96 protein-coding genes, 1 tRNA gene, 1 CRISPR repeat array and 1 riboswitch are annotated in these 112,714 nt (G+C 47.8%); of the genes, 49 read left to right on the top strand and 48 right to left on the bottom strand.

Annotation, left to right across the window (positions count from 1 at the left end):
- Positions 1-35: 35 nt before the first annotated feature.
- Positions 36-384: direct repeats of the CRISPR family, unit length 46 nt; unit sequence GCTGTGATTTCCCTAGGAAAGTACTGATTTGAAAGCAATTCACAAC.
- 127 nt (positions 385-511) lie between these two features.
- Positions 512-1,540 (top strand): DUF481 domain-containing protein, encoded by a 1,029-nt coding sequence (locus ABD031_RS09535; protein ID WP_343850728.1) that lies wholly within the window; start codon positions 512-514, stop codon positions 1,538-1,540.
- A 504-nt stretch (positions 1,541-2,044) separates the two neighbouring features.
- Here the strand turns inward: ABD031_RS09535 and ABD031_RS09530 are convergent.
- Positions 2,045-2,236 carry a hypothetical protein gene (locus tag ABD031_RS09530; protein WP_343850726.1) on the bottom strand — a complete coding sequence of 64 codons (192 nt, stop codon included), beginning with the start codon at positions 2,234-2,236 and terminating at the stop codon, positions 2,045-2,047.
- An 832-nt stretch (positions 2,237-3,068) separates the two neighbouring features.
- Here ABD031_RS09530 and ABD031_RS09525 point away from each other — a divergent pair.
- From ABD031_RS09525 to ABD031_RS09490, 8 genes are all read left to right on the top strand, one after another.
- The gene (locus tag ABD031_RS09525; protein WP_343850724.1) at positions 3,069-3,875 is read left to right on the top strand and encodes a MotA/TolQ/ExbB proton channel family protein; all 807 of its coding nucleotides are present in this window, start codon (positions 3,069-3,071) and stop codon (positions 3,873-3,875) included.
- A 52-nt stretch (positions 3,876-3,927) separates the two neighbouring features.
- Positions 3,928-4,257, top strand: a complete 330-nt coding sequence (locus ABD031_RS09520) for a hypothetical protein (RefSeq protein ID WP_343850722.1) — start codon at positions 3,928-3,930, stop codon at positions 4,255-4,257.
- Between the two features lie 2 nt (positions 4,258-4,259).
- A complete protein-coding gene (locus ABD031_RS09515) occupies positions 4,260-4,895 on the top strand; it encodes an ExbD/TolR family protein (RefSeq protein WP_343850720.1) in 636 nt (211 codons plus the stop codon).
- A gap of 1 nt (position 4,896) precedes the next feature.
- Positions 4,897-5,358, top strand: coding sequence for an ExbD/TolR family protein (locus ABD031_RS09510; protein WP_343850718.1), 462 nt, complete (start codon positions 4,897-4,899; stop codon positions 5,356-5,358).
- Positions 5,359-5,417: 59 nt separating this feature from the next.
- Entirely contained in the window at positions 5,418-6,731 is a 1,314-nt protein-coding gene (locus ABD031_RS09505) for an MFS transporter (RefSeq protein WP_343850716.1), read from the top strand.
- A 2-nt stretch (positions 6,732-6,733) separates the two neighbouring features.
- The gene (locus tag ABD031_RS09500) at positions 6,734-8,203 is read left to right on the top strand and encodes an NAD(P)H-hydrate dehydratase (RefSeq protein ID WP_343850714.1); all 1,470 of its coding nucleotides are present in this window, start codon (positions 6,734-6,736) and stop codon (positions 8,201-8,203) included.
- A 64-nt stretch (positions 8,204-8,267) separates the two neighbouring features.
- Positions 8,268-9,455, top strand: coding sequence for an MFS transporter (locus ABD031_RS09495; RefSeq protein WP_343850712.1), 1,188 nt, complete (start codon positions 8,268-8,270; stop codon positions 9,453-9,455).
- Positions 9,456-9,509: 54 nt separating this feature from the next.
- A complete protein-coding gene (locus tag ABD031_RS09490) occupies positions 9,510-11,012 on the top strand; it encodes a sulfatase (protein ID WP_343850710.1) in 1,503 nt (500 codons plus the stop codon).
- A gap of 117 nt (positions 11,013-11,129) precedes the next feature.
- On the opposite strand, the gene asnS is transcribed toward ABD031_RS09490, so the two are convergent.
- Positions 11,130-12,581: an asparagine--tRNA ligase gene (asnS, locus tag ABD031_RS09485; protein ID WP_343850708.1), complete on the bottom strand. Its 1,452-nt coding sequence runs from the start codon at positions 12,579-12,581 to the stop codon at positions 11,130-11,132.
- Positions 12,582-12,757: 176 nt separating this feature from the next.
- On the opposite strand from asnS, the gene rpoN reads away from it, so the two are divergent.
- Both rpoN and ABD031_RS09475 read left to right on the top strand, forming a co-directional pair.
- Positions 12,758-14,212 (top strand): RNA polymerase factor sigma-54, encoded by a 1,455-nt coding sequence (gene rpoN, locus ABD031_RS09480; RefSeq protein WP_343850706.1) that lies wholly within the window; start codon positions 12,758-12,760, stop codon positions 14,210-14,212.
- A gap of 32 nt (positions 14,213-14,244) precedes the next feature.
- On the top strand, positions 14,245-14,832 hold the full coding sequence (locus ABD031_RS09475) for a phosphatase PAP2 family protein (RefSeq protein ID WP_343850704.1): 588 nt from the start codon (positions 14,245-14,247) through the stop codon (positions 14,830-14,832).
- A gap of 184 nt (positions 14,833-15,016) precedes the next feature.
- Here the strand turns inward: ABD031_RS09475 and ABD031_RS09470 are convergent, their stop codons facing one another.
- A complete protein-coding gene (locus tag ABD031_RS09470; protein ID WP_343850702.1) occupies positions 15,017-15,763 on the bottom strand; it encodes a porin family protein in 747 nt (248 codons plus the stop codon).
- 176 nt (positions 15,764-15,939) lie between these two features.
- On the opposite strand from ABD031_RS09470, the gene ABD031_RS09465 reads away from it, so the two are divergent.
- Both ABD031_RS09465 and ABD031_RS09460 read left to right on the top strand, forming a co-directional pair.
- Positions 15,940-16,013: transfer RNA gene (locus tag ABD031_RS09465), tRNA-Arg, on the top strand.
- 270 nt (positions 16,014-16,283) lie between these two features.
- Entirely contained in the window at positions 16,284-16,520 is a 237-nt protein-coding gene (locus ABD031_RS09460) for a hypothetical protein (protein WP_343850700.1), read from the top strand.
- Here the strand turns inward: ABD031_RS09460 and ABD031_RS09455 are convergent.
- From ABD031_RS09455 to ABD031_RS09435, 5 genes are all read right to left on the bottom strand, one after another.
- Positions 16,517-17,890 carry a glycoside hydrolase family 140 protein gene (locus ABD031_RS09455; protein ID WP_343850698.1) on the bottom strand — a complete coding sequence of 458 codons (1,374 nt, stop codon included), beginning with the start codon at positions 17,888-17,890 and terminating at the stop codon, positions 16,517-16,519. The two genes, ABD031_RS09460 and ABD031_RS09455, sit on opposite strands and share 4 nt — an antisense overlap.
- A gap of 47 nt (positions 17,891-17,937) precedes the next feature.
- Positions 17,938-19,164, bottom strand: a complete 1,227-nt coding sequence (locus tag ABD031_RS09450) for an MFS transporter (protein WP_343850696.1) — start codon at positions 19,162-19,164, stop codon at positions 17,938-17,940.
- 119 nt (positions 19,165-19,283) lie between these two features.
- Entirely contained in the window at positions 19,284-21,980 is a 2,697-nt protein-coding gene (locus ABD031_RS09445) for a T9SS type B sorting domain-containing protein (RefSeq protein WP_343850694.1), read from the bottom strand.
- Between the two features lie 327 nt (positions 21,981-22,307).
- Positions 22,308-23,060 (bottom strand): peroxide stress protein YaaA, encoded by a 753-nt coding sequence (gene yaaA / locus ABD031_RS09440; protein ID WP_343850692.1) that lies wholly within the window; start codon positions 23,058-23,060, stop codon positions 22,308-22,310.
- A 1-nt stretch (position 23,061) separates the two neighbouring features.
- A complete protein-coding gene (locus ABD031_RS09435) occupies positions 23,062-28,575 on the bottom strand; it encodes a T9SS type B sorting domain-containing protein (protein ID WP_343850690.1) in 5,514 nt (1,837 codons plus the stop codon).
- An 82-nt stretch (positions 28,576-28,657) separates the two neighbouring features.
- On the opposite strand from ABD031_RS09435, the gene ABD031_RS09430 reads away from it, so the two are divergent.
- Positions 28,658-29,704 (top strand): PorP/SprF family type IX secretion system membrane protein, encoded by a 1,047-nt coding sequence (locus tag ABD031_RS09430; protein ID WP_425542729.1) that lies wholly within the window; start codon positions 28,658-28,660, stop codon positions 29,702-29,704.
- A gap of 6 nt (positions 29,705-29,710) precedes the next feature.
- Positions 29,711-30,940: a M48 family metallopeptidase gene (locus tag ABD031_RS09425; RefSeq protein ID WP_343850688.1), complete on the top strand. Its 1,230-nt coding sequence runs from the start codon at positions 29,711-29,713 to the stop codon at positions 30,938-30,940.
- A 245-nt stretch (positions 30,941-31,185) separates the two neighbouring features.
- Here ABD031_RS09425 and ABD031_RS09420 read toward each other — a convergent pair whose 3' ends face one another.
- Complete coding sequence (locus ABD031_RS09420; RefSeq protein ID WP_343850686.1) at positions 31,186-32,610, bottom strand: Gfo/Idh/MocA family protein; 1,425 nt, start codon at positions 32,608-32,610, stop codon at positions 31,186-31,188.
- A 213-nt stretch (positions 32,611-32,823) separates the two neighbouring features.
- Here ABD031_RS09420 and ABD031_RS09415 point away from each other — a divergent pair, with 213 nt between their 5' ends.
- The 6 genes from ABD031_RS09415 (at position 32,824) to ABD031_RS09390 (ending at position 38,974) form a co-directional block, all read left to right on the top strand.
- Positions 32,824-33,723, top strand: a complete 900-nt coding sequence (locus ABD031_RS09415; RefSeq protein WP_343850684.1) for a phytanoyl-CoA dioxygenase family protein — start codon at positions 32,824-32,826, stop codon at positions 33,721-33,723.
- 148 nt (positions 33,724-33,871) lie between these two features.
- Positions 33,872-34,741 (top strand): DUF808 domain-containing protein, encoded by an 870-nt coding sequence (locus tag ABD031_RS09410; RefSeq protein ID WP_343850682.1) that lies wholly within the window; start codon positions 33,872-33,874, stop codon positions 34,739-34,741.
- Positions 34,742-34,822: 81 nt separating this feature from the next.
- On the top strand, positions 34,823-35,839 hold the full coding sequence (locus ABD031_RS09405; protein ID WP_343850680.1) for a ThuA domain-containing protein: 1,017 nt from the start codon (positions 34,823-34,825) through the stop codon (positions 35,837-35,839).
- Positions 35,840-35,984: 145 nt separating this feature from the next.
- A complete protein-coding gene (locus ABD031_RS09400; RefSeq protein WP_343850678.1) occupies positions 35,985-36,833 on the top strand; it encodes a sugar phosphate isomerase/epimerase family protein in 849 nt (282 codons plus the stop codon).
- 72 nt (positions 36,834-36,905) lie between these two features.
- Positions 36,906-37,973 (top strand): glycoside hydrolase family protein, encoded by a 1,068-nt coding sequence (locus ABD031_RS09395; protein ID WP_343850676.1) that lies wholly within the window; start codon positions 36,906-36,908, stop codon positions 37,971-37,973.
- 173 nt (positions 37,974-38,146) lie between these two features.
- Positions 38,147-38,974: a cyclase family protein gene (locus ABD031_RS09390; RefSeq protein WP_343850674.1), complete on the top strand. Its 828-nt coding sequence runs from the start codon at positions 38,147-38,149 to the stop codon at positions 38,972-38,974.
- 25 nt (positions 38,975-38,999) lie between these two features.
- Here ABD031_RS09390 and ABD031_RS09385 read toward each other — a convergent pair whose 3' ends face one another.
- The 6 genes from ABD031_RS09385 to ABD031_RS09360 all read right to left on the bottom strand — a co-directional run bounded on the left by ABD031_RS09385 (position 39,000) and on the right by ABD031_RS09360 (position 44,051).
- Positions 39,000-39,419, bottom strand: coding sequence for a type II toxin-antitoxin system VapC family toxin (locus ABD031_RS09385; protein WP_343850671.1), 420 nt, complete (start codon positions 39,417-39,419; stop codon positions 39,000-39,002).
- The gene (locus ABD031_RS09380; protein ID WP_343850669.1) at positions 39,419-39,676 is read right to left on the bottom strand and encodes a DUF6364 family protein; all 258 of its coding nucleotides are present in this window, start codon (positions 39,674-39,676) and stop codon (positions 39,419-39,421) included. The genes ABD031_RS09385 and ABD031_RS09380 overlap by 1 nt, the downstream gene beginning before the upstream one ends.
- A gap of 144 nt (positions 39,677-39,820) precedes the next feature.
- Complete coding sequence (locus ABD031_RS09375; protein WP_343850667.1) at positions 39,821-41,134, bottom strand: sulfatase family protein; 1,314 nt, start codon at positions 41,132-41,134, stop codon at positions 39,821-39,823.
- A gap of 193 nt (positions 41,135-41,327) precedes the next feature.
- Positions 41,328-41,918: an HNH endonuclease gene (locus ABD031_RS09370; protein ID WP_343850665.1), complete on the bottom strand. Its 591-nt coding sequence runs from the start codon at positions 41,916-41,918 to the stop codon at positions 41,328-41,330.
- Positions 41,866-42,855, bottom strand: coding sequence for a DNA cytosine methyltransferase (locus ABD031_RS09365; protein WP_343850663.1), 990 nt, complete (start codon positions 42,853-42,855; stop codon positions 41,866-41,868). Before ABD031_RS09365 ends, ABD031_RS09370 begins: the two co-directional genes overlap by 53 nt.
- A 113-nt stretch (positions 42,856-42,968) precedes the next feature.
- Positions 42,969-44,051, bottom strand: a complete 1,083-nt coding sequence (locus ABD031_RS09360) for a serine hydrolase domain-containing protein (protein ID WP_343850661.1) — start codon at positions 44,049-44,051, stop codon at positions 42,969-42,971.
- 156 nt (positions 44,052-44,207) lie between these two features.
- Positions 44,208-44,301: riboswitch (TPP riboswitch) on the top strand.
- A gap of 44 nt (positions 44,302-44,345) precedes the next feature.
- Here ABD031_RS09360 and ABD031_RS09355 point away from each other — a divergent pair.
- From ABD031_RS09355 to ABD031_RS09335, 5 genes are read left to right on the top strand one after another with little or no spacing between them, the layout of a single operon-like run.
- Positions 44,346-45,071, top strand: coding sequence for a class I SAM-dependent methyltransferase (locus ABD031_RS09355; RefSeq protein ID WP_343850738.1), 726 nt, complete (start codon positions 44,346-44,348; stop codon positions 45,069-45,071).
- Complete coding sequence (locus ABD031_RS09350; RefSeq protein ID WP_343850659.1) at positions 45,071-46,135, top strand: AIR synthase family protein; 1,065 nt, start codon at positions 45,071-45,073, stop codon at positions 46,133-46,135. The genes ABD031_RS09355 and ABD031_RS09350 overlap by 1 nt, the downstream gene beginning before the upstream one ends.
- Positions 46,132-46,764, top strand: a complete 633-nt coding sequence (locus ABD031_RS09345) for a thiamine phosphate synthase (RefSeq protein ID WP_343850657.1) — start codon at positions 46,132-46,134, stop codon at positions 46,762-46,764. Before ABD031_RS09350 ends, ABD031_RS09345 begins: the two co-directional genes overlap by 4 nt.
- On the top strand, positions 46,761-47,051 hold the full coding sequence (locus ABD031_RS09340) for a Trm112 family protein (protein ID WP_343850655.1): 291 nt from the start codon (positions 46,761-46,763) through the stop codon (positions 47,049-47,051). Before ABD031_RS09345 ends, ABD031_RS09340 begins: the two co-directional genes overlap by 4 nt.
- A gap of 52 nt (positions 47,052-47,103) precedes the next feature.
- Complete coding sequence (locus ABD031_RS09335; RefSeq protein WP_343850653.1) at positions 47,104-47,661, top strand: pyridoxamine 5'-phosphate oxidase family protein; 558 nt, start codon at positions 47,104-47,106, stop codon at positions 47,659-47,661.
- A gap of 53 nt (positions 47,662-47,714) precedes the next feature.
- Here the strand turns inward: ABD031_RS09335 and ABD031_RS09330 are convergent, their stop codons facing one another.
- The 4 genes from ABD031_RS09330 to ABD031_RS09315 form a co-directional block, all read right to left on the bottom strand.
- A complete protein-coding gene (locus tag ABD031_RS09330) occupies positions 47,715-48,569 on the bottom strand; it encodes an SRPBCC family protein (RefSeq protein ID WP_343850651.1) in 855 nt (284 codons plus the stop codon).
- A gap of 219 nt (positions 48,570-48,788) precedes the next feature.
- Positions 48,789-49,952 (bottom strand): MFS transporter, encoded by a 1,164-nt coding sequence (locus ABD031_RS09325; RefSeq protein ID WP_343850649.1) that lies wholly within the window; start codon positions 49,950-49,952, stop codon positions 48,789-48,791.
- A 110-nt stretch (positions 49,953-50,062) separates the two neighbouring features.
- Positions 50,063-50,509, bottom strand: a complete 447-nt coding sequence (locus ABD031_RS09320) for a nuclear transport factor 2 family protein (RefSeq protein ID WP_343850647.1) — start codon at positions 50,507-50,509, stop codon at positions 50,063-50,065.
- Between the two features lie 159 nt (positions 50,510-50,668).
- Positions 50,669-51,121: a DUF1569 domain-containing protein gene (locus ABD031_RS09315; RefSeq protein ID WP_343850645.1), complete on the bottom strand. Its 453-nt coding sequence runs from the start codon at positions 51,119-51,121 to the stop codon at positions 50,669-50,671.
- Positions 51,122-51,370: 249 nt separating this feature from the next.
- Between ABD031_RS09315 and ABD031_RS09310 the strand changes: the two genes are divergently transcribed.
- Complete coding sequence (locus ABD031_RS09310) at positions 51,371-51,859, top strand: hypothetical protein (protein WP_343850643.1); 489 nt, start codon at positions 51,371-51,373, stop codon at positions 51,857-51,859.
- On the opposite strand, the gene ABD031_RS09305 is transcribed toward ABD031_RS09310, so the two are convergent.
- From ABD031_RS09305 to ABD031_RS09290, 4 genes are all read right to left on the bottom strand, one after another.
- Positions 51,856-52,449, bottom strand: coding sequence for a dihydrofolate reductase family protein (locus ABD031_RS09305; RefSeq protein ID WP_343850642.1), 594 nt, complete (start codon positions 52,447-52,449; stop codon positions 51,856-51,858). The two genes, ABD031_RS09310 and ABD031_RS09305, sit on opposite strands and share 4 nt — an antisense overlap.
- Before the next feature lie 155 nt (positions 52,450-52,604).
- Positions 52,605-52,832 (bottom strand): hypothetical protein, encoded by a 228-nt coding sequence (locus tag ABD031_RS09300; protein ID WP_343850640.1) that lies wholly within the window; start codon positions 52,830-52,832, stop codon positions 52,605-52,607.
- A 152-nt stretch (positions 52,833-52,984) separates the two neighbouring features.
- Positions 52,985-53,359 (bottom strand): VOC family protein, encoded by a 375-nt coding sequence (locus ABD031_RS09295; protein WP_343850638.1) that lies wholly within the window; start codon positions 53,357-53,359, stop codon positions 52,985-52,987.
- A 21-nt stretch (positions 53,360-53,380) separates the two neighbouring features.
- The gene (locus tag ABD031_RS09290) at positions 53,381-53,818 is read right to left on the bottom strand and encodes a GNAT family N-acetyltransferase (RefSeq protein WP_343850636.1); all 438 of its coding nucleotides are present in this window, start codon (positions 53,816-53,818) and stop codon (positions 53,381-53,383) included.
- A gap of 235 nt (positions 53,819-54,053) precedes the next feature.
- Between ABD031_RS09290 and ABD031_RS09285 the strand changes: the two genes are divergently transcribed.
- On the top strand, positions 54,054-54,593 hold the full coding sequence (locus tag ABD031_RS09285; RefSeq protein WP_343850736.1) for an IS982 family transposase: 540 nt from the start codon (positions 54,054-54,056) through the stop codon (positions 54,591-54,593).
- 59 nt (positions 54,594-54,652) lie between these two features.
- Here the strand turns inward: ABD031_RS09285 and ABD031_RS09280 are convergent, their stop codons facing one another.
- Together ABD031_RS09280 and ABD031_RS09275 are read right to left on the bottom strand one after the other, a co-directional pair.
- Complete coding sequence (locus ABD031_RS09280) at positions 54,653-55,177, bottom strand: DUF6157 family protein (RefSeq protein WP_343850634.1); 525 nt, start codon at positions 55,175-55,177, stop codon at positions 54,653-54,655.
- 78 nt (positions 55,178-55,255) lie between these two features.
- A complete protein-coding gene (locus tag ABD031_RS09275; RefSeq protein WP_343850632.1) occupies positions 55,256-56,710 on the bottom strand; it encodes a PhoPQ-activated pathogenicity-related family protein in 1,455 nt (484 codons plus the stop codon).
- Between the two features lie 416 nt (positions 56,711-57,126).
- Here ABD031_RS09275 and ABD031_RS09270 point away from each other — a divergent pair, with 416 nt between their 5' ends.
- Positions 57,127-59,508, top strand: a complete 2,382-nt coding sequence (locus ABD031_RS09270) for a TonB-dependent siderophore receptor (RefSeq protein ID WP_343850630.1) — start codon at positions 57,127-57,129, stop codon at positions 59,506-59,508.
- Positions 59,508-60,674 carry a PepSY-associated TM helix domain-containing protein gene (locus ABD031_RS09265; RefSeq protein WP_343850629.1) on the top strand — a complete coding sequence of 389 codons (1,167 nt, stop codon included), beginning with the start codon at positions 59,508-59,510 and terminating at the stop codon, positions 60,672-60,674. Before ABD031_RS09270 ends, ABD031_RS09265 begins: the two co-directional genes overlap by 1 nt.
- 158 nt (positions 60,675-60,832) lie before the next feature.
- Here the strand turns inward: ABD031_RS09265 and ABD031_RS09260 are convergent, their stop codons facing one another.
- From ABD031_RS09260 to ABD031_RS09250, 3 genes are all read right to left on the bottom strand, one after another.
- Positions 60,833-62,008, bottom strand: a complete 1,176-nt coding sequence (locus tag ABD031_RS09260; protein WP_343850627.1) for a sialidase family protein — start codon at positions 62,006-62,008, stop codon at positions 60,833-60,835.
- 614 nt (positions 62,009-62,622) lie between these two features.
- Positions 62,623-62,817 (bottom strand): helix-turn-helix transcriptional regulator, encoded by a 195-nt coding sequence (locus tag ABD031_RS09255; protein ID WP_343850625.1) that lies wholly within the window; start codon positions 62,815-62,817, stop codon positions 62,623-62,625.
- A complete protein-coding gene (locus ABD031_RS09250; protein ID WP_343850624.1) occupies positions 62,814-63,206 on the bottom strand; it encodes a hypothetical protein in 393 nt (130 codons plus the stop codon). Before ABD031_RS09250 ends, ABD031_RS09255 begins: the two co-directional genes overlap by 4 nt.
- A 273-nt stretch (positions 63,207-63,479) precedes the next feature.
- On the opposite strand from ABD031_RS09250, the gene ABD031_RS09245 reads away from it, so the two are divergent.
- Genes ABD031_RS09245 through ABD031_RS09230 form a run of 4 tightly spaced genes read left to right on the top strand, consistent with a single transcriptional unit; the run spans position 63,480 to position 69,741 of the window.
- Positions 63,480-64,058, top strand: coding sequence for a TetR/AcrR family transcriptional regulator (locus tag ABD031_RS09245; RefSeq protein ID WP_343850622.1), 579 nt, complete (start codon positions 63,480-63,482; stop codon positions 64,056-64,058).
- A gap of 26 nt (positions 64,059-64,084) precedes the next feature.
- Entirely contained in the window at positions 64,085-65,422 is a 1,338-nt protein-coding gene (locus tag ABD031_RS09240; RefSeq protein WP_343850620.1) for a TolC family protein, read from the top strand.
- 7 nt (positions 65,423-65,429) lie between these two features.
- Positions 65,430-66,530: an efflux RND transporter periplasmic adaptor subunit gene (locus ABD031_RS09235; protein ID WP_343850618.1), complete on the top strand. Its 1,101-nt coding sequence runs from the start codon at positions 65,430-65,432 to the stop codon at positions 66,528-66,530.
- 37 nt (positions 66,531-66,567) lie between these two features.
- A complete protein-coding gene (locus ABD031_RS09230; protein WP_343850616.1) occupies positions 66,568-69,741 on the top strand; it encodes an efflux RND transporter permease subunit in 3,174 nt (1,057 codons plus the stop codon).
- A 506-nt stretch (positions 69,742-70,247) separates the two neighbouring features.
- Here the strand turns inward: ABD031_RS09230 and trhA are convergent.
- The 7 genes from trhA to ABD031_RS09195 all read right to left on the bottom strand — a co-directional run bounded on the left by trhA (position 70,248) and on the right by ABD031_RS09195 (position 77,895).
- Positions 70,248-70,901: a PAQR family membrane homeostasis protein TrhA gene (trhA, locus tag ABD031_RS09225; protein ID WP_343850614.1), complete on the bottom strand. Its 654-nt coding sequence runs from the start codon at positions 70,899-70,901 to the stop codon at positions 70,248-70,250.
- A gap of 138 nt (positions 70,902-71,039) precedes the next feature.
- Positions 71,040-71,594 carry a hypothetical protein gene (locus tag ABD031_RS09220; protein ID WP_343850612.1) on the bottom strand — a complete coding sequence of 185 codons (555 nt, stop codon included), beginning with the start codon at positions 71,592-71,594 and terminating at the stop codon, positions 71,040-71,042.
- A gap of 232 nt (positions 71,595-71,826) precedes the next feature.
- Positions 71,827-72,363 carry a lipocalin family protein gene (locus tag ABD031_RS09215; RefSeq protein WP_343850610.1) on the bottom strand — a complete coding sequence of 179 codons (537 nt, stop codon included), beginning with the start codon at positions 72,361-72,363 and terminating at the stop codon, positions 71,827-71,829.
- Positions 72,364-72,658: 295 nt separating this feature from the next.
- The gene (locus tag ABD031_RS09210; RefSeq protein WP_343850608.1) at positions 72,659-73,249 is read right to left on the bottom strand and encodes an HD domain-containing protein; all 591 of its coding nucleotides are present in this window, start codon (positions 73,247-73,249) and stop codon (positions 72,659-72,661) included.
- 54 nt (positions 73,250-73,303) lie between these two features.
- A complete protein-coding gene (locus tag ABD031_RS09205; RefSeq protein WP_343850606.1) occupies positions 73,304-74,032 on the bottom strand; it encodes a carbon-nitrogen hydrolase family protein in 729 nt (242 codons plus the stop codon).
- A gap of 162 nt (positions 74,033-74,194) precedes the next feature.
- A complete protein-coding gene (locus ABD031_RS09200; RefSeq protein ID WP_343850604.1) occupies positions 74,195-77,425 on the bottom strand; it encodes a PAS domain S-box protein in 3,231 nt (1,076 codons plus the stop codon).
- The gene (locus tag ABD031_RS09195) at positions 77,422-77,895 is read right to left on the bottom strand and encodes a response regulator (protein WP_343850602.1); all 474 of its coding nucleotides are present in this window, start codon (positions 77,893-77,895) and stop codon (positions 77,422-77,424) included. The genes ABD031_RS09200 and ABD031_RS09195 overlap by 4 nt, the downstream gene beginning before the upstream one ends.
- A 435-nt stretch (positions 77,896-78,330) precedes the next feature.
- Here ABD031_RS09195 and ABD031_RS09190 point away from each other — a divergent pair, with 435 nt between their 5' ends.
- Both ABD031_RS09190 and ABD031_RS09185 read left to right on the top strand, forming a co-directional pair.
- Positions 78,331-78,579 carry a DUF7218 family protein gene (locus tag ABD031_RS09190; RefSeq protein ID WP_343850600.1) on the top strand — a complete coding sequence of 83 codons (249 nt, stop codon included), beginning with the start codon at positions 78,331-78,333 and terminating at the stop codon, positions 78,577-78,579.
- A 48-nt stretch (positions 78,580-78,627) separates the two neighbouring features.
- A complete protein-coding gene (locus ABD031_RS09185; RefSeq protein WP_343850598.1) occupies positions 78,628-79,476 on the top strand; it encodes an SDR family oxidoreductase in 849 nt (282 codons plus the stop codon).
- 68 nt (positions 79,477-79,544) lie between these two features.
- Here ABD031_RS09185 and surE read toward each other — a convergent pair whose 3' ends face one another.
- Complete coding sequence (surE, locus tag ABD031_RS09180) at positions 79,545-80,282, bottom strand: 5'/3'-nucleotidase SurE (RefSeq protein ID WP_343850596.1); 738 nt, start codon at positions 80,280-80,282, stop codon at positions 79,545-79,547.
- A 65-nt stretch (positions 80,283-80,347) separates the two neighbouring features.
- Here surE and ABD031_RS09175 point away from each other — a divergent pair, with 65 nt between their 5' ends.
- The 9 genes from ABD031_RS09175 to ABD031_RS09135 all read left to right on the top strand — a co-directional run bounded on the left by ABD031_RS09175 (position 80,348) and on the right by ABD031_RS09135 (position 92,969).
- On the top strand, positions 80,348-81,259 hold the full coding sequence (locus tag ABD031_RS09175; RefSeq protein WP_343850594.1) for a diacylglycerol/lipid kinase family protein: 912 nt from the start codon (positions 80,348-80,350) through the stop codon (positions 81,257-81,259).
- A 1-nt stretch (position 81,260) separates the two neighbouring features.
- Entirely contained in the window at positions 81,261-82,511 is a 1,251-nt protein-coding gene (locus ABD031_RS09170; RefSeq protein WP_343850592.1) for an AI-2E family transporter, read from the top strand.
- A gap of 354 nt (positions 82,512-82,865) precedes the next feature.
- A complete protein-coding gene (locus tag ABD031_RS09165; RefSeq protein WP_343850590.1) occupies positions 82,866-83,222 on the top strand; it encodes a hypothetical protein in 357 nt (118 codons plus the stop codon).
- Positions 83,223-83,292: 70 nt separating this feature from the next.
- Entirely contained in the window at positions 83,293-83,829 is a 537-nt protein-coding gene (locus tag ABD031_RS09160; RefSeq protein WP_343850587.1) for a pyridoxamine 5'-phosphate oxidase family protein, read from the top strand.
- Positions 83,830-84,182: 353 nt separating this feature from the next.
- The gene (locus ABD031_RS09155; RefSeq protein ID WP_343850585.1) at positions 84,183-85,295 is read left to right on the top strand and encodes a glycoside hydrolase family 130 protein; all 1,113 of its coding nucleotides are present in this window, start codon (positions 84,183-84,185) and stop codon (positions 85,293-85,295) included.
- 77 nt (positions 85,296-85,372) lie between these two features.
- Positions 85,373-86,041, top strand: coding sequence for a response regulator transcription factor (locus ABD031_RS09150; RefSeq protein ID WP_343850583.1), 669 nt, complete (start codon positions 85,373-85,375; stop codon positions 86,039-86,041).
- A complete protein-coding gene (locus ABD031_RS09145) occupies positions 86,038-87,417 on the top strand; it encodes a sensor histidine kinase (protein ID WP_343850581.1) in 1,380 nt (459 codons plus the stop codon). Before ABD031_RS09150 ends, ABD031_RS09145 begins: the two co-directional genes overlap by 4 nt.
- 72 nt (positions 87,418-87,489) lie before the next feature.
- Positions 87,490-91,812 (top strand): CusA/CzcA family heavy metal efflux RND transporter, encoded by a 4,323-nt coding sequence (locus tag ABD031_RS09140; RefSeq protein WP_343850579.1) that lies wholly within the window; start codon positions 87,490-87,492, stop codon positions 91,810-91,812.
- A complete protein-coding gene (locus ABD031_RS09135; RefSeq protein ID WP_343850577.1) occupies positions 91,812-92,969 on the top strand; it encodes an efflux RND transporter periplasmic adaptor subunit in 1,158 nt (385 codons plus the stop codon). Before ABD031_RS09140 ends, ABD031_RS09135 begins: the two co-directional genes overlap by 1 nt.
- A gap of 469 nt (positions 92,970-93,438) precedes the next feature.
- Here the strand turns inward: ABD031_RS09135 and ABD031_RS09130 are convergent, their stop codons facing one another.
- Together ABD031_RS09130 and ABD031_RS09125 are read right to left on the bottom strand one after the other, a co-directional pair.
- The gene (locus ABD031_RS09130; RefSeq protein WP_343850734.1) at positions 93,439-93,612 is read right to left on the bottom strand and encodes a four helix bundle protein; all 174 of its coding nucleotides are present in this window, start codon (positions 93,610-93,612) and stop codon (positions 93,439-93,441) included.
- A 256-nt stretch (positions 93,613-93,868) separates the two neighbouring features.
- The gene (locus ABD031_RS09125) at positions 93,869-94,216 is read right to left on the bottom strand and encodes a single-stranded DNA-binding protein (protein WP_343850575.1); all 348 of its coding nucleotides are present in this window, start codon (positions 94,214-94,216) and stop codon (positions 93,869-93,871) included.
- A 263-nt stretch (positions 94,217-94,479) separates the two neighbouring features.
- On the opposite strand from ABD031_RS09125, the gene ABD031_RS09120 reads away from it, so the two are divergent.
- Complete coding sequence (locus ABD031_RS09120; RefSeq protein WP_343850572.1) at positions 94,480-94,941, top strand: hypothetical protein; 462 nt, start codon at positions 94,480-94,482, stop codon at positions 94,939-94,941.
- Between the two features lie 233 nt (positions 94,942-95,174).
- On the opposite strand, the gene ABD031_RS09115 is transcribed toward ABD031_RS09120, so the two are convergent.
- Together ABD031_RS09115 and ABD031_RS09110 are read right to left on the bottom strand one after the other, a co-directional pair.
- Positions 95,175-96,749: an SUMF1/EgtB/PvdO family nonheme iron enzyme gene (locus ABD031_RS09115; RefSeq protein ID WP_343850570.1), complete on the bottom strand. Its 1,575-nt coding sequence runs from the start codon at positions 96,747-96,749 to the stop codon at positions 95,175-95,177.
- A 6-nt stretch (positions 96,750-96,755) separates the two neighbouring features.
- Positions 96,756-99,572 carry a PQQ-dependent sugar dehydrogenase gene (locus tag ABD031_RS09110; protein WP_343850568.1) on the bottom strand — a complete coding sequence of 939 codons (2,817 nt, stop codon included), beginning with the start codon at positions 99,570-99,572 and terminating at the stop codon, positions 96,756-96,758.
- A gap of 158 nt (positions 99,573-99,730) precedes the next feature.
- On the opposite strand from ABD031_RS09110, the gene ABD031_RS09105 reads away from it, so the two are divergent.
- The gene (locus ABD031_RS09105; protein ID WP_343850566.1) at positions 99,731-100,111 is read left to right on the top strand and encodes a DUF2784 domain-containing protein; all 381 of its coding nucleotides are present in this window, start codon (positions 99,731-99,733) and stop codon (positions 100,109-100,111) included.
- A 249-nt stretch (positions 100,112-100,360) separates the two neighbouring features.
- On the opposite strand, the gene ABD031_RS09100 is transcribed toward ABD031_RS09105, so the two are convergent.
- Positions 100,361-101,056: a hypothetical protein gene (locus tag ABD031_RS09100; RefSeq protein WP_343850564.1), complete on the bottom strand. Its 696-nt coding sequence runs from the start codon at positions 101,054-101,056 to the stop codon at positions 100,361-100,363.
- 51 nt (positions 101,057-101,107) lie between these two features.
- The gene (locus tag ABD031_RS09095) at positions 101,108-102,136 is read right to left on the bottom strand and encodes a YncE family protein (RefSeq protein ID WP_343850562.1); all 1,029 of its coding nucleotides are present in this window, start codon (positions 102,134-102,136) and stop codon (positions 101,108-101,110) included.
- 697 nt (positions 102,137-102,833) lie between these two features.
- Between ABD031_RS09095 and tnpA the strand changes: the two genes are divergently transcribed.
- Together tnpA and ABD031_RS09085 are read left to right on the top strand one after the other, a co-directional pair.
- Positions 102,834-103,295 carry an IS200/IS605 family transposase gene (gene tnpA / locus ABD031_RS09090; RefSeq protein ID WP_343850560.1) on the top strand — a complete coding sequence of 154 codons (462 nt, stop codon included), beginning with the start codon at positions 102,834-102,836 and terminating at the stop codon, positions 103,293-103,295.
- Between the two features lie 255 nt (positions 103,296-103,550).
- On the top strand, positions 103,551-103,784 hold the full coding sequence (locus ABD031_RS09085) for a hypothetical protein (RefSeq protein ID WP_343850558.1): 234 nt from the start codon (positions 103,551-103,553) through the stop codon (positions 103,782-103,784).
- Positions 103,785-103,996: 212 nt separating this feature from the next.
- On the opposite strand, the gene ABD031_RS09080 is transcribed toward ABD031_RS09085, so the two are convergent.
- The 6 genes from ABD031_RS09080 to ABD031_RS09055 form a co-directional block, all read right to left on the bottom strand.
- On the bottom strand, positions 103,997-104,644 hold the full coding sequence (locus ABD031_RS09080; RefSeq protein ID WP_343850556.1) for a hypothetical protein: 648 nt from the start codon (positions 104,642-104,644) through the stop codon (positions 103,997-103,999).
- Between the two features lie 23 nt (positions 104,645-104,667).
- The gene (locus tag ABD031_RS09075) at positions 104,668-106,446 is read right to left on the bottom strand and encodes a type I restriction enzyme HsdR N-terminal domain-containing protein (RefSeq protein WP_343850554.1); all 1,779 of its coding nucleotides are present in this window, start codon (positions 106,444-106,446) and stop codon (positions 104,668-104,670) included.
- Positions 106,447-106,532: 86 nt separating this feature from the next.
- Positions 106,533-109,538, bottom strand: a complete 3,006-nt coding sequence (locus ABD031_RS09070; RefSeq protein ID WP_343850552.1) for a PVC-type heme-binding CxxCH protein — start codon at positions 109,536-109,538, stop codon at positions 106,533-106,535.
- Between the two features lie 170 nt (positions 109,539-109,708).
- Entirely contained in the window at positions 109,709-110,389 is a 681-nt protein-coding gene (locus ABD031_RS09065; protein WP_343850550.1) for a hypothetical protein, read from the bottom strand.
- A 204-nt stretch (positions 110,390-110,593) separates the two neighbouring features.
- Entirely contained in the window at positions 110,594-111,589 is a 996-nt protein-coding gene (locus tag ABD031_RS09060; RefSeq protein ID WP_343850548.1) for an ABC transporter ATP-binding protein, read from the bottom strand.
- 4 nt (positions 111,590-111,593) lie between these two features.
- On the bottom strand, positions 111,594-112,613 hold the full coding sequence (locus ABD031_RS09055) for an iron chelate uptake ABC transporter family permease subunit (protein WP_343850546.1): 1,020 nt from the start codon (positions 112,611-112,613) through the stop codon (positions 111,594-111,596).
- Positions 112,614-112,714: the final 101 nt, after the last annotated feature.

The raw sequence follows: 112,714 nt of genomic DNA, 5'->3' as shown, positions 1-112,714 counted from the left end.
ACAACACCGTCATTGATCACCGTGTTACCCTCCGAGCTGTGATTTCCCTAGGAAAGTACTGATTTGAAAGCAATTCACAACGATTCTATAACAAGTCGTTGGAAATGTCCGGCTGTGATTTCCCTAGGAAAGTACTGATTTGAAAGCAATTCACAACTGAAATCGTATCGATGTTTCAACTAGTGATGCTGTGATTTCCCTAGGAAAGTACTGATTTGAAAGCAATTCACAACTGGTGTTCCTGCTGGTGTTGAAACGAAAGGCTGTGATTTCCCTAGGAAAGTACTGATTTGAAAGCAATTCACAACTGTCCAGGTAAGTATATTATCCATATCAACGCTGTGATTTCCCTAGGAAAGTACTGATTTGAAAGCAATTCACAACCCGGTCTATGTAACAGCGATCGTGCATGGTCCCCGTTGGTTTCGGTGTAGGTATTTGGATTTTTGGGGAGTGAGTGCTTGATTCGGCAGGAAATTCCTTGCTTGACTTTTCGGAATACCTATCTGCCATGTTTAACCTACGATTTCAACTCGTTTTTTTGTCAACGCTATTTGCATTGACTTCGGCAATAGCCCAGGATAGCCTCTATACCCGCTATGGCGATCTCCTGATCGGGAAAGTGGAGAAGATCAGCGCCGAAAAGATTTATTTCAAGACCGCCTACAGGAGTTCGGCGGTGGACATCAAGCTGACCGAAATAGCCAAAGTCAGCAGTTCTGAAGGTTTTCTGCTCAACGATACCAAAAACAAAAATTGGAGGGGAGAGCTAGTCTTGGACTCGGCCAACCATGGAGTGGTGGGGATTCGTACGCCCGACTCGCTGTACTTTTTTGACCAGAAGGAGGTGTTTGAACTGACCAAAGACCAGAAGAAGCGCTTCAAAGATCGCTTTACCCTTGGGATCAATTTGGGCTACATCCGAGCCAAGACGGACAATACCCTGGCTCTTTCGCTGGGCCTCAACTCCAGATATCGCACGCGTCGCTGGGACACTCGGCTGGATTATCAGGACTATGGGGCGGCGATAGCAGCGGAGATCGTCGGCAGAACCTCCCTGGATTATTCCCTGGCCTACATCCTCCCCAAAGAATGGTTTGTAAATGGTAAGGCAAACTTGTTTTCCAGTACAGAGCAGCGTCTCGATATTCGGAGGACCTTGACAGCGGGAGGGGGGAGATACCTCATTCACCGGGAGGCCAAGGTGCTGTCCTTTTCAGGAGGCGTGCTCTCCAACCATGAGGTTTTCACCGACAACCCGCAAACCTTCGCAAGTGTAGAGGGGGACCTCACCTCCCATTTCTATGGGAAGATCGGAGGCCATGTCGATCTGACGACCGACTGGGGGCTTTTCCCAAGTTTCACCGATCGTGGACGAGTTCGAAATACGCTGAACCTGGACTTGAAATATCTTTTTCTCAGCCATTTTAACGTCGGTATTCACTATATGCTCAATACTGACAACAAGCCTCCCTTGGAGACTTCCAAACGGGACTATGTCTTCGAAGTGAAGCTGGGCTGGACGCTGCACAAGCGATAGACTGAAAGGAGCAGAATTAGGGGTGGTGTATTGGGGAATTCTGACTTTACTGTCGGACTCAGTGTGATTGCGGCTGCTTCTGGGTATTTTTGTTACGGGTTGGAGTACTGATGATTTCGACAAGAACGATATTGAGTCCTCACAGTGGGGAGTCTTTGCGGGTTCCGGAGTAGAACTCTCTTTGGTTTATCTAGACCTATCTTGCCAATGGTCGCTCACGAATATTCAGAAGGAGATTGACCAGATCGATTTGGGTAAAACCAATGGCTTTTTTATAACCGCAGGGTTGAGATTCTAAAAGTCGTCTTATAATAATGAGGTCGGGGCATGTCCGAGCTTCCTGTTTTTGGGTTATCTCCGAAGCCCATGAAATGTTTCTGCCTGTTTCTGGTCTTATTGTCTTTTCCTGCGGCAGGGTCGATCAGTGTCTGATCAAAACGAATATGTGCCGGAATCCCTCCTCACCGATTCGGTGGCGCCTGCGGAGAATTTAACCCAGGATGATCAGACGAAGGTCGCTAGGTTGGTCGGGTTGACGCTGCGCGATTGTACAAAGAAGACTTGGAGAAGAGCTGGATCGATAGCCACGGCCGCCTGTACGTCTACCAACAGTTGGATCTTAATACTGATGGCAAAAAGGAAATCTTCATCGGTCTGCCGAAACCCTAATTTTTGTGGCTCGGGTGGCTGTGCCATCATTTGTCATGGGAGCCAAAACTGTCATTTTTAGGTGACTGACTATCCGGAGAATGATAGTCAGCGAGCAAACAGCCGGCTGGAGCAATCTGACCATCTATTCGTGGAGGAGCTTCCACCTGCTGAAGCTAAAGGATGGCCGTTACCCAAGTAATCTTTCTATAGCACCTGACGATCCCGACGATCCAGATGCTGGAATGCCTGGAGTTTTGGAGAGGAAAAGCTGAACGTTAAAAGCTTTTGAATTTTATTGGGTGGCACGGAAGGGGCAATTTACCCCACTCAAAGGCAAAACTGAATTCAGGGAGTTGAAAGATGAAATTCGATCGTAAACACGTGAACAATAGTAGTTTTGTCAGAATGCTTTCCTTTTAAATAAGGAAGTGGAATGAACTGAGATGGTTTATAGCAGTATTTTTTCGCGGGTCAACGATCAGTCTAGTCGACGTTCTAAACTGTGAAACCACCATTTTTTGGATATAATTAGGATAATCACAATTTCTCAGTTGTGTTTTTAATTTTTAAAAAATCGATCGAAGCATTGGGTATTTCAGCAAAAAATGGATAAGCTTGGAGATCGGTGAGAATGTTTTAAATGACCGGTTGAAAAGAGTTCAAAAATTATTCAATGGAGTATTTGGAGCACTCAAAAAATGCGATTTTGGCAATCCATTCATGTAAAAATTGGCCTAATCAGGGCTTAAACAAGGGATTGTATCAAAAAAGTTAAAAGACCCCATTGTTTTTTGAATTTAAAAAATCATAACTTTAAAACTCGATTTTAATCTGGAAACCATTTAACCTTTATCAAAAGTCTAATTAAAAACACATTATGAGAAAGTTAATCGCTTTGTTCATGCTTGCAGGTATCATGTTTGTTCCTGTTTTCGCTAACGCACAAGATGCTTCCGCAGACACTGCTGCCACTGAAGCAACTCCAGCAGTAGAAACACCTGCTGCATCTCCTACAATGGTCGACGATGAGATCGTCGTTGAGGAGCAAGGCTTTCATCAGGTAATCAAAGAGAAATTCATCGATGGTGATCCAGTTTACATGACTCCGGTATTGATCTGTTTGATCTTGGGTCTTGCGATCGCTTTGGAAAGAATCATTACGTTGAACTTGGCGACTACCAACACCAAGAAGCTTATCAACAAAGTAGAAGATGCATTGTCTTCTGGCGGTATTGAGGCGGCAAAAGACGTGACCAGAAACACCAAAGGTCCTGTTGCTTCTATCTTTACCCAAGGGTTGATGAGATATTCCGAAGGAATCGAAATGGTTGAGAAATCGATCATTGCTTACGGATCTGTGGAAATGGGCAAGCTGGAAAAAGGTTTGGTTTGGATCTCTCTTTTCATCTCCCTAGCTCCGATGTTGGGTTTCATGGGTACTGTAATCGGTATGATCTTCGCCTTCGATACCATCGAAGCAGCTGGTGATATCTCTCCTTCAATCGTAGCAGGTGGTATCAAAATCGCCCTTTTGACTACGGTAGCTGGTTTGATCGTTGCGATTATCCTTCAGTTGTTCTACAACTACCTAGTTTCTAAAATTGACTCCTTGGTTAACGACATGGAAGAAGCTTCTATCTCTTTGGTAGATGTATTGGTTAAGCACAAATTGACCGGTAAGTAATTTTTACTTCCCAATTGTCTAAATCAGTTCCTAATTAACTTAAGAAATCACTATGGATACTTATGATATCATGCTCTACGTGAGCTATGCGCTAGTGGGAGTCGGAGCAGTGGTCTCCATCCTGCTTCCGTTGATCAAGTCTTTGGATGATCCAAAGAGCTTGGTAAAAGTAGGCGCTGCCATTGTCGCGATTGCGGTTTTGTTCTTCATTTGCTACAGTATTTCAGGCAATGAAGTCCTTCCAAAATTCGAGGGTGAGCCGTTTAATCTTACGCCGCAAATGTCTCAAATCGTCGGCGGTTGTTTGTACACTACCTATGTTTTGATAATTGTTGCATTAGTCGGTATTGTGTTTACTGAATTCAACAAAGCGATCAAGTAATTATGGCAAGAAGTAAAAATAGAGGGAGTCAGGAAGTCAATGCGGGGTCCATGGCGGATATCGCCTTCCTTCTTTTGATCTTCTTCCTCGTCACGACAACGATGGCTTCGGATAAGGGGATTTTGAATATCCTTCCTCCGAAGTTAGATCCGAATGTTCCTCCACCAGATATTCAAAAGAACGAGCGTAACATTTACAATATCCTGATCAACGCAAATGACGATCTTTTGGTAGAAGGTGAGTATAGACGGAACGCAGAGGGACTTGATGTAGAAATCAAGGAATTTGTCCTAAACTTTGGATTGCCTGACGACGATGCGAGAGCTTTGTACCAGACGCTTCCGGCGTCGCTACAGGCTCAGTCTATGAAAAAGCCTGAATCTTCAGATCATCCGGGGGAGGCAGTAATTTCCATCAAGACCAACCGAGGTACTAGCTACGAGGTGTATTTGGAAGTATTCGATATGGCCAAAAAAGCCTATTTCGATATCTATGCCGAACGAGTTGGCTTGACCTCTGATGAGTATCGTAAATTGACAGGAGACGATGAAGCTACTCAAGCGCTTCTAGACCGTGGTAAACAAGGAATTCCGATGGCAATCTCTATTGCGGAGCCTGATAAAATAGGAGGGAATTAATATGTCAAAGTTTAGAAAAAAACAGAAAGCTGAACCTTCCGTATCTACGGCTTCGCTTCCAGATATTGTTTTCATGTTGCTTTTCTTCTTCATGGTAACTACCGTGATGAGAGAGCAGGAGATTTTGGTAGAACAAAAAATCCCTCAGGCGACCCAATTGCAGAAGCTTCAGAAGAAATCGTTGATTTCGTACATCTTTATTGGAAAGCCTAAGAAAACAGCGCTTTACGGTTCCGAGCCTAAAATTCAGGCGAATGACGTATTGATTAGCCCACCAGAACTTGTTCAGTGGGTCAACCAAGAGCGCGATATGCTTCCTGAGGCGGACAGAGGACTCATCACTATCTCCATGAAAGTGGATAGAGATGTAAGTATGGGGCCGATTTCCGATGTTCAGACTGAATTGAGAAATGCTGACGCTAGACGTGTATTATACGCTTCCACAGCAAAAGTGAATCAATAAGATTTCAATCTCTCTAATTAAAGCCATTCGCTAGTCGAATGGCTTTTTTGTTTTAAGCTATGAAGATAGAACTCCCTAATAGGAAGAAGATTCACCGGGCATGGGCCATGTACGATTGGGCCAACTCGGTCTATAGTCTGGTAATCACGTCCACGATCTTTCCGGTCTATTACAACAGTGTCACCAAAGGTACGGACGGTTCAGATTTGGTTGATTTTTTCGGGTGGAAAGTCATCAATACGGTTCTTTATTCTTATTCGATTTCCTTCTCATTCTTGGTTATCGCAATTTTGTCACCGTTGCTGTCTGGGATCGCCGACGCATCCGGAAAGAAGCTGTCCTTCATGAAGTTGTTCGCCTATCTCGGGTCGGCAGCTTGCGCGGGTTTGTTTTTCTTCGAAGGAGATAACCTAGAATTTGGGATCATTTGCAGCATCTTGGCCAGTATCGGGTACGCCGGCAGTATTGTATTCTACAATGCCTATCTACCGGAGATCGCTGAGGAGTATGAATACGATTTCCTCAGTGCGCGTGGTTTTGCCTTGGGCTATGCCGGTAGTGTGATTTTGCTGGTATTCAATTTACTTCTTATTCAATTTCCGGAAGCATTTGGGGTGCCTGAGGGAAGTTTTGCTCCGCGTTTCTCTTTTTTAATCACCGGACTTTGGTGGGCGGGTTTTTCACAGATCACCTTCAGGAATCTTCCCAAGAATCCCTTTAAGAAGAATATAGAAAGTAAGCTGCTCATGAAAGGCTACCACGAAATCAGAACGGTGTTTTCTCAGGTGAAGACGATTCCTGTGATAAAGAGATTTCTATTGGCCTTCTTTTTTTACTCTATGGGAGTACAAACAGTAATGTATCTAGCGGCATCCTTTGGAGACAAGGAACTGGGCCTGCCCGGGGATCAGTTGATATTGACGATCCTGATCATCCAATTGGTGGCGATCGCAGGCAGCTACCTCTTTGCTTATATTTCAAAGATTTCTGGCAATAAGGTCAGTTTGATGATCTTGGTTTTTATTTGGATTGGGATCTGTGGGGCGGCCTACTATGTTTATACGGTGTACGAGTTCTACGCTCTGGCATTTGTCGTGGGTTTGGTGATGGGAGGAATCCAGTCGCTTTCAAGGTCGACTTTTTCCAAGCTTATCCCGGGGGAAACGACTGATCATGCCTCTTTTTTTAGCTTCTATGACGTGACTGAAAAATTGGCTATTGTGTTCGGTACGTTTTCCTACGGTGTAATCGAGCAGCTTACTGGAAGTATGAGGAATAGCGCCCTTTCTCTGGGAGTGTTCTTTGTCGTAGGTTTGGGCTTCTTGGTTTTGGTTACTATCCCCAAAAAATCGTTTTCTGCTACGACTACCTGACTATGCTAAAGATACTTTCCGGCAAACAAGTCAAAACGCTCGACGCGGCCCACATTGAGTTCAATGGGATCACAAGCTTGGACCTTATGGAGAAGGCAGCTTTGGCGTTCGTTGCTTGGTGGAAAACAATTCCCCTCAATGATGCATTGCAAATTCACATTTTTTGCGGAGCGGGTAACAATGGCGGAGATGGGTTTGCCATCGCACGTCTCCTCCATCAATCTGGGCGTGTAGTTGCTGTTTTCAAATGCTTCGATGAACTTGCTAAAATGAGTCCTGAGGCCTTCAGTAATATGGAAAAGCTTCCTTCGGAGATTCAACAGAAAGTATGGAGCGAATTTGATCCCGACTCCGATGGCATTTTGATCGATGCGTTTCTGGGCGTAGGTTTCAGTGGTCGGCTCAGATCTGAGGCCGTTGAAGTGATACAGCGGATCAATTCTTTTGCTGGGAAGAAGGTCTCGGTCGATATCCCGAGTGGTTTGCCCTCCGATGAATTGTTGGATGGACCTTGTGTGGAGGCGGACTACACAGCCACTTTTGCTTTCCCGAAGCTATCGCTACTGTTTCCGGAGCATAGCCAAGTCACAGGCGAGATGGTGCTGCTGGACATCGGGATAGGTGATGAGGAATATAGTCGGTTTTCTGGTTCCTGTTTTTTCCTGCGGGAAAATGACATCGCAGGTGTTCATCGTAAGTTTCACCGTTTTTCACACAAGGGAGACTTTGGCAAAATCTTGATTGTAGCAGGAAGCAAGGGGAAGATGGGGGCTGCAATTCTGTCTTGCACGGCGGCTCTTCGGACAGGTTCAGGGTTGGTGACGTCTTTGGTTGCAGAAGAGGAACGGCAGATCGTTCAGATTTCAGTTCCCGAGGCCATGGTCACTTTTTCTCTGCCGCAGGATTTGTCCAAATTTGACGCGATAGCAATCGGTCCGGGGATCGGCGTGGGAAGAAATGCGGAGCTTCTGGCTACAATTTTCAAGAACTATACTAACCCAATCGTTCTCGATGCGGACGCGATCACCATACTTTCCCAGAATCCGGAGTTGCTTGCGCTGGTGCCAAAGGGCAGTATTCTGACACCTCACCTGACAGAGTTTGACCGGATTTTGGGAAAGACCGAAAACCATCAAGACCGATTAGCCAAGGCTTCTGAGTTTTGCCAAAAGTGGAACCTTAACCTACTGATCAAGGGGGCCAATTCGGTAATCTGTTTGGCTGACGGCAGACATATTTTCAATTCCTCCGGCACACAGTTTATGGCGACGGGAGGTGCTGGGGATGTACTCACAGGGATGCTTACATCTTTTCTGGGGCAGGGATACAGTGAGGAGCGCGCAATGATCTGCGGGGTTTTTCAACATGGACTTGCAGGAGAAATTGCCGGACGGAAGAAGCGGCGGGGGACAATTGCCTCCGATATCATTGAGGCCATTCCCGATACTTTTGTCGAGTTGGGTATTTCCTGACCCAACATCTTGGATCTAACTCTTACCTTGTTCTTTGGGTTTTTTTAAACCATAGCTTGTAGACATGCAAAACGAAAAGGCGCTACTTTGGACGCTCGCCGCGATAAACTTTATCCATATTGTAGACTTCATGATCCTGATGCCGCTTGGGCCGCAGCTAATGAGGATCTTCGAAATCGGCCCAGGAGAATTCAGTCTATTGGTGTCTTCCTACACTTTCAGCGCAGGAGTATCCAGTTTTTTCGGTGCGTTTTTTCTGGATCGATTTGATCGAAAAAAAATCCTCATTTGGGTGTACATCGGGTTTACCATCGGAACCTTGGGCTGTGCACTTTCTCCGAGCTATGGAGTACTATTGGCTGCAAGAGTCCTTTCGGGCGTTTTTGGAGGTCTGACCTCAGCTCTGATTTTGGCGATCATCGGAGATGTGGTGCCCAATGAAAGACGGGGACGTGCAATGGGTTTGGTTATGGCCGCCTTTTCGTTTGCATCTGTTATGGGAGTTCCCATCGGATTATTTTTGGCAAGTCTTTCCAGCTGGCATACGCCCTTTTTCATCCTTACAGGACTATCCTTGTTGAGCTTTGGCATGATATCTAAGTTTATTCCTCCGATTCGCGAGCATTTGGGTAAAGAAGTCAGAAGGCCCCATCCGCTGGAAGTGATATCTCGGGTGACCAGTAATAGCAATCAAATGCGGGCGATTGGTTTGTCGGTGATGATGATGTTCGGTCAGTTTATGATCATCCCTTTTTTGAGTCCCTATAACGTCGCCAATGTTGGCTTTTCGGAGATGCAGCTCACCTACATCTACATCGCAGGGGGCGCCTTTACGATCTTTACTTCGCCTTGGGTTGGGAAGCTTTCTGATCGCCATGGCAAGCTTAAAATCTTCACCATTTTCATGTTGCTTAACATGATTCCGATTGGAATCATCACCCATCTCGGGCTCACTCCGATTCCTATTGTACTGGTGGTCACCACCATGTTTTTTGTGACTTCCAATGGACGCTATGTTCCTGCGGCAGCGATCATCACAGGGACAGCAAAGCCTGAAAACCGTGGCAGTTTCCTAAGTTTCAATTCTGCGGTGCAGCAGTTGGCGGCAGGAATGGCGTCGCTTGGGGCGGGGCTGATCATCGGGGAAAATGAATTCGGGCAGCTCACCAATTTCAATAACGTTGGTTATCTAGCCATCTTTTTTAGCCTACTTTGTATTCCTTTGGCGCGCCGCGTGAAGGTGGTGAGTTGATCGCCGGGATTTCGGATTGGATTGCTTATTTTCAGAAAAATTTTCCTCTGAAGCATGTCCTTTTTGAAACCCTTTTTCCTTTCGGTTGCCTTGGTTTGGCCGGTTTGTCATGAATCTTTTGCCTTGCAAAATCCTACGGAAAAATCCCCACCAAACATCCTGTTTATTGCAATCGATGATCTCAGGCCGGAGCTTGGAGCCTATGGAGCGGACTATGTTCATTCCCCCAATCTTGATCGCTTGGCTCAACAAAGCAGCCTCTTTCACAATCACTTTGTCACCGTGCCTACCTGTGGTGCGTCCCGCTACAATCTGCTCGTGGGCAAACTCCCACAAAGCACCGTAGAGGTTGGCAATATGGCCGCCGCCCAATTGATTTCGAAGAAGGCGGAAGGGGAGCGGCCTGTAACCTTTTTGGAAAGGCTGAGGGGAAATGGCTACTATACTGTGGGAGTCGGCAAGATTTCCCACCATCCAGACGGCTATGTGTATGATTATCTGGAGCCCAAAAGCGATCAGATCGAGCTCCCGGGGAGTTGGGACGAGATGCTTTTTGATGCCGGAAAATGGGGCACGGCACACAATGCTTTCTTTGGCTATGCCGATGGCTCTAACCGAAACACCCTCAAGGGCCAAGTGAAGCCCTATGAGGCGGCGGACGTGACCGATGAGGGCTACCCCGATGGACTCACTGCCAATCTTGCGATCGAAAAGATGAAGGACTTGAAAGAAAAGGGGCAACCCTTCTTCCTGGGTGTGGGTTTTTTTAAGCCGCATCTTCCCTTCACCGCACCGAAAAAGTATTGGGACCTGTATGAGGAGTCGGAGATCCCGCTGGCACCTTTTGCGGGGATTCCGGAAAGCTCCTCCAAAGCAAGCCTACTTGCAAGTGGGGAATTCAACCAGTATGCCCTGGGAGAGGAAAAAGCAAGTCTGGATGCGGCTATGTCTGACGCTTATTCCCGCAAAGTCCGGCATGCCTATCTCGCTGCGGTGAGCTACGTGGATGCACAGGTTGGGAAAGTGCTCGATGAGTTGGAAAAACAAGGCCTCGCAGAAAACACCATCGTAGTGGTCTGGGGAGACCACGGCTGGCATCTCGGTGATCAGCTGGTTTGGGGAAAGCATACGCTTTTTGATCGGGCGCTGCAAAGTGTGCTGATGATCCGAAGACCGGGCAAGTCTGGTGAGCAGATCACCCAGATCGTCAGTACCACGGATATCTATCCTACCATATTGGAGTTTGCGGGGCTGCCTGAAGAGGCGGGTCTGGATGGGGAAAGCTTAGTGGCTCTGATGGATGAACCACAGTTGCCGACCTGGAGAAACTATGCCTACTCGTATTACAATCGCGGGGTATCGCTACGCACCGCTCAATACCGGTTGACAGAATATCTCCGAAAGGAAGGTAAAATCATCGAACTTTATGACTTCAATAAAGATCCGTATCAGAGCAAAAATGTTGCCGGGGATCAGCCTCAGAAAGTTGAACAGCTGATGAATCTCCTGGAGAAGGGAAATACGGGATTGTATCAAAAAGAGGCTGGAGACAAATGAATTATGATGTTGGCTAGAAATGAAAAACCCTCACAATGCATCGCTTTTGGAGGGTTTTTTTATAGTGTTTAAACTCTCCAAGGGATTTAAAACCCTTGGAGAGTGGGTTGATTGCAATTAAAACTCTGCGTTTCCGGGTGTTCTTGGGAAGGCGATTACATCGCGGATATTGCCCATGCCGGTTACGAAGAGCACCATTCGCTCGAAGCCCAGCCCGAAGCCCGCATGCGGCGTTGCGCCGAATCTGCGGGTGTCGAGATACCACCACATTTCTTCTTGAGGGATATTCATTTCTTCCATTCGTTTGGTCAACAAATCCAGACGCTCCTCACGCTGAGATCCACCGACGATTTCACCGATGCCTGGAAAAAGGATGTCCATGGCAGCAACGGTCTTTCCGTCGTCATTTTGACGCATGTAGAAGGACTTGATGTCTTTTGGATAATCGGTCAGGATCACCGGTTTTTTGAAATGCTTCTCTACCAAGAAGCGCTCATGTTCGGACTGCAAGTCGGCGCCCCATGCGTCGATGAGGTATTGAAACTTCTTCTTCTTGTTGTGATTGGAGTTGCGTAGGATGTCGATAGCCTCGGTGTAGGTAAGTCTGACGAAGTCATTTTCCACTACAAATTTAAGCTTATCAATCAATCCGAGCTCCGCGCGTTGGTCGGCTGGCTTTGACTTTTCCTCTTCTGTAGCCCGCTGATCAAGGAATTGGAGATCTTCGGCGCAGTGTTCCAATGCGTAGTTGATGACATATTTCAGGAAGTCCTCCGCGAGGTTTTGGTTGTCCTCTGCATCGTAGAAGGCCATTTCAGGCTCGATCATCCAAAATTCCGCCAGGTGACGGGTGGTGTTGGAGTTCTCTGCGCGAAAGGTTGGTCCAAAGGTATAGATCTCAGCCAAGGCCATCGCCGCCAATTCTCCCTCAAGCTGCCCAGATACGGTAAGGTTGGTTTCTTTTTCGAAGAAATCCTTTTTGAAGTCTATCACTCCTTCTTCATTTTTCGGAAGGTTCTTCAGATCCAAGGTAGTCACGCGGAACATTTCTCCGGCACCTTCTGCATCAGACGCGGTGATGATCGGCGTGTGGATGTAGAAGAATCCCTTGTCATTGAAATATTTATGCACTGCAAAGGCCAAAGCGTGACGCACTCTGAAAACTGCGCTAAAGGTGTTAGTGCGCATTCTCAGGTGGGCAATGTCTCTCAGGAATTCCAGGGAGTGCTTTTTGGGCTGGAGCGGGTATTTGTCCGGATCTGCCTCGCCAAGGATTTCGATGGATTTGGCATTGAGTTCGGAGGATTGCCCCGCGCCTTGCGATTCCACTACGGTGCCGGACACTTTGAGGCAGGCGCCAGTGCTGCATTTCTTCAGGATGTCTTCCGAAATCAAATTGGGGTCTGCGACTACCTGGTAGTTGGTAATGATCGAACCGTCATTGAGAGCGATGAAAGAGACATTTTTATTGCTTCTTTTGGTACGTACCCAGCCCATCAGGGTGATCTCTTGTCCGGTCAGGTTCTGATCCAGGATGGTCTTGATTTTGACCCGTTTGTTAAATGCCATTGGAGATTAGTTATGCAGGGAAAAGGCTTTTCCGGCCATTTTTTAGTGGAATGCAAAAAAACGATTAAATCACCTTTTTATCAAAACATTGGCTCTTTTTCCTAAATTTGATTCATGAGCTTTTTCCTGTGAAAAAGCTTTTTTTTACTCCAAATAGCCGATCCTTTCAGATTTCAATGCAAAAGCTAAACCTAAGTCAGTCTCTTTCCCAGAAGCTTTCCCCTCAACAAATCCAGTTTATCAAACTGCTGCAGGTGCCTACCGCTGAGTTGGATTCAAGGATCGAAGAGGAGCTTGAAATAAATCCTGCCCTGGAAGAGGGGAAGGACGAGCCGGAGCAGACTCAAGAAGAGGACTTTGGGGATAGTAGTGAAGAAGAAAGAAACCGGGACGATCAAGACCTTAATCTTGATGGATATCTCGACGATGACTATGGCGGCTATAAGATGCAGGGCGATGGCAACTATAACTCGGATGACGATGACCGTGAAATCCCGATTTCCTCTCAGTCATCGCTTCATGAGCAGCTCATCTCTCAACTTTCGTACTTGAAGCTGGATGAGCGGCAGAAGATCATAGGGCAACAGCTCGTCGGTAGTATAGAGAATGATGGCTACATCAGACGCGATCTAGAGGCGATCATCAACGATCTGGCTTTCAGCCAAAATATCGAAACGGACATCGATGAAATGGAGGAAATCCTCCGTAAAATCCAAAATTTTGACCCAGCGGGAATTGCCGCACGAAATCTTCAGGAATGTCTGACCCTGCAGCTGGAGCGTAAGGAACATCCCGATGATCCGGTCGTCATGCACGCTCTGTTGATCGTGCAGGATTGTTTTGAAGAATTTACCAAAAAACACTATTCCAAAATCCAAAAACGTCTGGATCTCGATGAAGAACAGATCAAGGATGCCGTCAATTTGATCACCAAACTGAATCCTAAGCCGGGAGGAACGTCCGACGGTTTGGTCAGAACGCAGTATATCATCCCGGATTTTATACTTTCGAATGTGGGCGGAAAGATGGAAATCAGCCTTAACTCCAGGAATGCGCCTGAGCTTCGGATTTCGAGGTCTTATGCGGAGATGTTTGATGCCTATGATAAGAGCGACAAGAAGGATAAAAAACTGAAGGATACGGTTTCTTTTGTCAAGCAAAAACTGGACTCGGCAAAGTGGTTTATCGATGCGATCAAACAGCGGCAAAATACATTGTTGAGAACCATGGAGGCAATTTTGACTTATCAGAAGGAATTTTTTATAGATGGCGATGAGACAAATCTGCGGCCAATGATTCTGAAGGATATCGCGGAACGGATCGATATGGATATTTCCACCGTATCCAGAGTGGCCAACAGCAAGGCTATTCAGACGGAATTCGGAGTGTATCCACTGAAGTATTTCTTCTCCGAGGGCATCGCCACCGATAGCGGCGAAGACGTGAGCAACCGGGAAGTGAAGTTTGTGCTGCAAGGCATGGTGGATGCCGAGGACAAGAAGCGGCCGCTTTCTGATGATAAATTGGTGAAGATGCTCAACAAAAGAGGCTACAACATTGCCAGGAGAACGGTGGCAAAATATAGGGAACAGCTGCAGATTCCGGTAGCGAGACTAAGAAAAGAACTGTAGTGCAGAGAGGGGTTGCCTTATTTCTTACGATATTGTTCCAACCACTGCTGATCCCAGCCTTGGTTTTTGCCTTGCTGCTTTTTGTAGTTCCGGAAGCAACCAGTATTCCAGAAGCGTTCAAAACGCGCATATTTCTCCTGATTACGCTTTCTACTCTGTTCATTCCGTTGGTCACAATCGTTGGACTTCGCCTCAGTGGGACAATCAAAAGTCTGCATATGCCAGAGGTGAAAGACCGCAAATTGCCCTTTGTCATTGCGACACTGTACTTTATGGTGACCACCTGGTTTCTACACCAAAGACCGGAATTCGATCCCGTCCTCTGGCAGGGGATGATGGTCATTTCCATTTCGGTGGTCCTGTTGACGGCGGTTAGTTTTTTTTGGAAAATGTCGGCACATATGACCGGACTAGGTGGGTTGCTCGCAGTTGTCTTGGTTCTCGGTAGGAAATTTCCCACGTTTGAGGTCCTTTATCCGCTGTTGGGTGCACTGATACTTTGCGGAATTGTTGCGGCGGCAAGGCTGTTTTTACAAGCACATCGTCCATCGGAGGTTTATGCGGGATTGGTCGCGGGATTTGTGATTTGCTGGTTCGGTTTCAACTGGATTTGGGTTTGAAAAAAAATCGAGATTTTACACGTTAGAAATTAGTTTTTAGAACCAAGTCGGAAGAGGGTGGAGGATCGAAGGGGATAACATCCTCATTAAAGTGCTCACTGTCCGTAACCTAGTTTGAAAAAAAAATGCCCCCAAAAAGAATTTCTCTTTCTGGAGGCATTTGAGTTTTTGACTTTTTTCTGACCTAGAAGACGGAGACGGCCAAACCGAAGTTGATCTGACTAGCTTGAGTGGCGTAAGGGCCGCGACCTTTCTCCCAAACATCATTCAGGTAGAAATTTCCCCAGACATAAAATCCGGGCGAACCTGCTTTGACTGAGATTGCATATCTAATTTTTTCTAAGCCATATTGCTGAGAATCTTTGATTTTTCGCTTGTCAAATCCCGCAGATTCGTATTTGATTTTCGTGTGTGCTTCATAGAGAAACCCAACTTTACCTCCAACGCTAAACCGAAAGCTTTTGGCGTAGTTGTTTTTGTTAAGGTGATATCTCAGATCGATAGGAACTTCAAAGTAGTTTGCAGAGAAGTTGTTGGCCTTGATCAGGATGTTGTCCCCATAGACTTCGGTCACGTCCAGCAGTTCAGAAGAGTTTGAGCCAAGATCAGGATTGTTGAAAAGGTTCTGATCGTCTTTGAAAGCCAGCTTGTCGGTGCCAACGCCAAAACCAGGATTGAGCGTAAAACCGGAATTTTTCCCCATCAGGTAGAGGGGAAATTGATAGGATACATTGAAGGTTCGCGAGCCAAAAAAATCCACTCCGATTTCGTTTGGACGGTTAGTTAACTGATTGAAGCCAAATTCGAAATTTAGGTCACTCGGGATATTTGGGCGGCCACCGATCGGCGTTTTTGGTTTAGTTTCTGATTCCTGCGCCTGCGCAAAATGAAATGCAAAGATAGCTAGCGACAGTGTAAATAATTTTTTCATCAAAGAGGATTCAATTCTGTAGGATGGGGGCAAAAATATAAAAACCGTAATGATTAACCCCCTAAAAGCTCTTAATTATTCTTAAGTGGAGAAGGAGTGCCTCTGGATATTTCAAAAAATCTTGGGGCAGAGGATTTGGAAAAAATAGATTTATAGATACCTTTGCAAACCAATTCGGCTTCGTAGCTCAACTGAATAGAGCACCTGATTACGGCTCAGGAGGTTTCAAGTTTGAATCTTGACGAGGTCACAAAGCTCAGCCTAACCGCTGGGCTTTTTTTGTTTTCGGATTTAAAGGTGCCAACACAAAACGGTGGGATTTATTTTTGAGTAGTTAAATGAGGCCGTCGATCAGATGAGCTAGATCGATTATAGAAAGGCTGCGAAAAAGGAGCGCTGATAATTAAGAAAATGCGAACGTTCTAGGAGAGGGTTTTAGACTTAAACAAATGGTGTTTCCCCATTCTTTTTTTTAAGCCAGTCCTTTTCTTTAATTTTAAACCCAAGGGCTAAAAAATCTATGCGGAAATACCTGATGCTGACAGTAGTTTTTGGAATGTTTGGTTGTGAAGGTTTTAACGACGTCACGGAAACAAGTGGGCCCTGCACGATTTTATTGGTTAATGGTGCTTCCATCTCGACTCAGGAAACGATCAAAATCATGGAAAGCACCAACATCATCACCTACCGTGATGCGGATGGCAAGCTATGGTCTATCCCACCTGCGGAATACAGCTCGTATTCCTGCGGCCTCTAGTCCATCGCGTCTAAGATCAATACCCAGTCGTTTCCTCTGCCTTGACTAGGCGGAGACACGTCTACAAACTTTTCATCCGTATAATTTTCGGCTGCAAAACTCACTCCCGTGCGAGGGTCGTACCAAGTAGACTTCACAGTTTTGCCCGGAAACGAGCTGATATTTAGTTGAGCGGGATTCCCTTCGGGAAAATATACCATCGCAAAGTCTCCGGTCGTAGAACGTGTTGCAGCGAGGTGTTGCATAGGGCGTTCTGGATTGGTCGCAATCAGCGACTGATCAGGAATTCTGGAAAAGTAAGTTCGGCTAAGCATCAGATTTTTAAGATGCTTGACTTGGTTAGCCATCTCCAAGTCCAGAGACTTATTCCAGGGTTTAAGTGGGGCGTTTACTGGTGCTCTGTCCAAGTCATACATTTGCCAGACGGCATGGCAGCCGTAGGTTTGCCCCGCTGCCCCAGCGAAGACATTCCAATACATAATCATGCGTATGTCTGCCGCCTCACTATAGCCTTGATTTTTTGCATCAAAACATTTTGGATGCTCCTCGTACATCGGTTCGCCATCGATGGTTGGCTTGGTTGGAGAAAGTGTATAATCATGGGCGATTTTTTCGAAATTTCCGGTGTCTGGGCAGTGTCCGGTTTGATGCATGTTGAAACTCAGCCATTCCTCCTGATGAAACCAGTTGGAGCTGCCGCCGAGGTCGGCAGGTTGGGGATGAAAGGTCATCAAAATCGGGTTTTCAGGATTTTGGCTTTCCAATATTCCTTTTGCCATCTGGTTCCAGACTTCGATGTCTTCCGATTCCTTTCTTGGATTTCGGTCTCCGCCCAATACCCAAACAAGGTTTTTTCGGTCTTGGTATCTCGCTCCGATCCATTTGCCGTAGGTATATGCTGTCTCCAAATCGAATATTTCTGGGCCGACTCCCCAGTTGTGTTTGAATAATTTGTCGCCCCAAGTAGGAAGGAGTGCAATGTGTATTCCACTTTTTTCTGCCAAATCCAAGATCAAATCGACGTGTTGGAAGTATGCTTCGTTGTATTCCCATTTTTCTAGGTTGGAAAAGGGTAGCTCACCGTACGCATTGGGCGTATTGAGCCCGTCTAGTTCTGCCAACACCACGGCCTGTACGACATTGAAGCCTTGTTCTTTTCGCTTGTCCAGATAGTATGTCGCTTCCGCTATATCCAATCGATGAAAGAGCTCCCATGCCGTATCTGCCATCCAGAAGAAAGGTGCCCCTTCCGGAGTGGTAAGGAATCTGCCATTTGGATGCACCTGGATCGGACCCTTTATATCTTGCGAAAAAGCAAGCAAAGTCCAGAGAGTCAGAAGTAGTGAAAGAATAGTGGACTTTGCGTTCATTGGTCAGCTTGGGAAAAAAAAAGCAGCCCGAAGGCTGCTTTCATAAGTTAATGAGCGGCTGCAGTAGCTGGCTTGGAGCCTTTCTGCCAGATAAAGAAGATGATGAAGAGAACAATCAAGATACCCGGGAAGATCATTATTTTCTGGAGGGTCTCTTGGCCTGCTGCCAATTCCAAAGCACTACCAGTAAGTCCGGCAGCACTATGAGTTGCCGTAGAGGTGTCGATCCATGATCCGATGAACGGTTGGAAGATCGCCGTGGAAAACATTCCCACGCCCCCGATGATGGACATGCCCAAGGCACCAGAAAGCGGTACTCGCTGAGCAACGGCGCCGATCATCACTGGCCAGAAATAACATACACCGATTGCAAAAACGAAGGCGGCAAGGTAAGCCATGGGGCCCGTTACTGTACTGAACATAAAAATTCCCAATGCTGCGAAGATGGCTCCTCCGAGCAATACTCCGGTTTGTCCCAGGGCTTTCACCACCGGGCCGGCGAAGAATCTGCCTATAGCCATCACACCTGTAGTCAAAGCCAAGATCAGCATCGGGCTAGCACCGCTTGCGCCCATGATCAGGCCTACCCACTGCTGTGGACCGAATTCGGTAATTGCTGTCAACGCCATAGCGAAGAACAGGAAGATAAATACTGGGCTGATCATCGCCTTCAGGTTGCTACCGAGAGACGCTGCACCTTCTACTTTTGGCTGAGGGAAGGTCTTTCCAAAGAAAAGAACCGCATAGGCGATCGTAGGGATCATCATTACCCAAACTTGAGTTTGCCATGCAAAGCCCCCATCGGTCATAAATTTCGACACTAAGCTTCCTAAAACGATCCCCCCGGGGAACCACATGTGAAATCTGTTCAGCATCTTATTCAGAGTGACACCAGAGTACATGTCAGCGATAAGCGGGTTACAGGCTGCTTCAGTACATCCGTTACCAAAGCCGATAAACAGAGTAGAAATCAATAGGGTAGTATAACCGTCAGCAAAAATGGTCATCAAAATACCCAAGGTATGTGTCACAAATGCTATTCTCATAATGTTGGCCGGGCCAATAATATGATAGAATAGCCCGCCTAGGATCATCGAAATAGGGAATCCCAAGAACCACATCGAATTGATAAACCCAAGCTGTTCGGCGGAAAGTCCAAATGAATCTCCCAGCTGTGGAAGAATGCCCGCCCGAATGGAAAAGGAAAAGGCAGTGGTGATGAGTGCCAAACAGCTTGCGTTGAAGAGGGCACTTTTGTTGATGGTTTGCGTCATAAAAGAAGGTGTTTGGTTTTTGGGTTGAGTAAAATAAGGCTTTGAAGCGGCTCAAAATAGAAAAAAAAAAGGGTTTTGCTTTCCCGTACTTTAAAATATTCCTTGAAAGGAAAACCCCGCTATTGGATTACCAGTAGGGATCCGGTGGTTTTTTCCTCAAACCCAAAGACGGAATTTTTTCCGATAAAGATTACCGCATAGGTCCCCGGTATAATATAAGACCCGTTGCTTTTGCCGTCCCATTTGAAAATAGCCTGATCACTGGAAATGTCCTGGGCCTGCTGGTGAAAAACCAGAGAACCCTGTCGGTCGATAATGAACAATTCCGCCTCGGTTATGCCTTCGCTTACCCGCATTTCAAAGCTCCTTGCGGGGTCTCCCAAGACCATGGCATTTGGGTAGACGAACTCAAACGGGCAGCCGTCATAGGTTTGGAAGGGAGCGAGAAACTCGCAACCATCTATCGTGACTACTTTGAGGAGAAACTCTCCTACCTCTGATGGAGAAAATGTAGGATCTGTAGAGACCAGATCTCCTTCAAAATACCAATAATATTCTGAGTATTCTCCTGGGTTGATTACAATGCCCCTCGATCCCTTGGCACAGACGCCGTAAGAATCTTCAATTGTCGGCTCATCAAGTAGAATGCTATTATCTACATGGATAAAGTTTCTCCCCATTTCACAACCAATTCGGTTGTAGACTACTGCCTCGTAATTTCCAGGTTTATCTACTAGGATCTTTTTCTGGTTAGTGTATTGTGGAAGATCGATTTTGGGTCCATTTACAGCATCCTCAAAATAGATCCACTCGATTTTATTGGCCAATGTAGTGTCCATCGTCAGTGTGACCCAAGCCGTACCCGGATCCGGGCAAATTTTATCGGCATTCAAATCCACAACTATATTGAATACCAAGGTTTCGACGGTGAAATTGACCGGTGTAGCTGGACAATAGGCGATTCCAGCAGGCTGTACTAGCAGGGAAAAATTCCCGATAGTTGGGGCATAGAATGTCTTTCCTCGGCTCATGATTTCATTTTTATCATTGAGCCAACGGATGGACGCATTGTCTATCGCTGACGAACTTAGCCCACTCCCCTCGAGGTTGGCTTTATATATTTGATTTCCATAACAATCTGGTTCGTAGGTATACCCAAAAGAATACGGTAAAGATTCGATGGCAGTGAATTTCTCAGATCTGGAACAATAGCCAAAGGAAGGATCTGTGCTCTCTCCCAAAAGCTCGTACTCTCCCCCTTGGGTCAAGACAAAGGCTTGACCAGCGGGCAAGGTTTGCGTGGTTTTATCAGGATATGTCAGGGTGAAGATCAGCTCTTGGTCCGTTTCAGGAGTAAAATCGAAGCTCTCACAAATTATAATACGGGAAGGCTCATCGAAATCGACCACCGCTTTGAACGGCACAATCAATTGCTCAACAGGATAGATACAGTTATCTATTTCGATTTCTAAAAGATAAGTTCCTCCTGGTAAAGGAATTGTCAAACTGGATTGATCCTTAAAATCATCGCTAACAAAAAAGCCTCTTCCTCGACCCAAAATCCGATAGGTTCCAGTTACCGGTCCCTGTGTAAACTCGACCTGAACCGATCCGTCCCCGTCGCATGTTTCAGGAGATATCTGAACAGTAGGAGTGCTTGAGGGAGAGTTTTGGCTTTCAAGTGTGAATAGGACAACGATTTCACATCCTTTGTAATACCCTACCGCAGTGTAAACCCGAGCCTCCAGCCCGTTGATCGTAGCGGTCTCATTTCGATTCATATTCACCTTTTGAAATCCAGCCTCAAGGACAAAAAGGGAATCGATTGGAGAGGATGCAGTCACCTCAATAGCGCCGTCAAATGTTCCGCAGCTGTCGGGCTTTTTTAGCGCCTTGACGGTTAAATAAGCTCCTTCGGTTACTTCGAAGGTTGCCATACGCTCTGAAGTGCAGTCGGGATATTTAGGGTCAGTGACGCTGAGCACAAGCGTGTATGTTCCTATTGAAGTTAAATCTGCCCCACCTATCGAAACTTGGTAGCCTCGATCCACAAGAGTCCTAGTAGTGGAATTGGGCTGGACCAGATACCAATCGCCTGGACTCGTGCTGTTCGTGGTTGCGGTTAACTGTTGCCGCTGACATAAGGTTGTCTTGCTAAGTCCAATGGTGTAATCGAGCGAAGGTCCGGCAAAAGTCGATCCTTCAATCGGACATAGTTTCTGCCCATCTGTCCCCAAGAAATGCAATTTGTAATAATAGAAACCTTCTTCAGATACCGTGATTGTGTTCGTGTTGCCGATGACAGCGCCACTGCCATTTTTCCACTCGAAGACGTATTGGTCAATGTTTGGGGTGGCGGGACTGATCACCGTCATGTCGGTAGGCGAGTTGCCGCAAAGTAAATAATCGGGCAAAACAGTCAATTCTGGTCCTTGGACCACCAGAACTGATTGTGTCTGATTTAGAATTATGTCAGCGTTTCGACGTACACTCAGCTCGACCCGATAGGATCCCAGTGCGTAGAACCAAACTTCAATTCTCTCATACTGAACACCGCCGGAGCGTTGGAAAACCAATTCGCCATTTGGACCAAATACATTCCAAGTATATACATCAGATTCAGGGTTTCCGCCTGCACTGAATACGCCCAGGACTGAGCCAAAAACATTACACAGACTACTAGGGCCTACCAGTTCCGGGTCGACCCTAAGGGGCGAAGTGAGTTCGGTTACCAAAGGAGTTGATGCAATACCGCCTCCCCACATAAAAAGTGAAACGAGTAAACTCGCCCATACCAAAAGTATCCTAAACTTCATTTTTGGTGATTAAATGTTTGCCAAAGGCATGGTTGAAATTTTGGGATTATCGCTAAAGATAATTTTTCTTTTTTGGCGTTCGGTAATTTCCTTTTGAGAAAATGCACTGTCTCGCTTAAGTTTTAACGTACTCTAATCGGGGCACACCGCATGATTCGAAATTTGGCAAAAGCTATTCCAAGATTCGCCAGCTTTGAAGATCAAACCTTGAGTTTGTCCTTTGTGGCCGTATTACTGTTTTGCAAATATACTTTGCTTAGGAAGAAGTCAGTATATTTTCCTCATTAAGCTGTCGATTGATTTCTAATTATCCGGTTCGGCTTATTCCTATCTGATGAAAAACCAATCAGTCGTAGAGCTCATCGGCTCCGAGAATTCGTAGCCTTCTAGGTCAAATGCTTTCAGGTCTTCGGGATCGGACACTCGATTTGTGATCGCGAAATTGGTCATCATTCCTCGGGCTTGCTTGGCGAAAAAGCCAATGGTCTGATAGCTTTCATTTTTGAATTCCTTGAAATGAATGTTCACCACCGGCGTTTTTAGGGTTTTTAGGTCTACTGCTTTGAAATATTCCTGCGAAGCCAAGTTGACAATCGGCCTTCCCGCGGCCGCTTCGTTTATTGCTTTGGCGATTTTTTTATCCCAATATTCGTAGAGATTCTTTCCCTTTTTGGTTTCCAGCCGGGTACCCATTTCCAACCGATAGGGCTGAATCAGATCGAGCGGCTTCAGCAATCCATACAATCCGGAGAGAATCCTCAAATGTTTTTGTGCGAATTCAAAATCAGCCGCCGAGTAAGTCTCTACGTCGATTTTGGTATAGACATCACCGTTGAACGCTAAGATCGCCTGCTTGGAATTTTCCGGGGTAAACGCCTTTTCGAAAGTTTTATAACGCGTCTCGTTGAGTTGGGCCAGATTTTCACTCAGGTGCATCAGCTCCGCGATTTCCTTAGAAGATTTTTTCTTCATCACGCCTACGAGTGCTTTGATATCTGAAGTGAAGTCAGGAAAGGTGTGTTCTTTGAAAGCTGGGACGCTATAATCGAGAGATTTCGCAGGGGAAATTAGAATTAACATACTATTGAATAATCGTAATCGCTTTGGTTTCTGTTTTCGTGATGTTTTGGACTCTGGAGGAATATTTCACCACAACCGCGTAGGTCCCGTTCGGTACAAATTTCCCATTGACCACACCGTCCCAAGGACAAAATGGCTGTCCGGGTTCCACATTTTCGTGTTCGCAGTAAAATATCAGCTCTCCCCATCGATTGTAGATGAAGACATCAATCGTGTCAATAAAGTCATTGGCATAAAGGATAAATCCGCGGTTGGGATCGTTGAGCACGACGCCGTTTGGATAAGAGATCAATAAGCGACAATCCTCAATGACGACGAACGTAGTGGAATATCCGCACCCCAAATCGTCAGAGACGTTTAGTTCGTAGGTGCCGGGCAAAGTTGGCGTGAAGATCGCGTCCTGAGAGACTTCCACTCCATCGAGCAACCAGCTGTAGTTATCGTAGGCACCTGGATTGATACTCGTGGTGACGCCTTCTACCGCGCAGATGGTGATTTGCGAGGGCACAATCGGAGGTGGAATGGTGGATTTGACTACCGAACCATTTGCACGCCCGAGTTCGCAACCATATTGGCTACGTATCAATACCTCATAGGTGCCTTCCGCGCCGACTTCGATGATGGGCAGGTCGTCAAATTGCGGCAGGCGGGTGCGTGTACCGGCCACCACACTATACCATTCGATCTCTGCCACTTCGGATAAGTCTCCGATGACGGTAATTGTGGTGCTTGTCTGATCTACGCAAAATGGAACTACGTCTAAGGTAATGGGCACGGCATTAGTCTGGATCTCCGCTGTAAACGGGATCTCTGAGGTTGGGCAAAGGCCACCGTCGGCTGGCTGGACTTCCAGAGTGTAATTTCCATCTCGGCTTGGTACAAAAGTCTGACGTCTGCCGACGATCACACCGAGATCGTCTTTCCAAAGGAAAATCACATCATCGGCTACCGCGTTGTTCAATATCGCCTCATAACGTACGCCTACTTGACAATCGACAATTGGGCCAGAAAGAGAGAAATCAAGTGGTACGGTAATCGACACATTCATTTCGATTTCTTTGGGGCAATTGACACCGGCTGGATCTATCCCCAGAACGGTATAGACGCCAGAGTTGGTAAAGGTATACGCTCCGTTCGAATCGGGCGAAATGGACACTCCCGCGGCATCGGTAACCGTATAGGTCAACGAATCTGGGCTGGTAGGGGTGAAAGCAAAACTTTCACAGGCCGTGACAGTCGTCGGCACAGAAAACACCACCTGGAGTTTTTGCGCGATGGAATACAGCGTCGGGTCAGGCACTGGACAGCCGGCGGCATCAGCCACTTCTACCAGATAATCTCCATGGGGCAGTTCAATATCAAACGATGCCAAGTTCGGAAGCTGCCCTGTAAATACCTGCCCATCGCCCTGTCTTATCGCAGTGTAGGTGCCGACTTGAGCAGCGCCATTGTCAAACGAGATAGTGATCCTTCCGGGTACCACAGCAGTGGAAGAACAAGTTTCGTCGGCAGGAGCCACTGAGAACGCGTAGGGTGCAGGAGGATTCTGATTTTCGATCGTCACTGAAGTAGAATAGAAACAACCGGTGCTGTTTTCCGCTTCGATCGTGTAGATGCCTGGCAACACGTTGGGTACCGGGATGATAGTTCCCGCAGCTTGATTGGAATAGGTCAAAGCTAATTCTGGAATTCTAACCTCTGCGGCATCACCTTGTAGCGTGATTTCGAAAGCCCCATCTGCGGTCGCGCAGTCTGTGGCTGGATTGGTTTGTGCCGCAATTAAAATCGGCAATTCATTAACCATGAGGTTTGTTTTTTTCTCGATGATACATCCTGCCAAGATCGGATCCTCAGTCACGAATATCAGCTCGTATAGGCCTGGGCCTGGGAGGGTGTTAATGAATAGTTCCAATTCGAAAAATTCACCCAACGGGACTCTCGTACCACTTGCATTTAAATCATAAAACCATTCGCCAACGATCGGGGTGTTTGGAGCGAAAATCACGGAGGTTTCCTCAAAGCAGACTTCGGTAGCTGTCTGAGTCAGTTCAAATTCGAAAGCGGGACCGACAAAGACTTCTGCGGTTGCGGGGCAGGTTTGGAACAACAAAGCCTCATCATCCGGAATTCCCGCCGGCAATCTGAAACTTACCTTGACCGTGTAGATGCTTTCGTCAATCACCTCAATGGAGTTGGAGTTTTCATCCCCAAAAATTTGACCTGCAGCATTGGTCCATTGGAAATCATATAGGCCATCGGCGGGATCATAGCCGTCGATCGCAGTGAGCGTCACCGGGCTTCCTGCGCATAGTGTAGCATCAGAAGCTAAAGTCAATACCGGGGGCTCGACCACCTCAAGTTCTCCTTCTGCTTCAAAATATGTGGGGTCGCCGCACCGATCCACGCGCAGCGCGATAGTGTATTTTCCTGGGGAATTGAAGATTTGATCGAGATTCTGAAATTGGTCTCCAGGCCCCCCATAGTCAGCCCGTATTACCGTGCCGTCTTCATGAGTAATAGTCCAGAAGTAGGAGTCAATATCCGGTTCCCCGGCACCACCGAGAGTAGCGCTGGCGCCGAGTGCGGGATCTAGACAAAGTCGGGGCGGGAAAGAAAGTGCCGGCTCTGGAATGGAGCTGCCGGAATTTTGAACAAAAGACGGGAGTCCAAGATTGGAAGTTCCCGGCATAGGTTCGACTGCGTCCTGATTGAAAGTGCTCGTGCCGCTGCATCCGGATCCCACCTGGATCTGACCGATCCGGTTATCGCCGACGACCGCCACATAGATTTGTCCATCTGATGCGATTTGCAATGCGCCAAGATTTAGGCTAGCAGTACCGCCGACAGCTTTTTTGGTCGTAAGAATACAAGCCTCACGTTCAGCTCGCGAGGAGGCAGAGTCAAAACAGGCGGGACAACTTGTCGCGTCTGGATCGTCGTTTTCGACTTCCTTAATGATAAATTCTTCGATTCCTGGCCCTCCATTCCGGTAGGAAACCAAAATTCGATCGGAATCTTGGTTGAATTCCAGTCCATAGACATCTCCGTCGCATCCGAGATCTACCCGCGCGTATTCGGTGAGTTTTCCGGTCTGCTGGTCAAATTCAAAGATCTCGGTTTTGTTACACCCACCTTCGGAGATGGTCACGGCGAGCTTCGTGCCATCTGGGCTGAACTTCATCGCACCTACTCCCGAGTTGAATCCATGGTTGCTTCCTACCGAACTCAGGACGGGTTGCCCGATGCCATTCCCGGAGACTGGATACGCCCGAAAGGTATTGTTTCCCAATTCGTGAAACATTACCCAAGTGGTGTCACCACTAGAAATGGCTGCCGATTGCTCTGTTGAGGGGCTAAAAAGGAAATTGTTTTTGGTGACCACGTTGCCGACTCCATTTGCGTTCTCGGCCTTGATATCTACCATAGAGAAACTGACAGAATTAGTTCCACTGGCTGTAGCTTGGGTGGTGAACAGATAAAAGAGAGTGGGTTGTTGAGGTACAGTCACCGCAATGACGGATTGACTGGCTGTATTGTCGCCTCCGATGCTGTCTCCGTTTGCCATGATATCCCCGTTGAGATCCCATACTTTTTGCCCGTCGGTAAAAAACAGTACTTGGCCAGCCTGATCCGAAATCGTAGTGGTTCCCGCCGGGATATTTTGCGGATGTCTCTGCGCTATTGGTCTGGGAGTCGGGGCGGTGGAATCATTCGGATCTGGGTTAAAGTCCAGTCCGGCGCCGTCTCCAAAATACCAGATGTTGTTCGATTGATCCGGAAGATCCCAGATTTTTATCCTGATCTCAGCATAGGCGTAGCACTGGGAGCCAGGCTCCCGCACCAGTGCCCAATATAAACCCGGAAGGCAGACCTGATTGGCCTCTTTTCCGATCCATCCTTGATCCCGCTTGTTAGACCAGAAGTATTCGTAATTGTCTTCGCTGCCAGAAGGTGGCGCTTCCCCGTCGCCTCCTGCGGCCTGAGCCTGGAGAAGTGGATCCAGGTCTATGCAGGATAAGCACAACGTAGTGTCTGACGGGCTGAAGTTTGCTTCAAGATTGTTTTCTGTCAGCGGGATGGTTTTCGGCACCACTTGGGTGCTTCCATCGGCAAACTCAACTGTGAGCGTGACCGATATGCTCGTCCCTTGTGCCGCATCCTGAGGGATCAGAAAGTGCTCTTGACTATAGTCTGCAGGAAGTGGATTGCCGAGTGAATCTACCAAGGGAGGAGAAAATTCCCAGTTGAAGGAGACGGCTTGGTAGTTTTCGGGAGTGATATTGCTGGTCAGCTGCACGGGATTGTTGGAGCAGGGGGCAGCCGGATCCCAGGTAAAGTCAACACTTGGGCTTATGTCTGCATTGGGCGCAAATACCGGGAACACTGTTCCGCAAAAGTCAACGCCAGCAAAGGGATCTTCTTCCAAATTGACTAAGGTGAGGTCGAGTTCATTCGGGTTGGTTACCCGCCCGATCAGTTGTGGCCCACCGGCTACTTCCTCATAGATGTAATACAACTGCCCATCTGGTCCGACTTTAACATCGTAGAGTTGGTTCAGCCCGGGGGTCAGAGGGATTTCTTCGGGTGTGGCACTCAGGTCGGTTATCGGTACCCGGAATAGTTGATTTCCTCTGGAGAAATAAATTAAAGAATCATTCGGAGAAAAATCCGCTCCGCCGATCTCAGCCGATCCTCCAGACTCGGCGACCGGTGTCGGAGTGCCAAAGGTCCCCGTAGCACTATTAAAAGGAATCACCAGAATGTCGTCGTTGACGTTTTCGGAAATAACGATCAACTGGCTGCTTTCCTCGTCAAAGACGATGGACTTTGGAGTGAAGGGGATTCCGGCCGTGGCTGTTTGAGTAAAGTTCCCTTGGGTAGATTCCAATCGGTTTGAAATCAAATTGCCTCCTTCGAAACTAATCAGATAGGAGGGAGACGCGGTAGTTTTCACGACCAGCAATGCGCCGGACGCAGGTCCAATAACCTGATCTTTGACAATGACTTCGCCTAGAGGCCGCTCATTTCCGCTGGCCTGACCGAGGGCATTCATGTCCACTACCGCATATTGAAGTTGGCCGCCAGGAGAGAGATAGAAAATATAGAAGAGCTTATTTCCGTCAGGATCGTATTCGAGAAATCCAGTGGCTACTTTTTGCCTTCCGTCTATATCTCCGTTGAGTCCGGGAGCACTGCCTTGAATGGGGGAGGAGCTGTAGTCATAGACCAAAACGCCGTTGGTGGAAAACAAAGGCTGGCCTGTGATCGGGTCAATGGCGAGCGCATTGTTGTCTGCACCGATGATGACAGTCCCCGGCAAAGTCTGAACAGTTGCGGTTCCGCCTTTTCCGAAGGAAAGATAGTTGTTTTCAGAGCTTGGGCTGCAGTACCCAAAAATCCACTCATTTTCATTGAATCCTTGAGAATTTGCCAGATGACTAATTCCAATAAAGCTCAGAAAGATGAAACTTGTAAAAATTAAAATGAACCTTATGGAAATAGGTCTGCTTTTCATATTTTTCGAACTGCTATCTAAAACAAGCCAAAGCCTGGATCGTTTAGAAGCTAACTGAATACTCAAATAAACGAACAATTCCTTGTTACGGTCTCTTCAAAGTTTGGTTTTTTTTACGGTTTTTTGTCTTTGCCTGACCTTTACCGCTTTGGCGCAAGATCCCCAATATAGCCAGTATTACGCAGCTCCTCTTTACCTGAATCCTGCTATGGCCGGGGGTGAACTTACCGGACGTGTTGGTTTTAATTACCGCAATCAGTGGCCTTCAATCGACGCTCAATTCACGACTTTTTCCGCCTATTATGATACCTATCTACCTGAATACAATAGTGGTATAGGTATACACGTAATGCAGGATACAGAGGGCGCGGCTAAACTTCGCTCTACTAGCATTTCGGCTTTGTATTCCTATGAATTAAAGATTTCGGACGGCATGTATTTTCGCCCCGGATTCCAGGTTAGTTACATCCGAAGAGAAATCGGGTTTTATGAAAATTTGATTTTTGCCAACCAAATTAATCCAAGCGACCCATTTGGGCCAACCCTGCCGGGGACGGATATTCCGGGCTTGGGAGACCCTATCGGGATGCTTTCCCTCTCCGTTGGCGGATTGTTTTTCACAGAGAATCTCTGGGCAGGGTTTTCGGCACACCATGTCAATGAGCCTAACCAGTCTTTTATAGATGGTGCCAGCCCGCTACCGATGAAGCTTTCCGTACATGCAGGCTACCGAATCAGCCTCGGCGACGGCCCCATGCGAGGGGACTTTACCCACATGAGAAGACAACGCGCCTTTACCCCAACGGTGAACTACAAGTGGCAGGGGCCATTTCAACAGCTGGATGTCGGTGCCTATTTTACAGTTGAGCCGATAGTGTTTGGACTGTGGTATCGGGGGCTTCCCTTTAAGCCGGTCAACGAACAAAGCAACCGCGATGCGATCGTCATGATGTTTGGTGTCAATCTACTGAGTGGGCTGAATGTCGGGTATAGCTTTGACTACACCGTTTCGAAGCTGGGTATCCAATCTGGTGGAGCACACGAACTGAGCTTGTCTTGGACGCTTCCCAATGGCAATCAGGGAAAGCCTTCCAGAAGGGACACGGTCCTGCCTTGTCCGAAGTTCTAATCCCGTATGTCCGTAGAAAATTTGAAATACCTGATGATCGCGGTGGTCGTCTTTGGGTTTTTGGTAGAGAAAATCCTCGGATTTCTGAATGTCAAAAATCCCGTTCCCAATGTTCCCGATACACTGGCTGGCTATCTGGATCGGACCAAACTCGAAGAGTCAAAAGCCTATCAGCGGGAAAATTTCCGGTTCAGGATCATCGAAACGATGTTCTCTCTGGTGCTTACCTTGGCGTTTATCTCGCAGGGTTGGTTTGGAGCGATGGACAATTGGTTAGCGACTTTTGGGTATAGTACCTTGACCATGTCGCTGCTGTTCTTCGGGCTGATCTTTGTTGCTTCGGACCTCCTAAGCATTCCATTTGACTGGTATAAGACCTTCGTAATCGAGGAAAAATTCGGTTTCAACAAGACCTCCCACATGACTTTTTTTACCGATAGAATCAAGGGGTATGGCTTGGCTATTGTGATCGGAGGGGGACTGCTGCTGGTGTTTCTCTGGTTGATCGAGCAGGTGGGAGCGAATTTTTGGTGGCAGTTTTGGATTGTCTCCGCCGTATTTATGGTTTTGATCAATCTGTTTTACACTTCTTGGATTTTGCCATTGTTCAACAAACTAACTCCATTGGAAGATGGGGAGTTGAAGCAAAAAATCATGGCTTATGCCCGCAAGGTGGATTTTCCGCTGGATAATATTTTCGTCATCGACGGAAGCAAACGATCCGCCAAGGCCAATGCATTTTTTTCCGGTTTGGGCAAAAGAAAGAAAGTTGTCCTATACGACACGCTGATCGAGCAGCACTCCACTGACGAACTGGTCGCTGTGCTAGCCCATGAGGTAGGGCATTTTAAGAAAAAGCACATTGTTTGGGGAATGGTGATATCGGTCGTTCAGGTGGGTTTGATGTTGTATTTGCTCGGACAGTTTGTGTTTTCCGAAACAATCAGCTCTGCGCTTGGTGGAGAAACTTGGTCGGTGGCCTTGAATCTCATCGGGTTTTCGCTGTTGATTTCTCCCATCTCTACAGTCTTGGGTATGGCGATGAATTGGCTGAGCAGAAAAAACGAGTTTGAGGCCGATGAGTTTGCCAAGACTACCTTTGCGGGAGTTCCGCTTGCCGCTGCATTGAAAACACTTTCAGTCAAGTCCCTCAGCAATATCAATCCGCATCCTTGGTATGTGTTTGTGAATTATTCTCATCCGCCGCTGCTGGAGAGGCTGGAGAGGTTGGAGTAATTTGTTTCACGGTGGAGGCGCGAAGGCAGCCGCGTTTCCGTAGCGCTTTGGTGTCAGAGAGGCCTTGTCGAGTGCAGAGACAGAGGTATCTAGATTTAGATCCAACCAACTCTCTCCAAACTCTCGTTTTTCTCTAAGATAGAAGGAACCGGTTTTTCAGCAAAGAAAAAGCCGTCCAGAGCTATGTCCGGACGACTTCTTGATTCTAGCGCAACGGTCTTAAACCTAGGTTTTTGGCTCTAAATCTAAACCGTATAGTACTCTTCCCAGCCTTTTCTAGGCGGCATGCCGGCCAGGATCTGATTCAGCATCGGATTGTTGGTGATCTTTCTGGTTTCCCGGTCAAATTCAACTTTTTCCCCTGACCACTGCGCCATTACACCTAGGCAGAACACCTGTGAAAGTGGGCCCGCGATTTCAAAACGCGATCTAGCCTGCTCCTCGCCTTTGCAAGCTTTGAGGAAGTTGGCAAAGTGATTGGATGGGCTTGCAGGAACTTCCGGTAGCTTCGATTCCCATTCTTTGGCTTTGTCTCCCCCGATAATGGAAAGCGTGCTGCCATGCGAACCGCCTTTGAAGATCAGATCTTTGCTGTAGATGATTTTGCCGGGATTTAGTTTGGCAGGTTGCATCTGTCCGGTGCTTGGCGGCGGAATGTTCGGGTCGAGTTCGGAGACACCATAGCCTTCCGGCACTGCAGGAATATTATCCATCCCATCTTGCCAGGTAATAACCATCGGAGGCATGGCGCCTCTTTCTGGAAACTTAAATTCCAGCGTGGTCGACATCGGGAAGAAGAACGGGTTGTGGCCGGTGAGCTTGGTTGGATTGACTTCGTAAGGTAGGCCGAGGTCGAGAAACTCATGTGCTGTATCCATGATATGCGCACCCCAATCTCCGAGTGCGCCCATGCCGAAGTCATACCAGCATCTCCACTGTCCGTTGTGATAGTCTTTGTTGAACTCGTGCGGTCTTGCCTGCGCAGTCCACACATCCCAGTCCAAGGTGGAGGGAATCGGTTCAGCCGCTGGGTAGGAGGAGATCTTTGGATCCCAGTCATGCCAGCGTCTGCGGCTGTTCATGTGGGCAGTCATGGCGGTTACGTCTTTGATCACTCCGGCTTCTTTCCAGGTTTTAAACTGGAAATAGTTTCCCTCAGAGTGGCCTTGATTTCCCATTTGGGTCGCCAGTTTTGGGTATTTTTTGGCGGCAGCCATCATCAAGTCCACCTCTTGGAAGGTGCGAGCCATGGGCTTTTCTACATAGACGTGCTTGCCCTCGGAGAGCGCCAGCATCGTGCAGGGGAAGTGGGAAAAGTCCGGCGTAGCGACACTGACTGCATCAAAGTTTTTTCCGAACTGTTCAAACATCTTGCGGAAATCCTGGAAATGTTTTGCCTCGGGAAACATCTTGATGATGTCCTGAGTCTGCTTTGCACCCATGTCCACATCACATAGCGCGACGACATTGCAGAGTCCGGTCTTGTGAAGTTCACGGATGATCTCGGCTCCGCGGTTTCCGATGCCAATGCAGGCTAGGTTGACTTTGTCACTCGGAGCCACATAGCCCATGGACTTTCCCAGGACGGAAGGTGAGATCACCGTCAGTCCCGAAAGCCCAAGAGCCGCCGTCGCTCCGGTTTTCAAAAAGCTTCTTCGATTGGTATTCATAGCATGGAATTTTTGGGTTAAAGTAACGCAAGCCTTTTCAAGGGCTTATACCTTTGGAAATTTATAACAGGCCAATCTACCGACATATCCATGATTTTGAGAGGCCGCTATTTGAAAATTAACGGAAACGATGCCGAAATGCAAAATACATCCTCGGGATAGCTTCTTTTTTGATTTTTAGTATCTTTTGTCCGCCCAAAATTCCAAAGCCAAATGAACGATCTAGCCGACTTCCATCACCTGCTCACGGATCTTTTTCCCCAACCCAAAACTGTGGAAGATTGGGATCAATACCGACTCAGCCAAGAGCAGATTGCCTTTTTTAATGAAAATGGCTATTTGTCGGATATCAAGCTGCTAGACCAAGATCAGATCGATGCGCTGAAAAAAGCGCTGGACGAAGTGATGGATCCAACGCATCCGCAGCATCACCTTTTCCATGAGTTTCACAGCAACGAATCAGGAGATCCAAATAAAGTTCTCTTTCATTCCCTGGGGCATTGGAGGATTGCCGAGGCCTTTCACGATGTGATCTGGAATCCGGCTTTTCGCATGGCCGCCTCCCAACTCTTGGGAGATAGGTCGGTAAGGTTTTGGCACGATCAGCTCTTTTGCAAGCCCGCACATCACGGTGGAAATGTGGCCTGGCATCAGGATTATAGCTATTGGACGCGAACTGTCGAGATGCAGCATCTGACCTGCTGGTGTGGACTCGATGATGCGACTGAGGAAAATGGCTGTCTCCAATACGTGCCGGGTTCGCATTGCTGGGGATTGTTGGAGAAACCGGCCTTAGCTGGAGATATGAACGGGCTTATGGCGATGATGAGTGAGGAGCAAAAGGCAAACTTCAAACCTGTCGCCATCCCGCTGAAAGCGGGGCATGCGGCATTCCATCATCCCTTGTTGGTGCATGGAAGTTTCGCAAACGATTCCGGTCATTCCCGAAAGGCTTTTGTGCTCAATGTCTTTGCAGATGGGACGATTTCCGATTCCGACGAACCGCTTTTAAAGGGAGTTCCTGTGATTCCCAAGGGAGAAAAGATGGAAGGAAAGTTTTTTCCGCTGATTTTTGAAAAGGAGTTGGAAAGTGGCAAGGTGGAAAAGTGGTAAGGATTCGGAATTTTCAGTGCCAAAGTTCACGGATTCCGTAAACCTAACTTCTCATTTCGCTCGTTACTTTATACCGCCAGCCTTATCTTCGCAAGGATGGCGGCTACCATTGACGTCGTAAATTTTAAATCAAAAATCATAACTAAAAATGGCTTCAGGACTTTTTGCCCTATTGGATGATATCGCCACGCTGATGGATGACGTGGCAGTGATGAGCAAAGTGGCGGCAAAGAAAACCGCCGGAATCTTGGGCGATGACCTCGCCGTAAATGCCGAGAAAGCATCAGGTTTCGTCTCCGACCGGGAACTGCCGGTGCTGTGGGCGATCACCAAAGGTTCGCTGCTGAACAAAGTCATCATTCTTCCCGTGGCCTTTCTCCTCAGTGCTTTTTTACCCGTGGCGGTAACGGTTATTTTGGTGATTGGTGGTTTGTATTTGGCCTACGAGGGAGCGGAGAAGATCTATGAGTATTTTGTACCCCACCACCATGAAACGGCGGTTAAGTTAGAAAATGAGCTTACGGAAGAACAGATTTTGGCTCTCGAAAAGCAAAAGATCAAGTCTGCCGTCACGACTGATTTTATTCTTTCAGTTGAGATTATCATCATCGCGCTGGGTACGGTAGTAGGCGAATCGTTGTCCACTCAGATCATAGTCGTCACCATAATCGCATTGATAGCGACCGTCGGTGTATATGGAATAGTTGGGCTGATTGTGCGGATGGACGAATTTGGCGCCAAACTTATTGCACTCAACGACAAAGACGATAGCTTTTCGGATAAAGTCGGGCTCTTACTGGTCAATGCACTGCCCATGTTAATCAGGGCTTTGGGATTTATCGGAACCATCGCTTTGCTCTTGGTCTCAGGAGGGATTTTCGTCCACAACGTTGAGTTTTTCCATCACCTGCTTCCGACCTGGCCCGGAATCGTCAAGGAATTTCTTTTCGGATTGGTTGTGGGGATTATTGTGCTGCTGTTAGTATCAGCGGTCAAGTGGATTTTCAAAAGAAAATAACCGAATCTGGAATTCTGCGCTTCCAATTTGTCCAAAAGGTCTATTTTGAAGCTTGGAATTCCATCTAAATCATTTTAACCTATGTCATCAATTTTCAAAATACTGACCCTCAGTTTTTTACTTGCTTCTTTTAGCCTGGTAGCCTGCGCTCAAAACGGCAAGACTTTTCTCCAATACGAGGGAAAAGAAGGCCCCGGCAAAGGCAAGCACGTCGTGCTGGTAGCCGGTGACGACGAGTATCGCTCCGAGGAGTCCATGCCCATGCTGGCCAAGATCCTCTCCGAACGCCACGGCTTCAAGACCACTGTCTTGTTTCCGATCGAACCGGGCAGCGGGGACATCGTCCCGAATTTCCAGAACAACATCCCCGGACTCGAGCACCTCGAAACAGCCGATCTGATGATCATGCTGACCCGCTTTCGTGAACTGCCCGACGAACAAAGCAAGTACATCGAGAACTTCCTGAAAGCCGGTAAACCTATCATCGGTCTGAGAACCTCCACCCATGCTTTTGCCTACTCCAAAGACAAAGCGTCTCCCTATGCTAAATGGGCTTGGAACGGCAAAGAAGCCGGTTGGGAACAGGGCTTTGGCAAGCGGATCTTTGGGGAGACCTGGATCAACCACCACGGTAAGCACGGCAAGGAGGGTACCCGCGCGCTTCTCGACGGAGTACAGCTGATGAACGACCATCCCGTCCTACGCGGTGTGGATGACATCTGGGTGCCCGAAGACGTGTATGGGATCAAAAGCCTGCCGGCCGAAGCGCAAGTCCTGCTCTATGGACAGTCTACCGCCGGAATGGACGACAAAGCCCCGCTGATGTGGGAAAAATCCGTGATGCCAATCGCCTGGACCAAGCCCTATCAGATCGAGGGAGGCAAGCAGGGAATGGCCTTCGCTTCGACCATAGGTTCATCCCTGGGCTTCCAGAGCGAGGACCTTCGCCGCTTGGTGCTCAACGCCTCTTTTTGGCTGTTGGAAATGCCGGAAGCCGTCACTCCCGAGCTGAATGTGGACTTGGTGGGAAGCTACTCGCCGACGATGTTTGGCTTTGATACATTCAGAAAAGGGATGAAAGTGGCAGATTTTAAATAAGTAGCAAGTAGCTAGATTTAAGTATCAATACACTTCGAGGTTCGTCATTCGATATTCATTATTTAAAAATTTAGAAATATCGAATATCGAATGCCGAATTTAGAATAATGAAGAAGTGGGAGGTTGAAATTTTTGATTGATAGAAATGAACAAAATAGGATTTAATGTGCTGGCTTGGTCAGCAGAGATGTCTGAGAATTTGCTGCCTGTCCTTGACCGATTGAAGACGATCGGATACGATGGGGCAGAGTTTTTTGTGGGGGGATCCCCTGAGGAGTCTTTCCAACTGGTGGGGAAACACTGCGCGGATATCGGTCTGGAAGTGACTACCGTGACGGTATTGAGTCCGGAAGAAAACCCGATCTCTCCAGATGCGAAAATTCGTGAGAAGTCCAAAGAAAGGTTGCGCTGGGTTTTGGATCGTTCGGCGGATCTGAATTCCCAAGTGCTTTGCGGACCATTCCATTCGGCATTTGCCACCTTTGCCTCCCGCGCTCCCGAAGAAGATGAATACAACTGGTCTGCTGAAGTCCTGCATGAGATGGGCGACTATGCCCAAAAGCTGGGGATTCTTTTGACAGCCGAGGCACTCAACCGTTTCGAGTGCTACCTGGCCAACACCATGGAGCAGCTCGACTACCTGCTGGCAAAGGTCAACCATCCCAACGTGCAGGCGATGTTTGATACCCATCACGCGAACATGGAGGAGAAAAAGCTGGGTGCTGCCATCGAGCTGATCGCACCTCGATTGGGGCATTTCCATATCTCTGAAAACGACCGGGGAACTCCGGGTTCGGGTCATGTGAACTTTGACGAGACCTTCGCGGCGCTCAAAAAAGTAGGCTACTCCGGCTGGCTGACCATCGAGGGCTTCACCCGAAATGATCCTGCCTTTGCCAATTCGATTGGTGTATGGAGAAATTTCTCCGAGCCTTGGGATATGGCAGAGAATGGCTACAAGCTGATCAAGGGGATGTTGGAAAAGCATCAATGATCCCCAAAGATTTTTGGAATAAAAAATCAAGAAGCCCTCCCCCAAAGAGGGCTTTTCAGTAAAAAGTAAATTATGAAATTGAATATTTTTACCCAAATCCTAGGCGTCCTTATCCTCTCTTTGCTGGTCGGTCGCCTTTCGGCTCAGGATGATCTCAAGCTTTCCGAGCGCATTTTATCCGTCGGGCCGGAAAATATCTTCAATACCGAAGGCTATTTCAACTGGTGCGGTTCGATCGTCAAAGGTGAGGATGGCAAATACCATCTGTTCTATTCCCGCTGGCCAAAATCCTCCAAATTTACCGGATGGCTGGTCTACTCCGAAGTCGCCCATGCGATAGCTGACAGTCTGGTAGGACCTTGGGAATACAAGGAAACGGTCTTGAAAGGAAGAGGGAAAGGACATTGGGACGCCATAACGGCGCATAATCCTAAGATCCGATTCTATGAGGGAAAGTATTACCTCTATTATATCTCCACCAACTTGGGAGAAGATATGGACTACTCGGAAGAGGATTTGCTGGAAACTAGCCATACGGGATACCAGCATCCTATTTGGAAGATTCTTCGCCCCAACCAGCGAACCGGAGTCGCGGTGGCAGAATCCCTCGATGGGCCTTGGGTTCGTCAAGATGGGCCTTTGATCGAGCCGAGCGGGCCGATCACTACCTTGACCGTCAACCCGGCAATCACTCAGGGGAAGGACGGGCGCTACTACCTGATCGTGAAGGGAGACAAACCCAATGCGACGGGATTTGTGAGAAACCAAGCCATGGCGATTAGTGAGCGGCCGGACGGGGACTTTGTGATTCAGCCCAAGCCGGTCATCGACTACTTGGATACCGAAGACATGTCACTTTGGTACGACGAGTCGAGGGGCTATTACTACGGGATTTTCCACTCCACCGAGCATTTCATAGGTCTGGTGAGTTCGCCCGATGGGATCAACTGGAGCAAGGCGACGGAGTTTAAATTGATGGACAAGGTCATTCCTATGCAAGATGGATCTGTGCTCAAGCCCCAACGCCTGGAGCGACCTTTTGTCTATGAGGAAAACGGCGTCGTGCAGATGATTGGCTTTGCGATCAAGGACGGCGAGGAGTCTTATGTGGTTTGCCTGCCTTTGAAGCCCGAGAACTGAGCCGAAAAGGGAGGTTTATAGGTCAGTAAATGGGATTTGTTTTCTCCGTGGTGGGGAGAGCTTCGAAGCGTCAGAATGTGGGAGTTTTTCTGACTAAAGTTTTTTATTTTGAGGCCTGATGTCCCTTTGGCTTCGCGGGATTTCCTTCGAAAGCCACGCTAATCCCCTCTACTATGCGACCTAGCCTTTGTCTTTTTGTTCTCATGTTAACGGCATGGACTGTTTCCTGCCAAGCTCCCGAGGAGTCCAAAACTGCTGATCCACTGGCGAGTCTCGCCAGCTTGGAATGGATCGACCTGAGCTATGCTTTTGACTCCGCTACACTCTATTGGCCCAACAATCCCACGGGATTTGAGCTGGAGGCCGAGGCGGAAGGGATGACTGAGGGTGGCTATTTTTACTCCTCTTACAGCCTTTCCACCCCCGAACATGGGGGCACGCACCTAGATGCTCCTATCCATTTTTCTGAGAAGGGACAGAAGCTCGACGAACTTCGCCTGGATCAGTTGACCGGAGCGGCTGTCCTGATCGACGTGAGCGAATTGGCGCTTGTAGACCGGGATTATCGGATCGATACCGCGGCGATCTTGGCCTGGGAAAAGGAAAACGGACAAATCCCCGAGCATAGCATCGTCCTGTTTCGTACAGGTTATGGAAAGTTTTACCCTGATCGGGAGAAATACTTTGGTACAGCCAAGATGGGCCTGGAGGCGATCCTGGAGTTGCATTTTCCGGGGATTCATCCCGAGGCTGCCCAGTTTTTGGCAGAAAAAAGGAAGGTCAATGCGGTGGGTTTGGACACGCCGAGCCTAGACTTTGGGCAATCCAAGGATTTTGCGGCCCATCAGGTGCTGATGGGACACAATATCCCCGGCTTCGAAAATGTGGCTAATCTGGATCAGTTGCCCGCAAGCGGGTTTTATGTCGTGGCACTTCCGATGAAGATCAAAGGGGGAAGCGGAGGGCCGTTGAGGGTGATTGCGGGGGTTGGGAGATTGTGAGGGATTTGGGATGTTAATGAAAGCGTCAGACTTTATGTAGCGAGTTCAGGTATTCGTCTGGAGTCAACACAGGAATATCGGATTCCTTAAAGTCCTTTCCATTTCTGGTGATAATGAGGGTACAGTTGGAACTGACCGCGCAATAGTATTGGAGTGCATCCTCGAAGTCCGAGAAATTGGAGGAAAGACCTTTGTTCAGAACGGTGTCTGTCAGATCCGCAGTCTGGGCAATCACTTTAAACTTTCTGATTTTCTCTTTTGCGATGGATTGATTTTCATATCGGGAAAGTAGATAGAAGACCGTGGAATAAGTCAAGGCTGAAACAACCAATTCGATCTTTCCATTGTCTGCAAGGGAAGCGATTTTTGCGGCAGATTCATAGAAAGGTTCTCGCTCTCCAAGCAGATCCACGACAACATTGGTGTCTAAAAACAGCCTTTCCATTACTTGTGTTTTTCGGAAAGATGATGTCGGTAAGCATTTTTTTCATCCAAGTCCGCAGGGAGTTTGACTCCTGTTTGCATACTTTTTACAAAGGGAGAAATTTCAATTCCGTCCGATTTTTTGGTCGGATCCGTGTTGATAAGAGATTTCAGGTAGGACTCGATCAAGCCAGAAAGACTCCTTTTTTGACCAGAAGCATACTTTTTCGCCTTTTCAATGACCTCTTTGTCAAGCTTTAGGGTAAGTTTAGTGTCCATGACCGCTGAAATTATTGCACGTACTAATGTCTATACTTTATACGTAAAAAATACACTGTGTTCCGATTTTTGTTAGGACAGCAGATTTTTGCCTCGGGGTATCGTTCGCTAACATTCTGAGCTCGATACCGAAGAGTCGGTCGATTACCGAATCCCCTCAAACTTCTTCAATGCCTTTTCCAAAGACTGATGGGCTTTTCTGTCCGCTTGATCCAATTGATCCATGGCGAGGGGCTGCTTTTCCTCCCAATCCTTTTGGATGTTGTAAAACTCACCCGTGGCGTAGAGCTTATATTCCTTGTTTCTGGCAAACTCCTTCAGGCTTTCCATATCTCCATTTCTGGAATACCAGAAATATACCCAGTCCCTTGGGTTTCCTTTTTTGCCCATCAGCTGGGGCAAAAAGCTCACGCCGTCTACGGGAAGCGCCTTTGGGCTTTTGACCCCGGCTAGATCCAGGAGGGTTGGCAGAAAGTCACTGAAGTCGATCAGATCCTCGCTCTGAGTGCCTGGGGAGATGTGACTGTCCCACTTGACCACCAAGGGAACGTGGATGCCATTGTCGGTAGTGCGGGACTTGCCGCCAACGTAGGCTTGTCCCCGATACTGGGAGACTACGGGTACGTCGGTGCCGTTGTCTCCGGTGAAGATGATGATGGTCTCCTCGCTCAGGCCGAGTTCATCCACCTTGGCCAGGATTTTCCCCACGGTCTTATCCATGTACGCGACCATGTCCCCAAAGTACTGCGCGTCGCCCTTGTAGGTAGGGGAGCCAGGACTGCTGGGATCCCAGTCTTTGGAGTCTGGCGTTGGGACAAAGGGACAATGGGTGATGATCATCGGATAGTAGAGGAAAAAGGGCTGATCCCGATTCCTTTCCATAAAATCGATCAAAAAATCGCTGTTGACGTCTGCCGAAAACTGTCCCCCGTCAAACTGCTTGGCAACTCCGTTGACCTCCAATACTGGATTGGAGTAGCGCGTGTCAAATCCATTTTCATCCGTTGCGCCCAAGACCTGTTGCCAGAGGCAGGACTCGTCAAAGCCGAAATGCTGGGGCGAGTCAGCTTCCTTGCCGAGCTGCCATTTTCCGGCGATGGCGGTCTTGTATCCCGCATCCTTGAGAAGGTTGGCGAAGGTCTTTTCTCCGCGATCAAGCTGGCCAAATTGGGTGTAGTTTCTCACATTGTACTGCCCGGTCATGAGCTGTACCCTCGTGGGGGTGCAGAGCGGCTGCGCAAAGCAGTTTTCGAACTGCGCGCCTTGCTCGGCCATGGCATCTATAAAAGGTGTGGAATAGGAGGTGCCTCCGTAAGATCCGATCGTTTCCACACCAAGATCATCGGCCATGATGAGGATGATATTGGGTTTCTTGTCCTGAGCTTTTAGGGAAAAAGGAAAGGCAAGCAATCCCAAAAAAAGAAGGCGAAGCCAGAAATGTGTAAGTCGATAAGTCATCAAATTGAATTTAGAGTGTTTGGGTTTCAAGCAGAATTTTTTCGAAAATCGTCGCTACCGCACTTCCCATGACGATCAAGGACGGAAGGGGCGAACCATTGAGGATGATTGCGGGGGTGGGGAAGTGAGTTAATGATATATTGTGTTCTGGAGTTGTGCCAACTCCAGACTGGACTTACTTACAATTTTGTTGTTAAGTTCTACCAAGAATTTCTTCCGCTTGTTTTGGAAACTTTCCCACAAGCCATTTTAACACATCCAGTTGATCGGAGCTAGGGGCTCTTCTTACTTGAGCTATAAGTTTGATGGTATCAGGTCGATTTAGAGTTAGGTTGGAAGCGCCTTCATTGCAGACAGAGCAGATAGCTCGTAGGTTGCCTCGGTCGTCTGTTCCTCCCATAGACTTGTCTATAATATGGCCTATATGGAGCCTAGTCACTCTTCCATTGTCGAAAAGGTGGGGTTCTCCGGCTGCGGCTCCGCACATTTGGCAAGTAAATCCGTTCCTGTCAAGGACGAATGCTCTGGTTTCTTTAGATATGCTTCTCTCAAACGAAGGCTTAGGCTTGGCCGTTATCAATAAGTATTCCCCAGGTTTTAGGTCACTTCGGTCATTGTGGGTTAAGATTTCAAGCCCTTCTTCATTTCTTAATTCCCTTACCCTTCTTGCCCATTCACTGATTCCAGCTACTTCTCTAAGGGTATTGGAATCAAGTTTTATTCCGATGTTTTCAAGAAAAAACTCCCTCAGCTTTGCCCTGGCTCCTTTGCTCTTTTCGACCATTTATGATTGCTTCTTTGATATTGTTTCCTATTGATTTGGCGACTGGTGGGGGAAATGCATTTCCCACTTGTCTGTATGCAGGTGTCTTTTTACCAGTGATTTGCCATTCAGCAGGAAATCCTTGGATTTTGGCGGCCATGCCGACAGTCAGTCTGGGCATGCCTTCATAACCGTTAACAGGTGGAGCGTCTGCCAGGCCTTTTCCGTCGACGAAAAGTTGTTCCCACTGTTTTTTGGCTCTTGTCGGCCCTAAGTCTGCTCCTCCATGTTTTTTTGATCCTCCAACTAAAGTTGGAGCAATGTCATTTGCAAGCTGTTTCCAACGCTCAGCAAATAGCCAGCCTTGAGATGACATGTCTTCATAAAGCACCTCTCCCACTGTCTTTGGCTTTATTTTTTTGTGCGGCCAATGGAAATGTTTGAAATATTCTGGTTTCATCGCAATGAGGATGGTTCTTGGTCGGAGCTGTGGAACTCCAAAGTCTGAGGAATTTATAAGTCTCCAATCCGTCTCATATCCGTGATCGTTCAACCACTTTTCTATACTATTTCTATAGTTATCAAAATCTTTATTGAATAAACCTTTTACGTTCTCTAGCATGACGGCTTTGGGATTAATCTCGCTCACCAGCCTCAAGGCTTCTGGAAACAAATCGCGCTCATCCTTGTCGCCTAGCTTTAGGCCAGCATCTGAAAAGGGAGGGCAAGGCACACCTCCAGCAAGTAGATCTACGTCCAATTCTCGATATGGGGTTCCATCAAAAAAATGTACATCCATATTTTGGACATTCCAGTCAGGTCTGTTGAACTTGAGAGTGTCACATGCCGGCTTTTCTATCTCTACAAGAACCAAATGCTCAAAACCAGCCTCCTCTAAGCCCAGCGCCTGACCGCCTGCCCCAGCACATATTTCAATTGATTTTAAAATCGAGTCCATTAGACCAAAGGTACGATTTTGAGGTCTGGCATCAAATGAAATTTAATTGTGCTTGCGATTGGGGACTAAAGGATTTATTTCGCTACGTAGGGGCGGATCTAGGAATTTGATTACTACTTTTCCTCCAAAATCTTCCCAAAAATCGGCGCTACCGCGCTTCCTCTCCATCCTGCGGAATAATTGGCGGCGAGATAGAGATCCAGCTCGGGGATATAGAGTACTTGCGTGCCCCAGAAACCCGAGTGGCAATACGCATCCAGCCCATTGACTTTCACCCTGTACATACCCATCTGATAGTCCATTTGGGCTTTTTCGGTATAGGTGACGGGTTCCAGCATAAGCTGTAGCGTCTCTGGATTTTCGAAGATTTTCCCCTGAAACAGCGCCTGAAAGAAGTCTACCAACTCCTGAGTAGTCGAGAGAAATCCCCCGCCGCCGAAGTAGTCCATGGTAGGGCTGAAGCCATATGTATCCATGCCCTGAAAGTACTGATGGATGCGCAGCTTGTCCGTGGCGGGATCGACCCGCTCAAAGTCGGTTCGCGCCAGCCCAAGCTTCTCCAATCCCAACAATTCCTTGATTCCGGCGTCCAGGCTTTTGCCGGTGTAGCGCTCGATGAGGCCCCCGAGGATCACATAGCCGGTGTCCGAGTAGCTAAACTGCTGACCGGGAGGGTCGATGGGTTCGCCTTTTTCCACACACATGCGCAACTGCTCGGTGCGGGTCCACTCATGGCTTGGAGTTTGGAGGATGATGTCGAAAAACTCCGGCGCGTGGGTATGGTCAAAGAGACCGGCGGAATGCCTCAAGATCTGCCGGACGGTAATCTTGTCCACATCATAATCTTGGGAAAGTATCGCGGCATGCTCTTCCGAGAGATGCTTGGATATGGGGTCGTCTAGGGTCAATTTGCCTTTCTCCATCAGTCTGAGGATGCTGGCGGCCACGTAGGTCTTGGTGACGCTGGCGATGCGGAAGGTTTGCTCGGGACTCAGGGAGTCTTTCTTTGTGATGTCATCCAGACCAGCCGCGCCGCTCCAAGAGAGCTTTTCGTCACCCGACTCGATGGTAAAAAGAATCCCAGGCATCTTTTCGCTGAGTTCAGAATTCAGGGCTTGCTGGAAGTCTTGGGCTGGACTTTTTTCCCAGAGTAAAAGGAAAAAGCAGACGCAGGCGGATTTCAGAAGGACTTTCATGGCTTGGGTTTGAGCTTGCCAAAATATACGTCTAGGCGAATTTCTTTCAAAACCATTTTCCATGGGCCTTTCGAAGTCGGTTTTTTGACAAGTACGGTGGACGGCGGGCCTTCGACTGTTGGCGAAACCAAATACAGCCCTATATTTGGCCAAGAAATAAACACAACGGGGTGCCTTACTGAAAGGCTGAGATCATACCCGAATACCTGATCTGGATAATGCCAGCGTAGGAATTGTCAAAGGCGTCCGCCTTTATACCTTTTCTGGATGCATTCAGGTCTAACATTTAGACCAATGAGCGAACTGATCAAACAAGAAACATTCGAGGTGGCTCCCGAAAAGCTGCGCACTTGGCAGGGGAGGAAGGAGTGGTTTTTCAACCGCGACGACACCGACCACTACGAGCAGTACTACGAAGGCCCCTACAAGGAGCAGGAAGTCTGGCAAAAAAAGACGCTGGCAGGCCTCATCAAGCAAGATGATCGCGTGAAAACCCTTTTGGAGTTTGGCTGTGGCACCACACGCTTCACCCGCTGGTGGCACGAGATAGGCCTGGAGGCCACGGGCGGCGACATCTCTCCCTTCATGCTCGCGCAGGGCGTGCAGCTCTTTGGCGGGGATTTGGTGTTGGCCGACTCCCACAACATGCCTTTCAAGGATCATTCTTTCGACGCGCTGGCTTTCGTGACGACTTTCGAATACTACCAAAACCCTGTGGCGGTGATCCGTGAAGCCGTGCGTGTGGGCAAGTACGGGATCATCTTTGGGATGATGAACCGCAACACGCCCAAGCTGATCCGCCGCCGCGTGCAGCAGGCTTTTGGGAAAAACAACTACTACACCACGGCGCATTTTTACACGCCCGCCTCCCTCAAGGACCTGGTGGCGGAGGCGCTGCCCGACCGGAAATACACCATTGACTGGAATGCGACGGGCCTTCCAAAGTGGTTTCCCAAGCAGCAGTGGAAGGTTCCTTATGGAGACTTCTTCGGCTTTCATGTCAAACTCCTGGACGTCTGATGGCGGCTTTTGGGGATTTTTCGGGAAAAGTGGACGCCCAGGTCTTCAAGGAAGACTTGATGAATCTCTGCGGAGCGAAGCGGCCGGAGGTGAGCTGTGGACCTGCTTTTGGGGTGGATACCGCGATTGTCAACTTGGGTGGTGGACACGCCCTGGCGGTTTCCAGCGATCCGCTTTCGCTGATTCCTAGCTTGGGGATGAAAGTCTCCGCGTGGCTGTCGGTTCACCTGCTGGCCAATGACATGAGCACCACCGGCTTTGCACCGCAGTTTGCGCAGTTTGTCCTCAATCTGCCTCCCAGCCTTTCTCGGGAGCAGTTTGGCGAATACTGGGGACATATCCATTCGCTTTGCGAGGAGCTCGGGATTGCGATCACGGGTGGGCATACCGGGCAGATCCCGGGGCAGGAGTCCACCATCGCCGGGGGAGGAACGATGTTTCTCCAGGCTTCCGCGGACCAAATCCTGAGCAGCAGTCAGGCCCAAGTGGGCGATGTGATCCTCTTGACCAAACATGCGGCGCTCTCGAGTACGGCGCTGCTTGCTATGGCTTTTCCGCAAAGTGTGCGGGATGCTTTTGGAACAGAACTACAGGAAAAGGCCAGTGCCAACTTCTGGAAACTCTCTGTGCTGCCGGAAGCGCTGATTGCTTCCGGCACGCTGAAACCCCGGCAAGAACTGCGGGCTATGCATGACGTGACTGAGGGCGGGGTGCTGGGCGCCTTGATCGAGATGGCCGACGCTTCCGGTTTGGGCTTCCGCTTGGAGCCGGATAAAGTCTCGGTTCCAGAGGAGGTTCAAAAAGTAGCCGATCTCTTTGGAATCGATCCCCTGATCTCAGTGGGAGCGGGAGCCATGCTGATGTCGGTGACGGCTGGATTTGAGGAGAAATTGATTCAGGCCATGGCGGAAAATGGAGTGCCTGCAACTGCCATTGGAGTATTTACTGCGGAGCGGAAAAAGCTGCTTGTAAAAGCAAACGGGGAAATCTCTGAGGCAGAGTTTGACGGCAAAGACCCGTATTGGGCTGCCTTTTTCAAAGCATTTCAGGAAGGTAAGCGATGAGGAAGCTAGAAGGAATCTATCTCGTGCTGGATCCTGTCCAGGAGGAAAAATCCCTGCTCAAAAGTCTCAGACAGGCACTGGAGGGAGGTGTCGGCTTAGTGCAGATCTGGAACCATTGGCCGGAGACTTTTTGCCACAAAGACAAAGTTGAACTGTCCAAAAAGATCCAAACCATAGCCTCGGAGTTTGCGGTGCCTGTGCTGATCAACGCCGATTTGGAGCTGGCTTTGGAGGCAGAATTGGATGGAGTTCATCTGGATCGGATTCCCGAAAACTGGGATGCAATCCGGCCGCTTTTCGCAGAAAAACTTCTCGGGATTACCGTGGGAAACGACCTGGATCTCGTCCGATGGGCGGACAAAAACCAGCTTTCCTACATCAGTTTTTGCTCCGTCTTTCCCTCCAGTTCGGTCGATACCTGCGAACTGGTTTTGCCCTCCAGCATCCAAAAGGCCAGGGAACTCACCGTTCTGCCGATCTTTCTCTCCGGGGGAATCAGGCCCGACAACCTGCCCCAGCTCGATGCCTACGCCTACGAGGGAGTCGCGGTCATCTCCGGGATCTTGGGTGCCGAGGATCCCAAACAGGCCGCAAACGCCTATCTACAACTACTAAAATCCAAACCATGAACAGAAAATTATTGGATAAGCTCTGCTGCTCCTTTGACAAAAGCGACTTGCAGGTGCAGGTCTTTCACGAAACCGAAGACCGACAAATCATCGAGGGAATTCTGAATTGCCCGACTTGCGAACGGTATTTTCCCATCATCTACGGCATTCCCATCATGACTCCGGATCAGTTTCGGGAAAAGGCGCTGGAGCTGCCCAGCCTCAAACGCTGGGGACTGGAACTGGACGTGGATCGGGATTCTTTTCGATTGGAAAAGCCTCTGGCACACAAGGAACTGGGTAAATAAGCCTTTGGCGATTGCGGGCTGATTCGCTATTTTTCACAAACATCAAAAAAATATGGGCAAGCAACTGGACTCCATTACCGAAGAACTGAGGGATTTTATTTCGGCCCAGAAGATCTTCTTCGTCGGTACGGCTGCTGACGAGGGGCGTGTGAATGTCTCACCCAAGGGCACGGATTCCTTTCGGGTGATCGGCCCCAACAAAGTCGTCTGGCTCAACCTGACGGGCAGCGGAAACGAGACCGCGGCCCATCTGCTGCTCAATCCGCGGATGACCGTCATGTTTTGCGCCTTTGAGGGCAAGCCCCTGATCCTCCGTCTTTATGGACAGGCCAAGATCTTCCATAAGAGAGACCTGGGTTTTGAGGATTATATCGGGCTCTTTCCACCCAACACCGGTTCCCGACAAGTCATCGAGATGGAGGTGGATTTGGTGCAAACCAGCTGCGGTTTTGCGGTGCCCTTCATGGACTTCAGGGAGGAACGCGAGACGCTCAACGCATGGTCAAGCAAGCAGGGAAGGCAGGGAATAGAGGAGTATTGGGAGCGAAAAAATACCCAAAGCATCGACGGTTTTGAGACGGGGATATTTTCGGATCGAAGAGAAGTCTGACTGTCATAAAAGTGATCTTTTATATTGACTTAACTGTACTGTTGGCTTTTTGTCTATTTTACATTCATCTCAGCTCTCTTTTTCTCAACCTGTAAAATATTGTTTTGAATATCCTTCATAATAAGTTTTCCCCACCAGCCTGCATAGAAATTGAAAGTGGTATTCATTTGAAATTGGCTGGAGAGGTGAAGACGGTAATAGTTATTTGAAATAGCCTCCAACTCATAGGTTCCGTTTAAAACATCAAAAAATTCACCGCCAATAACTATATGACTATCCAAAGTAGTGGAGGGGATTTCGTGAGGATTGGCTTTAATCGTGAAACTCATTTTTTGATTTTCCTTGTATTCTGTGACAGTCTCATGGAAAACTAACCCATTGGTAAAAATGGCAGACCTATAAGCTCCGATTCCCTCAAAGATCAATTCTGCCTTCACCGGACGAGGAAATCCCAAAAATCTGGTCAAGTAGCCTTTGTCTTCCTCAAGTGATATTTCGGAGACTTTGGTCACTTGATTCCAGATTTTGTCCGCTGGAGCTTTGATGTCGATGTAGGTATAGGCAACGAAAGTTGTTGGTTGCGAGTCCACCAGACTTTCAAGAGGGCCAAATAAGAAGGGTAGGAGTACAACGAGAGAGACGCTTAGTTTTTTTTCTGATTTTTTCAATTTTAGGTGTCCTCCGAGTAGCCCGCCCAGCGAGGCCATAAGCAAAAAGATGGGCAAGATCATCAGCCAACATGCCCACCCCTCAATCGAAAAAAGTAGCGTAATGATAAGAAGTAGGAAGACGGGTGCCCATGGAGCTAGTACGCGATATTCGGTTTTTCTAATGCTGTCAATTGGGGAGAAATATACAGTCAGAATCCCCATGATTCCGGGGAGTACAATCAAAAAAGTAAGGGTCATTATTCCGAAAATTTCATTCCATTCGTCGAGTCCAAATAGAAATCGAAGAATCAGGCCATAGATAGTTGGAATGACAACGGCAAGAAGTAAGGCTTTTTGGCTTTGCGTCATTTTTCAGAACATCCCATCTGCTGGGATTGAGGCTTTGAGTACAACTATGATTTTCCTCTAAAAATAGAGATTTAATTTGAACGGCGTTTTCCAATTTCCAAGCCTGTCTCACCGAGCTTTTGCCGACTGGTTCAGCATCTTTGTGAACAAAAACATCAGCCCCAGAAAAATCCCCAAAAAGGCCAGCAAAAAGCCTTGGCCGGTAAAGAAGGCCATTTTTCCGAACAGAAAAGGCATCAGCGTAATGCCCACGTAGGCGCTGGCCATCTGCATGCCCATGATGGATTGAGAATATTGTTTCCCAAAGTTGACCGGGGTCTCGTGCAGAAGGCTGGGGAAGATCGGCGCACAACCCAGTCCGATCAGCAAAAATCCGGGTAGGATCGTGGCGGAAAACGGGAGAAACAGCATCAGAATCCCAACGCCAATTACGCCCTGTCCCAAATAAACCAATTGACGATTGGAGAAATGGCTGGTTAGAAAGCCTGAGAAAAACCTACCGAGGGTAATGCCCAGAAAGTACAGGGAGACGAACCTCGCCGCTTGATCGGCCTCGAAGCCTCGCTCAAACACCAGGTAACTGGCTCCCCAAAGTCCAAAACTTGTCTCGAGGGTACCGTAGCAGAAGAACACCAACAAGGCTTGTTTGAGTCCCGGGAGCGTGGTGAGCAATGATATGATGCCGGGAGACTTTGCCTGCTGATGCGCCGATTTTTCTGATTTTCCCCTGACCCAGAGCGGTAGGGCGGCCAGCAAGATCACCACCAAGCCAATCTGAATCCAGGCGACTGTTTGGTAGCCATTTGACCAAGATTCTCCCTTTGCCAGGTGACTTGCCATGATGATCGGCCCGATCGCCGCGCCGACTCCCCAGAAGCTGTGAAGCCAGTTCATGTGTCGAGCCTGATAGTGCAGTGCGACGTAGTTGTTGAGCGCGGCATCCACACTTCCCGCGCCCAAACCGAGGGGAATCGCCAAAAGGCAGAGGTAACCGAAATGGTGTGATTGGGAGTAACCCATCAAGGCTAATGCAGTAATCAGAACACTTGCCGTGGTGACGGGTGCGACTCCGAATTTGTCGATGACCTTTCCGCTGAAAAGACTGGAAACCACCGTGCCTGCTGCTACGATCATGGAAAGAATCCCCGCGTAATCCACCGGAACCGAAAGATCTCCAAACATGGCAGGCCATGCAGCTCCCAAGAGGGAATCGGGAAGACCGAGGCTGATAAAAGCCAAATAGATGACGAGGAGAAGGAGGATTTTTTTCAAAGCAGGATCTTCTGAGAAAGTGATTTACTTCTTCTGAGCGCAAAGATGCTTGAGGTGCCAGGAGACCGAATTTGGCCGTCGGCTGTCGTCCATGGACTGTTGACAAAAAACTATTTCACCTCCTCATCAGGCACGGCCATGGTATGATTTGCCAAGAGTTTGTATTCGCCATTTACCTTGACATAGGTTCTCATGAAATGGTAGTTTACCGGGCTTGGGGGCCGATCCACCACCGTAAATCCGGTAATTACGGCGGTATTGCCAAGGAAGATTACCTTGTGGTCCCGAGAAACTCGGCTTTTGGTGGTGTCATTTTGACCATCGCGGAGGCGTTTTGCCCTGTTGACCGCGGCTGTTTTATTGTCGATCGTGCCCGCGTGATTGTGGACCCAGACAAAGTCTTCGGCGAGAGTGTTTTCAAAAAACTCCACATTGGAGTCGAAGATTGCTTTCTCCCAAGCCAAGTCCAGTTGAATGATTTCCTGGGCATCTTGGGCCTGGGCGTAGCTGTAGATGAGGGTGAAAAAAAGAGCCAGTAAGCTTATTGATTTCTTCATGGAAATTGATTTTGGAAGGACTGATTTAAGAGTTAGACTTTTTTACTTTCGTTTGGATCTGGAGGAACCCTCTTTTTGGTTTCGAATTTTTTATTGGATTTGAGCCATTGCAAAGGGAGGTCGAAGGATTTTGGTGGTGATGTAAGAAGGCGGTTGGCACTACGCTCCAAACTGCCTCAAATGATGGTCAGAGTGTTTGTAAGCCAGAATTCCGATTTGCTCTTTGGACATCTTACCGAAGAAATCATGGACGAAGTTTGGGTTGTGAAAACGTTCGTACTCCTTCACCAATAAGATCCATTTGGCCTTTTCGAACTCTAGGTCGCAGCTGGTGTCTTTCACTTTGAACTGCGCCGAAGTCGGGATGTTTTTGTCAAAAGGTTTTTCGTTTTTGATCATGCTCTTCAGCGCCATTTTCCCGAAAATTTTCCCCAACCACTCCTGTCGATAAGTATGCGGATCTGTCCCGAGCACCCAGCCATTCCAGTAGGTATTGTGCTTCAGCATCTGGTGAATATTCATTTTTCCCCAGACAGCGCTGTTTTTTTCACTGATCTGCTCAATTCTTTCAATCAGTTTTGCTCTGATCATGGGGTCGAAAATTGTTTTCATGAATAAAAGCGATGGATCATCTGAGTAAGACAAGAATAGATTCGTCTAAAAATTAGCCACAATAGCGCCAGAAACAAAACTCTTTATGTTGTACAACGTTGTTTTTTAGTTCATAATTATTTTTGGAATTGTTCTCTGGGAAGTGGAAGTTCGGGGAGCAAAGGCATAATTTCCTGCTATTAACAATTGGTAACGTGTTCTCTGGAGAAACTCTCCAAGGAGAATTGAAGTTTCGTCAAAAAATAGATTATGAAAATAGAACTATTGGCCTGCTTGGCGCTGGCCCTATTCCTAAGCAACGTGGTAGCTGCGCAGGTAGCCTCCACCAATGATCCAGAGGTAACAGCCAAGGTATTGGCCTTCGAACAGGCAGAGTCAGAGTTCAAGGAAATCCGAAAGGAACTGAAACAGATGGAGAAAGAGCGGCTGGATCTACTCGAAAAAATGCAAGAGCTTGACTCGAGGCAGATGAATCTGATCCAAAGTCTTGAGAAGGTTGAATCGATATACGATGGAGTAAATTCCGCGCTTACTCCGACGTCATCGAAAAAGGGAAAGTCGCTGTCACCTGCGGGTTTCGCTGCGAAGCAGCTACAGGAAACCCAAATTTCCTTCAACCTTCAATACCTGCAACTACAACAACAAATGCAGAGTGAAAACAGGAGCTATGAGGCAATCAGTGACATCATGAAGACCAAGCACGACACGGCAAAGAATAGCATTTCCAATATTCGTTAAGTTCCGACCCGCCCCGTTTTGATTTCTCCGGCCCGTTCGTAGCATGCGATGATTACTCCTTTGGGTGTTACGATACTTTCTTTGAGGGTAAACGCGCTTGCGTTTGCGCGGTCGTCAAACAACCTTTTGCCATGGCCCAAAATCACCGGGTGAATCATCAGCCACATTTCGTCAACCAACTCATGCCTGAGTAGCATCTGCACGACTTCGCTGCTGCCCCAAACGTGAATATCCAATCCTTCTGAAAATTTGATTTTTTTGATGTCTGACACAGTTTCGATGAAAACTGAGTTTTCCCAGTCTGATTTTTCTCTGGTGTGGGAGAGTACGTACTTGGTGACCTCATTGATGGTGGGCCAGTATTCGACGTGTTTTGGCCAATAATTTTCCCAGATCTCAAAGGTCTTTCTGCCTAGAAGAAGGTCGGCAGGTTTCAAGAGTGTCTCCATCATCTGGCCCGAGGTTTCGTCATCGTAGGGTGCCACCCAACCGCCATATTTGAAATTCTCCGATGGATCTTCCTCTGGTCCGCCCGGAGCTTGGATGACTCCATCCAGGGTAATGAACTCAAGAACAAGGATCTTTCTCATCGTTTTCGGGAATTTGGCAGTGAATAAAGCTCAGAAATTCTTCCGCTTTTCTACTAGGTAAATGCGGCAATGTCCGGGTGCTTTACGTCAAGTGCTGAAACTCGAGGAGTGAAAGTTAAAAATTCGTGGCTACCATTTTATCTTCGAACACTTTCCTAATAGTTTGGCCTGTAGAGACCAGGAACTTTGTGGCCCGAAGGAAGACGATCGTATCTCCGGTGGTGGGAAAGAGGCAAGATCTCAGGTTTCGGCAAAGCCAGTTGAGGGTTGGAAAAGATCGCTTCGAGCTGATTTTTACCGAAAGTGATGCAAAGTGCGCGGAGGTTTCGCGGATAGAGAGGGCTGGATCTTTGCGTCTTGGCAGCTCTGCGAGAGATTTTCATTTCTCGCAGAGGTGGGGAGTCGCAGAGTCATTATACTTCAAATTGGCTGTCTTGCTTCTTCAGAAGCTGGATTATTAACCTTTGTTGTGCAGGTCGTGATTTTTTTCCGCAGTGACGCAAAGGGCGCAGAGTTTTCCCGGAGCTGGTTTTTGCTACTTGGCTTCCCGATTTTGCAAGTTGAAGACCGTGCCTGCCGGGTCTTGGATCCAGTGCATGTTTTGGGGGATTTCCTCGAGCTCGTCGCAGGTTTCGACTCCCTTGGACAGCAGATAGTTTGTCGCTTCTTCGACATCGGGGACGGTGAGTTGCAGCCAGGTCTCCGAATGCGTGTAGTTATCCACGCAGTCCAGCCAGACGACATTAGCGCCAAACTTCACCTCGTGCGTACGGGAGACGGTAGGATTGCTGATGGGAACTTCACGGACTTCCAGCATCAGGATATCCCGGTAAAAGGCTACCGTTTTCTCGTACTTGCTTTTGGGGATTTTGATGGCGATGTTGATGCCCGCCTGAAATGCATTGTGCATGTTGTTTTGGGTTTGAATGTCTTAGTTCTTTAGCTCCATGTGCAGAATGGGGTAGGGCTTGCCGCTGGAATCCAGTTCGGAGCGTCCGATCACTTCAAAGCCGAAGTGACGATAAAACCCCAAAGCCTGACCGTTCTGTTCGTTTACGTCGACTTTTTTTGCCCCGAGGTGCTGGAGCGCAAAATCCAGCAGGATTTTGCCAATCTGCTGTCCCCGGTAGTCCGGGTGAATAAAGAGCATCTCCAGATTCCCTTCGGCTACTCCGGAAAAGCCGAGGATCTTGCCCTCCGCGTTTCTTACGCAGCGCAATTCCACCGCATCTAAATAAGTGTTCAATATCAAAGGCTTGAAATAGGCGATGTCTTCTTCCTTCAAAAAATCATGGGTCGCCCGGACTGAGGCTTCCCAAAGATCAACGACTTCCGGATATTCTTCTTTTTTGATATTGCCTATGCTCATTACTGTAGTTTTGGATAGCTGAAAACTTCGAATTTAGGAAATCGGTGTGCAACTTATTTAACGTGAGTTCGGGATAATCGATTTCAATTCCGAAATACAAAAACACCTTCCCGAATCATAACTAATCTTACAGCCGCTTCCTTGAGCTTCAAGGCTATTCCCCTGATGGTTTTTCTAAAACTCAAAGGCTTGAGAAGTGTCACAGGAATAAGCTTAGTGGACTCCACCCGCTGAGATCCTGCCACAACCGGAGAATCCACCAGCTAAGATCTTCAAAGGAATTGCCGAACGGAGTCAGTATTCGCTAGGGTGGTTTTTTGGATTCAAATTGCTCCTGATAATCAACAAAAAAGGAGAAATTTTATCCTTTTATCTTACGAAAGGAAACGTGGGTTACCGAAACGTAAAGCTGATGAAGTCCATGACTGAAAACCTATTTGGAAAGCTTTACGGAGACAAAGGCTACATCGCGAAAGCCTTTTCCGACTTGCTTTTCGGCAACGGTGTCCAGCTCATCGCCACACCGAAAAAGAACATGAAAAACCAGAGTATCTCGCCCAACGACAGGATTCTGCTGCGAAAAAGAGCCATCATCGAGTTTGTAAACGATGAACTCAAAAACAGGTGCAAACTCGAACACACCTGTCACAGATCGGGCAACAACTTCCTGGTCAATATCTTGGGGGTCCAGACTGCCTACTGTTTTTTTCCTAAGAAACCCTCACTGAATATCGAATTTGATCTATCTTCTCCGCAATTATCTCTTTGTGCTTAACCCGAACTCACGTTATTTATGATTGCAATCGCAGTGACGTCGGATAGACTTAGTCTCCCCTATCTGCTCGATTTCATCGCCTTTAACTTTTTAACATTTGTGTCCGATAGAAATCTTTGGTATTCCTCGGTTTCCATTCCCACTAGCGCCAGTCTCCCTTTGCTGTCGCTATGTACACCGAAGCCGTAAGTTTTCGTAAGCGGGGAAGCTCGGAAACACGCCTGTCCTTTGGAGAAAAATTCCTCCCTTGCCTCATTGTACTCTGCTGTTGATAAATCTTTTCGGTCGGCAAAGACCTGAAAGAGGATGTCGTCAGAGGTGTATTTATAAGGATTTTTGCTGATCATCTCATACTGCATCTCGGCGACTGTCTTGCTAGCCTTGGTTGGGGGAATGGTGCCGCGGTCGGCTTTGGTGTCCTCGGCCACTTCAATAAAGATGTCAAAGTAATTTGTCGTGTGTACTTTCATTTTATCCTCATTTGTGATGGTTTTGTAGGTTCCGGTTTGGGCTTTGATAGCTACGTTCGCATGTCTTCTAGCGAGGCAACCTTTACCTTTCGATAGAATAGTATACCTATTCAATTCAGACGGTTTTCCTACACTTTTTCAGTTTAGAAAACTCGACTTTATCCCAATTGGAAGCTTCTAAATTTTGGATCTTCAATTTACTTCCGCTGCTGCGTTCCTTTTTGGCACGAAATCCTCAAAAGGATATGTTCTCGGCAAGACATCGATGCCCGTGGTGACCTTCAGCGGAGTAGCTCCTCCGTAAGTCAGCTCCACAAAATAGCCCCTGTACCCTTGTTCGGGAGATTTCATCAGCACTTCCAGTTCCCCGTTTTCAGGCATTTTGATGTCCTCGGCTACCCAGTTTGGTCCGAATACATCGATCCTGAAATCTCGGGAAAATTGATTGAGCGCCGACCAGAGTTTGACTGAAACCGGCTTGTTGTCAGGATTGGTTTTTACCAGGATCTTATCACCTTCGATCTTCCAGGAATAGTCGGGTCGTTTAGTGTCGTTCAGGATAGAGGAGTAAAAGGAGATCATGTTCGGAAGCGCATCTGAATCGCCGACGTCATGTCCGGAATTGGGGACGTACATGACGTGCTTTTCCCCCGGAAGACTATCCCAATAAAACTTCCAGCTGTCCGGCTGAAAAAATTCATCGCCTGCTGCGCTGATCAGCAGCTTAGGTTTGTTGACGAAGTCTTGTCTGAAGTGATAAGGTTCGGTGATTTCCACCATTCGGTCAAACTCTGGCGTGCCCATCCAATCCATGACGCCTTCTCTCACATAGTCCTCTACCGCCGGAGACCAGAATCCGTAGTTTTTCCAGTGGTGCTGGAAGGAAGGAACCATGTTGAGCATGTCAATCACCACAGGAACAATGGCGACGACACGGTCGTCGACAGCGCCTGTTGTCCAGGTTGTCCAGCCACGTTTGGAAGCTCCGCCCACCACAAAATGATCCACATTCTTGCTGTATTCGGATTTTACTACCGCTGTGACGGCATCCATGGCCAGTTTGGCCGCTTTGGTCATCGGGAAGCGAGCCAACCAGATCGCGTCTTCGTCCTTTGCACCGCCCTCGAGAAACTTTCTCCATCCATAGGAAATGATCTCATCTTCATACCGCTCTCCAAATGTGTCATTTGCAAAGGTGATCGGCTGGAAAGGGACATTATGGATCTTGGCAACTACTGAATTGGTCTGAGTAGCCGCCGCAAGGATCAGTTCATCCGGTTTTTCTGGCATCTTGGAGTTGGTACTTCCTCCACTGATCCATAGCATACCGGTCTCATGCGGAGTGTCCTTTGGAATGACCATCGAAACCCAATGCCACCATTCTGTCTGATCAACGATATCGGGAGTCAGCCAATGCTGAGAGTACATCTTCAATACGAGATAATCGGCCTTGTCTCCGGCTTCCCGGTAAACGATCTCATAGCGAAAGGTAGAATCCGGAGCATGAACATAGTCCTTGAGCAGGGTAGAGGATCTGGTTTCAGGCTTTGCGACCTTTTCAGCGGGTTTCTCGCAGGAGATGAAGAGCAAGGTGCTAAAAATCAATGCTCCCCAGTTGAGCAAGGGGAGGAGTTTTGGTTTGTTCATGGGTGCGATGGTTTTTTTTTTGATTTTTAAAATGTAAACAGAAAAGACGTCTACTACAAAACCCTCAGTTGCTCAAATAAGACTATTGAATGGAGAAAATTGAGCGGTTGTCGGCTATCTCTTGGATCGTTTTTTCAGGAAATTCAATTCTAATCCTCCCGTTTTGAGATATACCGAATAGAGGTCTTCACAATTTTGCGGGATGTTTATCAGCTTTTCAGCAGATTTTAGCCTAGTATTCGAGGTAATCGAGGGATGCCGTGAACTCACCGATTTTATCTTCGAATCCCCTCACTCTTTTGACAAAAGAAAGCTGAGAATAACGGGAATTAAAATTTATTTGGATTATTTCTAAATAGCTTGTTTAGAATGATTCTACTTAATAGGTTTGTGCTGTCAAATGAAAAACCGACCGTATGAACAGCAAACTTATACTCTATTGTAATTTCTTTTTTTTAGCCCTTGGCACTGCGTATGCCCAGAATGCAGGCCTCAAAGGCCAGGTAACGACCTCCGATAAAAAACCTATCGAATTCGTAAATGTTGGGCTCAAAGGTGTTTCCAAGGGGAACTCAACCGATAGATTGGGTAACTACGAGATCAAAAATATCCAGCCGGGCACCTACACTATCTTTGCTTCCCTAGTAGGAGCAGAGAAGCAGGAGCAGACGGTCACTCTGGCTGCAGGCGAATTGATCACATTGAATTTTACCCTGTCCGAGAGCTCCACCGCACTGGAGGAAGTTATTGTATCGGATTTATCCAGCAACAGATTCTATTCCGACAGCTCTTTTACAGTGGGAAAACTTCCGCTAAAAGACTTGGAAAACCCTCAGGTGTACAATTCCATTTCTTCAAAACTCCTGAGAGAGCAGGTCGTGACCAACATGAACGATGCCTTGAAAAATGCTACAGGTGTCACCCGACTTTGGGAGTCAACCGGACGTGGTGGTGATGGGGCAGAGTTTTACTCCATGAGAGGATTTGCCGTGCAGCCTTCGATGGTAAATGGTCTACCCAGCGTCAACAATGGCTCTTTGGATCCTGCAAATGTTGAAACCATCGACGTAATCAAAGGCCCATCGGGTACCTTGTTTGGCAGCCCGCTGATTTCCTATGGAGGTTTGATCAATATCACGACCAAAAAACCCATGGACCAGTTCAAAGGAGAAGTCGGATTTGTTACCGGGAGCTTTGGCTTGAACAGACTGACCGGGGATATCAATGTACCCCTCACTGAGCAGGCATCGATGCGTGTGAATACTGCCTACCAGTCTCAGAGTTCTTTTCAGGATGCCGGTGGGAGAGAGAGTTTTTTCGTGGCACCTTCTTTCAAACTCAAGGCCAGCGAAAGGCTGACATTTTTGATCAATACGGAGTTCTTGAGTTCACAATCAGCCAATGCCCCCATGATCTTTTTGAGTCGTTATGCGCCTATTTCTTTCAAGTCCATGGAGCTTTTTGACAGGAATTATAACAACTCATTTACCAGCGACGAGCTCACTATCCAGAATACCACCTACGCCATCCAAGCGCAGGCTTTTTACAAACTTTCGGACAAATGGACTTCCCAAACCGCGATCTCCAGAAGTATGACCAAGACAAATGGTTACTATCAATACCTCTGGGATCAAAGCAACGGCAACGATTTTCTGAGATATATCTCGAATAGAAATGGCCAGACGCTGACCACGGACATCCAGCAAAATTTCATTGGAACCTTTGATCTGGGTTTCCTAAAAAACAAGATCGTGATCGGGGTGGATTATTTCCAGTCTCAGATCAGAAACAGCAGCAGTGGCTGGGTGGGAAACGGGATCGTATCCCTCGAAGATGGCAACGACACGGGTGACCTGACCAAGGCCGGCGTAGACGACCTGCTTATTGGGTCTTTTGAAGGAAACTCTACTGCCGAAAATGAGATCTTGAGTGCCTATGTCTCTGATGTGATCGAAGTGTTGCCAAATTTCTCGGTGATGGCGAGTGTGAGAGTAGACCGATTCAGTGGCCAGACCGCCTACTGGTCAACAGATGAGGTCAACAGCCAGACAGCTGTTTCTCCCAAGTTCGGGTTTGTATATCAACCGATCAAAGACAAGGTGTCGGTCTTTGGAAACTACATGGACGGATTCGTCAACGTGGCTCCGGCGCAGGTCAGCGATATCGACGGATCCAATCCCAGATTGATGGCTTTTGATCCAGAGCATGCAAATCAATATGAGTTGGGGGTAAAGACCAACCTGTATCAGGAAAAAATCTCGTTGACTGCCAGCTACTATAACATTACTGTCAGTAACCGTGTGATGACTGATCCCAACAATGTCAACAATTCAATCCAAGGCGGTGCGGTAGAGAGCAAGGGCTTCGAACTCTCTCTGGTCGCTTCTCCTGCCACCGGCTGGAACATTGTGGCGGGATTCTCCAAAAACGACGCTGTGGTCACCAAAGACAATCCAGAAGACGGATATCTGGGATTGAGACCTGAGGAAGCCGGTCCGGAAAATCTTGTTAATTTCTGGACGAGCTATACTTTTTCCCAGGGAGCACTTAGAGGGTTTGGATTAGGCTTTGGTGGGAATACTGCCAGTGAATACCTGACCATCAACAGAGCCGAAACCGGCACTTTCACGCTGCCTGCCTATCAGGTTTTCAATGCCTCCCTGTCCTACTCGGGCGCACAGTATTTACTGGCTTTGAAACTTAACAACTTGTCTGATGAGAAGTACTACTCGGGTTGGTCCACTGTGACTCCACAGAACCCAAGAAATGTATCACTTAGTCTCAACTATCGATTCTGATGGATTTAAAAAAATGGATTGGAAAAATTCACCTCTGGCTCGGACTGTCATCCGGGCTGGTGGTTTTTATAGTGGCAGTGACAGGATGTATCTATGCCTTTCAGACCGAGATCAAGGATCTAACCTACTCGTTTCTTTTCGTTGAACAACAAAAAGGGGTGGTCTTGCCTCCCAGTCAGATCAGCGAAATCGCCCAGAATGCGTTCCCGGAGGGTCATCTTCATGCTGTTCTTTATCCCACACGGGATCGGTCCGTCCAAGCGATATTTTTCAGCTACGGAGAGGGTTTCGATCATTACAAAATCGCGTATATCAATCCCTATACCGGAGAAGTTTTGAGGTTGAAGGATGAATATGCAGACTTCTTCCGATTCATCCTCGATGGGCATTTTTACCTATGGCTTCCGATTGAGATCGGTCAGCCGGTGGTTGCCACATTTACCCTAATATTTTTGGTGATGGTCATTTCGGGATTGATTCTATGGTGGCCAAGAAAGAAAAAGAACCTTCAGCAAAGTTTGACTGTAAAGTGGAGTGCCCGCTGGCGACGAAAAAACTACGATCTCCATCAGGTGCTGGGTTTCTATGTGATGACTTTTGCCCTGATATTTGCTGTCACCGGTTTGGTTTGGGGATTTATCTGGTTCAGAGACGGGCTCTATGCAGCTACCACAGGCGGTGAAAAATTCGTCGAATATTATGCTCCGGTGTCGGACTCCACCCAATTCAACCCTACAAGTGCACCCGCGTTGGATCAGGTGTGGGTGAAAATGGTGGCTGAGTATCCGCAGGCAGAATGGATCGAGGTTCATCCGCCTGAGTACGAGCATGGGTCTATCGCTGCCAATGCCAATCCGGATGCTTCGACCTACTGGAAGACCGACTACCGCTATTTTGACCAATACACGCTGGAGGAGCTGCCGGTGGATCACGTGTGGGGAAGATTTCACGAAGCCACTTTTGGAGACAAGCTCAACAGAATGAACTATGACATTCACGTCGGTGCGATTGCGGGATTTCCCGGGAAACTGCTGGCCTTTTTTCTCAGTGCTATCATTGCCTCACTTCCGGTGACCGGTTTTATGATCTGGTGGGGGAGGAAGTACAAGGGGAAAAAGCAGAGGCCCAATAAAACAGCCGTTCAAGAAACCTATGTAAAAGCCTGAGAAATCAGGTTTTTATGTGGAGCTACCAATCAGAAGTTCAGTACGGGCTCTTGGGTTAGGTATGGGGAATCACAAAATCCACTGAGATGAATGTGCGCAAGGCGAGCATTTGGTTAGAGAAAGTAAGCGAAGGCTTCTGCCTTTTGCTTAAGTGAATGCTAATCCCTCTTCCAGACCACGGGCTTGAAGATGATTTCCTGATAGTCATCCCTTTCGTAGATGATTCCCAAAGTGCTTTCGTCGATCTTAACTAAGTCGGAATAGGCCGTCCAAGGCAGTTTGGATTCATCTCCGGTGTAGTCGATAGGCATGGTCAGTTCCCACGTATTCCCTTCGTCAAAGCTGACCTTGACGGTCAACTGATTTCGCTCGGTTTCGTTGGCATTGTTGGAGTGGGCCAAGATCGTCTTTCCGTTCACGACACCTAGATCCAGGATCGAACCCTGACAGACCGGATCAGGCAAGTCCTCGTCAAAGGTTGCTTCATCCCAGCTTTCACCCCCATCAGAAGAATAGGCTAAAATCCGCTGGCGGATGTCACCTTTTTGGTTTCGGATACTCATGATCATCCGATCTCCCGAGAGTTCGGCTGCGATAGATTCATTCGATCCGGGGATCTCGACCGACTCAGAGATACCGTAGCTTTTGCCATGATCGTCGGTGAAGAAGCCATGCGCTTGATATTCCGCAAAATTCTCCTGTGGGTTCCCCACCGAGTGATTGGCAGCGACGTAGATCCGACCTTTATACTTTCCATTATTGAATTGAAAGGCATGGCCGGGCGTGTTGGCATAGTGTCGCCAGTCTGCCGGGTTTTTGTATTGGGGGTTGAAGTCGGGATTGTTGGGCTTGTGAACTTGCAAGGTGATATTTTCGGGTGTTTCCCAGGTTTCTCCCAGATCAAAAGACTTCATCACCCAGACCTCCCTTACACCGCGGTTCATTCGAATGTCGTACTCGTGGTTGTTTCCCGTATTGTAGAAAAGATATACCACGCCTTTCGGATGTGCCGGGTCAAACAGATCCACCACCGGAGCCGGATTGCCCGCTTGGAGGGAGTCAAAATCCAACAAGGTCTGGATCGCAGCCCAGGTTTTGCCTTGATCCTTGCTTCTTTTCATTACCAAGTTGACATCGCCAAAGTCATCGCTTCCGTTGACCCGCCCTTCGGCAAAAGCAAGCAATTCTCCGTTTGGCAGAGCGATGATCGCTGGAATCCGATAGATCGCGTGGCCTTCTTGGCCACCTTTGAAGACCAGAGTCTCTTGGGCTAAAACAGGATGAAAAAAGAGGAATGCTAGAAAAAAGGCGAAAATCAAGGTGAATCGGTTCATGGGCTTAGTATTTAGCCCTTAAACTAGCATTTGGTAGGGAGAAGACCTCGTGATTTTTTTCTAGGGCGTTCGTTACCTCATTCCGGCTCTAGTGCGGTAACCCTCCAAGGGTTCAAAATCCCTTGGAGGGTTGATCCTCACTCGCTCCCCAGGGATATCCGTAGACGAGGGTATAGTTGATGTCAGGCTGAGCGGATTCGAAGCCGCAACTAATTTTATGTTTATCGGCCATGCCTACAGCATTTTTTAAAACCTGATGGCATTCGTGTACCAGCCATTGAAATGGCTGGCTAGACAATGATTCATGCCTACGGCATTACTGCGTAATAGCAATCTCGAAATCGCACCCTTCCAATCGCTCGGGGTGAACGGTAGCCCTCCAAGGGTTCAAAATCCCTTGGAGGGTTGATCCTCACTCGCTCCCCAGGGATATCCGTAGACGAGGGTATAGTTGATGTCAGGCTGAGCGGATTCGAAGCCGCAACTAATTTTATGTTTATCGGCCATGCCTACGGCATTACTGCGTAATTGCAATTTCGAAACTGCACCCCTCCAATCGCTCATGGTGAACGGTAACCCTCCAAGGGTTCGAAACCCCTGGTGGGTTGATGAGCTTAAGACTCATACTGGAAGATTTGCTCGATGGGGAGCTCAAAAAGCTGAGCCATCTTAAATGCGGTTGGCAAACTCGGATCAAATTTTTCTTTTTCGATGGCATTGATCGTCTGCCTGGACACTCCGATGATTTCCGCCAAATCCTCCTGAGTCATCCCTTTTGCTGTCCGTAGATCTCTGACGCGATTTTTCATTTGTAGCGGCGCGAATTGATCAGAATCGAAACTAGGTAGGTAACACCCATAAACATCACCAAATTGGCGATTTCGGCATCCTTGTCGATCAGATTGGTGGTGTCCAACAGCGAGTAGCTCAAGCCAACCACCACGCCTAATCCGAGAGTGATGGCAAGTGATTCCAAGTGGATTTTCTTTTCCAGTTCGTCAAAGTGGTTGAACAGATCACGATTGGCCAAGATCATGAGGATGCCATTTGCGAGGTTGACGATGATCGCAAACGTGGTCAGAAAGGGATGATAGTCCCAGATAAATTTTGGGCCAAATGTTGCGATTGCCATGGTGGCGACCCATGTCCAAGTCCAAATCGCCAGTTTTTTGATGCGTTTGCTTCGTTCTAGTTTCATTGTTTCCATGATTTGTAAAGTTTATTTGACAAATGTAAATAAGACTTTACAAAAGTCAAGTTTTGTTTACATTTTATTTTAAGAAGTGGTTTCCTTGGATTAGAAACAAGCAAGAGGAATGCTGCCCTTGTGGTTTAAATTTTGGGGAGTTTTTCGCGGTTTTTTTTTCGTACTAAGCCACGTTTCGGTTTTATTTAATTTTTCTGCGATCTTTTTCCACTTTAGGAACTTTTTCTACTGGCCGGTGATTGAACGTTCATTCATTATCTCTTCATGGATCAGAATACCAACAAAAAAATCCTCATACTCGAAAGCGCCTTAGAGCTGATCCGTGAAAACGGCTTCCACGGGTGCCCGATCAGCCAGGTCGCAAAACAGGCTTCCGTGGCTGCAGGCTCGGTCTACACCTACTTTGAAAGTAAGGATGAGATGATTTTGGAGCTTCACCGCTACGTCAAATCTGAGGTGCTCAAAGAGATCAGTGAAAAAGATCACCCCGAAAAGAACTTTGAGGCCCGTTTTTTTGATTTCTGGAATAACCTGACTTCACTTTATCAGGAAAGAGCTGCCTTTCAGAGTTTTTTGGAACAGTTTACAAGCAGTCCTTATAATACCGAGACGATGCAGCTCGAAAGCGATCCTTGGGGGGAATGGACTGAGGCTTTTTTTAAAGAAGGAATTGAGTCAGGTCAGTTGAGACCGCTTAACCCCAAGATTCTCTCGATGATGGTCATGGGAAGTGCAATTTCTCTGATTCGATTTAAAACGTATTTCAAGACCAAAACCGCTTCTACAGCTCAAGATTTACACCTGATTCCCAAAATGGTTTGGGATGGAATCAAATTTCAATAGCAAAATTTTAGACCAACTATATTTTAATGAGACAAAGACGATTTATACTTTGTGTTTTTTGGCTGCTATCCGTCTCGGGTTTACAAGCCCAGGAACAGCCAATCGACAGTACCCGATTCAACGTCGAGGAGATGGTCAGGTTTGCGCTGGTCCACAGTCCTCTGGTTCAGACGTCCGAGCTGGATGCTGAGATTGGTGACCAGCAGATCAAGTCCAGCCTTTCGGCCTGGTTTCCGCAAATTGCTGCCAATACCCAGTGGAGCAACAACCTGAAGCTACAGACGCAGCCGATCGGCGATCAACTGATTACCTTTGGACAGCCGTACTCGGGAAACCTCAACTTCAACGTTGATCAGGCGATCTTCAACCGGGACGTTTTCCTGGCATCCAAAGGATCGAAGCTGGCCAGAACCCAGCTCAGCCAGACACTGGAGACCCAGAAGATCGATGCTGTAATCACCGTAGCGAGAGCTTTCTACGATCTACTTCTGACGATCGAGCAGATCAAGGTATTTGATGAAAACATCGTCCGACAGGAGAAGCAATATAAGGATGCGAAAACCCGCTACGATGTCGGTTTGGTGGACAAGACAGATTTTCAGCGGGCAAGTATCAGCCTTGCAAATCTCCAAAGCGAGCGTAACCGGCAGGTCTCCTCTCTAGATGCGAAATACTCTTATCTCAAACAGGTGAGCGGTTACCCGCTGGATTTGGAGCTGACGCTTCACTACGAATACGGTGAGATGGCCGGAAGGGCAGAGTTGGAGTTTTCCCCGGATTTTCTCCTGGAAAGTCGCGTAGACTATCAGCTCGCCAAAACGCAATATTCGCTTACAGAGCTGGAGACGAGTTATTCCAAGTGGGCTTACATTCCCACCGTAAGGGGGTTTTACAATTACAATTTCCTCTTTTTCAACCAGCGCTTCTCGGGATTGCTGGATGAATCCTATCCGACTTCAGCGATAGGATTGGCCGCTACGATTCCGATTTTCCAGGGTGGTAAGCGGGCGCATGATGTGAAAGTGGCGAAATTGAGACAGGAAAGATTCCAAGTGTCACTCACCGACTATGAAAAGCAGCTCAACACGGAGTACGAGTCGGCGCTGGCGGCCTACAACAGTAACTACTTCACCTGGCAGACGCTTCAGGACAATCTGGCGCTGGCCGAAGAAGTGTACAATACCATCAAACTCCAATACGACGAGGGTGTGAAAGCTTACGTGGACCTGGTGGTTGCCGAGTCTGAGCTTCGTGCTGCCCAATTGAACAACTACAATGCCCTCTACAGCGTCCTTTCGAGCAAGCTCGATCTCCAGCGCGCCATGGGACAGATCAATCCATCTTCCATCGAATCTTCTTTCTGATATGATCATGCAAAAATATTTTAATCCAAGCATTTTATCGTTCGCCCTGGTGGCGACAGTTCTTTTTAGCTGTGGAAAGGCCGCTCAGGCACCACCACCGGTGGCAGTTCCGGTATCTGTTTACAAAGTAGCAAGCAAGCCTGTCAAAGGGCTGGATACCTATCCTGCCACGGTCGTGGCGCTCAACGAGATCGAGCTTCGTCCACAGGTCAGCGGGTACATCACCAACATCTTTGTCGAGGATGGACAGCTGGTAACCAAAGGTCAAAAGCTGTATCAGATCGATCAAACCAAGTATTTGGCAGCGAGAAACCAAGCCAACGCTTCCTTAGCCTCTGCCAATGCCCATCTGTCCAGGATCAAAAAAGACGTCGATCGCTACGAGCGTCTGGATCAGAATGAAGCGATAGCCAAGCAAGTCTTGGACAATGCGAAAGCCGAGCTTTTGGCGGCGGAGGCCCAAGTGCAGGCTGCACAGGCACAGGTTTCATCTGCAGAGACCGACTTGGGGTATTCCCAGATCACTGCACCATTTGCGGGCAGAATTGGTATCTCCCAGGTTAGACTGGGTGCGCAGGTTTCTCCCGGACAGCCGCTGCTTAACACGCTTTCTTCCACAGACCCGGTTCAGGTCGATTTTGTGATCAACGAAAAGGAGATCCCACGCTATTATAAATTGGTCAACTCTCCCGATGCTCCGGATTCACTTTTCACGCTGAAGCTGAGCGATGGCAGTATCTATCCCCATCTTGGAAAACTAGCCACGGTCGACCGGGCTGTCGGACGTCAGACTGGCACCATCAATATCCGCGTCGAGTTTCCCAATGCTGAGCGAATGCTCGTACCCGGCATGACAGGAACGCTGCAGGTAATCAATGCTGACTATGGCGATCAACTGGTAATACCGTATAAAGCCGTGACCGAGCAGATGGGTGAGTATTTTGTCTATCTGATCGGCGCAGACAGCACAGTGACCCAGCAGACCATCAAGTTGGGGACTGTGTTTGGAACAGATGTATCGGTAAGAGAAGGGCTCGAGTCTGGGCAGAACATCGTGGTGGATGGTATTCAGAAGCTCCGTCAGGGTGCCAAAGTCCAGGTGCAGTAAGACACTCTCATTTTTTTCAAATCAAGAATTCTAAGAAATGATATCAAAAATATTTATCAAACGCCCCGTGATGGCGATGGTCATCTCCATCGTGATCGTATTGGTGGGCGCGCTGGCAGCATTTACGCTGCCGGTGACGCAGTATCCAGACATCACTCCGCCGGTCGTGTCAGTGTCGGCGATCTATCCCGGAGCGGATGCCCAGACCGTGGAGCAGACGGTGGCCACACCGATTGAGACACAGGTCAACGGTTCTCCGGGGATGTCCTACATCAGCTCTAACAATACCAGTACCGGGCAGATGCAGATGAACGTGACCTTTGACGTGGGGACGGACATTGACATTGCCACGCTGGATGTGCAAAACCGGGTAAGTATCGCCGAACCGGGAGTCCCCGAGGCGGTTCGAAGGCTGGGGCTGGTGGTGCGGAAGAGAAACCCGAGCATCATGATGGTGATCAGTATGTACTCACCAAAGGGTACCCACGATCCGAAGTTCCTGTCTAACTATACCAACATCTACATCAAGGATGCGCTGGCGCGTGTAAAAGGGGTGGGGGATATCAATGCCATCGGGCAGGATTTCTCCATGCGGGTATGGCTCAAGCCGGACAAGATGGCTCAGTATGGCATATCGACGGCTCAGGTGAATGCTGCGATTCAGGAGCAAAACCTCCAGGTAGCTGCGGGCACTGTCGGCGGCATGCCGCAGTTTAACTCACAGGCCTTCGAATATCCGATCACGGTCAATGGCCGCTTGGTCGAGCAGGAGGACTTCGAAAGCATTATTGTCCGCACCAATCCCCTAGACGGCTCGCTGGTATATCTCAAAGACATTGCACGAGTAGAGCTGGGTCAGTTTGACTATGGTAGGTATTCCACCGTCAACGGACAGGAAGCCGCTATTCTGTTGGTGTATCAGGCTCCGGGAAGTAATGCCTTGGAGACTGCCGAGGGAGTTTATAAAGCCTTGGAGGAACTCAAAGCATCGTTCCCGGCAGATATGGACTACGTGGTTCCTTTCGAATCCGTGTCCGTAGTCGAGGTGTCCATCAATGAAGTGCTGAAGACATTTGGAGAGGCGCTGCTTTTGGTGATTGTCGTTGTATTTCTTTTCCTGCAAAGCTGGAGAGCGACCTTGGTTCCGATCTTGGCGATTCCCGTCTCGATTATCGGGACGTTTATCTTCTTTATACCACTCGGATTCACCATCAATACCCTGACGATGTTTGGCTTTGTGCTGGCAATTGGGATTGTGGTGGATGATGCGATTGTGGTGGTTGAGGCTGCTCAACATTACATTGACCGGTTTAAGCTTTCTGCGAAGGAAGCCACCAGACGGGCAATGAAGGACATCACTGCTCCGGTGATTGCGATTGCTTTGATCTTGGCGGCGGTGTTTATCCCGGTAGGTTTTATCCCCGGTATCGTCGGTAGGATGTACCAGCAGTTTGCGATCACCATTGCGATCTCGGTATTGATCTCGGCCTTCGTGGCTTTGACTTTGACTCCGGCACTGTGTAGCATCCTGCTGAGACCGTCGGAAGTCACTCCCGAGGGTAAAGGTTTGAACAAGTTTTTCTATAGGTTTAACACCTGGTTTGAGCGCGTGACCAACTCGTATTCCAGCGGGGTAAAAACCTGGATCAAGCGCGCGCCGCTGGTCTTGGTCATCTTGGTCTGCATCTTCGTCGGGACTTTTGGGCTTTTCCAATTGAAACCGACCGGCTTTTTGCCTACGGAAGATGAAGGTCGGCTTTTTGTCTCTGTCGAGCTTCCGGAAGGAGCTTCCAGCTCCAGAACCCGCGAGGTGATGGCAGAAATGAACGAACTCATCCGAAATACCGAAGGAATCAACAACGTGACTGGGATCGGTGGACTGAATGCGATCAACTTCTCCTTCAAGCCAAACTCTGCTACCTTCTTTGTGCAGATGAATCCTTGGGATACCCGTAAAGATCCATCGCTACAACTCTTTGGAATCATTGGATCGCTCAATCAAAAGTTCCGGGCGATCAAAGCGGCCAATATCGTCGTGGTGCCGCCGCCGGCTATTCCGGGACTGGGACAGACGGGCGGATTCAGCTTTATGCTTGAGCAGCGCGCTGGTGGAGACGTGAAAGAGCTGGAAAGCGTTCTCGGACAATTCCTTCAGGCTGCCAACGCAAGACCTGAGCTGGCGATGGCTTATAGTTTTTTCACCGCGAAAACACCCGGTTACCATGTGGAGGTAGATCGTGAAAAGATCAAGAAACTCGGCGTATCGATGACGGACGTGTTCAGCACCATGTCCAGCATGATGGGCTCGACCTATGTAAATGATTTTACGAAATACGGTCGAAATTTCCGCGTTGTGACTCAGGCGGACACCACTTTCAGAAGTAGCATCGACGACTTGCAGAAATTCTACGTGCTTAATCGACAGGGCGAAGCCATTCCCCTGAGCGCTTTGGTGAACTTCAAGATCGTCGAGAACGCGCCGGTTGTCTCCCATTACAACCTCTTCCGCTCGGCTGAAGTCAACGGTAATGCCGCGCCCGGATTCAGTTCCGGACAGGCGATACAAGCCCTCGAGGAAGTTGCAGCGGAAGTCCTTCCGGACGGCTATAGCTACGATTTTTCCGGCCTCAGTCGGGAGGAGATGTCGGCTGGCAGCAGCACCATCCTGATCTTTTCGCTGGCGATCATCCTGGTTTCGCTCTTGCTGGCGGCCTTGTATGAAAGCTGGTCGGTACCGTTCTCCGTCTTGCTGGCTCTTCCATTGGGAGCATTTGGGGCGATCCTTGCGCTGACCTTCCTGCCCAAGCTAGACAACAACGTCTATGCGCAGATCGGTCTGATTACGCTGATCGGTTTGGCTGCGAAAAACGCCATCCTGATCGTGGAGTTTGCCAAGGAGCGGGTAGATAAAGGCATGCCGCTCATCAAAGCAACACTGGACGCGGTGAAGCTCCGTCTTCGTCCCATCATCATGACCTCCCTGGCCTTTATCCTCGGGGTGGTGCCTTTGGCGCTATCCAACGGTGCTGGAGCCGTCGCCCGACAGACCATTGGCTGGACGGTCATCGGCGGGATGCTTTCGGCAACCTTCCTGGCGATCTTCTTCGTGCCCGTGCTCTATGTGGTGATTACCAAGATCGCCTATGGCAAAGAAGGCTTGCAAAAGCTGGAGGAAAATGCAGATTTAAGTGGATTTGAGGAGCATCATTGAGATGGTTTTCTGGGGTTGCGACACCAAGCGTTCCCCTGAAATCTTACGAGGATTTTTCTACTCTTAAGCTGAATTTGCTGGATGTTGGCATTTTAGGAGTAACGGTAGACATAGATCCTAAGTCGATTTTGGAAGGAAAACGCTTTTCACGGAGGCCAAAGAATCTTTGGTCGAATAGTTTGTATTTCAAGAACTTACTGGTGACGGTCACTCCTTTTACTATTGGTCAGCTGTCAAGCGCATTGCGGAATTGAATATTATACTTCAACACCAAGGAAAAGTGATTCTGATCGAGGTGATATCTGAGGAAAATCTGAAGGCGAAAAGTTTGAAAGTAGTTGATGATAATTTTCCTGAAAGCTATCCTGCAGGACATCTATGTCGGATTTCCGCGAGGAGTCTTGGATGACGCATTACCCATTTATCGCTATTGGGCTCTTGAATCTCATTTGGAGAAGAAATAGGCTTATGACATCGCTCATTTTGCACTGTCAGTCTAAGTCCCTCTAGAAGAAGTTATTTTCAAGTTTGACCAACTGATATATCGCTACAAAATGAGCCGCTGTACCCGCTAGCACGAAGACATGCCAAATGGTGTGAAAGTAGGGTTTGTCGCTTTTGACGTAGAAGAAAACACCAAAGGTATAAGCCAATCCACCGGTTCCGATCCAAATGAGCGTTTCGAAGGAGATTTTTCCCAACACGTCATTCACGAAAAATATCGCAAGCCAGCCCATTAGCAGGTACAATGCAACTGACAGGACTTTGAATCTGCCCGTGAAAAAGACCTTGAAAAAAGTACCGACCAGCACGGATCCCCAAAGAATCGCCAGGAAGATCAGCGCTCTGTCTGGCTTCAAGACTGCGAAAATCATCGGCGTATAGGAGCCTGCGATCAGAAAATAGATCGAAATATGGTCTAAAACCTGAAGCTTGTTTTTCCATCTGAGCACCCTCGATGCATGGTAGAAGGTGGAAAAAGTATAGACCATCATGATGCCGAGACTAAAGGTAACAGCTCCGGCAAGGGCAGATGATTGCCCGTTTTCGATGGCTTTGTGAATCAAAAACGGAATCCCGATGATCCCCAAAACTAGTCCAACACCATGGGAAAGCGCATTGGCCAATTCTTCTTTGGGGGTTTGAGTACGTTTGGGCATGGGCTTAGTTTCTGGCCGAAGCTAAGGAAAATTGGAATGTTTCGCAGCTATACTATGGAACTTGTAATTGGCGGGTATTTCAGATTCTAAGGTAAGTGAGTCTGGATCGCAAATCTAGACTAACCAAGGAGATGGTGGCTACCGAAAGAAGGCATTTCCTCCATTCGCATAGACTGGCATATTCGGTGGGACGACCATGATGTTATTGTACCGCATATGCTTAAAATGCTTATAAGGAGCCTCAAGCCTATCCATAATTCCTTTCGCAAGACTGGGCAAAGAGAAAAAGACAAACTCACCGATCCCCAGGATAAGCCACATTTCGAAGTCTTCTTTTTCGTTTGGATTCGGGAGCGCTTCGGATCTGGACATAGCAAGGAACGTACTATGTCGCTGACTATCCCACTCATAGAAAGTCAACAGTTGATTTGGAGTCTTGTCCAAATAGGGAGAAATAAACCGTTCCCAACTCTTTAAGTTTTTCTCGGTTTTGATTTCTTCTCGTAGAAAAAAAGCGACGGCACTGGTAGGGTTTTCGATAACTAGCGCGGGATGTTCACCACTTCCTCCACCCAAAAGTAATTGACTTGGATCACAGGCAAAGTCACCTTCTATTTCTTCCAGTGGATGGTATACAGGGAGGTAGCCCAAGTAGCCAACTAGCTCGTGCTTGAAAGAATCGATATGACTCATCGTGATGTTAGTAAAAGATTGAAATGCGCTGAAGGTCGAACTAGGAGGATTACTTGTATTCTGAACCAGAGAGCAAACTAACCAAATTCCAAAAAATTATTCCAAGGAAGGGTTGGTTGGCTAAAGAGATTTCAATTTCATTCTCTCAAGTTGGGGGCCTGAAACACAGACTTCAAGGATGGCGGTTCTTTAGTACAAGGTCGTCTCTGCCGAGTTTTGTTCAATTTTGTTCCTATTGCTGACCGTCATGCTCCACCCATAGCAGGTCATTCGTATCATAGCCGGCCTCAGTAGCGACCTTCAAATACTTGACTTTAACGTCTTCTGGGATTGTCTTCTCACGCGAGAGTATCCACAAGTAATCCAAACTTTCGCCCGCCACCAGTGCATAGGTGTAGTTGTCGTCAATGGCAATCACGTTGTATCCGGAGTAGAAAGGGCCAAAAAACGAGACCTTGAGCATTGCCACGCTGTCGCTCCCCACGAACTTGGCTTTGCCGACGGCCTGTTCCCATTCCCGCTTTTTGACATTATATCCCTTGTTGTCGACTTTGATGGTGCCGTCTTCCTTCAAGGAATACTCCGCGGTCGTATTGTTCAGATCTTCCTCGAATTTGAAGTCTATCCGGGCGATTTCATACCACTTGCCGAGGTATTTTTCGCTGTCAAACGGACTGACTGCAACTGCGCCCATTGGAATCGTTGACGAGCAAGAAAAAAAGCCAGCTACAAGGCCGAAGGTGAGGAGTAAGTAGATTGGTTTCTTCATGGTGATTTTTCGTTTAGAATGACAAGTACAATCCTATAGCCAACGATCGGTGGCGCTTCTGACCTGGTGAGAAAGTTAGGTAGCAGAAAAGAGGAATCAACGTCTATTTCGCATAAAGAGCGGTTTTTAGGCAGATTCCCCTTCGCAAAAGGCCGGAAAAAAAGAAGCGAAAGTGGACTCCGACAAGGCCTCAAACTGAGCATTTTCTTCTACACGAAGTCAGTCAGTTCAGGTTTTGGAAACCCCGCTAAGCGTTTGAGCAGTCTTTCGAATTCAGCTCGACGGCATTTTCTGATTACTTTTTCAGATTGCCCTTGTCCACGCTTTCATTGATCAGATTTTCAGCATATTCCCAAATCGCGGTAGAGCCGTTTTTGATCGCTTTCTTCTTCTCGTAAACTTTCTCATAGGTCACGTTGAACTCGGCCCAGGTTCCGCCCTTGTTCGAAGCGTTTTGCAGCAGCGGTTCAAACCTGTCCATAGACCTGGCAAATTTCGCATCGTCCGTCGCACCTTCTTCAAACTCCTCCCAGATTGCGATGAATTCTTTGGCCTGTTCTTCCGGTAAAAGCCCGAAGATCCGCTTGGCTGCAATGAGTTCTTCGTCCGTATTCGTGTGGTTTTTTACCGCGTCGTAGATAAACGTGTCGCCCGCATCAATCTCTACAATGTCATGAATCAACACCATCTTCACCACTTTCAGCACGTCAATAGGTTTGTCCGAATGTTCCGCCAAGACTATCGTCATCATGGCCAGATGCCAGCTGTGTTCTGCGTCATTTTCGTGGCGATCGCTGTTGAATAGTCGGGTCTTACGCTGGATGTATTTGAGCTTGTCTATCTCTTTGATGAAAGCAACTTGTTTGAATAGGTTGTCAGTCTGCATGATGCTATAGGTTTTTTTGAGAAAAAATGGCGCTGGGAAAGAGGCAGTTGAGTCCTACAAGGTTTGTTTATTCACTTCTTTGGTCTCTGTGTCAAAAACCAATATTCCTTCCAGTTTGTCGTCAAGCTGCTCTGCCAAATCCCCTTGCTTCGTCCAGACCGCACTTTGACCAACGCTCTCAAAGTTGTCGCAATAGCCCAGGCAATTTGACATTAAAACCGGCATTGAAAATTTTTTGGCAACCGCTGGGTAATGCACCATCGCTTTGTTAATTCCTTCTTGTGATTTTGCAACACTCGCAACATACAGCTCTGCACCGAGTTGGTCTGCATGCGCTGAATGCTCAGCTTGCAAACTTTCATAGCAGATTGCAGGAGCGATTTTTTTACCGGCAACTGTCAGAATGAGCTGCTTTTCACCGGCAACGAAATACGGAAATTCGTCAGAGTGCAATTGTTGTTTCGAATAAATCTGACGCTCTCGATCAGGCTGAAGGATGATCATGCTGATCCGTACGCCTGCGGCTGTCTTTGTAGGCATACCAAAGCCAATCGTGATTTTGTTGGAGTCACTGATTTTTTGGAAATCGTCTAGGTTTACATCATCAGGATTTACCGCCGATGCTTCTGCAAGTGCAGGCTCATAGCCTGTCAGAGAAAGCTCCGGAAAAAAGACTGCATCTGCTTTATAGGCGGTAGCGAGATGTATCAATTGTCTGTGTTTGTCGAGATTAGAGGAAATATCTCCTCCAATCGATTGGATCTGTGCTACGCAAATTTTCATTTCAAGGTCTTATTACTCTATGCCATATTAACTTCCTGCCCCAGGAAATCTATCGCCTTTTCCTGGTTGCTGAAACGGAGTTGGAAAATCTGGAAAGAGAAACATTTTTAATAAAGCCTATGTGCTTTTGGACTTGGTTTTTCTTCAGTGATCGTACTGGGATTACCCTCTCTCCACCGGCAAATAAATATCAAATGTCGCTCCTTTTCCGATCTCGCCTTTGGCAGTAATGAGGCCGTTGTGGTTTTCAGCGATTTTCTTGACAATAGACAGTCCGATGCCGGTGCCTTTGTATTCGCTTTTCCCATGCAGTCGCTGGAAGAGTCCAAAGATCCGCTCGTTGTATTCGGACTCGAAGCCGATCCCGTTGTCTCTTATTGAGATATGCCAATAGTCCTTGTCTTGGGGTAGGTTTTTGGTTGGAAGATTTGATTCGTTGACTTTCTCGGTAGTGATCGACAGGTGTAATGCTCGGTCAGGATGGGAAAACTTGATGGAGTTGCTGATCAGATTGTAAAATAGCTGATGAAACTGGAAGTGGATGACATTCACTTCTACCGGATTTTGGACAATGATCTCAGCGTTCTTTTCTTCTAGCTCTTCGCTGAGATCCTGTTTGATCTTATCAATGACCGTGGCGAGATTGACCTTTTGGTACACATGCTCTGCGGTATTGGTGCGGGAGTAGGCGAGTAGATCGTTGATCAGTGCCTGCATCTGCTCCGCGGAGCGCTGCATGCGGGCAAAGAGATCCCTGCCCTTGTCAGAAAGATTTTCGTGTTCTTTCTCCACGATCCGGGAGGCGAAGGTCTGGATCTTTCGAAGCGGCTCTTGGAGGTCGTGACTGGAAATGTAGGCGAAGGACTGCAGTTCTTTGTTCATTCGTTGGAGCTCTGCATTTTTCTCCTCCAGCTCGACGGTTTTGGCATTCAACGCGTCGGAGGCTTCCTTCTTTTCGGTCAGGTCATGGGTGACTTTTGAGAAGCCGATGATTTCCCGCCGGTCGTTGTGCACCGCGGTGATGACGACACTCGCCCAGAAGAGGCTGCCGTCTTTTTTAACTCGCCAGCCTTCCTGGGTGGCTTTCCCAAATTGCAGCGCGGTATTCAGCAGGATCTGGGGAAGCCCACGTTCCCGATCTCCTTGGGTATAGAAGTTTGAGAAGCTACGGCCGATGATTTCTTTTGCGGTGTAGCCTTTGATTTTTTGAGCACCGGTATTCCAGTTTTCTACGATCCCCTCACGATTGATGTAGAGGATGGCGTAGTCCTGGACTTCTTCGACCATGAGATGGTAGCGTTGCTCGCTTTTCTTCAGATTTTCATTCATCTGCACCAGCTCCGCAGTTCGCTCTTTTACCTGCCTTTCCAATTCCGAAGCGAAATCTTTTTGATCTTGTATGTCGGTGCTTGTGCCGACCCACATCTGTATGTTTCCATCCTCGTCCCACTGGGGTTTTGCCCGGCTGAGCTGCCAGCGATAGCTGCCGTCATGTCTGCGAAACCGGTGCTCCATGCGGTAGTCTTTTCCTGTGGTGACGGACTCTATCCAGGATGCAATATTTCGTTCTCTTTCCTCAGGATGGACGATTTGAAGCCATCCATCGGTTGCGATTTGCTCGGGGGTAAGTCCAGAAAAGTCATAGACCGACTGATTGAAGTAGTTGAGATTACCCTGTGGATCTGCCGTCCAGATATATTGCGGCATGGAGTCGGCCAAAAGGCGGAATTTCTTTTCGCTTTCTTCCAGTTGCCTCTTGGCGATCACTTGCTCGGTGATCTCGGAGGCAAAAACGGTGATGCCGGAGATACTTTGGTCGGTCTCACGATAGGCTTGATAGACGACGTTGAAATAGGATTCTTCCGGCTTTCCATCGCGGACGAAGGTAACTTTGATCTCCGGAGAAATGAAGGGAACACCCGTGGAATAGACCTCCTGCAACAGTTTCGGGATTACCTGGGTTTTTAACTCAGGCAGTACTTCCAGCAGCGGTTTGTTGAGTACATCCGGCCCTTTGCCCCAGATCTCAATGATGGCATCGTTGGCGGAGGCGATAATCATCTCCTCGCCCTTCAGGATACATACTGCAAGCAAAGATTGCGAAAGAATGTTGCTAAATCGCTGCTCGCTCGCCGCTACGCTTTGTTGGGCTTCCATCAGCTCCGTGATGTCAGTGTTGCTGCCAAACCAATTGCTGATCTTCCCCTCCTCATCAAAAAGCGGCAAAACCCGCGTGAGAAACTGTCGGTAATTTCCGTCTTTCCCAAGGAGCGGAAAGACCATTTCGAAGGTCTCGCCCTGCTCGATGGAATGCTGCCACTTAGGTATAACTGTTTTCAATACTTCCGGATCATGCACCGACTGCCATCCCCAGCCTTCCATCTCCTCAGGGGTCTTGCCGGTGTAGTCGTACCACTTTTTGTTGTACCAATAGATCCATCCGTCAGCCTTCGCCATCCAAGCAAGATTCGGGATGTTGTCCGCTATTGCTCTGAATCGAGCCTCGCTATCTCTGATCTCATGACGGGCATTCACCTGATCGGTGACGTCGATACCCACGGCCATGATACCGTCTATTTCCCCGTTGGTATTGTATAGCGGCTCATAGCTGAAGTTGACGTAGGTGTTTTCCAGATTGCCATTTCTCTTGATTTGTACGGGAAGTTCTGCAGCCCGGAAGATCTTGCCGGTAGTATAGACCTCGTCCAGCAGTATTTTGATGCCCTGAGATTCCAGTTCGGGCATGGCATCGAGGATGGGTATGTGAAGGATTTCCTCTGATGATCTTCCCCAGAGTTCGAGTGCTTTGGCGTTGGCGATTTCGGTGATATGGTCACTTCCCTGGAATATGCCAATCGATACAGGGGCCTGAGCTATCATTGAGCGAAGTCGTCGTTCGCTTTCTTCCAGCTTCCGCTTGGTCAACACCGACTCGGTCGTCTCTGAGCAGGTGACAAGTACGCCATTGATTTTCCCTTGGTCGTCAAAGGCTGCACTGTGACAGAAGGTCCAGTAAATGTCTTCCATCCCCCCATTTCGGTAAAAACTAACCAGTTGATCTTTAAAAAAAAAGGGTTGGCCGGTGGTCATCACCTTTTCGATTAGCGGGCCCACGAAATCCCATATTTCAGACCAAGTTTCTTTGGCTGTTTTGCCGATTGCCGGGTGTTTTCCGTCGATTCCCAGACTTGGTCTGTATGCATCGTTGTAAAAACAGATCAGATCCTCGCCCCAAAACAAAAACATAGGAAATGCGGAATGCAGCACGATTCCCAGCGTAGTCCGGAGGCTCACGTCCCAAGTGTCCATAGGGCCTAGGGGCGAGTTGCTCCAGTCGTGCTGGCGGATGAGTTGGCCCATTTCGCTGTCTTTGGGCAGAAATTGGTCAATCATAGAGGTAATTTGGGTCTGATATCGTCTACTAGGATCAAAAAGTCCGGTCTTTCGGGTTGGATTAATCTGGTATTTCGGCAAAGGAAAAGTGCTTTTCCGATGACAGCTTTGAGGCAGGAAAAATCCCCCTCCTTGCGGATGTAGTATAGCGCTCCCATGTTGTAGAGGATTTCCACCACCTCGGGATTGGCTGAGGTGGAGTAAATGAGAACCGGAATTTGGCTCAACTTTTCATGCTTTTTGATTTCAGACAGACATTCCATACCGGATTTGCTGGGCATGTTTAGGTCGAGAAAAAGCACATCGGGCAGTTTATTGAGATTGTTTTCGAGAAACTTCATCAGATCCGAGCCGTTGGTGACCTCACTCAGGGTGGCTTGAATGCTCAGTTCGTCTAGCGCATCTTGGAAAAACATGCGGTCATCCGGATCGTCGTCGGCAAGCAAGATGTTGAACTTTTCGTCTTTCATTTCAAATTAGTGGGGAAAAAAATGCCCTTTTTACTGTGACAAAATAGCATTCGTAGGCACAATTTCCAGTTTTTTGATCACTTGTCGAAATATTAAGCCTGATTATCCGCGAAAAGAGAGGTTGCCTTGAGGGTAAACCTCGGAGCTAGCAACGGTTCTTGTAGATTTTCAAGGATTTCTGCACACACTTCTATTCGCCTAGAATACCTAGAAGGCGTGATCGTTTCGGTTTTTGCGGAATAATTCTTCCGCTGAAACGGCAATGAGATTTTTCTGACCGATTCCTATTAGTCTGTTGATTGCGAGTTTCGCGATGCATGTCTCGGTTTTCGGCTTACAATTTGGTTTATAATCCATTGCAAATCATGATTCGGGCTTTAGCTAGCGTGATTTGCATTCTAGTTGAATTTTCTTTCACACCAAAACCACAAGATCATGGCAAAAGACCACGGCCCAAGTATTAAGAACGATGCGAAATATGAGGCACTGAGAAAAGAAGGCATGAGTCAGGAGAAAGCTGCGCGGATTGCCAACACTCCCAATACGGGGAAAAAAGGCGGCAAAGCAAAGAAGTACGAGGACAGAACTAGACGGCAGCTTTATGACAAAGCTAAGCAAGTCGGAATTAGCGGCAGAAGCAAGATGAGTAAAGATGAGCTCATCAGCGCCCTGAGAAACCACTGACTCAGCAAACGATCGAAGCGACTTGTGTTACATTAAACCATTGAAATCATGAAAAAGCCAACTGAATTCAAACCACAAAATCAGAAGCTCCCGGGACAGCAGAGTAGGATGGTTCCCGAACCGGAGGTAATCCGGAATGGATACAAAGGGTCTGAAAAATTGAAAGGCAAAGTTGCTCTCATCACTGGCGGAGACAGCGGTATTGGCCGCAGTGTTGCTGTCCACTTTGCCAGAGAAGGGGCGGACGTAGCGATTAATTTTATCAGTGAGACCAAGGATGCGAGGGATACCCAAAAGCTGGTAGAAGCAGAAGGTCAAAAATGTATCCTGATCAAAGGGGATATCCGCTCGGAGAAATTTTGTAATAAAGCGGTAGATACTACCGTGGAAAAGCTGGGTGGGATCAACATCCTGGTCAATAATGCAGCGATCCAGTTTCCCAAAAATTCGCTCAAGGAAATAAGCAGTAAGCAGCTATTGGAGACCTTTGAGACTAATATCTATTCGTTTTTTCATCTCGCTAAGTTTGCGGTTGATCACTTCAAGGCAGGCGATACGATCATCAACACGAGTTCGGTGACGACTTATCGCGGCAGCGAGCATCTGGTCGACTACGCCAGTACCAAAGGTGCAATAGTTGGATTTACGCGCTCTCTTGCCAAGATGCTTGCGCCCGATAAAATCCGGGTAAACGGTGTGGCTCCAGGCCCAATCTGGACTCCGCTGATCCCCGCGACATTTGAAGACGTGACAGAGTTTGGCCAGGACACGGCACTTGGTAGAGCCGGTCAGCCCAGTGAGGTCGCTCCCGCTTATGTCTACCTGGCTTCGGAGGATAGCTCCTACGTCACCGGGCAGTTTATCCATGTGAATGGCGGTGAGATCGTGGGAGGGTAGTGCGATAGGCAGTCTCAGTGATCAGTATTCAAAGGCTGACGCCTGAGACTAATCACTGAAAACTCCGATCACTCCTGATCAAAAACCTTTCTTCCCTGCAGTTTGACCAATTGGGATTCGTCTGTTAGATCCAATCTTAAAGGTGTCATAGAGACCAGGTTATGTTCCATCGCATAGCGGTCTGTGCCTTCCTCGGCGAGCTCCAATGGAATCACAGTAATCCAGAATAACGGCCTTCCCATCGGATCCTCGGCAGGTTTGACCAAGCCGTCATACTGACGTAGCGATTGACGTGTCCAGACGATTCCCTCCGGGGCAAAGGGCAGGTTTACATTGACCAGCTGGGGGACGTCTTCCTTAATCAGGTATTCGAGTACGTGACGGATGTGTGCTCGCATCTGGCTAAAGTCGTATTCGTCTTTTTGGGTGGGAGTGCTGAACGCGACTCCTTTGACTCCCAAGAGTGCCGCTTGCTTAGCACCCGCCAGCGTACCGGAGTGCCACATGGAGTTGCCCAAATTGGGGCCGAGGTTTATCCCAGAGAGTACAAGATCGACATCTCCCCAGTGAAAGCAGCCCAGAGAGACACAGTCCGCTGGGGTTCCGTTTACTCGAAATGCGTCAAAATTCCCCACCTTAGTTTTCTTGATGGATAATGGCCTCGTCGCTGTGATGGCGTGTCCCATGGAGGATTGCTCGACATGTGGCGCGACGATACGCACGTTTCCAAACTCTGAGGCGATTTCTGCCAGTTCGAGGATTCCTGGGCTGTAGATGCCGTCGTCGTTGGTGATCAGGATTTTCATGGTAGTTCAGTTTAGTCATCTTTTTGTATGCAAAGAGCACGCAGGACTTAAGCCGACTATATTCTATGAAAATCATCCTCCTCTACAATCCCAGCGCAGGCACCGAAGATTTTAATCTTTTAGAAGTGATTGGATCCCTTGAGCGGCAAGGCGCCTCGGTCATTGCGCAAAACACCAAGGATGAAGGTTACCAGGAGGTTTTTAAACTCAACTATGATCTCGTGATCGTAGCTGGAGGTGATGGAACGGTCGAAAAAATCCTGTTGGATCTGTATGACTCCAAGATCCCGATTTCCCTTTTGCCTAACGGAAATGCAAACAACATCGCCGGCAGCTTAGGCATCGTCGGATTTTACCCTGATACGGTGAAGCATTTCAAGGAGGAGAATTTCAGCAAATTGAGTGTGGGGCTATTCGAAACGGCGGAACACAAGGGGAGATTTATCGAAGGGGTGGGCTGGGGGCTTTTCACAGCTTTGCTTCAGCAGATAGATCGGGGGAAAAAGAAAGAGGGCTCCAAGGAAGACAAAGTCGACTTCGGAAGTAAACACCTTCGAAAGCTTCCCAAGGAACTTCCTGTACAGGAATATGAAATCGAAATCGACGGCAAGGATTACTCGGGCAAGTATCTGTGGATCGAGGTGCTGAACACCAGGCAGTTGGGACCTCAGCTTGTTTTGGCACCAGATGCGGATCACAGTGATGACGAACTGGATGTGATGCTCGTGCGGGAAGACCAAATGGAGGAGCTGCGGGACTTTCTCAAAGCCCATGAAAAGGAGGATGTGGTAAGTCCTTTCGAAACGATCAAAGCAAAAAAAATCAGCGTCAAGACTCATTTGCCCTTTCACGTAGACGATTCTGTGTTTGAGCACCAGTCGCTTTATGAAGGAACTCCCAAAGTGAGCATTAGCCTTCAAAAGCACCAATTAACATTCTTACAAACCGATCCCAACTCTTCCAAAAAAAAGAATTGATATGAAATCCAGCAATATTTTGGTTCAGTTTGCGCTGCTCGTGATAGGGGTTTTCTTTCTCATCCAAGGGCTGGTGCTCGCAGAGTTGTTTTTGGTGCCGCTCGCCTTCTCTATTTTATTGGCTTTAGTCTGTATTCCGCTGGCTAGAAAGCTGGAGAAAATTGGGCTTTCCCATGGCTTGGCAACTTTTGCAAGCGTGATCTCCTGTATTTTAGGCTATGTCGCGTTTTTCGCAGTGATCGCTTTCCAAGTTGGAAGCATTTCTGAAAAATGGCCAGAGATGGAAAAGCAATTCACTCCCAAGGTCAACGAAGCAGTCCAAAAAATCGAGTCGAAAACCGGTCTGAACGTCCGGGACCAGATGCCTCCTTGGCTGGTGAGTGTCGACAGCACCAATCAATCCAAAAACGAAGGACCGTCTGAGTCGGAAGCTGAATCCGGTGAATCGAAAGAAAGCCGACAAAATTCCCAGGAATCGACCGATCAAGCTTCGGGAAATGGACAGCAAAAAGAGGGGACTCCTGCCGTGTCGGATGGTGTCAAAAAACAGCTGGGCCAGCTGGCTGTAAATCTCTTCGGTTTTCTGGGCAATTCCTTTCTGACCTTTGTTTACCTCTTTTTTCTGCTCAACTATCGGCACAAAGTCAAGCTCTCCATCCTTCGATTTTTCAGAAAAGAAAAGAGAGCCCAGGCTAAAGAGGTTCTTGAGGATTCCGTCAGTCTTGCGTTGAATTTCCTTGGCGGGAGGTTCTTACTCATTCTTTTTCTGGCCATCATCTACACGGTCGGGATGCTGATTGCCGGGGTGGAGAATGCGATTCTTATCAGTGTCATCGCAGCTATACTTTCCCTGATACCCTATCTCGGCGTGATCATCGGCTATGTGCTGGCGATCAGCATGACGCTTTTCGGAGGAGCGGACACGGCTGCCCTGATCATCGTGACGATTACGTATGGCCTGGCGCAGTTTATCGAAAGTTACATCCTGGAGCCGTTCGTCGTTGGGGACAAGGTCAACCTGAATCCGCTGACCACAATCATCGTGGTGGTATTGGGGAGCTCCGTTTGGGGGGTTGCAGGGATGATTCTTAGCATCCCGATTGCCGGTATTCTCAAGATTGTCTTCGACGCCACCAGGCAATTGGAACCCTTGGGATACATGCTGGGAGAAGAGGATGTGGACGACGGCGACGAGAAGGGGTTTTTGAGTAGATGGGGTGAAAAGCTCCGTGGAAAGATCTCACGGAAATAGGAACGGTTTGATTTCCCACGGTTTCTTTTGAGTCGAACTTTCTACAGTATGTAGAAAGATACTCCCTTCTTTTTGCTGGGATGGATAAGTCGAGACGACATTCTTGAAGCTAACAATGGATAATCCTCGCGACGTTGCAGCGCAAGCTTGTGCGAATAATCAGGCCTGTTGACAAGAAAAGCTTGAAATTGGCCTGTGTGGGACGATGAGTTCCATTTTTTTTATGATTTCAAAAAGTCAGAAAAGAATAAGAGCAGAGTCACGTGGGAGTTTTGGATTGGCTTTTGAAACTTATTTTATGTTACCAAGCCTGATCTTCTGAAGCTGATCTGGCGATACCAAACGAATATGACTATGAAAACACAACTGATAATCTATCCGGCTATGATTGGGATGCTAATGTTGTCCTGTGCGGAAAATGACAAGAGTGCCTACACCGAAAGTGTGAAGGAGGAAGTGGCGAATGCCGGAACTATGGAAGATCCTAAGCCACTCGGGCAGCACGAGTTGATCGATACGTTACAATTGTCCGAGCCCCTGCGAATTATTTTAAACAAAGATTCGGCAACGGCGGTGCATAAGATTCGAAACGTCAGAAAATACACCGAAGACGGAACAGAATACTACGAGATCACTTTTGATAATCCAGTGGAAGAAATGCAGGTGATTACTTACGATGAGTTGGGCAAGATCAAAAGCCCTGATCTGTAACAAACCTTACTCTAGGGTGTTTGCACATCGCTTCCAAACAAATATTAACCACAACTAAACCAACTTAACCATGAATTCTATCCACGAGCAGCAAGCCGAACCCATGAAGAAGGATCTGTCCGGCTCCGAAGCAATCGAGAAAATCAGATCAATCATTGACAAGGCTGGCTCCTGTTTTTTTGTGACCCGTGCCAACTTCAACGCGTCACATAAGTCTCGGCCAATGTCCGTGCAGAAGACCGACGAGGCTGGGAATATCTGGTTTTTGAGTGCCAAAGACAGTGTAAAAAACATGGAGATATCTCAGGACACGAGCGTGAGCCTCTATTTTCAGGCCTCGTCTTATTCGGACTTCTTGGAGCTAAGCGGCAGAGCGGTAGTCAGTTATGATCGTGCAAAGATCGAAGAACTTTGGGATCCGATGGTCAAAGCTTGGTTTACCGAGGGCGTCAACGATCCAAGGATTTCTGTGATCCAATTCATTCCGGACACGGGCTACTACTGGGACAACAAGCACGGCAATGCGATTGCCGGCATCAAAGTCCTGATCAGTGCCGTATCCGGCAAAACGATGGATGATTCCATCGAAGGGAATCTGAATCTTTAAGATTCATTTTTCCGATAGTAGAAGTGCAGCTCAGACGGGGGCTGCACTTTTTTTGTCTGTTATTTTTGTTCGAATGACGAAAACTGCGATCCGCATCAAATCCCATGGACGTAGTTTCGCGAATGATGCTGCATTTCAAACCACAATACTTCCCATTAAGTCCGTAACCGGTTTACTAATAGATACTTCTACAGTACAAGGACTTTTTCAAAGAATGTGGTTTTACCGCAGACCGACATGAACGCCGAACATGAGCTCGGACGGTGCAGCCGGCTTTTCATAAAAGTGAGGCTGCTTTCGTATTTTCGTGCTTTTCTTCGGGACTATTGGGCCTTTGCTGTAATTTGCGTTCTATGACCCAAAATACAATTAAGTCGATCCTCATACCGGTGATTTTGTTGGTTAGTCAATTGACTTTTGCGCAACAAAAATCCTGGATGCTCGGTCCTTTCGAGCGACCGAAAAACGCCCACCCCATCATTTCCCCGATTTCCGATACTGACTTTCTGGATCCCATGTCTGGCAAAACTGTGCGATGGGAATCCATGGCCACATTCAATCCCGCCGCAATCGTCAAAGACGGTTCAGTACATGTGCTCTATCGGGCGGAGGAAAAACTCGGAGATAAGGAAATCGGCGGACATACTTCCCGACTGGGGATGGCTACATCTGCCGACGGCTTTGCCTTTAAGCGTGAGAAAGTCCCGTTTTTTTATCCTCAAGAAGACTCTCAGAAGGAGTTTGAATGGACGGGCGGGACGGAAGATCCGCGGATAGTAGAGACCGAAGACGGACTTTTTGTGCTCACCTACACGCAGTGGAACAGAGATGTGCCGAGGCTAGCGGTAGCGACTTCCACTGATTTGAAAACCTGGGAAAAGCATGGCCCGATCTTCCAAGCTTGGAAAGACGGCAAATACCACAACACCGAGTCAAAGTCTGGTGCAATCGTCACCGAACTGAAAAACGGCAAGCTCCTCGCTGCCAAAATCAACGGGAAATATTGGATGTATTATGGAGTACCACACATCTGGCTGGCGACGTCAGATGATTTGGTAAATTGGATTCCGGTAGAAAATCACGAAGGAAATCGAGTGCCGGTGCTGAGTCCAAGACCTGGATTTTTTGATTCGTGGTTGGTCGAGGCAGGACCACCACCTGTGCTGACCAAAGACGGAATTGTCGTGCTCTACAATGCTGGAAATTCACAGCAGGTAGGAGTGAAGGATCTTGGAAATCGGGTATATACCGGCGGACAGGCACTTTTTGATGCAGCCGAACCCTGGAAATTATTGGATCGAGTAACAGATCCTTTCATTCAGCCGGAATTGTCCTTCGAAAAGTCGGGGCAGTATCCGGAGGGAACTACTTTCCTGGAAGGCCTAGTCTATTTTCAGGAAAAATGGTTGCTCTATTACGGCACGGCTGACAGCATGGTCGGAGTGGTCAGCGCACCGGCCAATTAAAAGTTAAGAGAATCTTAAGCGTCTAAATCGCTGACTTTCATCCGAATTTCCAAAATTTGCTTTTGAAATTCTATTCAATGCGCATCCTGATTGTCGAAGACGAACCCGGAATATCCAATTTTCTCAAACAGGGATTGGAGGAAGAATTCTTTGCAGTCGATGTAGCGGATAACGGAAAAGCGGGCTTGGAGATGGCGCTATCCGGCGATTATGACTTGCTTTTGCTAGACTGGATGCTGCCCGGCATGAGTGGAATCGAACTCACGCGGCAGTTTCGCAAGGAGTTTCCGACCACGCCGATCATCTTTCTCACAGCGAAAGACACCCTGGACGAAACAGTATTCGGTCTCCAATCTGGGGCAAATGACTACATCAAAAAGCCTTTTCACTTCGAAGAATTGCTGGTGCGAATCCGGGTGCAGTTTCGTGGCAAAGAAGGCGGAGAAGAAAAGCTCAGCCTCGGGCCGATCAGCCTCTTTCCCGAGCGACATTTGGTGCAGAGAGGGGAGGAAGAGATCGCATTGACTCAAAAGGAATTTGCGCTGCTCGAATATCTGGTACGCAACAAGAACAAAGTGTGCCGTCGCACCCGTATCATTGAGAGTGTCTGGGACATTCACTTCGAGTACAACACCGGAGTGATCGATGTATTTATCAATTCGCTCCGTAAAAAGCTGAACATCCAAAAAGAGGAAGACTACATCCAAACTATCCGGGGCGTGGGCTACATGGCTAAGGAACTATGAGAACGGCCTACAAAGAACGTATTGCTGGACGGCTTACCTTGGTCACCTCGCTCATCATCTTGGTGGTCTTTGGGGTGATCTACTTGGTCGCGAATCTGACGGTGGTCAACAGCATCGACCGCGAACTGGGACTGGAAATAGATAAACATAAGGATGAGATATTTCTGGTGAATGGGAAGATTCAATTCTTGCACAAAGACGAATGGCAGGAGATGGAGCACAGTCAGATTCAACTCAATCCGATTTTTATTGAAATCGTCGATCTGGAAGGGCATTCTATGGATCGATCTCCAAATCTCCGAAGCAATCACCTGAGTTTTTCCCCTGAAAAATCTGCGAAAAAAGAGGCCTGGACGCTCCGAATCGGGGCCAACGAAGTCCGACAGATGCAGATTCCGCTGTTCAATGCAGGAGAGCATGAGGGGTATCTGCTGCTGGCAAAGTCGTTTGAAGACTCGCGGGAATTGCTGAATAACCTCCGGACTGTGCTGCTGCTCCTGTATCCCGGAGTCCTGCTTTCGCTCTTTCTCGCCATGAGGTATCTGGCAGGAAAAAGCATTCAGCCGATCCGCCAAATCATCAGCAAGACCAATCAAATCACCCAAAGCAACCTCAACGAGCGTGTGCCACTCGCTGAACCAAACGACGAAATCGGCCAACTCACCCGCTCGATCAATGAACTGTTGGAACGACTGGAGGCTTCGTTGAATCGCGAAAAACAATTCACTTCCGACGCCTCGCATGAGTTGAGAACTCCGCTTTCGGTACTTCGCGGGACGCTGGAAGTGCTGGTACGCAAGCCGAGAACCTCAGAGGAATACCAGGAGAAAATCCAGACCGCACTGTCGAGTATCGACCGCATGTCTGCGACAATTGATCAACTGCTTGCATTGGCAAGAGAAGAAAAGGGTAAGTTTTCAACCAAAGAAGAACTGGAACTGATTACTTTCTTAGAAGAGATAAGCGATCAGATGGCAAAGGAACAGCGGCGGAAAATCACTTTTCGCTGCGAGTCCGGCGTGCCTGTTTTTGTCAAAGCCAATGAGAAATCCCTGGAGATGATTATGACTAATCTGATCCAGAATGCCGTGAAGTATTCCAGTCCAGAATCAGAGATTTTAGTCAAAACCGGGCTCAAATCTGGTCTTCCGTATATTGAAATCTGCGACGATGGTTCGGGCATCGCTCCTGAGCATTTGGAAAGGATCTTCGATCCGTTTTTCAGGGAACAGGCAGCAGTGGATCGTTTGATTCCCGGGACGGGACTTGGCTTGGCGATCGTCAAGAAGCTTGCCCAAGAATCTGGAATCCGGATTTCGGTTTCCAGCGAAAAAGGCCAAGGCAGTACATTCAGGATGGATTTTCCCCATTCTTAAGCCAATCTTAAGAAACGCCTAAGGCTGCCCTAAGACGCGGATCCGATCTTCGTTGGAAATTTTGGCCGGTTCATGCTAGATCGTATCATTCATTGGAGCATTGGCAACAAGCTCATCGTTTTCATTTTTATCGCCGTTTGGCTGGGATTTGGGATTTTTGCGCTGTCTAATCTGCCCATCGGTGCAGTCCCTGATGTGACCAACAATCAGGTGCAGGTCATCACCACTTCCCGAAATCTCGCCACCGAGGACGTGGAAAAGTACCTGACCTATCCCGTCGAGTTGGAGATGTCTAACCTGCCCGGAGTGGTGGAAATCCGCTCCATTTCCAAATTTGGCTTGTCGGTGGTGACCATTGTTTTTGAAGAAGATATGGGTACTTACCTGCCCCGACAGCTGATTTCAGAGCGGCTGATCATGGCGCAGGAGAAAATACCGGAAGGTTTCGGGACGCCATTTATGGGGCCGATTTCTACGGGTTTGGGAGAGATCTACCAGTACATCATCGATGTGAAGCCAGAATATGAGGATCGGTATTCGATCACGGATCTGCGAACTATTCAGGATTGGGTGGTGCGTCGTCAATTGGCCGGGATCTCTGGAGTCGTGGAGATCAATACCTGGGGTGGGTACTTGAAGGAATACGAGGTTGCGATCAACCCAGATCGGCTGAAAGGCCTGAATATCAACCTCGCCACGGTCTATGAGGTGTTGAGCAAAAACAACTCAATCGCCGGGGGCAGCTATATCGAGAAGACCAACGAGAGCTTTTTCATCCGGGGCGAGGGTTTGGTTGCAGGCTTGGAAGATATCGGAAACATTGTGGTGGAGGTCCGAAACGGCAATCCCATTTTCATCCGCGACATCGCGGAGGTAGGCTTCGGTCATGCCAACAGGTTCGGCGCGATCACCGCAAACGGCGAGGGGGAAAAGGTACTCGGTCAGGTGATGATGCTCAAAGGCGCCGATGGCAAGCGGACGATTGATCGGGTGAAGGAGCGGCTGGAAGAAATGCAAAACACCCTGCCTGAAGGGATTGTTATCAATGGTTTCTTGGACAGATCGGATTTGATAGGGCGGACTACGTTCACTATCGCCGAAAACCTCATCTTGGGTTGCCTCATCGTCGTGTTCGTGGTGGTTTTGTTGCTTGGCAATTTTCGCTCGGGGCTGGTAGTGGCTTCTGTTATTCCGCTGAGTTTGCTTTTTGCACTCTCGATGATGTACCTCTTCGGAGTCGATGCCAATCTGATGAGTTTGGGGGCGATTGACTTTGGGATCATCATCGACGGTGCCGTGATCATCGTCGAGTTTATAGCCTTCCGTTTTACGAAGTCTGCGGGAGTTTTTGCGGGACTTTCGCGCAGCGAAAAGCAAACAGAGAAAGACAAGATCGCATTCGCCGGCGCGTCCAAGATGATGCACTCCGCGATTTTTGGGCAGATCATCATTATCATCGTTTTTATCCCGATTCTTTCGCTTTCCGGAGTGGAGGGGAAGATGTTTCGTCCGATGGCCGAGGTGTTCAGCTTTGCGCTGATTGGAGCAATGATTTTGGGCCTGACTTACGTTCCGGTGGTTTCCTCCCTTTTCCTCAAATCGGAAGCTCCAGGGCCAAAGAACGTATCCGTCAGGCTGATCAACTTTCTGAACAAAATCTACGAACCCACGATCCAGTGGGCTTTGAAGCATTCCAAGGTGGTTCTTGGCGGTGCTGCGGCGATTCTGGTCGCTACTTTCCTGCTTTTTGCAACTATGGGCTCCGAGTTTGTGCCGACGTTGGATGAGGGAGATTTTGTAATTCAGCCTTTTTTGAAGACGGGGACGACCCTGTCAAACACCGTGGAAACGGTTACCAAGATGGAGGAGATTCTGATGAAATTTCCGGAGGTTAAGCAAGTTGTGACCCGTATCGGGGCGGCCGAAATCCCAACAGACCCCATGTCGATGGAGGAGAGCGACGTGATCGTAATCCTGCATCCGCCCTCGGAGTGGACGACGGTGGAGACCAAAGATGAGCTAGCGGAGAAATTCAAGGTGGCCCTGGAAGTCATTCCGGGCATGGATTACGAGTTTACCCAGCCGATCGAGATGCGCTTCAACGAGCTGATCACCGGCGTGCGGGCGGACCTGGCGATCAAGGTTTTCGGCGAGGATTTGGATGTGCTCTTGCAAACAGCCGAGGAAATCGAGGCGGCAATCCAAGGCGTGGAGGGTGCAGCGGATATAGTTTTGGAAAAGGTAGATGGGCTGCCGCAGATGAAGATTGAGTACGACCGAGCCAAGATCGCCAAGTTCGGGCTGAATGTCGAAGACCTCAACCAGGTCGTTACGATGGGTTTTGCAGGGATGAGTACAGGGACTGTTTTTGAAGGGGAGAAGCAGTTTGCGCTCGTCGTCCGGTTTGCGGAGCCTTTCCGCAAGGATATCACGCATCTGGAGAATGCCGCTATCCAGCTCCCGAGTGGAGGAAGCGTACCGCTGCTTGAGTTGGCCAAGATCTCCTATACCAAGGGTCCGGCCAAGATCTCCCGCGACAATACCCAGCGACGGATCGTGATCGGTGTCAATGTAAGAAACAGGGATCTGCAATCTGTTGTGGACGACATTCAAGGAATTGTCGGCAAGATCAACATCCCAGAGGGCTATCGGGTGGATTATGGTGGTCAGTTCGAAAACCTGCAGCAAGCCCGATCCCGGCTGTTGATCGCAGTGCCGGTGGCGCTGATTCTGATCTTTGTGCTGCTCTATTTTGCATTTTCCTCTGCCCGGGATGCCTTTATGATTTACACCGCCATTCCGTTTTCGGCGATTGGAGGCGTGCTGCTGCTGTGGTTTCGGGATATGCCTTTTAGTATTTCGGCAGGCGTGGGTTTCATTGCGCTATTCGGCATAGCCGTCCTGAATGGCATTGTCATGGTCGAACATTTCAAATCTATGAGAGATAAATATACTTCGATTCGGGAGCTGGTCATCTTGGGTGCCAAGGAGCGTCTGAGGCCGGTCTTACTTACGGCATCGGCGGCGGCATTGGGCTTTTTGCCGATGGCCGTCTCAGGTTCAGCGGGAGCTGAGGTGCAGCGTCCTTTGGCTACGGTGGTGGTTGGCGGATTGATATCAGCGACTTTGCTGACGCTGGTCGTCTTGCCGGTGTTGTATGTACTGTTTAATTCGGGAGAAAAAGGAGGAGGCAAATTTCCCAAGTCAGCAACGCTGTTTTTGATTTTGCTGATCGGACTTATCTTCCCTGCTTTTTCCCAAGATGAAACTCAAATCCTGACGCTATCTCAGGCGCTAGAGCGCGCTAAAGACGAAAATCTCGATTATAGGGCGGCCCAAAAAAGTCTGGAATCTGCCAGCGCGATGAGTCATGCAGGTTGGACAATCGACAAAACGGAGGTCTATTACGGGGTAGATAAAAATGACATTGCCGAGAATGGGGTGTACAACCGGGTCTGGGGAGTGCGGCAGAGCTTTGATTTCCCTTCGGTTTATGCTGCGAAAAAAGGCGTGCTTCAGGCCGAAGAGATGCAGGAAAACGCCCAGCTACAACTTGAAGCAAGGGCGCTTGACAAATCCGTAAGTCAGGCGTTCGTGACTGCAATATTTTGGAAAGAATTGGAACAGCATTATGATTTCCTGGACAGTCTGTATGGGCAGTTTTCTCGGGCTTCGACCCGAAGACTGGAGACCGGCGAATCCAACCTTTTGGAAAAACTTACCGCTGATAGCAAGCAAAAGGAGATCAGTCTGAAGCGGGCGGAGGCCATTCGGAATTTTGAGGTCTCCAAAAATCAGCTTCGCCAGCTCCTGAACATCGAAGGGGATATTGACCTCGTGGAGGAGGAGATTCCCTTTGATGACAGGGCAGACCCGGAAATTCACCCGGCTTTGCTGCTCTTTCAGTCGGAATACCTGCAGGCCGAAAGCCAGATGAAAGTGGAACGCCGAATGATGCTGCCCGACGTCAATGTGGATCTTTTCCGTGGAACCAACCCCGGCGCAGACGCGAAAGTCTATCCGGGATTCCAGGCGGGAATCGGCATTCCTTTGTTCTTTGGCTCCCAAACTGCAAAAGTCAAAGCAGGAAAACTCCAGCAAGAACAGATCATGCTGGAGTCGGAAGCTTTCAAGCAAAAACTCCAGACGAACCATTCGAAGATCGAATCTTCCTTGGCACACAACAAGCAGGTGATCGACTACTACAAGACCGAAGGCGTCGCGCTATCCGCGCAGCTTCGTGACCAGGCCACCCGCTCTTTTCAAGAGGGGGAGATTGACTTTCTCCAATACGTCCAGCTGATCGAAAACTCCCGAAGCATCACGCTGCAGTATTTACAGGCCAAGCTGGACTACCAACTCAACCAACTCGAACTTATCTACTTGAATAACTGATGAATACAGCTCAGTCCAAATCGCTCGTTTTTGGAGTTTTTATCTCGTTTCTCGCTGCGTTTTCCGGTTGTGGGAAAGGTGAAACTTCCGACCCCGAAGGCATCAATGTCACCGAAGCACCCGATGGTGCGACGGAAGTCTTCCTGACTCAGGATCAATTCAATACGATGGAGATGGCCTGGGGCAGTCCGGAGTTGGGTGACTTCTCCAAGGAAATCAGCGTGCAGGGCACTGTGGAAGTTCCGGTCGAAGGCAGGCAGGAAATCTCGACATTCTTCGGGGGCTACGTAAGTGAACTGAAGTTGATGGAAGGTCAACAAGTGAAAAAGGGTGAGGTTTTGTTTTACCTGGAAAACCCTGAATTCATCCGCTTGCAGCAGGATTTTTTGGAAACGAGCAGTCAGTTGACCTATCTCAAGGCGGAGTTTGAGCGGCAGAAGACGCTCAGCTCTGAGCAGATCTCGGCACAGAAAAACTACCTCAAAGCAGAGGCTGAATACCTGGGAACGCTCGCCAAAAGCCAAAGTCTCAAGAAGCAGCTCGGACTGATTCACATCGATACAAACCAACTGACAGCTGAGACGATGCGATCCAAGGTTCCTGTTTTCTCACCGATCAATGGATTTGTGGAGGATGTTCATATTGTGCCGGGGCAGTTTCTTCCCGCGTCGGGAAAGGCCATTTCCCTGCTAAGTAAAGACCATTTGCATCTGGAGCTGGCCTTGTTTGAAAAAGACGGGCTGAATGTCCATTCCGGGCAAAAAGTGGAAGTCTCGATGCCCGACGCTCCTGATAAGATATTGCTGGCTGAAGTTCACCTGGTCGGCCAATCCATCAATGCTGATCGGCAGATCAATGTACATGCGCATGTGCTGGATGAAGCCGAAGAAGAAAAGCTGATTCCGGGGACCTACGTGCAGGCTCGTGTACAGCTGGATCCGCAACAGTCTTGGGCCTTGCCCGAAGATGCGCTGGTAGAGGCGGATGGAGAATATTTCATCTTGGTACAGGGGGAAAGGACTGCGCAGGGCTACAAACTGAAGAAAATAAAGGTAAGCCCGGGAGCTAGAAACCGTGCGATGATTGCCATCGAGCCGGTCGAAGGGCTGGATGAGAAGGCGGTGGTGCTGGTGAAGGGAGGGTTTAATTTGCTTTGAAGGGAGTATTCAGTCGCAGTTTTCAGTGAGCAGTCTCAGCGTTCAGTTTCGGGAGGCAGTTGTAGTGATCAGTCGCAATGATCAGTCTCAGTTAAAAGTGTTCAGTCTCAGCGATCGGTCCTTCGACCGTTGTGTCAGGTTTAGCGGAGTCAAAACCTTTGCAGTTCCTTTGATCAGTTTCTTAATATCAGTGATCAGTTTCGCAATCTTTGAGGTTTTGATAAAAACCTCGAAGGTTTGATTGAAGCAAAGGCCTTAAACTCCGCTTAGCCTAATAGTCGTGTCAGGTTGAGCGACGTCGTAACCTTTTTGAATGTCAGTGGCTAGCAGAAGACCTACTGCGTTGGAAATGCGCTGAAAGACTTTGGGAAGAAAATCACTTCTATAGTTTTTTAGAACCGAATTTTTCTGGATTGAGCAACATAAAGTTTAAAAGCTTACCGACTTCCTGAACTTCCAAAACAAGCCTTTAATGATCAGAAAAATTCAAGTATTCGCATGCCAAGGCAAAGTCCCGCCAAACTTGAGTTTCACTGTTTTCCATATCTGAATCACTCAGTTTTGAGATAAAATGAGCGGAAAAATATCTTTTTCGATAGGACTCGGCTATACAAGCACAAACAGATCTGCTTGATCTTCTGATTTGATCTGTCGAAGCGTATTTCTCTTCTTTGGGAAAGATTTAGAGATCTGATAGATTTCCATCGCAAGCCTGAATCCTTATTGATAGGCAAGCAGTTGGGTGAAATCCATTATTAAATGTTCTGACTAACTTTTGAGTTTTGATAAATAGAATTTGTTGGCCCTTTTTTAATGCGATCAGTGTACAGTAGCAGTCCGAAGGTACTGACCGCTGCGACTGAACCCTGAGACTGCAAACTGATCACTGCGACTGCCAACTACTGCGCCGTTTCCTTCTTCCCCATGAGCATAAACTCATTGACGACGATCTCGGTGATGTATTTTTTCTCGCCGTTTTTGTCGGAGTAGGAGCGGTTGGTGAGCTTGCCCTCGATACCGACTTCGGAGCCCTTATCGGTGTACTTAGAGAGTGTCTCGGCGGGCTTACCCCAAATGACCAGGTTGTGCCAAGTGGTCTCAGTGACTTTTTCTCCTTTTTGATTTTTGTAGGTTTCATTCGTCGCCATGGTGACGTGGCCTAGGATCTTGCCTGATTCAAGGGTTTTGACTTCAACTTTGGCACCTAGGTGGCCGATGAGCTGTACTTTGTTTCTTAGCGTGTTCATGATCTTAAAAGTTTGGATTGTGAAAGATTTGATAAAGATTTTCGCCAGAGGCTTGTTGATGTACCAAAGTTGGGGAGAGGCAGAAAAATGACTCGGTAGCTAGTCGTTTGTATTCGATAGTAGTCGGTTGTTGTCGGATAAAGCGATTCAAATTCAACTGAAAGAGGGATAATTGTTTAAATCAAAAAAGTTTAGTCAGAGTGTTTGGATAACTAATAGGAAAGTAGCAAATTGATCTCAGACAATTTTTTAGAAAATGAGCTATGATTTGGTTTGATATCAAGGAATTAGAGCGAGGCCTCAGAAACGGTGATGTATCCGACAGGATGGTTTTTAACTACCTTTTAACGAGTTTGATTTTGACTTCATTGGCGATGTACGTGACTACCCAAGACTACGAGTTAGCATGGCTGGTAGCAGTTGAGGTGGTGGTAATGCTCGCAATTACGGTAGTTGGGACAAAGCGGACGTTTGAAATTAACGCCGCAGGTGATGGCAAAGACTATTTTAGGAGGTACTTTTCCCTGTCAATGGTGACAGGAATTCGCCTTGTGGTTTTCTGTATTCCTGCCGGATTAGCTTTAGGAATAGTTGGTTTCTTCCTCCTCAAAATCCTGCCGCCAATTCCGTATTCCAAAGACCTCTTCAATATAATCCTAGTGCCGGTTATCGGCGTATGGTATTATTTGATGCTCTCAAACTCATTTAAACGGGTGAGCCAATAACTACTCCTGGGCTTGGTTTTGGGCGAGAAAGTCAATGGTTTGAAAATAAAAGGGGAATTGGAAATATAATCTGAGTTTTCAATTGTTCCAGAATACGCGCTCCTCTACTGATAATAAGGACTCATTCTCGACGTTGGGTGTTCAAGATTTCTGATCACTAAGGAGCCACGACCTGTGAATAGCCCTAGATGAAACTTTGAGAAAGAATATATTGGTCCGGTTAGTCCAGCTTCTTACCTTAATTGCCTTACCACCCTAAAACCCACATCATATCTGTTTCCCGGGCCTGCTCCATGAAACAGGTAAGTCGTATTGGTGACGTCTGAGGTAATACTTCCCCCTTTTAAAACATGAATCTCGCCTCTAGCGGGTGGGACGGGGCCAGCAAAAACCTCGTTGTTGTAATAATCATCCACCCATTCCCAGACGTTGCCCAACATATCGTGCAATTCCCAAGGATTTGGTTCTTTTGTGCCAACAGGCTTGGTGGTCCCTTTATCAGCCTGTTGAATCCAGGCGGTTTTGCGGGTTTCAGACCAGGAGAGCAATTCCTCATTTCCCGCTCTGGCAGCATACTCCCATTCAAATTCTGTGGGTAATCGATAACTGTAAATGCGATCCATCGAATTCAGCTTTTTCAAAAAATCCTGCACCATCTCCCAGGTGACATTTTCTACTGGGTACGATTCCGTGGGTTCCCCCACTTTTTCCTTATTAAAAACAGAAGGGTTGAAACCCATGACCTCTTCCCATTGACCCTGCGTCACTTCGTATTTTCCGATGAAATAAGGCTCATCCATAGTTACCCAAAAACCAGGTCTGGAATCTCGTTCTGCCATTTCCAAACAAAGTTTAAAATCATTTTCAGTCCATTTGCTTTCATCCGGAACATCTCGGGTATCGGGAAAGCTTGGACATTCAATTTCGATTTTCCCCACAAGCATTTTACCGGGTTCGATCCGGACGAATTCTATATCAACGCTGTTCGCTGCTGGAGAAATGTTCTTTGGAGCAAGTGAAGAACTTGAGGAAATCATTGCTTCTTCCGGTTTCAGTTCTTTGATCATGATATTCCTAAACTGATGTGAAGCTTCCGGTCGCCAGGAAAAATCACAGCACCGTCCCCCCGGAACAGGCTGTAAAGTGGCACTCCAATGCAACTGGAAAGCAATCATTCCGTCGGTTTCATTCCCAATCAAATCGTTTCGCTCCGCCTCGGCATCCCACATCTTTTGGCCGTTTATCCAAAGTGAAACTTTTGGAATTTCCCCCGTAAAGCGGACCCGGAACTTATTCCAGTCTCCCTTTTTCCAAATTTCATCTAAATTTTCAATCCGAGCATTCGCAGTGGTTTTCAGCAACTCACCGATAAGATTTCCCGTTCCCCGTTCTCCATCTCCGGCTAATTCCAACTGGTAAGCCGAGCCACTCTCACTTGATCTCAGAAAAATACCTCCATTGGTACCCGGATAGCCTTTAAATTCCAGGGATAACTCAAAGTCCCGGTATTTTTTATCTGTCAGGATGATCCCACCCTGCCCATAAGGATATTGCTTCATAACCAATGCCCCATCTTCCACAAAGAAATTGCCCATGGTCCCATGATGGTTGGTTTTGCTTACGTGCCAACCGGCTAAATCTTTCCCGTTGAAAATGGGGACAAACTCTTGGGGATTGGGCACATGTTGTGCAAAACAGAAATGGCAAAACAGTATTAAGCATAGCGCCACTGTTATTCTCCGAATCAAATCCAGTCTTGGAAGGGAAATAGGAAGGTTGATTTGCAAAGGTGGGATAGTCTTTGCCATCGGTTTTTATTTAATGAACTCGATCCCCGTCATCATCACCAAGGCATCGCTTTCCTTTGCCGCGGGATTTTTCACTACGATGTATAGGTCATGGATTCCTTCTGCCACCGACACATCGATGATGGCGGGAACTCCCATTGCCTCCCCAAAGAACGGACCTTTTTCGCCTTTTGGCGCTGCAGGTATGGTAAACGGCTCACCAACCAAACGTCCATCAGGACCTCCCAATCTGATCTCTATCGTGGCACCCATAAAATGGGACCAATGCCAAAACCGATTTGGGGCGCCGATTTTTACCTGATTGATTCCCGTAAGGTCAATCTTGCCAAATCCAATGTGCCCCCCTTTTCCAGTAAATATAAATCCCGGATCATTGGTGGAAGGGGTATAAGAAATTCCCGATTCAGAAAAGAAATCTGCCTCTTCAGGTGCCAAGACAGGGTATCTGAGCAGATGATAGTCGTTGCCTGATAGCTCCAGACCGGCTTTCTCATTTGAACCTCCGTCAGTATAACTCGCCAAAAAAACATAGGATCCCATCTCCAAAGGAGTTCGGAAATAGGAGTCCAGCCTTCCACCCGGTCCCTTCTTTTCATAGGCCTTGGTCTGGTATTTCCCCGAGGTGCCCAGACGCAGGCTTGCCCCATCTACGGAATTTATCTCCAGTATGTAATCTATGATTTGTGAGACTTCAGGACTGCTTAATGTGGGTTGAGGAGGCATGATGATATTCCCCCATTTACCGGAACCACCTTCTACAATGCTTTTGGTCAGTATTTCAAAGGCCTCGGAATTTCCTTTGTACTTCAGGGCGACATCCTGAAAGGCTGGACCTACCAATTTTGTGGCCTCTGCATGGCAGGAAACGCAATTGTACTTTTGTACCAATCCTTTTGCATTCAAGTGTTTTAACCGGGTGTCTGGATTCAGTTCCCCTTGTGTGTTTAGGCGCTCCAATTGACGATACTCCATGCCGGAGGGAATATATTGGGCAGTGACGATGACCTTTTCCTTTTCGATGTTGCCTTCGGGATCTTCGACAGAAACCTCATAGTAGATTATCGCGTCAGGGAAGTAAAAACTTTGGTTTCCTTCCAGTATCTTGAATTTCACCTGCGGCTTGCTGTTTCCGACAATTACTTGAAAGGAATCCATTGAAGTAAGCCCGCTGGGATCAGCTACCTCCAATTTGACCTCGTACTTTCCGTCTTCTTCCAGATGCAATGTTGGATTGGCAGTATCGAATCCTTGTTGACTACCTCCATCCATGTTATTTACTGTCCAGTTATAAGTCAGCCGATCCCCGTCCAAATCCACACTTCCTTCGGAAGAAAGATGTAATTCCAAAGGAGGTTTTCCATTCAAGACGGAAGAACTGGCAGCTGCTATCGGTGCCCTATTCCCTGCATTGTATTCAATTCTTGATATTTTCCCGGATCCTCCTATCCCATATTCTACCAGATACAAATCCCCGTTAGGACTGAAATCCATATCCAGAGGCTGGCTGTGGGTTAACATTTCCGCAGGAAGAAACCGGTCCAGAGAAACTACTTTGGAGCGATCTTCATCCATCTCTATCACCATGATATAATTGCGGACGTAATCGGTGACAAACCACTTTCCTTCGAAATAATCAGGAAATACGCTTTCGGCAGTCCCAGAAAAATCAGCTTTCCTGAAAATAGGTCCGCCCACGGCAGAACGTGCTGCACTGCCAAGAATTGGCCACTCCTCCGAAACTTGGTAAGGGTAGGCAATCAGTGCCGGCTGAGCAGGGGGGAGTATCTTGAGTCCGGTATTATTGGGCGAATCATTGTAGCTGGAGTCGGGATCATAGGGTTTTCCATAAGTTCCAGTGGTGTAGTCATAACTTTTGTAAGCGCTGTTGTACCCGATAAAGTAGGGCCAACCAAAATTCCCAGCACTTTTGGCAACATTGAATTCATCATAACCCATCGGTCCAAATTCCTCAGAATCGATCCCTGCATCAGGTCCGACTTCTCCCCAGTGGAGGTATTGGGTTTCGGAGTCAATTGATAGCCGCCATGGGTTTCTGTTGCCCATTACATAGATCTCAGGCAAAGTATTTGGACTGCCCTGAGCAAACAAATTGCCTTCGGGAATGCTGTAGCTGCCATCGGATTGAGGCTTTATCCGAATGATGGAGCCTCTCAGATCATTGGTGTTACCGGCGGTTCTGGCTTCGTCTTGCCCTCTTCCTCCTTCGTTGGTAAAAGGAAGTGGGGAATACTGAGTGGGATGTGAATCCGCTCCGATACTGAGATATAGATTTCCACCTTTATCCCAAGTCATTCCGCCCCCGAAATGCGAACCATCGGGTTGTTCCCAAGGGACTGTCAGGATGACCTTTTCACTGGCTATATCCAGCTTGCCATCAACTCCCAATTCAAACCTGGAAAGGCGCATGGCATCTCCCTTGTCCGCTTTTGCAGAATAATAGAGAAAGAGTTGTTTGCTGATTTCAAAGTCCCTGTCCAGTAGGATTCCGATCAATCCAGGTGCAGTACCTTCTGCGAGATCCACGGTCCCTATCAGTTCCACCGCTCCGGTATCTTCATTGAATCTTTTGACCTGACCGATCCGCTCAATCCAGTATACATGTCCATTACTATCAAATTCAATCTGGAGGGGTTCTTCCAAACCTTCCACAACCACTTTCTGCGTGAATCGACTCGCATCTGGCCGAAACGATTCCTCTTTCGTTTGGGTTGGTTTACAGGCAGTTCCCAGTCCTAAAATCAGCACCAAAACCAACTTCAATTTCGCAATCGAATGGGGAAACTGTGACTTGAAAATATACATTGCGGAAATTTTGGGTAGCAGGAATGAGTTATTAAGATCGAATTTGTCACCTGAAAAGAAAAAGCCTAATTGATAATCGGTAATTTATTGACTGTGTTTCTATTGCAGTACCCATGATGTTTAGGCATAGCAGTATTTTTGTCCCAAGGACAAAGACGATGAGACTCTACTTGCTTGATTACTTTCTCACCTCACTTCATCTACTGATTATCGGGTTTAATCTTTTGGGTTGGATTTGGCCCGCTACAAGGCGACTGCATCTCTGGTGTGTATTGCTTACTGCTGCATCTTGGTTGGGGCTGGGGATTTGGTTCGGTATCGGTTATTGTCCGATCACCGATTGGCAGTGGCAGGTCAAATCCACACTGGGAGAAAAAGATTTACCCAATTCATTCATTAAATATTGGGTAGATAAGGCGACTGGGGTGGACGCCGATCCGTTTGTGATTGACGTGGTTACAGCCCTCACCTTTGCAGTTGTTTTCTTGCTGGCTATTTATCACAACTTTCGGAAAAAGTGGAAAGCGGAATCCAGGTGATACCATCCTCGTCCTATTTTTTTACTTACTACCCAAGACGCCGGAATATAAATCGTCCGTCCCGATGGGCTTTGCAGGATTTTATCAACGATTCTAAATCCAGAGCTTAAGAACCTTTGGAAAAAATATGGGGTGTCCCTTTGAGAGGGGAGAACGGTAAGGATTTGACCTGCGAACAAAACTAGCGAGTTGCCACTTTGTAACCCGGACTACCGACACTCAGGCTAACACTCAACTTCGAAGGGAACACTAACGGTCAAGACAAGCCATTGTATTTCTGAAAATCTTCAATTTTGTTGTTTTCGTAGCTTTGAATGAAAAATCAGCCGAAAGACTATTGATTCTGATGGAACTCAAAAGGTTGGTTTTAAAATGCTCATAGGTTTCTTGCGTCATATTGTAGATAAGCGTATAGGTGGTCGAATTTGATATCGATATTGGGATATATTCAGACCCGCCTATAGTTTCTATTTTGAAAACAGGATTTTTGATTTCCGAAGGAGTCATTTTGACTACAATTTTTTCATCAGAACCGTCAAGACTGAATTCATGGGTTTCATTTTGGATTATTTCCTGATCCGATGTCCCGGAGAACACGATGTTCACAATGAGTTTTTTTTCACTTCCCACAGATAAGGAAGAAAGCCAAAGTCCATCGCCCACTTGAATTGGTTTGGATTTAATTAGTGTTCCGCGGCCGAAATCATCCTCTTCCATCAATATGTAGTTGGAACAATCGCTGACTTGATTTTCTATTTCGCCCATTGATTGGACAATTCCGAATTGAGTCAACAAAAATGCAGCAATGGTGAGAAAATGTGCGTTCATAGGAAGGACTGACTGAGCGAATGAAAAAGTTTTACGTTGGAAATTTTTAGTTGGATGAAATTTTGTCAGTAAAAAAAAATAAGCTGGCCTTTCGCCCGGTCCGGCATCAAACTGCAAGCAGACTAAGCGCCTGTTTTCGCAATCGGTTAACGGGCGGCTTATTCCAATTTATTTCGCACTAAACCAATCCATTCCATCAGGATTGAGGAGGTCGGGTATTTCTTTGATTACCGTCATCGTGTCGGTGTCAATCACTACAAGCTTGTTGCCTCTGCTTACCGTATAGTATGCTCTGGGACGAATCGGATCGATGAAGATTCCTTCCCCACCGGCACCTACGTCAATACGTTTGACCTCTTTCCGAGTAGCGACATCCCAGACACGCAGCTCATTGCCCTGAAGCTCATTCATCAGCACGTATTTTCCGTCCTTGGTAAACTTAATACGGTTGTTCAATCCACCTTCAAACGAAATGGTGCTGACCAGTTTTTTCTCTGGCACGTTGATGACCGATATTTTTTTCTGATTCATGTGCAGGGCCCAAAACTCGGTCTCATCGGGTGAAAGTGCCATACCTTCCATGCGGGTGTCGCCGGGAAAAGTAGTAAACACCAGATTTTTCTGGCCTCGGTCATTGCTTACCCGGTCGATGATGGTAATCACTTGGCCATTGCTGCTCGCGGTGAAGATCCGCTGTTCGTCGGGAGTGATAAGCAGTAGGTGCGATCCACCGGGGAGTCCGATGACCTCGTCAAATTGCTTTGTTGCCGGATCATAGCGTGAGATCAGGCGCTGGGTCTCATGGCCAATATAAAGATGACTGCCTGCAAAAGTAATTGCATGACGGTCTCCAAATGCGCTGAGGTCTATTGGCTCCACCCGCTTTTGCGCCATCACATCCACTACCGTGACTCCGGGAAGATTGGATCCTATGTATACATACCGTCCATCGGTTGCGAGTTCATGAAGATTTCCGCCTGTCGGAATCCGTGCCACGATTTCAAGTGTTTCGGGATCGATGATCACCAGGCGGCCAGCATCCTTCTCACCCACGAGCAATGCCTCCCTGGGTGTTGAGCCAAAGCTTATAACAGGTGAATCCGGATCGACTGCCTGATTCCCCCCTTGGGCAAGCAGCGGATGTGTTTCAAGCAGGAGGAGGTTTATCAGGAATAGAAAACCGGCAATTTTTATCATGACAGGATTATTGGACAGCAATAGGTATGAAAACTGCCGCGAGAGATTGTCCTGTACTGTCTTGAGTTTTAGGGAGGGATCAGTGATCAGTCGCAGTTTTCAGTCCCAGTCCCAGGGCCGGACTGTGTCACGGCCAGACTGCAGATCGAGAAAAAGACTACGCTCACCTTAGATTTATGCAGAGGGGGGCATTCCAATCAATGCCGTAAGGCATGACCGATAACTTAGCCAGCCATGCTTGGTGAGCGGAGTCGAACCATGAATGGCTGGAAAAACGATCGATCGAGATAAAGACAAAATGCCGCTAGGCCATGGCCGATATTGGATTTAAATAATTACGATTTGTTTAATAGGGTTTGAATGGATATCGGCCGTCCCTACGGGACTTTGCCAAACACTCGTTCATCGATTTTTCCAGACGTTAAAATCTCTGGCTAGGCGATGGGTCGTCTCTATGGGAGGGGCGAGCGTTAAGGATTTGTCCGGTGGACAAATCCAGCGAGCAGCCAGCCTGTAGGGCGGGGATGTTCATTTGGAATCAATGCCGTTAGGCATGACCGATTATTTAGCCAGCCATGGTTGGTGAGCGGAGTCGAACCATGAGTGGCTGGTAAAAAGGAGTAAGGAGTTCATAAAAATGCCGTAGGCATGGCCGATATTCATTAAATTAGTTAGGATCGTAGAACCTAAATCAACCATGCCAAATACCTATTCAAAGATGTATTGCCAAGCTGTATTTGCTGTGAAGTACAGAAAAGCAGTTATTGAAGATTCCTTCAAAAGCGAGCTATATGCGGTAATTGGAAACCTCATCAACGAGACTGAGGCAAAGACTTTAATCGTTAACGGGCACTATGATCATGTCCATTGCTTGTTTCAGTTTTATCCGAAACAGGCAGTCTCCGAAATCATGAAAAACGCCAAAGCCAAATCATCCAAGTGGATCAACGAATCAAAACTTTTGGAAGATAGATTCGAATGGCAATCGGCATTTGGATGCTTTACTTATAGTGAGCGGGAAATAGCAAACATTTTTGACTATGTAAAAAATCAAGAAATCCATCATCAGAAATTAAGCTTTAGAGAGGAATATCTTATGATGTTAAAGGCCCATAAGGTTGATTTTTTACCCGAATACCTCTTTAAAGAATTGGAATAAATATCGTCCGTCCCTATGGGAGGGGCGAGCGTTAAGGATTAGTCCGGTGGACAAATCCAGCGAGCAGCCAGCTTGCAGGGTGGGGAATTAAATTTAGAACAATGCCGTAGGCATGGCCGACCAGGTAGCCAGCCATTTTAATGGCTGGTTTGATGGATGTTTTGTGGTTTGCCAAAATGCCGTAGGCATGACCGATATATGATCTGAAAATTCATGATTTTTTTTGTAGCTATTGAAAAAATATCGGCCGTCCCTATGGGACTTTTCCAGACTCTCCTGCCATTTCAAATTCCAGCCGTTGAAACGGCTGGCTATGATATGAATCGTCCCTACGGGACTGTAAAGGAATATTTCTCGGTGGACAAATCCAGCGAGCAGCCAGACCCGACGGCTGTACGGGAGCAGGGCGGGGAATTTACTGTAGAGCAATGCCGTAGGCATGACCGATTATTTAGCCAGCCATGGTTGGTGAGCGGAGTCGAACCATGAATGGCTGGAAAAATGGAATAAGGAGTTCATAAAAATGCCGTAGGCATGGCCGACAGAAACAAAAGAAGTAAATCACGAAACCGTGAATTCAAGATTTTCATTTTCAGCGAATTGCATTCCGGCAGCTGTACGGGATCGTTTGGATAGTAGAGCGTTTTGCAAACTACGCCTAGGCCGACGTCAAACTACACCTAGGCGGGGGAGGGAGTAAGTTAAGTATTAGACTCAGCACTTCGTAAGACCCTTTCTTTCTCTTCTCTGAAATGATTTTCAATTTCTATTGAAAAAACTTTCACTTCGTTAATTAAGCCTAAATTATCTAATTCGTTCATTTCGAACTCTTTTAAATACTCAATAAATTTTTCTGATTTTTCCAATCTTAAAATTATTCTTTCTCTAAGTAGATTTTTGTAATATAAGTCAACTTCTTGACTTGAATAGGTTATTAATTCATTAAAAAGTTTTTCAGAGTAGACTGGGGTATCAACACAAACTAGATCAATGTATGTGAAATTCATATATAGGAAGTCAAGCAAATACTTTCCGGCTGCTGTTATCCTAACCTTATCCACTGATTCTGAATAAATATCTAATCTGTTATTTGATTCTATATATCCCCGCTGTAATAATAGGTCAAGATTTAATTCGCAGTCGATTTTCATATGATATTTATCTGAAAATATTTGAACTAGATAACTACAATCTACTAATCCTCCGCGAAGATTGTCATGACTAACTTCTTGAAGCAAAGAAAGAATACGTAATCCCGTGAAATGAGAACCATTTTTTTCATCTCTGACCTTGAAGATATTTGGGACATGACTTGAAACTTCATCATAGAAAAATCTTTCGGGAATCATAATAGGTTTTAGAACATGATGCTTTAGAAACTCCAAGATCCTCTTGAGGTCATTTCGTTAATGTTTGTATATCCTGAAGTTAAAAAGCTTTTAAAAAAGTTTAGTGCTCGCCTCAAATCACCATGTGTTGAAAACCTTAGAAACTGACTTAATGCCGAATTTTCAGATCTTAGTCCTTTGCTGCAAATAATTAGAAAATCTTTGACTGTCTGAAGTTGTTTGTCATTGTATATATCAAAATCGCCGCTCAAATCATCTGAATTCTCAATTTCTTCCAATATATAGGCGATACGTTTCATTAAAACTTTAGTAATTATTGGAGATGCGATATGAAATCCATTTGTGTGATAAGCATCTAACGTTCCCCTGCTTTTAGCATTGAAGTATCGTTCTTCTCTCATGGAAATAATGACAAGACAATTGAGTTTTCTAGATATTTCCATTGCGGTTAGAAAGCAGATGTCTTGCAAATCAGGGGTTAATTGATCTAAGTTGTCTAGTACAATTATTAGTCCCTTCGCTTGTTGTTTCCAGTATAGACTCAAGCGATTACAACAATATTTAGTATCGGCCAGCTTGTCAGATATAAATTTTGAAATAAGCTTCTGTCTTTCCTCGGAACCGCTATTATAATGTGCTAGAAACTGTTTTTCAAATACATCATATTCAGGTCTAAATAATGTAATTAGTTCATCTTGTGTGCCTTGCAATATGTTTTCGCTGTCTATTTTCGATAATACATTTTTCCAAATTTCAATTGTCAGTTCGTCCCTGTTTTGTGCAGAGTCAATCAAATTGATGATGCCGATTATTGAGTGGGTTACCACTTCATGAGGTTTAATATAGAATAGTAGTCTTTCAATAAAAGTCGACTTACCCGCTCCTCTTCCTCCAAAGAGGATCATCACTGAGTCTAGATTTTTTTTCCTAATCAGATCCTGAATTTTGTATCCAAATGCACCACCTCTTCTATCATCCATAAATTCTTGAACACCCAGGTTCTTAAAATATGGCGTTAGTGAGTCGTAAATAAAACCTTGAACTTTTTTTTGTAGAGAATCATGATGGCCTTTGTCGCTCACATAACATTTTCTCATGAATGCATGATCATCAAGAGGAATGTTGCTTAAGTATTTCCTTGCAATTAGATTAAATATTCCAGCGTAGTTGTTGTTTGATACTGTTGCGTTATACGAGGGAATCTGATTTTTAGGATAAAACACCTCACCTCTAGATTGTTTCTGTGATGCAAAATTGGTTTGTAGTGAAAAGTTTTCTGTAATAGAAGTGTATCCTAGAAAATTAACTGCTGATATATATTCTTCGATGAAGTAGTCAAGTTTTGTTATTACAATTGAAGATTGTTTTTTCCAAGGTTTATTTTGAGGGTTGATATTTGTGAATATCCATTCGTGTCCATTCGTAATACACACATATCTACAACCTAAATCTTCTGCATATTCTTTTACTTGCAAGATAGCTTTGCTGATTTCTTCGTTAGTTAACAATTCCTCAGTTTTTATATTTCTAATCAATTTGTCTTTATTTCCATTGTTTGGTAGTTCAAAGTGCTTTCCTTCTTTCTTAGCTTCAATTAGCAATACCGGGATCGAGTTTTTGTTATAAAGGGTATAGTCAATAAAACCTGATTTCACGTGGTCTTCACATTTTGTTTTATCATCTGGCCATGATAGAATATTTTTGAAAATATTGTCAATTATTTGATAGCGTACATCAGCCTCTCTCAGATATCGATTTTCTTTTCCTATAAACTTCTTTAAAAATGCAAATTTATCTTCCATGATTCTAATTTGGTAATTTGATTTTTGCTTGGTTTTTAAACTTGGTTTAGTTGTAGTGCGATTTGATATGATTTAATGCAATCGGTTTACTTCCTCAACCCCTCCAAATAACTCACCAGATCCACCAATTCTTCTTCGCTCAATGGGAATTTGGGCATCAGCGATTCGTCCAATTGGGTAATGGAGACGATGTCGGCCAGCTTGTAGATGGTCTGCTCGCCAGAGCCGACCAGTTTGACTATCAGGTCGTTTTCGGTCTTGGAGTTGACGATGCAGCGGATTTCCTTGCCGTCTTTGAATTTGACGAGTTGGGTTTCGTAGCCGAAGCCCATTCCCTCCGAAGGATTGATGATGGCGTTGATCATCGCTTCCTTGCTCAGCTTGTCGCCAATCTCGGATAGTCCCGGGCCAAAGTCTATTCCCTCAGTCCCAATCTTATGGCAGGCCACACAGTAGGTGGAGGCTAGGGTTTTTCCTTTTTCGATATTTCCAGTTGCAGCGAGCATCTTGGGGATGTCATAATTGGTGCTCATGCTGCTGCCGTACTTGTCGGTGGCTAGCTTGCGGAGGTTGGAGTTCCAGGAGGACATCAGGATCTTTTGAGCAGTGGGAAGCAGCTCTGCCGGGATTTGATCTTTCTCAGCAAACTCCCAAAGCACAGCCTCCGAGTTGTATCCTTTCATCTCTTCCATTGCGGCAGTTCGCATCTCGGCGCTTGCGGTTGGATCGCCCCAGATCTTGCTGAGCAGCGTTGCGATCTCTTTGGAGTCTACGACGCCGAACTTGCGAATCGCAGCCGTCGCCTTGGTTTGATCCGAATCTTTCATGGCTTTTTCCACTTCGCCGTAGCCGTAGAGACTGGTGAAAATATTTGCGGCTGTGCCCGCCAAGCGACTGTCGTCTTCCTGATAGGCGATCGCCAAAAGTCTGTCCTTTTGGTCTTTCAGGTAGTACTTTCTCACGATGTCCAGAAAGTCGCGGTCATTTGCGATATCTCCAGCTTCGGCTTTCGCCAGATTAAGAAGTTGCGCATCCGGCTTTTTGGAGTCGAATGATGCTTGGCGAAGGATGATCACCTGATCTTCGTTTTGCCCTTTGGCAAGCAGGTTTTTCAGGGTTTGGTTTTTCATATCAGCGTTCTGGAAGTCCAAAGCCCGGTAGTATCGGTTGTCGTTGGGAGTGTTTTCCGCCAGTATCAATTGCTCGAGCAATTCCGGCGTTTGAGCCGCTCTGGATCTCCACACAAGGTCCTTGGCTTCGGTCGATTCCATCCAGCCCGAGCCGACTTTTTCTAAATATGCATTCAAATAGCTATCCCAATGGTATTCTGCTGCAATGCCCAGCGCCTCGAGATACCAGCGGTCGCCGCTTTTGTAAGATTCGGCCAGTTTTTGCCAAACGGCAGGCGCATCCTGGTAGCGGATTGCAACTGCCACTTCCCGGCGGACTTGAGCCGAAGGGTCGGCAGCCATCGTCAAGAGGAAGTTCGGATCATTCATGCCGTTGATTCGGGAAGCGCGAACTGCGGCCACACGGATATTTTCATCATCGTCTTCGGCCGCTTTTTGGATGTATTCGTTTCCGTTTGGAAGCTTCGTCAGCAGCCAGAATGCACGCGCTTTCATGCGGGAATCCTCCGAGGCATAGAGTTTTTCCAGAGCCTCTTTTGCCTCAGCTCCTTTTTCCTTTAGGGCCATAAAAGCCTTGAAGTGGATGGCCCGGTTGGGATTCTGAACCAGTTCGATCAACGATTCCACAGAAGAGTAATCCGGTGCCGAAACTCTGTACTTGGAATTCTTTGGAGCCAAGCGATAGACTCTGCCCCTATCCAGATCGCCGACGGCATGGCCTCCAACACCCGGGTCATACCAGTCGGAGATGAAGATCGAGCCGTCAGGCGCTACCGTCACATCGGAAGGCCGGAACCAGTTGTCCCGCTTATTGCCGTCCAGGATTGCTTCCACTTTACCCGTAAATCCGGCTCCGCTTGTTTCCACCGGATACATACGGATCACATTCGGCCCTGCGTCGGCGTGGATGACTTGGTTTTGGTACTCAGCGGGCAGAAGTTTACCCTCGTAGACGATGATTCCGGTAGGCGAACCCGCATAGTTCTGGACTAGGTTTGGCACAACTCCGGGATCATTCAGATGCCAGTGCTGCTGCCAGACGGAATCTTCCATGTTGATCCGGCGGGTGCGCCAGTCGCTTTTGGTCATCTCGTCTTTGAAGCCATAGTTGCCATAATCCATCACGTAGTTGATGCGGGTCGAGCGATTGCCGTCGTCGTCGTTGTCGCTTTGCCACATGCGACCGTAGCTGTCCACCGCCACTTCGTAGTTGTTTCGAAAGTTCCAGCCGAGGATTTCGACATTGCTGCCGTCGGGATCGCAGCGGAAGACCATGCCTTCCTGATAGGGCGCAGTCTCGGAAGTGATCGGCCTTCCCATCGGGTCGAGGAGGGGAGTTCCTTCCGCTTTGTGCAGGCCTTCGCCCGCATTTCCATAGTTGAAATAGAGCTTGCCGTCTGCTGCGAAGGTAAATGCGTGCATGCCGTGATCATGCTGCTCGCCGCCCACGCCGGTGAAGAGAATCTCCTTGTTGTCCGGCACATCGTCCCCGTTTTCGTCGGTGAAGACAAAGACATTTGGGCTGACCGAGACGAATATTTTGTTGCCAAAGACAGCGATGCCAAGCGCCGCATTGATGTCTGTGCCTTGGTAGAATACGGTCGATTTGTCGGCTTTGCCGTCCCCGTCTGTGTCTTCGAGGATGAGAATTCGGTCACCTTCGGCTTTTGTGGGATTCTTGGGATTGAGGTTAGTCCGATAGTTGTACGCCTCGGTGACCCAGATCCTTCCCCGGTCGTCGATGTCCATATTGGTGGGATTGGTCATCATGGGTTCCGAGGCAAAAAGCGTCAGCTCCAGTCTGTCATCCATCACTTCGATGCCATCGAGGGCAAATTCTGCCGAGCGTTTCTGCTCGTCTGTGAGTTCAGCGTATTGCTCATCGCTGAGTTTGGGTTTTTCGGATTCGCAGGAAAAAATCAGCGCAGAGGCAAAGGCCAGGCTAAGGAGCGGCTTGTTCATAGGTTTGGTTTTTTGGGTTGCAGTCGAGATCCTGACTATTAGGCAAAATAGGAGATAAGAGGCTGTTTACCAAGTCCTGTTTTTTGGCAGGCCGGATACAGGAGGCAAGACGCTTGGACTACTTTCCAGATTCAATCGAGCCGCAACTTTTGTGAGATCTTGTTCGGCTACTATTCCAGCTGGCGCAGGATTGATTTTGCCTGCTCTTGGTAGAGGTTGGGTCTGGATGCGCTGACGCGAAGGGCGTCCTTGCCTTTTTCCAGCATGTTGAGTTTGAAATAGCCAAGCGCAGCGTACCAACATGCGACTTCCTTAGACGCGGCATTGGATTCCGATTTGACCAAGTTAAAAAGTGGAATTGCTTTCTCGGGACGTCCAAGCTCGAGCTGACAAATCCCCTGGTAGAGCAGGAGGTAGTCGGAGTCGGCCCGATGGGGGATCTGGCCAAATAGTACCTCCGCTTTCTTGAAATCCTTTGCATCGTAGGCCTGAAAAGCCTCGGATAGGAGCTTGGTATTGGATGTTTCCAAGGTGCCAGAAGCTATCTGATTGGGAAAGGTGTTGTAGTGTTTGGCGTAGAGTTTTTCCCCCGGACTCATGCCAAGGGTGATCCAAAGTAGGTAGCCAGAGAGCACCAAAAAGCAGGCGATGGCGGTGGAAAGGGCCCACGACTTCATGTTGGACCGTGTCGCGTGTCTTTCAGCGAGATTCAGGGCTTCCCTGCCTTTCTTCTGTTGCTCAAGTTCTGCTTGATGCTGCGGATTTTCTGCAATCAGTTTTTCAAAAAGTCTCTCGTCTTCCGGGCTCATCTTGCCTTCGAGATAGTTGTCGATTAATTCTTGCAGATCCATAGTTTTCGCTTTTTGACGGAAATGCCCACTGTACGGCTTGGATGCAGCCGTCAGTTTTGAATCTTGGAATCACGGATTAAACCCAAGGAAAAGGAACTCCCGCATTTTTTCCATCTACCCCTTGCCGATATAAAAGTAAGATAAGGTAAACAAAATTTTTCTTAGAAACTGTCCTGTCTTATTGCTGAGATTTGAGACTATGGCCTAAAAGAGATTTTCGGAATTGAGAAAATCCAGGAAGTCAGTCAGCGATCGAAAACGTTGATCTTTGTACCGAAGCGAAAGCGGGTCTATTTCCACAAAAACCGGCCCTTCCAACTTGCTTATTTCGGCTTTTTGGAGGGCTTTTTTCACCCAAAAAACTGCCGTCGCATCGCCCTCTACGACCCAATCGGCGACAAGGGTGCTTCGTGATTCCACCTTGCCCCGCTCCGGGTTGAAATGGAACCTGTCGCTGGGCAGCAACTGGCCGATCTTTCCCGAAAGGACAAGATCCTCCGGCGAACCGGCAAGCATCGGCGTGTCGCGCCCCATTAGCCAAAAACGATCCGCTGTCTCGATGGCGATGTCCAGATCATGCGTTACGACCAGGACTGATTTTTCTTGTTTTCCGGCGATGTCTCGGAGGAGATGCATGATTTCCAGGCGGTTTTCCAGGTCGAGGTGTGCGGTAGGTTCGTCGAGAATCATCAGCTCTCCATCCTGCGCCAAAGCTCTGGAAATCATTGCTTTTTGGCGCTGTCCATCGCTGATCTCGCTGAGACGCTCGTCTCGTAGATCGCTGGATTTGGTGTCGGCAAGGGCCTTTTCTACGATTTCCAGATCCTGAGGATTTAGCTTCCCGAGCCAACCGGTATGCGGAGTTCTGCCCAGAGCTACCAGCTGCCCCACGGTCATATTTCCGGGGAAAATCGGATCAGTCAGGACGACGGAGATCCGCTTGGCGAGTTCCTCAGAATTGAAGGATTCGATGGGCCGTCCGTCGAGCAGGATGCTGCCCTGCCAGGGTTGGATTTGCCCGAGAATGGCCTTGATCAGGGTAGATTTTCCTACGCCATTTGGGCCAAGTAAGCAGGTGAGTTCCCCTCTGAAAAGTCGGAAATCCAACCCGTGGAGGATCTCTTTTTTTGTCTTTTTATGGAAATACCCAAGTGTAAGCCCTTTGCCCTCCAGTGCGATATGTTCTTGCTTTCCTTCCATTTCCTCAAAAATCCCTGCTAAAGTTCCGTTTCAAAATCAGCCCGATCACAATCGGAGCGCCTACCAGCGAGGTGACGGCGTTGATTGGCAGGGTGCTGGCAAAACCGGGGAGCTGGCCGGCCGCATCGCAGAGTAGGAGTAGGATGGCGCCGAGGAGTGCCGAAGCCGGAAACAGCACCCGGTGGTCGGAGCTTTTCCACACGATCCTAGCCAGATGCGGCACCGCAATACCGACAAAGGCCACCGGCCCGCAGAAGGCGGTGATTCCCCCTGCAAGCAGGCCCGTGCTTCCGATCATGATCCAGCGCATCGTTCCAGTGCGGATTCCCATGCTCTTGGCGTAGGCTTCGCCGAGCAAAAGTGCATTGTAGGACTTGATCGAACCGATCACCGGGACACAACCGATGGCGATCAACACCGCCAAGATGCCGACCTGCGCCCAGCCCAAAGCACCGAGGCTACCCATAGACCAGACGGTGAACAGCTTCAGCGCATCGGCTCCCGAAAAATAGGACAAGACGGAGATCACCGCCGATACTGCCGAGCCAAACATGAGGCCGACGATCAGGAGCGTCATGCTGTCCTTGACCCTCCAAGCAACCAAGCTGACGCCCGAAAGCACCAGTCCTGCACCTAGCACTCCGGCGGAAGCAATCGCCCAGGAGTTGATCCCGCTAAGCGCGAATCCAAAGGCGGAGCCCGCCAACATCAAGATCGCCACTCCGAGTCCAGCACCCGAGCTGATGCCCAATACGAATGGGCCTGCGAGGGGATTTCGGAAAAAGGTCTGCATCTGCAAGCCGCTGAGGCTGAGTCCGATTCCAGCCAAAACGGCTACCAAAGCCTTAGGAAGGCGGTAATGGAGGATGATCTGCTCCCAGGAGCTCTTCGTCCAATCTCCCGAAAAAATCCCCGACACGATCTCTCCAAACGGAATCATGACCGAACCCAAACTCAGGTTGAGCAGGAAGCTCAGACCGAGGATAAAGAGGCCGACGGGGAAGAGATAGGAACGGATTAGCATTAAATTTTATCTTGTGGGTGGTTTGTGGGGACACAAACCATGGCATAGAACTTTAAGCATATTGTAAATATTCAAAGAATTAGAGGTTACAATTCTGTAAA

This window comes from Algoriphagus jejuensis (genome assembly GCF_039523455.1).
In the GTDB taxonomy this organism is placed as follows: domain Bacteria; phylum Bacteroidota; class Bacteroidia; order Cytophagales; family Cyclobacteriaceae; genus Algoriphagus; species Algoriphagus jejuensis.
This window is presented reverse-complemented; position numbering and strand designations above follow the sequence as displayed.

Bases quoted from the DNA above. Each gene is read 5' to 3' on its own strand.
- ABD031_RS09165 (WP_343850590.1), top strand. From the start codon at position 82,866: ATGAAAACACAACTGATAATCTATCCGGCTATGATTGGGATGCTAATG.
- ABD031_RS09300 (WP_343850640.1), bottom strand. From the start codon at position 52,832: ATGAAAATCTCTCGCAGAGCTGCCAAGACGCAAAGATCCAGCCCTCTC.
- ABD031_RS09115 (WP_343850570.1), bottom strand. From the start codon at position 96,749: ATGGCAAAGACTATCCCACCTTTGCAAATCAACCTTCCTATTTCCCTT.
- ABD031_RS09425 (WP_343850688.1), top strand. From the start codon at position 29,711: ATGTCCGTAGAAAATTTGAAATACCTGATGATCGCGGTGGTCGTCTTT.
- ABD031_RS09460 (WP_343850700.1), top strand. From the start codon at position 16,284: ATGCGGAAATACCTGATGCTGACAGTAGTTTTTGGAATGTTTGGTTGT.
- ABD031_RS09380 (WP_343850669.1), bottom strand. From the start codon at position 39,676: ATGGACACTAAACTTACCCTAAAGCTTGACAAAGAGGTCATTGAAAAG.
- ABD031_RS09060 (WP_343850548.1), bottom strand. From the start codon at position 111,589: ATGGAAGGAAAGCAAGAACATATCGCACTGGAGGGCAAAGGGCTTACA.
- ABD031_RS09215 (WP_343850610.1), bottom strand. From the start codon at position 72,363: ATGAAGAAACCAATCTACTTACTCCTCACCTTCGGCCTTGTAGCTGGC.
- ABD031_RS09330 (WP_343850651.1), bottom strand. From the start codon at position 48,569: ATGACCCTTACTTTTTTGATTGTACTCCCCGGAATCATGGGGATTCTG.
- ABD031_RS09110 (WP_343850568.1), bottom strand. From the start codon at position 99,572: ATGTATATTTTCAAGTCACAGTTTCCCCATTCGATTGCGAAATTGAAG.
- ABD031_RS09510 (WP_343850718.1), top strand. From the start codon at position 4,897: ATGTCAAAGTTTAGAAAAAAACAGAAAGCTGAACCTTCCGTATCTACG.
- ABD031_RS09185 (WP_343850598.1), top strand. From the start codon at position 78,628: ATGAAAAAGCCAACTGAATTCAAACCACAAAATCAGAAGCTCCCGGGA.
- ABD031_RS09525 (WP_343850724.1), top strand. From the start codon at position 3,069: ATGAGAAAGTTAATCGCTTTGTTCATGCTTGCAGGTATCATGTTTGTT.
- ABD031_RS09065 (WP_343850550.1), bottom strand. From the start codon at position 110,389: ATGGATCTGCAAGAATTAATCGACAACTATCTCGAAGGCAAGATGAGC.
- ABD031_RS09095 (WP_343850562.1), bottom strand. From the start codon at position 102,136: ATGATAAAAATTGCCGGTTTTCTATTCCTGATAAACCTCCTCCTGCTT.
- ABD031_RS09535 (WP_343850728.1), top strand. From the start codon at position 512: ATGTTTAACCTACGATTTCAACTCGTTTTTTTGTCAACGCTATTTGCA.
- ABD031_RS09345 (WP_343850657.1), top strand. From the start codon at position 46,132: ATGAGGAAGCTAGAAGGAATCTATCTCGTGCTGGATCCTGTCCAGGAG.
- ABD031_RS09445 (WP_343850694.1), bottom strand. From the start codon at position 21,980: ATGAAGTTTAGGATACTTTTGGTATGGGCGAGTTTACTCGTTTCACTT.
- ABD031_RS09235 (WP_343850618.1), top strand. From the start codon at position 65,430: ATGCAAAAATATTTTAATCCAAGCATTTTATCGTTCGCCCTGGTGGCG.
- ABD031_RS09315 (WP_343850645.1), bottom strand. From the start codon at position 51,121: ATGAAAACAATTTTCGACCCCATGATCAGAGCAAAACTGATTGAAAGA.
- ABD031_RS09240 (WP_343850620.1), top strand. From the start codon at position 64,085: ATGAGACAAAGACGATTTATACTTTGTGTTTTTTGGCTGCTATCCGTC.
- ABD031_RS09210 (WP_343850608.1), bottom strand. From the start codon at position 73,249: ATGCAGACTGACAACCTATTCAAACAAGTTGCTTTCATCAAAGAGATA.
- ABD031_RS09520 (WP_343850722.1), top strand. From the start codon at position 3,928: ATGGATACTTATGATATCATGCTCTACGTGAGCTATGCGCTAGTGGGA.
- ABD031_RS09350 (WP_343850659.1), top strand. From the start codon at position 45,071: ATGGCGGCTTTTGGGGATTTTTCGGGAAAAGTGGACGCCCAGGTCTTC.
- ABD031_RS09505 (WP_343850716.1), top strand. From the start codon at position 5,418: ATGAAGATAGAACTCCCTAATAGGAAGAAGATTCACCGGGCATGGGCC.
- ABD031_RS09450 (WP_343850696.1), bottom strand. From the start codon at position 19,164: ATGACGCAAACCATCAACAAAAGTGCCCTCTTCAACGCAAGCTGTTTG.
- ABD031_RS09250 (WP_343850624.1), bottom strand. From the start codon at position 63,206: ATGAAACTAGAACGAAGCAAACGCATCAAAAAACTGGCGATTTGGACT.
- ABD031_RS09075 (WP_343850554.1), bottom strand. From the start codon at position 106,446: ATGGAAGATAAATTTGCATTTTTAAAGAAGTTTATAGGAAAAGAAAAT.
- ABD031_RS09385 (WP_343850671.1), bottom strand. From the start codon at position 39,419: ATGGAAAGGCTGTTTTTAGACACCAATGTTGTCGTGGATCTGCTTGGA.
- ABD031_RS09155 (WP_343850585.1), top strand. From the start codon at position 84,183: ATGACCCAAAATACAATTAAGTCGATCCTCATACCGGTGATTTTGTTG.
- asnS (WP_343850708.1), bottom strand. From the start codon at position 12,581: ATGGCATTTAACAAACGGGTCAAAATCAAGACCATCCTGGATCAGAAC.
- ABD031_RS09200 (WP_343850604.1), bottom strand. From the start codon at position 77,425: ATGATTGACCAATTTCTGCCCAAAGACAGCGAAATGGGCCAACTCATC.
- ABD031_RS09070 (WP_343850552.1), bottom strand. From the start codon at position 109,538: ATGAACAAGCCGCTCCTTAGCCTGGCCTTTGCCTCTGCGCTGATTTTT.
- ABD031_RS09175 (WP_343850594.1), top strand. From the start codon at position 80,348: ATGAAAATCATCCTCCTCTACAATCCCAGCGCAGGCACCGAAGATTTT.
- ABD031_RS09355 (WP_343850738.1), top strand. From the start codon at position 44,346: ATGAGCGAACTGATCAAACAAGAAACATTCGAGGTGGCTCCCGAAAAG.
- ABD031_RS09360 (WP_343850661.1), bottom strand. From the start codon at position 44,051: ATGAAAGTCCTTCTGAAATCCGCCTGCGTCTGCTTTTTCCTTTTACTC.
- ABD031_RS09340 (WP_343850655.1), top strand. From the start codon at position 46,761: ATGAACAGAAAATTATTGGATAAGCTCTGCTGCTCCTTTGACAAAAGC.
- surE (WP_343850596.1), bottom strand. From the start codon at position 80,282: ATGAAAATCCTGATCACCAACGACGACGGCATCTACAGCCCAGGAATC.
- trhA (WP_343850614.1), bottom strand. From the start codon at position 70,901: ATGCCCAAACGTACTCAAACCCCCAAAGAAGAATTGGCCAATGCGCTT.
- ABD031_RS09220 (WP_343850612.1), bottom strand. From the start codon at position 71,594: ATGAGTCATATCGATTCTTTCAAGCACGAGCTAGTTGGCTACTTGGGC.
- ABD031_RS09310 (WP_343850643.1), top strand. From the start codon at position 51,371: ATGAAAATAGAACTATTGGCCTGCTTGGCGCTGGCCCTATTCCTAAGC.
- ABD031_RS09490 (WP_343850710.1), top strand. From the start codon at position 9,510: ATGTCCTTTTTGAAACCCTTTTTCCTTTCGGTTGCCTTGGTTTGGCCG.
- ABD031_RS09290 (WP_343850636.1), bottom strand. From the start codon at position 53,818: ATGAGCATAGGCAATATCAAAAAAGAAGAATATCCGGAAGTCGTTGAT.
- ABD031_RS09085 (WP_343850558.1), top strand. From the start codon at position 103,551: ATGGGACTTTTCCAGACTCTCCTGCCATTTCAAATTCCAGCCGTTGAA.
- ABD031_RS09305 (WP_343850642.1), bottom strand. From the start codon at position 52,449: ATGAGAAAGATCCTTGTTCTTGAGTTCATTACCCTGGATGGAGTCATC.
- ABD031_RS09190 (WP_343850600.1), top strand. From the start codon at position 78,331: ATGGCAAAAGACCACGGCCCAAGTATTAAGAACGATGCGAAATATGAG.
- ABD031_RS09140 (WP_343850579.1), top strand. From the start codon at position 87,490: ATGCTAGATCGTATCATTCATTGGAGCATTGGCAACAAGCTCATCGTT.
- ABD031_RS09500 (WP_343850714.1), top strand. From the start codon at position 6,734: ATGCTAAAGATACTTTCCGGCAAACAAGTCAAAACGCTCGACGCGGCC.
- ABD031_RS09495 (WP_343850712.1), top strand. From the start codon at position 8,268: ATGCAAAACGAAAAGGCGCTACTTTGGACGCTCGCCGCGATAAACTTT.
- ABD031_RS09230 (WP_343850616.1), top strand. From the start codon at position 66,568: ATGATATCAAAAATATTTATCAAACGCCCCGTGATGGCGATGGTCATC.
- ABD031_RS09335 (WP_343850653.1), top strand. From the start codon at position 47,104: ATGGGCAAGCAACTGGACTCCATTACCGAAGAACTGAGGGATTTTATT.
- ABD031_RS09400 (WP_343850678.1), top strand. From the start codon at position 35,985: ATGAACAAAATAGGATTTAATGTGCTGGCTTGGTCAGCAGAGATGTCT.
- ABD031_RS09375 (WP_343850667.1), bottom strand. From the start codon at position 41,134: ATGACTTATCGACTTACACATTTCTGGCTTCGCCTTCTTTTTTTGGGA.
- tnpA (WP_343850560.1), top strand. From the start codon at position 102,834: ATGCCAAATACCTATTCAAAGATGTATTGCCAAGCTGTATTTGCTGTG.
- ABD031_RS09270 (WP_343850630.1), top strand. From the start codon at position 57,127: ATGAACAGCAAACTTATACTCTATTGTAATTTCTTTTTTTTAGCCCTT.
- ABD031_RS09170 (WP_343850592.1), top strand. From the start codon at position 81,261: ATGAAATCCAGCAATATTTTGGTTCAGTTTGCGCTGCTCGTGATAGGG.
- ABD031_RS09515 (WP_343850720.1), top strand. From the start codon at position 4,260: ATGGCAAGAAGTAAAAATAGAGGGAGTCAGGAAGTCAATGCGGGGTCC.
- ABD031_RS09055 (WP_343850546.1), bottom strand. From the start codon at position 112,613: ATGCTAATCCGTTCCTATCTCTTCCCCGTCGGCCTCTTTATCCTCGGT.
- ABD031_RS09395 (WP_343850676.1), top strand. From the start codon at position 36,906: ATGAAATTGAATATTTTTACCCAAATCCTAGGCGTCCTTATCCTCTCT.
- ABD031_RS09370 (WP_343850665.1), bottom strand. From the start codon at position 41,918: ATGGTCGAAAAGAGCAAAGGAGCCAGGGCAAAGCTGAGGGAGTTTTTT.
- ABD031_RS09420 (WP_343850686.1), bottom strand. From the start codon at position 32,610: ATGAATACCAATCGAAGAAGCTTTTTGAAAACCGGAGCGACGGCGGCT.
- ABD031_RS09405 (WP_343850680.1), top strand. From the start codon at position 34,823: ATGTCATCAATTTTCAAAATACTGACCCTCAGTTTTTTACTTGCTTCT.
- ABD031_RS09150 (WP_343850583.1), top strand. From the start codon at position 85,373: ATGCGCATCCTGATTGTCGAAGACGAACCCGGAATATCCAATTTTCTC.
- ABD031_RS09435 (WP_343850690.1), bottom strand. From the start codon at position 28,575: ATGAAAAGCAGACCTATTTCCATAAGGTTCATTTTAATTTTTACAAGT.
- ABD031_RS09365 (WP_343850663.1), bottom strand. From the start codon at position 42,855: ATGGACTCGATTTTAAAATCAATTGAAATATGTGCTGGGGCAGGCGGT.
- ABD031_RS09530 (WP_343850726.1), bottom strand. From the start codon at position 2,236: ATGGCACAGCCACCCGAGCCACAAAAATTAGGGTTTCGGCAGACCGAT.
- ABD031_RS09135 (WP_343850577.1), top strand. From the start codon at position 91,812: ATGAATACAGCTCAGTCCAAATCGCTCGTTTTTGGAGTTTTTATCTCG.
- ABD031_RS09195 (WP_343850602.1), bottom strand. From the start codon at position 77,895: ATGAAAGACGAAAAGTTCAACATCTTGCTTGCCGACGACGATCCGGAT.
- ABD031_RS09390 (WP_343850674.1), top strand. From the start codon at position 38,147: ATGCGACCTAGCCTTTGTCTTTTTGTTCTCATGTTAACGGCATGGACT.
- ABD031_RS09295 (WP_343850638.1), bottom strand. From the start codon at position 53,359: ATGCACAATGCATTTCAGGCGGGCATCAACATCGCCATCAAAATCCCC.
- ABD031_RS09410 (WP_343850682.1), top strand. From the start codon at position 33,872: ATGGCTTCAGGACTTTTTGCCCTATTGGATGATATCGCCACGCTGATG.
- ABD031_RS09160 (WP_343850587.1), top strand. From the start codon at position 83,293: ATGAATTCTATCCACGAGCAGCAAGCCGAACCCATGAAGAAGGATCTG.
- ABD031_RS09275 (WP_343850632.1), bottom strand. From the start codon at position 56,710: ATGAACAAACCAAAACTCCTCCCCTTGCTCAACTGGGGAGCATTGATT.
- ABD031_RS09470 (WP_343850702.1), bottom strand. From the start codon at position 15,763: ATGAAAAAATTATTTACACTGTCGCTAGCTATCTTTGCATTTCATTTT.
- ABD031_RS09080 (WP_343850556.1), bottom strand. From the start codon at position 104,644: ATGATTCCCGAAAGATTTTTCTATGATGAAGTTTCAAGTCATGTCCCA.
- ABD031_RS09125 (WP_343850575.1), bottom strand. From the start codon at position 94,216: ATGAACACGCTAAGAAACAAAGTACAGCTCATCGGCCACCTAGGTGCC.
- ABD031_RS09145 (WP_343850581.1), top strand. From the start codon at position 86,038: ATGAGAACGGCCTACAAAGAACGTATTGCTGGACGGCTTACCTTGGTC.
- ABD031_RS09255 (WP_343850625.1), bottom strand. From the start codon at position 62,817: ATGAAAAATCGCGTCAGAGATCTACGGACAGCAAAAGGGATGACTCAG.
- ABD031_RS09105 (WP_343850566.1), top strand. From the start codon at position 99,731: ATGAGACTCTACTTGCTTGATTACTTTCTCACCTCACTTCATCTACTG.
- rpoN (WP_343850706.1), top strand. From the start codon at position 12,758: ATGCAAAAGCTAAACCTAAGTCAGTCTCTTTCCCAGAAGCTTTCCCCT.
- yaaA (WP_343850692.1), bottom strand. From the start codon at position 23,060: ATGTTAATTCTAATTTCCCCTGCGAAATCTCTCGATTATAGCGTCCCA.
- ABD031_RS09245 (WP_343850622.1), top strand. From the start codon at position 63,480: ATGGATCAGAATACCAACAAAAAAATCCTCATACTCGAAAGCGCCTTA.
- ABD031_RS09320 (WP_343850647.1), bottom strand. From the start codon at position 50,509: ATGAAGAAATCAATAAGCTTACTGGCTCTTTTTTTCACCCTCATCTAC.
- ABD031_RS09455 (WP_343850698.1), bottom strand. From the start codon at position 17,890: ATGAACGCAAAGTCCACTATTCTTTCACTACTTCTGACTCTCTGGACT.
- ABD031_RS09265 (WP_343850629.1), top strand. From the start codon at position 59,508: ATGGATTTAAAAAAATGGATTGGAAAAATTCACCTCTGGCTCGGACTG.
- ABD031_RS09205 (WP_343850606.1), bottom strand. From the start codon at position 74,032: ATGAAAATTTGCGTAGCACAGATCCAATCGATTGGAGGAGATATTTCC.
- ABD031_RS09415 (WP_343850684.1), top strand. From the start codon at position 32,824: ATGAACGATCTAGCCGACTTCCATCACCTGCTCACGGATCTTTTTCCC.
- ABD031_RS09120 (WP_343850572.1), top strand. From the start codon at position 94,480: ATGATTTGGTTTGATATCAAGGAATTAGAGCGAGGCCTCAGAAACGGT.
- ABD031_RS09260 (WP_343850627.1), bottom strand. From the start codon at position 62,008: ATGAACCGATTCACCTTGATTTTCGCCTTTTTTCTAGCATTCCTCTTT.